Origin of the sequence: Solihabitans fulvus (assembly GCF_008386585.1) — a bacterium.
Classification (GTDB): Bacteria; Actinomycetota; Actinomycetes; order Mycobacteriales; family Pseudonocardiaceae; genus Solihabitans; species Solihabitans fulvus.
On sequence record NZ_VUOB01000041.1, the window covers coordinates 275,299 to 390,641 of the forward strand.

The window sequence follows — 115,343 nt, forward strand, 5'->3', positions numbered from 1 at the left end:
CACTCCGTCGGACAGTCATCGTGTTAGGAGCTCTTAGCCGGCCGTCGTCGCGGCGCTGAGTTATGCTTGACCAGCGCAAACACGGCGTCGGGGTGTTGGCGGGCGTATCGCCTGGATCAGCCCAATCGTTACGTGTCAATGACCGAGATCACCCATTGGCGGGTGTCTTGGCGTTTCGCGGCTGTTAAAGTCGCGTCAACACGCGGGCCACCGTCGTCCCGTGCCCAGAAACCGGCAGTTCCCAGGACTGAGCACGAGGACAAGTTCCCAACTGAGCTCGACACCTTTCGGTGGCGGGCTCACGAGGACGACGAGGGAGGTCTGCGCTGTGATCTTCTCCGCCATCCCTGGCCCGCAGGGCCTGTACGACCCCACCGCTGAGCGTGATGCCTGCGGTGTGGCGATGGTGGCCGACATTCGAGGTCGGCGCTCGCACGGCATCGTGTCCGACGCGTTGACCGCGTTGGCCAATCTGGAACACCGAGGCGCGGCAGGGGCCGAGCCGACCAGCGGCGACGGCGCCGGCATCCTGCTCCAGCTCCCCGACGAGCTGCTGCGGGCCGTGGTCGACTTCGAGCTGCCCGAACCGGACGCCGCCGGTCAGCACGGCTACGCGGCCGGCATCGCGTTCCTGCCGGCCGACGAGGAGCGGCGGGCCGCCGCCGTCTCGCTGATCGGCCGGATCGCCGAGGAGGAAGGCCTCCGGGTGCTCGGCTGGCGCGACGTGCCGGTCAACCCGGACGGCGCCGACGTCGGCCCGACCGCCCGGTCGGTCATCCCGCACTTCGCCATGCTGTTCGTCGCCGGCAACCCGGACGGGCAGGGCCGATGTCCCGCCGGCATCGAGCTGGACCGCCTGACCTTCTGCCTGCGCAAGCGCGCCGAGCGGGACACCGGGCTCGTCGGCTGCGGCACGTACTTCCCCTCGCTGTCCGCGCGGACGCTGGTGTACAAGGGAATGCTGACCACCGGGCAGCTGCCGGTGTTCTTCCCCGACCTCGTGGACGAGCGGCTGGCCAGCGCCATCGCGTTGGTGCACAGCAGGTTCTCCACCAACACCTTCCCGTCCTGGCCGCTGGCGCACCCGTTCCGCTACGTCGCGCACAACGGCGAGATCAACACGATTCGCGGCAACCGCAACCGGATGCGCGCCCGCGAGGCGCTGCTGGTCTCCGACAAGGTGCCCGGCGACCTCTCGCGGCTGTTCCCGATCTGCGACCCGGACGGCTCGGACTCGGCGTCCTTCGACGAGGTCCTCGAACTGCTGCACCTCGGCGGCCGCAGCCTGCCGCACGCCGTGCTGATGATGATCCCCGAGGCGTGGGAGAACCACGCCACGATGGACCCCAAGCGCCGCGCCTTCTACCAGTTCCACGCCAGCCTGATGGAGCCGTGGGACGGCCCGGCCTGCGTGACCTTCACCGACGGCTCGCTCGTCGGCGCGGTGCTGGACCGCAACGGCCTCCGCCCGGCCCGCTGGTGGCGCACCGCCGACGACCGGGTGGTGCTGGCCAGCGAGACCGGCGTGCTGGACGTGCCGCCGGACCAGATCGTGGCCAAGGGCCGTCTCCAGCCCGGCCGGATGTTCCTGGTGGACACCGTCGCCGGCCGGCTCGTCGACGACGACGAGGTCAAGTCCGGCCTCGCCGCCGAGCTGCCCTACGACGAGTGGCTGCACGCCGGGCTGCTCCAGCTCGCCGACCTGCCCGACCGCGAACACGTGGTGCAGAGCCACGAGTCCGTGGTGCGCCGGCAGCTCACCTTCGGCTACACCGAGGAGGAGCTGCGGATCCTGCTCGCGCCGATGGCGCTGACCGGCGCGGAGCCGCTCGGCTCGATGGGCTCCGACACGCCGGTTGCCGCGCTGTCCCGGCGATCCAGGCTGCTCTACGACTACTTCGTGCAGAACTTCGCCCAGGTGACCAACCCGCCGCTGGACGCGATCCGCGAGGAGATCGTCACCTCGGTGTCGCGGGTGATGGGGCCGGAGCAGAACCTGCTGGAACCGGGACCGGTGTCCTGCCGGCACATCGAGCTGAACTACCCCGTCATCGACAACGACGAGCTGGCCAAGCTCATCCACGTCAACGACGACGGCGACCTGCCCGGCTTCGCCTGCACCGTCCTTTCCGGACTGTATCAAGTGGACGGTGGCGGACTGGCGCTCGTCGAGGCGATCCAGCGGGTGCGTAGGGAGGCGTCCGAGGCGATCGCCGCGGGCGCGCGCACGCTGGTGCTGTCCGACCGCGACTCCGACCACCGGATGGCGCCGATCCCGTCGCTGCTGCTGGTCTCCGCCGTGCACCACCACCTGGTGCGCACCAAGGAGCGGCTGCGCGTCGCGCTCGTCGTCGAGACCGGCGACGCCCGCGAGGTGCACCACATCGCGCTGCTGCTGGGTTACGGCGCGGCCGCGGTCAACCCGTACCTGGCCTTCGAGACCATCGAGGACCTGATCAACCAGGGCGCCGTCAGCGGCGTCGAGGCGCGCAAGGCCGTGCGGCAGTACGTGACCGCGCTGGTCAAGGGCGTCCTCAAGATCATGTCGAAGATGGGCATCTCCACGGTCGGCGCGTACACCGCGGCACAGGCCTTCGAGGCCGTCGGCCTGTCCACCGACCTGCTCGCCGAGTACTTCACCGGCACCACCTCCAAGCTAAGCGGCGTCGGGCTGGAGGTGCTCGCCGAGGAGGTCGCGCTGCGGCACCGCGCGGCCTACCCGGACAACCCGACCGACCGGGTGCACCGGCGGCTCGACGTCGGCGGCGAGTACTTCTACCGCCGCGAGGGCGAGCTGCACCTGTTCTCGCCCGAGACCGTCTTCCTGTTGCAGCACGCCACGAAGACCCGCCAGGACGAGGTGTACCGCCAGTACACCGCCGAGGTCGAGCGGCTGGCCAGGGAGGGTGGCACGCTGCGTGGCATGTTCGGCCTGCGCACCGACGAACGGCCGCCAGTGCCGCTCGACGAGGTCGAGTCGGTCAGCGCGATCGTCAAGCGCTTCAACACCGGCGCGATGTCCTACGGCTCCATCTCGGCCGAGGCGCACGAAACCCTTGCCATCGCGATGAACCGGCTCGGCGGCCGGTCCAACAGTGGCGAGGGTGGAGAGGACCGCGAGCGGCTCTACGACCCGGAGCGGCGCTCGGCCGTGAAGCAGGTCGCCAGCGGCCGGTTCGGTGTCACCAGCGAGTACCTGGTCAACGCGACCGACCTCCAGATCAAGATGGCGCAGGGCGCGAAACCCGGCGAGGGCGGGCAGCTGCCCGGCTACAAGGTGTACCCGTGGATCGCGCGCACCAGACACTCCACGCCCGGTGTCGGGCTGATCTCGCCGCCGCCGCACCACGACATCTACTCGATCGAGGACCTCGCGCAGCTGATCCACGACCTGAAGAACGCCAACGAGCAGGCCCGCGTGCACGTCAAGCTGGTCAGCGAGGTCGGCGTCGGCACGGTCGCGGCGGGTGTCGCCAAGGCGCACGCCGACGTGGTGCTGATCTCCGGCCACGACGGCGGCACCGGCGCCTCGCCGATGAACTCGCTCAAGCACGCCGGCACGCCGTGGGAGATCGGCCTCGCCGAGACGCAGCAGACGTTGCTGCTCAACGGTTTGCGCGACCGGATCACCGTGCAGGTGGACGGCGGCATGAAGACCGGCCGGGACGTGCTGGTCGCCGCGCTGCTCGGCGCGGAGGAGTACGGCTTCGCGACCTCGCCGCTGGTGGTGGCCGGCTGCGTGATGATGCGGGTGTGCCACCTGGACACCTGCCCGGTCGGCGTCGCCACGCAGAACCCCGAGCTGCGCAAGCGGTACACCGGCAAGCCCGAGTTCGTGGTGAACTTCTTCGAGTTCGTCGCGCAGGAGGTGCGGGAACTCCTTGCCCAGCTTGGCTTCCGCACCCTCGACGAGGCCATCGGGCACGCCGAGCTGCTCAACACCGACGAGGCGGTCGAGCACTGGAAGTCCGGCGGCCTCGACCTGAGCCCGGTGTTCGCGGTGCCCGAACTGACGCAGCCCTCGGCAAGGCGCAAGGTCCGCGACCAGGACCACGGGCTCGCGCACGCCCTGGACCGCACGCTCATCCAGCTCGCCGAGGCGGCGCTGGAGGACGCCCACCCGGTCAGGCTGGAACTGCCCGTGCGCAACGTGAACCGCACGGTCGGCACGCTGCTCGGCGCGGAGGTCACCAGGCGCTACGGCGGCGAGGGACTGCCCGACGACACGATCGGCGTCACGCTGACCGGGTCGGCGGGCCAGTCGCTCGGCGCGTTCCTGCCGGCCGGCATCACGCTCGACCTGGTCGGCGACGCGAACGACTACGTCGGCAAGGGCCTGTCCGGCGGCCGGATCATCGTCCGCCCGCACCCCGACGCGCCCTTCGCGGCGGAGCTGCAAGTCATTGCCGGCAACGTGATCGGCTACGGCGCGACCGGCGGCGAGCTGTTCCTGCGCGGCCGGGTCGGCGAGCGGTTCTGCGTGCGCAACTCCGGTGCGGTGGCCGTCGCCGAGGGCGTCGGCGACCACGCCTTCGAGTACATGACCGGCGGCAGGGCCGTGGTGCTCGGGCCGACCGGGCGAAACCTGGCGGCCGGCATGTCCGGCGGCATCGCCTACGTGCTCGACCTGGACCCCGCTTCGGTGAACCCGGCGATGGTCCAGTTGCAGCGGCCCGGCGCGGAGGACCTGCGCTGGCTGCGGGAGATTGTCCAACGGCATCACCAGCTCACCGGTTCCACGGTGGCCGCCTCGCTGCTCGGCGACTGGCCGAGGCGCTCCTCGGCCTTCACCAAGGTGATGCCGGGCGACTACCAGCGCGTGCTCGAAGCGGTGCGGATCGCCCGCGCCGAGGGCCGTGACGTGGACGAGGCGATCATGGAGGCGTCCCGTGGCTGACCCACAGGGTTTTCTGAAGCACTCGCGGGCCGATGCCCGCAAGCGCCCGGCCGACGAGCGGCTCGGCGACTGGCACGAGGTCTACGCGAACCTCGAACCCGCGGTGCGCGACGAACAGGTCCGCACCCAGGCGAGCAGGTGCATGGACTGCGGAATCCCGTTCTGCCACTCGGGTTCCGCCGGTTGCCCGCTCGGCAACCTCATTCCGGAGTGGAACGACCTGGTGCGCCGGGGCGACTGGTGGCTGGCGAGCGAGAGACTGCACGCCACCAACAACTTCCCCGAGTTCACCGGCCGGCTCTGCCCGGCGCCGTGCGAGGCCGCATGCGTGCTCGCGCTGACCCCGGACGCCGGGGGAGCGGTGGCGATCAAGCGGGTCGAGCAGGCCATCGCCGACGTGTCCTGGGACAACGGCGTGGTGCGCCCGCGCCCGGCCACGGTGTCCTCCGGCAGGAAGGTCGCCGTCGTCGGCTCGGGCCCGGCCGGGCTGGCCGCCGCCCAGCAGCTGACCAGGGCGGGCCACGAGGTCACCGTGTACGAGCGGGACGACCGGCTCGGCGGGCTGCTGCGGTACGGCATCCCCGAGTTCAAGATGGAGAAGAAGGTCCTGGACCGCAGGCTGGCCCAGCTGCGCGCCGAGGGCACGAAGTTCGTCACGAGCTGCGAGGTCGGCGTCGACCTGACCGTCGAGGAGCTGCGGGCGAAGTTCGACGCGGTGGTGCTCGCGGTCGGCGCGCTGCGCGGCCGCGACGACCAGACCACGCCCGGCCGCGACCTGGCAGGCGTGCACCTGGCGATGGAACATTTGGTGCCCGCGAACCGAGCCTGCGAGGGCGACGGCCCAAGCCCGATCGACGCGGCCGGCAAGCACGTGGTGATCATCGGTGGTGGCGACACCGGCGCGGACTGCTACGGCACCGCGACCCGGCAGGGCGCGGCCAGCGTGACCCAGCTCGACCAGTACCCGCAGCCGCCGTCGCAGCGCGACGACGAGCGCTCGCCGTGGCCGGTGTGGCCGTGGATCCTGCGCACCTACCCCGCGCACGAGGAGGGCGGCGAGCGGAAGTTCGCCGTTGCGGTGCAACGGTTTGTCGGCGACGAGGACGGCAACGTCCGCGCGATCGAGCTGCGCCGCGTCCGCGTGGAGAAGGACCCGGCCACCGGCCGGCGCTCGGTGGTCCCGGTCTCGGAGGAGGTCGAGGTGCTGCCGGCGGACCTGGTGCTGCTCGCGATCGGTTTCGCCGGGGTGGAGGAGATGCCCCTGCTCGACGGCCTCGGTGTCCCGCTGACGGGACGCGGCACGATCTCCTGCGGATCGGACTGGCAGACCGAGTCTCCCGGCGTGTTCGTCTGCGGCGACGCGCACCGCGGCGCGTCCCTGGTGGTCTGGGCGATCGCCGAGGGCCGCTCGGTGGCCAACGCCGTGGACACCTTCCTGACCGGCTCCTCGGAGCTGCCCTCCCCGGTGATCCCCAACCAGCTGCCGCTCGCGGTGGTCTGACCCAACCTCGTCCACCACGGAGCCTCCTCGCCGCAGCCCGGCGGGGAGGCTCCGTTGTGTTTCGCCTGGTCGCGGGTTCTACCGGATCGTCGCGCGCATGTCGAGAATGTCGCGTTTGTTTGCGTCAAAGCGGTTTTGCGTGTGAGATCTGGTTGAAGTCAGACCGTCGGTCCGGGTGCTCTCCGGCAAGTCCTTGGGGGAATGCGTGTCTCGTGTGCGCGGGTCTCGTGCTGCCCGAAAATGGCCCGTCGCGGCCATCGCCCTGATCATCACGATCACGCTGGCCGCCTCCTCGGCCGACCAGTTCTCGGTCGGCGGCGGCGCGGGCGCGCTGCCGGCCGGCGCCGAGCGGACGGCCCCCGAGCAGCGCACCGGTTCGGCGACGCGGCCGGACCAGGCCAGCGGCGACACGGAGGCGACGCTCGGCTCACCCGAGCGCCGCACCGCCCGCCCGGCCGGCGCGGTGCCCGACCACGCCGCCGAGCACCGCCCGGTGGCGCAACCCGATGCAGACCCGAAAAAGCACGTCACCCCCGCCGTCACGCAGCGGTCCGACCGGCCGGCGATCGACCAGAAGGCCGTCGAGCGGCCACAGGATCGCACCGCGAACACCGAGACCTTCGACAACCCCGACGGCAGCCGCACCCTGCGCGTGCACGCCGGCCAGAACAGCGTGCGCAGGCCAGACGGCAGCTGGCAGCAGGCCGACCAGCAGCTCACCAAGGACCCGTCCGGTCGCTATCAGCCGAAGGCCGGGCCGGTCGCCGTGAGCTTCGCGCCGACCAGCGGGGACGCCGCCCTGGTCCGGCTCGCCTTCGACGCGACGCACGCGATCAGCTACTCGATGCGGGACGCCGCCGACGTGCCGGCCAAGACGGCGGGCGTCGCCGCCGGCTACCCCGGCGTGCGGCCGGGTGTCGATCTCCGGTTGACCGCGACGAACTCCGGAGCGAAGGAGGAGCTGGTGCTGGCCTCCCCGGCCGCGCCGAACTCCTACGCCTTCACCGTGCGGACCACCGGCCTCGAACCGAAGCCGAACGCAGCGGGTGGCATCGACCTCGTCGACGCCGGCACGATCGTCGGCACGATCCCGGCGGGCTACCTGGCGGAGTCGAAGATCGACCAGCGCTCGGGGCTGCCGGCCAGATCCAACGGCGTCCGATACGCGCTCGACCGGGTGGACGCCTCGACCTGGACGCTGCGGGTCGACCTGGACACGGCGTGGCTGCGCGACCCCGCCAGGGTCTTCCCCGTCACGCTGGACCCCTCGGTCGACCGGTTCAACGCCGACACCGACGACACCTACGTGCAGACCAGCCACGGCACGCGCGACCAGTCCGCCGACCCCGAACTCGCGGTGGGCTCCTACGACGGTGGCAGCGACATCGCCCGCGCCTACCTGCACTTCGGCAACGCGCTGAACTCGTTGCGCAATCAGTACATCGTCGGCGCGACGCTTGACCTGGACAACATCTACTCGTACTCCTGCCAGGCGCGGCCGGTCACCGTCTTCGAGGTCACCGAGCCGTGGAGTGGCGGCCTGCGCTTCCCCGGCCCCGCCGTCGGCCAGGCCCTGTCCACCAAGGCGTTCGCGCACGGCTACGACAAGGATCCCGCCTGCGCCGCGCCGGGCTGGGAGGGCCTGCCGCTCGACCCTGACCTGATGACCAGGTGGGCGCACGGCACCGCGCTGCAAAACGGCCTGAGCGTCCGCGCGACCGACGAGACCGACAAGCTCGGCTGGAAGCGGTTCGCCTCGGCCAACACGCCCAACCAGCCCTACCTGGACGTGCGCTACTCCCCGGAGGGCGCGTCCTACCAGGTGACGGATGTGTTGCTGCCGACCAACACCAGGGCGGGCAGGCTCACCGCGAAGGTCACCAACCTCGGCTCGTCGACGTGGTCGCAGGGCGGCGGCAGCCAGTTCGGTTACATCGTCAAGCAGGGCGACACCGTCGTCCGCACCGCCAATGGCTGGCGGGCCGACGTCGCCCCGATGCAGACCGGCGTCTTCGACGTGCCGATCGACCCACTCGCGCCCGGCGACTACCAGGTCTACCTGACGATGTTCACGGCGGACGGCCAGGACTTCGCGTCGGTGCACGGCGTGCCGTACGGCCTGATGAGCCTGAAGGTCAGCAACGTCGCGCCGACCTCGAACCTCCAGCAGCCCGGCGCGGGCGCGACCGTCGAGTCAGTCACCCCGACCCTCTACGCGGAGGGGATGGACCCCGACAACTGGCCGGGCAAGGGCCTGACCTACAAGTTCCGGGTCTGCACCGACGCCGCGCTCACCTCGGGCTGCCAGGAGTCGGACTGGACCGCGCAGTCCTGGGTGCCTGCGCCGCTGAGCTGGAGCAAAACCTACTACTGGGGCGTCAAGGTCTACGACACCGTCGACCCGACGCCGTTCTGGGTCGGCGCGGGCCAACTATCGTTCACCACCAGGGTTCCGCAGCCGCAGATCACCTCACACCTGGCCGGCAGCCCTGACAGCGCGCACGGCCCCGGTCTCGACCCCGGCATCGGCAACTACTCCACCTCGGCCACCGACGTCTCCGTGCCGACCGTCGGGCCGGACCTGACGATCGCGCGCACCTACAACAGCCTGGATCCCAGGCGGGACACCGCTTTCGGGCTCGGCTGGGCGTCCAGGCTGGACATGCGGCTCGCCGAGGATGGCGACGGCTCCGGTAACGTCGTGGTGACCTATCCCAGCGGCCGGCAGACGCGCTTCGGCCGCAACCCCGACAAGTCCTTCGCGCCGCCGGTCGGCGTCGCCGCCGACCTGGTCTACGACGAGCGCACCGGCGTCTACACCCTGCGCGACACCTCGGGCGGCCAGTGGGCCTTCGACCTGCGCGGGCGACTGGTCACCATCACCGACCCCGGCGGGCTCACCGAGCACCTCGACTACACCGGCGACCATGCCACGAGGATCACCAACGACGTCAGCGGCCGGTACCTGACGCTCGCCTGGCAGGGCGCGCACGTGGCGACCGTGCAGACGCAGGCGCCGGACGCGAACAGCCAGCCCCTGACGTGGACCTACACCAATGACGGCGACCGGCTGACCAAGGTGTGCCAGCCCGGCGCGTCGCCGAACTGCACGACCTACAACTACACCAGCGGATCGCACTACCGAAGCACCGTGCTGGACGACAACCCGCGCGCGTACTGGCGGTTCGGCGAGACCAACGGCGACACGATGGTCAACGTCACCGCGCGCAAGGACGGCGCGGACGCGGGCAAGCAGCACGGCGTGGTGCTCGGTGGCGCGGGCGCGCTCGGCGGCACCGCGGACCGGGCCGGCACCTTCGACGGCAACAGCAGCTACGTGACGCTGCCGGACAACCTGACCACCGCGACGATGTCGCTGTCGGCGGAACTGTGGTTCAAGACCACCTCGCACGGCACCCTGCTCAGCTACGCCGACCAGTCCTTCCCGACAGGCTCGCCGTCGAGATCGACCCCGGTGCTGTACGTCGGCACCGACGGCCTGCTGTACGGCGGTTTCTCGCTGCGCGACAACGGCGGGCCGAGGCAGATCACCGGGCCACAGGTCAACGACGGCAAGTGGCACCACGCCGTGCTGTCCGCCGCGATCGACACACAGGTGCTGTACCTGGACGGCGCGGCCGTCGGCGCCCAGCTGAAGGGCTTCGTCGACCACCGGCAGCAGGGCAAGCTGACCGTCGGCGCAGGGCGGACGGCGGGCTGGCCGGCGACCAACGGCGGCGACTTCTACTTCGAGGGTGCCATCGACGAGGTCGCGCTGTATCTGCACCCGCTCGGCCCGCTCGCGGCCAAGCAGCACTTCGCGTCCGGCCAGGCCATCGACGAACTGACGAACATCGTGCTGCCGCAGGACAATCGCCAGTTCGCCGCCCTGACCTACGACGACGCCAACGACCGGGTCCGCAGCCTGGTCGACCACCAGGGGCGCACCTGGACGATGGACCCGCCGACGGTGCAGGACTCCTTCCGCACCGCCGTGCTGCACGGCCCGAGCAGCTACCGCGACTGGGGCTACACCTTCGACATCGACAACGGCGGCAGGCTCGTCAGCCAGATCCACGACGGCAAGGCCCGCAAATACGAGTACAACACCGCAGGTTTCGCGTCGGCCACCGTCGACGAGCTCGGCCACCGCGTCGAGCAGACCACCGACGCGCGCGGCAACGTACTGAGCAAGACCACCTGTCGCGCCAAGAATTCCTGCAACACCAGCTACTTCAGCTACGTCAGCTCGGCCAACCCGCTCGACCCGCGCAGGGACAAGCTGGCGTCCACTTCGGACGCTCGCTCCGCTGGACCTGACGACACCACGTACCGCACCACGTTCGACTACGACACCGCGGGCAGGCTGCTGCGCACCACCTCGCCGACGCCGGCCGGCCTGACCGCCCAGCCGGTCGCCACGCTCGGCTACGCCACCGGCGGCGAGGACGCCGTCGATGGCGGCAAGGTCCCAGCCGGGCTGCTGATCAGGAGCACCGGACGGCGCGGCCAGGTCACCAGCCTGGCCTACCGCGCCAACGGCGACCTCGCCGAGCTGGTCAGCCCGACCAACCTGCACGTCAGGTACGGCTACGACGTCATCGGCCGTCAGCGCACGGTGACATTGGCCAACGGCGGCGGCACCGCGTTCGGCACCACCAGCTACGAGTACACCCCGCTGTCGCAGCTGGCGAAGGTGACCGGCCCGGCGATCGCCAACCCGATCACTGGACTCACCCACGCCTCGGTCGCCACGTACCGCTACGACGGCAACGGCAACACGCTGGAGACCACGGTCGGCGACACCCTGCCGGCGACGGCGGGCGGCGACCAGGCGCGCACCACCACGATGACCTACGACGCGCAGGACAGGCTCGTCGGCACCAGTTTTCCCGATGGTGGCAAGGAAACTCGCTCCTACCTCGACGACGGGCTGACCCGGTCGGTGACCGACGTCAACGGGACGGCCTGGACCTCGCAGTTCGACGAGGACGGCAGGCTGCTCGGCCGCAGCGCGGGCGGCAATGGCGTCGACCCGCAGGTGCCGGGGTCCACGAGCCTGGCGCTGGAGTTCCTCGGCTACGACCAGGCCGGCAGGCTCGCCACCGTCAAGGACGCGATGGGGCGGCAGACCACCTACGCCTACTACGACGACGGCCTGTTGGCGTCGGCCACCCGCAACGGCTACCAGTCGCCGAGCGGGCCAAGGGACGTGCTGCTGGAGCAGCGCTCCTACGATCCGGCGGGCAACCCGACCGAGCGGATCACGGCGGGCGGGCGCAAGACCTCCCAGACGTTCGACGCCGCAGGGTTCCTGACCAGCAGCACGTTCGATCCGAGTGGCCTCAACCGCAGCACCGCCTACCAGCGCGATGCCGACGGCAACCAGACCAGGGTGGAGCGCAGGGGAGCGGCGGACCCGAGCCGGGTGGAGGCCGCCAACTACACCTACGGCCCGACCAACCTGCTCCTCCGCGAGGACGCATTCCTCGACGTGTCCACGGCGCTGTCCACCACGGTCACCCGAGACGAGCGCGGCCTCGTGCAGACCGCGACCGACCGGCGGCAGCTGACCACCTCGTTCGGCTACGACGCGAGCGGGGCGCTTCAGAGCACCGTCCACCCGCCGGTCGACGTCTGGCAGGGCGGCGTCCGCACGGCGGGCGTCGCGCGGACGGAAACCCTGGGGCACAACGCCTTCGGCGAGACCACCCAGGCCATGGACGGCAACGGCGGGGTCACCGCAACGGCGTACGACTCGATGGGCAGGGTCAGCTCGGGCACGCTGCCCGGCTACACGCCGCCCGGCGGCCAACCGATCACGGCCACCACGCGCGTCGACTACGACCACGCCGGCAACGCGGTGAAGACCACCGACCCGCTCGGCCGCGTCACCGTAAGGACCTACGACCCGTACGGCAGGGTCCTGACGACGACGCTGCCTCAGGTCGGGGACAGCCCGAGCGTGCTCACCTATCGGTTCGACCGGGCGGGCGAACTCGCGTCGCAGGTCGACCAGAGCGGCGCGGAAACCCAGTCCACGTATGACGAACTGGGGCGCAGGCTCACCTCGACCAGCGCCGACCGCTCGTCGGGCAGCACGGTCTACTACACGACGACCGCGACCTACGACGACGCGGGCGACCTGCTGTCCACGAAGTCGCCGCTTGGTGCGGTCAGCAGCCGGACCTACAACGTCGCGGGCGAGGCGATCACCAGCACCGACCCGACGAACCGCGCCGTCACCACGGCGTACGACATCGTCGGCAGGCCGGCCAGCGTCACCGACCCGACCGGCCTGGTCACGACGACGGGCTACGACCTGCTCGGCCGGCAGACGCGGACCGCGCAGTCGGTCGGCGGCAAGGAACAGCGGGCCTCGACGATCGGCTACGACAGCAACGGCAACGTGGCCAGCACCACCAGCGCGCAGGGCAGGGTCACGACCTACGGCTACGACGCGCTGAACCACCTCGCCGGGCAGACCGAGCAGGTCGACGCGAACAAGTCGATCACGACGTCCTTCGGCTACGACAAGGTAGGCAACCGCAGCAGGTTCGTGGACGGCAACGGCCACGCGACCGACTACAGCTACAACTCATGGGGCATGCCGGAGTCGGTGGTCGAGGCGGCCACCGCCACCGCGCCCAACCCGGCCGACCGCACCTGGACCACCTCCTACGCCGCCGCGGGCCAGGTCGCGCTGCTGGTGAAGCCGGGCGGGGTGACCAGGAGCCGGGAGTACGACGCGCAGTCCAGGCTCACCGTGGAGCACGGCAGCGGCGCCGAGTCCGCGACCCCCGACCGCACCCTCGGCTACGACGCGGTCGGCCGGCTGAACCGGGCGGGTGGGCCGGGCGGCGACACCACCTACCGGTACGACGACCGGGGCAACCTGCTGGAGTCGAAGGGGCCGGGCGGCAACGCGACGTACGGCTACAACGGCGACGGAATGCTCACGTCGCGCACCGACGCCACCGGAGCCACGACCTTCGGCTACGACGCGGCCGGCCGTCTGTCCAGCGTGATCGACCCGCTGTCCGGACGGACCGTGGACTACGGCTACGACGCGGCCGGCCGGGTCGCCACGATCGCGGATCGCGCTGTGGCGCAACGGGTCGGGCGCAATCTCAGCTACGACGCGTTGGGGCGGTTGAGTTCCGACCAGGTTCAGCAGGTCGTCGACCCGAGCACGCCGCCGAGAGTGTTGGTGGGCAACGACTACGGCTACGACCTGGACGACAAGCTCACCTCGAAGAAGACCACCGGCACCGCCGGGGTCGCCGCCAACGCCTACGGCTATGACGGCGTGGGCCGCCTCACGTCGTGGACCGACGGGTCGGGGAAGGTCACGACCTACGGCTGGGACGACGCGGGCAACCGCACCGCAGAGGGCGGCACGACCTACAGCTACGACGAACGCAACCGCCTACAGTCCGGCGGAGGCGCGGCCTACACCTATACCGCGCGGGGCACGGTCGCGTCCGTCACCCAGAACGGTGCGACCCGCAAACAGTCGTTCGACGCCTTCGATCGCCTGACCGCAGACGGCGCCGCGCAGTACGCCTACGACGCCCTGGACCGGGTGGCCACCCGCAACGGCAGCGCGTTCACCTATGCCGGCACGTCCAACCAGCCGGTGTCCGACGGCGTGAGGCTGATCAGCAGGCTCCCGGACGGTTCTGCGCTGTCGGACAAGGCGGTGAGCAACACCGGCAAGGGCAAGCTGCTCTACGCCGACCGCCACGGAGACGTGGTCGCCAGGTACTCCAGCAGTTTCGTGGACGGCCAGCGCGGCTTCGACCCGTTCGGCAAGGTGACCAGCTCGTCGGGCGACGCGTCCCCGCTCGGCTACCAGGGCGGCTGGACCGACGCCGACACCGGCTCGGTCAACATGTCCGCCCGCTGGTACGCGCCTTCCTCGGGCCAGTTCACCAGCCGCGACGACTGGACGCTGAACCAGACCCCCTCGGCGGCCGGAAACCGTTACGCCTACGGCAACAACGACCCGCTGGGCTTCGTCGACCCCAGTGGCCACAACCCGCTGTGCTCCTTGGCCGGTCACATCATCGGCGGGGTTGCCGGCAGCTTCCTCGGGCCGTGGGGGATGATCGGCGGCGGCTTGCTGGGTGGTGCCGTCGGTGATGTCCTGTGCGCCGACCCGGTGGCGGTGGACACACAGCCGAGGACCGGTCCCAGCAACGACAACGGATTCGACGACACCGTTCCGATCGGGAAGTGCAAGTACTACGCCAACGGATGCAACTGGTCCCACGGCGACCCGACGACAGGTGACGACCCGCCTTCGGACGACACGCCGGTGGCTCCCCCCATTGGACCGTGGGTCGGGCCAGGACATCGCGCACCGCGCCCGTCGATGCAGGCGCCCAAGCCACCGCCGCCGCCGGCATGGCTGATCAACGCGCGGACGTATCTCGCTCCTCCGCGCGAGGGCACAACGGTTGAACCGCGGTTGCCCGACTACCGCGTAGACCCGAGCGACGACCACGTCACGAACAAGAACGGCGAGTACACAAAGGAAGACACCAAGGTCAGCGAGGCTGACCGTGAAACACACACAGACACCTCGGCCCCGACTAATGACACCGGAAGCAGACCCGATGATCGATGCCTCGTCCCCAGGGTTGGCGGATGCCAGTTCCCGGATGACGGCCGCGACCTTGTCTACTTCTACACTGCGCAGAGTCATGAGGATGCCAACCGACTCCGAAACGGTGGTGCGCCGTGGCCCACCGACCCGGAACGCGCCCAATTCGGTCCAGGAGTCTATTCCTGGGATAATCAGAAAGACGCGCTCACTTATCAGCAAGGCCTGCGAAAGCGGGGGATTGAAACGGAGATCGTCGAGTTTGCTATCGACAGATCGAGTCTCAATCGGCTCAGGCAGATTCATGTCAGTGACATGTCTCCGGATGAGGCCGAAAAGTTCATGGATCGCCACAGCAGCATGTGGGGTGCTGGTGAGCCGCACGGCTATGACTACATTACTCGCCCAACAAGCTCCGAAAAGGGTTACGGTGCTGAGCACTACTTCAGCGCCGCCGCCTATCCATTGCTCCATTTCAAGCTAGGAGGCTAGAATGCTGACATTTGTCTATCGGGAGCGGCAGGCTAGCTGGGGGATCTACGTCAAGTTGACCGCCGAGTCCTCGGTCGGTGTCGATCTTCCTGCGGACGCGATTCGAATTTCACCGCGCCTTTCGGTGGAACTTGCTGAGGCGAAGCTGCCGGCCGATGAGGTGGTGTTCGTGCTGGACGGACTCCGCATGGTGTCCAGGCTGATTGAAAACGCCGTGCCCGTCGGGCAAGTGCTCGTCAGGGTGCGGGAGGTCAGGATTGTCTTGACCGACTACCAGCCGGAAGGGCTCACGGCGGCGATCATCGGCTGGGCCGAGATCGAGTTCGGCATTAGTGCACCTCCCTTTGAGGTCGCTTATGACGGCGTTGCCGGTAGGTACAACTTCAAGTTTCCTCCAATCAAATGACCTGCCGTGAAACATTGTTTCGGCACTCGGGTGAAATGGGATGAGATGAGAACACTGAGACGTGCGGCCGCGTTGGCCGTCGGTGTGGCGTTGGGGGTGGCCGGCCTCGCGTCTCCTGTGCTGGCGGCCCCGACCGCGCCGCCCAAGCCGGTCGCCGACCCGACGCCAGCGCTACCAGCGCCCGTCACGGCACCGAAGCCGGGCGAGGCCGTGCCCAAGGACAAGAGCGGTCGGGTGCTGCTCTACCTCGACGGCCAGCAGGAGGCCGGCCTGCGTGACGCCGTCGGCAAGGTCGGCGGCGAGGTCACCACCGCCCAGGGCGGGCGCGTGCAGGCCGCCGTGCCGGCCGACAAGGTCGCCGAGCTGGCCAAGCAGCCCGCGGTGCAGAACATCCGCAGGCCCGAGCGCGCGCTGCCCATGGCGGTCACCTCCGAGGGCGTCTCCGCATCGGGCGCCGACGCCTGGATCAAGGCCGGCAGCAGGGGTGCCGGGGTCAAGATCGGCATCATCGACGTGGGCTTCGACAGCCTGGCCGACATCCAGAACGCAGGCGAACTCCCCGCGACCGGGCCGCAGCTCGCGATCAACACCAGCAACTGCCACGACACCACCAAGTCCGAGGATCACGGCACCTCGGTCGCCGAGGTCGTGCACGACATGGCCCCCGACGCCTCCCTCTACCTCGCCTGCATCGACGGCCCGCTGGACTTCGCGCCGGCCACGGACTGGCTGCAACAGCAGGGCGTGCAGGTCATCACCGCCGCCGTCGGCTTCCTGACCTCGGGCCGCGGCGACGGCGGCGGCGAACCGGGCAGCCCCGCCGACGTGGTCAAGCGCACCCGCCAGGCAGGCATCCTCTGGTCCGTCGCGGCCGGCAACCTGGCCGCCACCCATTTCGCCGGCAAGGCCGTCGACGCCGACGGCAACGGGTTCGTCGAGTTCTCCGGCACCGCCGAGAACAACGGCTTCAACCTGGCCGCCAACCACAAGACCACGGTCGGCCTCCGCTGGGACGCCTGGCCGAAGACGAACGAGGACCTCGACCTCTACGTCATGAAGTCGGCCCACCCGCCGACTGGTCCGACCGACCCGAACATCATGGCTACCTCGGTGAACAACCAACGCGACGTCGTGGGCGGCGCGAGGCCGACCGAGGAAGTCACCTTCACCAACACCGACGGCGTGCCCCGCCAGTACTTCGTCTACGTCAAGAACAACACGGCCAAGTTCACCACGTCCTTCGACCTGTTCGTGTTCGGCGCGGACGGCAAGCCGGGCGACGGCCTCCAGTACGTCACCGCGCCGGGCAGTGTCACCGAGCCTGCGACCTCTCCCTATGCCATGGCGGTCGGCGCGACCAAGCCGGGCTCGGGCGCGCTCGAGTTCTACAGCGGCCAGGGCCCGACCATCGACGGCCGGATGAAGCCGGACATCACCGGGTTCGACGCGGTCAGCACCGCTCTCTACGGCCCGGCCGCGCTCGTGGGTACCTCGGCCGCCGCCGCGCACGTGGCCGGCGCGGCCGCGATCCTGAAGTCGGCCAATCCGCAGCTCGACGCCGCCCAGTTGCAGGCGTCGCTCCAGTCGAAGGCCAACCCCGCGCGGGCGGACAACCAGTGGGGCAGCGGCACTCTGGCGCTCGGCACCCCGGACACCGTGCCGGCCTTCACCGGCAACGGCTACACCTCGCTGCCCGAACCGATCCGGATCCACAGCCAGGCCTACACCGTGGGCCAGATCTACACGCTGAAGGTCCCGAACCTCCCGGCCGACGCGACCGCGGTCGCGCTGACCATCTCGGGCAGGTCGGACGTCGCGACCGGTTTCGATCTGTTCCCCGGTGACCCGACGCAGTCCACCAGCAAGGCAACCACCCTGGCCGTCCGGCCGGGCGGCGGTTTCACCAGCGTCTCGGTGATCGCCCCGGTCGGCAAGGATGGCGGCATCCGCGTGCGCAACCGGGCCGGCAACGCCTGGCTCGTGGTCGAGGAGTTCGGCTACTTCAGCGCGCAGGGTGCGTCCACCTACTTCGCCAAGCCCTCGCCGGAGCGGATCGTCGACACCCGTGGCATCGGCGCAACGCAGCGCACCGGGCCGCTCGCGGCCGGCACCAACTTCCCCGTCACCGTCCGCGGTGTCGCCGGCGTGCCGCAGGATGCCACCTCGGTGGTGATCAACCTGACCGGTGTCGAGGCGACCGACGAGACCTACCTGTCCACCTACGCGGCCAACCCCACCGGCATCTCCGCGCTGAGCCTGCGCCGGACCGACCGGCGCTCGAACATGGTGATCGTGCCGATCGCCCCGGACGGCACCATCAAGATCAGCAACACCGCCGGAGTCGGCTCGACCCAGGTGATCGTCGACGTCGTCGGCTGGTTCTCCCAGGGCAGCGGCGCGCGCTACGTGGCGCTGCCCGAGGCCAGCCGGATCGTCGACACGGCAACCGGAACCGGGCTGCGCAACACGCCGCTCGGCCAGGGCGAGATCGGCGCCTTCCAGGTCGGCGGGCTCGCCGGGGTGAGCCGCTCCGCCACCACGGCGGTGCTCACCGTCACCGGCACCGAGGACACCCAGGGCACCGAACTCACGATCAACTCGACCGAGGTCGGCTGGTCCCCGGTGACCAACATCGGTATCGGCAAGAACGAGTCGGAGGCCGGCACGGTGTTCGCCCCGTTGGGCGCCAGCGGTCAGGTCGACATCCGCAACGAACGCGGCCAGGCCAGGGTCGCGGCCGACGTGTCCGGTTACTTCGTCGGCGGCAGCCAGGTGACCGGCCCGGTCGGCAACTGCGTGCTGCCGAGGAACGAGGCGGGCTTCGCCAGCGCGTTCGACGGCCGTGCGGAGACCGGGCTCGACGGCTGGCAGGTCGCCGGCACGAAGCCGATCCTGCGGGACGGCTGCGAACTGGCCACCGACACCGGCACCGACGTGTCCTGGTATGCCCTGCACACCTACGCCAACGACTACACGCTGAAGCTGGACTGGAAGGCCACCACGGACAACGCCGACTCTGGTGTGTTCGTCGGCTTCGCCAATCCCGGCGGCGATCCCGCCGTGCCCGCCACGCGTGGGCTCGAGGTGCAGATCGGACCGAAGAACGCCACGGGCACCCTCGCAACCGGCGGCATCGTCGGCTTCCAGGCGCCGACCTCGGCGGCGGCGAAGCCGACCGGCCAGTGGAACACCTTCGAGATCACGGTCGGCTGGAACATGGTCACGGTGCTGCTCAACGGCCAGAAGGTCAACGAGTACACGAGCACGGACCCGAACAAGTTCAATGTCAACAGCTTCGTCGGGTTGCAGAACAACGGCGGCAACAGTCAGGTGCGCTTCCGGGATGTCCGGATCAAGCGCAACACGCCGGTGCGGTCCGGCACGTTCGTCGGCGCGAACAACCGCTGCCTCGACCTGGCCAACGGCAATCCGGACAACACCCTGGTCCGGCTGTGGGACTGCAACGGCGGGTTCGCCCAGGCGTGGAGCATGCTGGGCGACGGAACCGTTCAGGCCGCCGGCAAGTGCCTGACCGTGGACAAGTTCGGCACGGCCAACGGCACCGCTGCGCTGTTGTGGGACTGCGGCGGGGAGGACAGCCAGCAGTGGCTGCTGCGCCAGGACGGCGCGCTGATCAACCCCCATTCAGGTCGGTGCCTCACGCCGGCGTCCGGCGACCTCGGTGCGGCAACGGTGATCCAGGACTGCGCGGGCCGGTCCGATCAGGTCTGGCGCGCGCCGAACCCCGCCGGTGGCAGGGTAGGCGCGTTGACCGGCCCCGGTGGCAGGTGCCTCGACGTGCCCAACAACAATCCGCTCAACGTCGGTCTGCGACTCTGGGACTGCAACGGCGGCGTGGCGCAGCAGTGGTCAGCGACCGGTGACGGCACGGTTCGTGCGGACGGCAAGTGCCTGACCGTGGACAAGGCCGGCACGGCCGCCGGCACCGCCGCGCTGCTGTGGGAGTGCAACGCGGATCCCGCGCAGCAGTGGCTGGCCAGGGCGGACGGCACGCTCGTCAACCCGAAGTCCGGGCGCTGCCTGACCGCGGCTTCCGGAGACAGCCAGGCTGCACTGTCCATCCAGGACTGCCTGGCCACCTCGCTCCAGCAGTGGCAGCACACCTTCCAGACCGTGTCGCGTGGTCCGATCACCGGTGTCGGCGGCAAGTGCGTCGACGTGATGGGTTCGAATCCGAGCAACTCCAAGGTATGGCTGTGGACCTGCTACGGACCGACCGGCCAGCTCTGGTATGCCACGGGTGACGGCACCGTCCAGAGCATGGGCAAGTGCCTCGACGTCGTCGGGGCAGGGACCGCCAACGCGACCGAGGTCGAGTTGTGGCAGTGCAACGGCAACAACGCCCAGCAGTGGGTCCAGCGGCCCAACGGGGCGTTGGTGAACCCCGTGTCGAACAGGGTTCTCGACGACCAGTTCGGCAACACCACCGACGGCAACTACCTCCAGATCTACGACTGGAACGGTGGGGCGTACCAGCGCTGGTCCACGCCGGCGCACGCGAGCTGAGCGGGTAGCGACACGACAACGCACGACAGGGAAGGGGCGGTCGCCGGGAGGCGGCCGCCCCTTCCCTGTCTGCCGGTCCCACCCGGTGACCGGTTCCGTAAGCTGCCTCGGTGACGTTCACGGGTTTCGGGGAACACGCGGTCGACTTCTTCGACGGCCTCGGCGCGGACAACTCCAAGGCGTACTGGGACGACAACCGCGACACCTACCAGTCGGACGTGCGCGCGCCCATGGAGGCGCTGCTCGCCGAACTGGAGCAGGAGTTCGGCCCTGGCAAGGTGTTTCGGCCGTTTCGGGACGTTCGGTTCAGCAAGGACAAGACGCCGTACAAAGAACACTGCGGCGGCGTGGTCGAGCAGGGCAGGGGCGGCGGCGCGTACTACGTGCAGGTCAGCTCCGAAGGACTGATGGTGGGTGGCGGCTCGTTCGCGATGGCCGGGGACCAGCTCGCGCGGTTCCGCGCCGCGGTGGCGGAGGACCGGCGCGGAGGCGTCCTCGAAGGACTGCTGGCCACGCTCGCCAAGGCGGGCTGGGAGGTGCGCGGCGACCAGCTCAAGACCCGGCCGCGCGGGTACGACGCCGACCACCCTCGGATCGAGCTGCTGCGCCGCCGCAGGCTGTACGCCGTGAAGATCTGGGAGCCCGACGACGCGCTGCACGAGCGCGCCACGCTGGACCGGGTCCGCAAGGGTTGGCGCGCGCTGCGCCCGTTCAACGAATGGTGCGTCGACCACATCGGACTCAGCGACAAGCCGTGGCGGTAGCGGTTGCTCCGCATCGAGGGCTCCGCCACACCCTGGGACAATCGGATAACGCAGAGCAACGTCGTGGCCACGCAACGGCGAATTTTTGCGAGTTTCGTGCCTGGCAGGCCGCCTGTCCGGAGATTACTTGCCAGTACTTCGGGATCGGTCCAGCCCGGGACGCTAGGCTGCCGGAACGTGAGCCGACGCGCGAAGATCGTCTGTACCATGGGGCCTGCCACCGCCACACCGGACAAGGTGCGCGAGCTTGTCGCCGCCGGTATGGACGTGGCCAGGATGAACTTCAGTCACGGCAGCCATGCCGACCACAAGCAGGTCTATGACCTCGTGCGCGCAGCAGCGGACGAGTCGGAGCGCGCGGTCGGCATCCTGGCTGACCTCCAGGGCCCGAAGATCCGCCTCGGCAGGTTCGCCGGCGGACCGGTCCAGTGGCGCAACGGGGACATTGTCCGAATCACCGTCGAAGACGTCGCCGGCACGCACGACCGGGTGTCCACCACGTACAAGGGCCTGGCCAAGGACGCCAAGGTCGGCGACCGATTGCTGGTCGACGACGGCAAGGTCGGCCTGGTCGTCACGGACGTCGAGGGCCCCGACGTGGTCTGCGAGGTCACCGAGGGCGGCCCGGTCAGCGACAACAAGGGCCTCTCGCTGCCCGGCATGGACGTGTCCGTGCCGGCGATGAGCGAGAAGGACGTCGAGGACCTGGAGTTCGCGCTCGGACTCGGCGTCGACTTCATCGCGCTGTCCTTCGTGCGGTCGCCCGCCGACATCGACCTGGTGCACCAGGTGATGGACCGGGTCGGCAAGGGCAGGCTGCCGGTGGTCGCCAAGGTGGAGAAGCCCGAGGCGGTGGACAACCTCGAGGCCATCGTGCTGGCCTTCGACGGCATCATGGTCGCCCGCGGTGACCTGGGCGTGGAGCTGCCGCTCGAGCACGTGCCGCTGGTGCAGAAGCGCGCGATCCAGATCGCCCGCGAGAACGCCAAGCCGGTGATCGTGGCCACCCAGATGCTCGATTCGATGATCAGCAACTCGCGGCCGACCAGGGCGGAGACGTCCGACGTCGCCAACGCGGTGCTGGACGGCGCCGACGCCCTGATGCTGTCCGGTGAGACCAGCGTCGGCCGCTACGCGATCGAGTCCGTGCAGACCATGAGCCGGATCATCGTGGCGGTGGAGACCGAGTCGACGGTGGTGCCGCCGCTGACGCACGTGCCGCGCACCAAGCGCGGCGTGCTCTCCTACGCGGCCAGGGACATCGGTGAGCGGCTGAACGCGAAGGCGCTGGTCGCCTTCACCCAGTCCGGTGACACCGTGCGGCGGCTCGCGCGCCTGCACACGCCGCTGCCGCTGCTCGCGTTCACTCCCGAGCAGGACGTGCTGAGTCAGCTTGCTCTCACCTGGGGCACCGAGACGTTCCTGGTGCCTAAGGTGAACTCGACGGACGAGATGGTCCGCCAGGTGGACCAGTCGATGCTCTCGATCGGCCGCTACCAGCCGGGTGACCTGGTGGTCATCGTGGCCGGTTCGCCGCCTGGGACCGTCGGCTCGACCAACCTCATCCGGGTCCACAGGCTCGGCGAGGAAGACCACGCCTGACCTGCTGCGGAGCGCCGCACGGGCCGTTTGTAGGGAGTTCCATTTGACGGAGGCGGCCCGTGCGGCGGCCGCCGATCCAACCGCTTCGGCGGACGGGTCGGTGCCGCTGACCAGTGACGGCGTTCCATGCGGGCAGCCGGTGCTCGACCGGCTCGTCGCGCTGCTCGACCTCGAGCGCATCGAGGAGAACATCTTCCGGGGCGTGAGCCCCGCGGAGTCGCCGGTGCGGGTGTTCGGCGGCCAGGTCGCCGGTCAGGCGCTGGTGGCGGCCGGCCGGACGGTTCCGCCGGAGCGCCACGTGCACTCGCTGCACGCGTATTTCATTCGTCCGGGTGACCCGAGCATCCCGATCGTGTACGAGGTCGACCGCATCCGGGACGGGCACTCGTTCACCACCCGCCGCGTGGTTGGCGTGCAGCGCGGCAAGGCGATCTTCTCGCTGTCGGCGTCCTTCCAGATCGACGAGGGCGGGATCGACCACGCCGAGCCCATGCCCGACGTGCCGGACCCCGAGTCGCTGCCGACCTACGCGGAGCGGGTGGCGCCGTATCGGGCGCAGATGGGTCCGTTCGCGAGCATGCCGAGGCCGATCGACCTGCGGTACGTGACGGAGCCGGCCTGGGTGACCAGGGAGGCGGGCCCGCGCGAGGCGCGCAACCAGGTGTGGATGAGGGCCGACGGCAAGCTGCCGGACGACGACCTGCTGCACGTGTGCGTGCTGGCGTATGCGTCGGACATGACGCTGCTGGACTCGGTGCTGGCCAGGCACGGCGTGTACTGGGGCGTGGACAAGGTGCTCGGCGCGAGCCTGGACCACGCGATGTGGTTCCACCGCCGGTTCCGCGCCGACGAGTGGTTCCTGTACGACTGCGCCTCGCCGAGCGCGTCGGGCGCGCGCGGGCTGGCCACGGGCCGGTTCTTTGCCCAGGACGGCACGCTGGTGGCGACCGTCGTGCAGGAGGGCCTGCTCCGCGTCCTGCCGTAGCGGCGGTCGGCTCCGTTTCACTACGGAACGTTTCCGACCCGTGTCCCTCCGCTACCGGGCCGGGCCGATCTGGCAGGGTCCTGCGCCGAACCAGTTGTCCTGGGGGCTATCCGATCCTGGGCTTCGGCGGCGCTCAGTACGCCGACGGTCGTTGAGGCTTGCTGCCTGTAGCGGTTCGTTTCATCTGTTCGTGGCGTCTAGTTGGATAGACGCTTGAATGTCTAGCTCGCTAGACTTAAGCTCATGGTGGTCAAGCGGATGAAGCCGGCGCAGGCGATGAGGCTTGTGCACAAAGCGGCTCGCCGTGTCGGACTCAACGTTGTTGAGTTGCGCGGTCGAGGCAAGGGTTCGCATCGCATCTACGCGCTGGTCGACTCCGAAGGAGCCGAGGTGGGAAGGTTCGGCCTGACCAGCCATGCGCGCGAACTGTCCTGGGCAGTGCTGCGCAACCTCGAGGACGGGCTGGCCCGTCTGTTCGGTGAGAAGTGGATGGAGGAGTCATGACCGCCTACGACGTGACCGTTTCCAGGGAGGACAACCTGTGGGTGGCCGTCGTGGACGGTCTCGCGCCGGCAGCTACGGACGTCGAGCACTTCGCGGATCTCGAAACGGAGGTGCGCGACCTGATCTCCGGGCTGACGGAGTCCGACCCGGATGACTTCGCTCTGCGGTGGCACTACCTGGTTGGTGGCGAGGACGTTACGGAGCAGATTCAACGCGTTCTGGCTCTGGAGAGTGAATTGCGCGAGTTGCAGGCTGCTCGGGACCGGGCACGCAACGAGGCTGTGTCGACCCTGCTCAAGGCCGGCGCGTCGCAACGAGCGATTGGCGACGTGCTCAACCTTTCCCACCAGCGCGTCAACCAGTTGATCAACCATTGACTCAGCTCCGCGACATGACCGGCCGCCTGTCAGGGCGTCTTGCGGATGAGGCCCGTGTAGCCGGCGATCACCAGGGTCGCCAGCGCCCACGCGGCCAGCTGCAACAGCCATGCCGCGGCCGTCAGGACCTGTCCCACGGCGCTGCCGGTGTCGATGTCGCAGCGGTCCCGGATGCCCGTGTTGATCACCGGCAGACCCCGGTCGACGCCGAGGCCGACCTGCTCGACGATGGAGCACGGCGTGCGTGGCTGGACCGTCTTGTCGGTGTGGGTCGCCACGGGTCGGCCGGGCGCGGCCTCCGTGTGGCCGGCGATCAGCCCGACGCCGATGGCGAGCGTGATCACGGCGGCGAGGCCGATGACGGCTCGCCACGACTGGTAGCCGTAGCCGACGATCAGCCGCTTCAGCCGGTGCTGGAGCCGCGCGACCTTGCTGAGGCCGCCCCGCACGGCCAGGTCGTCCTGCTGGGCGATCAGGATGCGCCTGGCGATCGCCTCGTGGCCCGCCGCCCGGTGGAAGGCGGCGAGCTGTTGGTAGGGCTGGGCGGAGTAGGACGGCACCAGGTCGCGCAGCCAGTGCACCCACCGGTCCCAGCGGGCCGTGGACCGCCCGAGGCGGTGGTAGGTGAAGCCGTCCAGCTGGATCGGGCTGTCGATGATGTCCTCCGGCAGCGACAGCGTTTCCACCGAGGCCGAGCGGAGGTCGAGCACGACGCCGCCGTCGGTGTTGGTCAGCCGGGTGTTGCGGAAGAACAGGTCCGAGCCGATCTGCGCGCCGAGCAGGACCACCGTGGCGTGCCGGACCCTGCTCGCGGTGAACGAGGCGTTGTTGAGGAAGACGGTGCCGTCGATGTGCGCGTTCTGGACGTGCAGCGCCGGACCGGCGTGGTTGGTCAGCCGCGCGCCGTTGCAGTCGAGGTCGCCGTGGATGCGGGCCGCCCGAAGCCGCACCGCGCCCCAGTCGTTGCTCGCCGTCGCGGTGAACCCGTCGACCAGGCGGACGTTTCCCTCGACGCGCACGAGTTCGGCAGACAGCTCGGGGAGATGTGTGCCGCCCATGCCCAGCCACGGCAGGTACGCGTGCCGCATGCTCATCGGCTCGTCGAACAGGCAGTCGTAGAAGCCGATGCCGACCGGGCAGTCCATGCCGTCGAGATCGAGCTGGCCGACGACCCGCGCGCCCTGGATGCGCAGCCCACGCGGGTCGAGATTGCTGACGTACCGGCCGCGCAGGACGTCCCGGATGACGCTCGCCCGGATCACATACTCGGTGCTGTCGGCGAGTTGCGCGGGCTTCAGGTCGCTACAGGTGAGAATCCTGCCCTCGGCGACGGCCTTGAACAGGGCGCGTTCGAGCGGGGAGAGATCATCGCCGGCCACCCGGTGACCGTAGCGGCTGCGCCGGACGCGTGGAGGTCACTCGACGAGTTCGACACGGCAGGACAGGCCGGGGGCATTGCTGAGCCGCACGTCGCTGGTGAGCAGCGGCACCTTCAGCGCCGCGGCCAGCGCAACGTACAGGCCGTCGTAGAAGGTGATCGTGTGCCGCAGGTCCCAGGCGTGTTCGGACAGGCGTCCGGCGTGCGGGTATCGGTGGTCGATCAGCTCCGGCAACGCGCGAAGTCCGGTCAACGCCACTTCCTCGGTGATCTCGCCACGTCGTTCGCGCCGACGCAACACGTGCCCAACCTCGGCGTCGATGAGATGGGGCGCATGGCAGGTCGCCTCGGCGATCCGCTTGCGGAGCGCGATACCGACGGCGTCCTTGCCGCTCAACGCGCCGATGGCCGCAGCCGCGTCGACGACGAACTCATGCATCACGCAGCTCCCTGAGATCGGCGACGATGGCGTCGGTGCTGAGTCCCGGCCCAGGAGCCTGCGCCAGCGTGTCCTCCACGATGGCCATCACCTCGGCCTTGTCGCGCCGCCGCGCCATCGCGATCAGTTGGTCGCGCATGTACGACTGAAGCGACTTGCCGGCCGCCTCGGCGCGTCGTCGGTACGTCTCCGCCACGTCGTCGGGAATGTCTCTGACCTGGATCGTCGCCATAGCGCGATCGTAGCGCAGGTCTAGCGCTGAATCAGCGCTAGAAGCGTTCGAGGAAGGCGGCGAAGGCGGTTCGGGGGAAGGTCAGGCGGGGGCCGTCGGGGTTCTTGGAGTCGCGCACGGCCACGGCCTCAGGTGGGAAGGCCACCTCGACACACTCCGCTGTGTTTGTTCCGCTACGGCTGCTCTTGCGCCAAACCAGCTCTGGACGGCTCAATGGACGCTCGCTTCCGGGTTAGCTCAGTCCACCAGGATGGCGAGCAACGCCTTCGACTCTTCCGCGTTGAGGGCCACCGTGAGCAGGCTCCTGACCAACCAATCGTAGTACCCGGTCTCCTCCTTCTCCTCTAGCAGGACGACCGTAGTGCGGTTCTCCAGGTAGACCACACCTTCCCGGTCAACGAAGTGAAACCGTGTGAACGCACCGTCCAGGCCGAGATGCACCGGCACCGAGGCCGGGATGATCCGGATGACGATGTTGGGCCGGTTCGCCGCCTCGATCAGATAGCGGAGTTGAGCCCGCATCACGTCAGGACCGCCGATCTGTCGTTGCAGGACAGTCTCGTCGATGATCGCCAGGAAATTCGGAGCGTTGGGCCGGCGCAGTACCGACTGCCTACCCAGCCGAGTCACCACCCGGGATTCGACCTCCTTCTCGTCGATAACACCCGCTGGACGCATGACTGCGTACATGTACTCGATGGTTTGGAGGAGCCCGGGTACGAATGTCACCTCCACCCGCGTGATGGCGGCAGCTCGGGACTCCAGGTTGTGCAACGTGCGCATCTGGGCCTCGAACGGGGTGTTGTGCGGGCGTAGCCAGCCGCGCTTCTCCACCGAGTGAGCGAGGTCGAGGAGGTCGCTGCGCTCCTTACCTCGCACGCCGTAGGTGGCCAGGAGACCGGCGACGTCCGTCGGCACGACACCGATCTTGGCGTTCTCTATCCGGCTCAGTTTGCTTGCTGAGGCGTCGATCGTGGCTGCTGCGTCGTTGAGGCTCAGGCCGGCCGACTCCCGCAGACGGCGTAGCTCGGCACCCAACTCCTCGCCCCGAACGGTCGGATCCAGCTCCGGCATGTGCTCAGAATGGCCGAATGGACACCGGGCGGCGAATGGACGGTGGTATGCGGCAGGATTCCGGTGCGGGGTAACGGAACCACGGCGCGGCGGGGTGACTCGGCGGCACCATTGCGAACAGCGCCCGCATGGTCAGCGCCGCCGAACCGAGGTAATGCCACACGACCTCGCTCGGGGCGAACAGCTCCGATCGGCCGGCCACCACGCGGCAGGCGGCCGCGAGATCCGGGCCTCGGAGGATGAGCACGTCCACACAGCCGTCCCGGTGCAGGGTCGCCCCAATGAGGTGCGGGCGGGATCGCAGGCCGAAGTAGTGCAGCGTGAACCGCCGACGGACAAGCTCGGCCAGCAGCTCGTCGATGTACCGGGAATCCATTGGGTCGTCCCCCGAAACGCGCTCGTTGAGGAGGCATATGGTCGTCGGGGCATGGCCGGGTGAGCTAGTTTCCGCGGGTAGGTCCATACAAAAGAAGCACCCCTTGCGTGCGACGCAAGGGGTGCCGGTCAAGCGGGAACGATCAGCCGGTCGCCAGGAAGTACGCCAGCGAGCCGACTCCGGCGATGGTGCAGTAGATCGCGAACGGGTTCAGGGTGCGTGTCTCGAAGTAGGACGTCAGGAACTTCACCGAGACATACGAGGCGATTCCGGCGACGATGCTGCCGACGATGGCCGGGCCGAGCGAACCGCTCACCGCGGGCTTGAACAGCTCGGGCACCTTCAGCGCGCCTGCCGCGAGGATGACCGGCGTCGCCAGCAGGAACGCGAACCGCGCCGCGTCCTCGTGCCGGAGGCCCTTCACCAGGCCGGCCACGATGGTGATGCCGGAGCGGCTGATACCGGGCAGCAGCGCCAGAATCTGCGCGGCGCCGATCGTGAGGGCATCGACGAAGGTGAGCTTGGCCAGCCTCCGGTCGGACTGCTCGTCGACGGCGATGGCGGTCAGCGGATTGGTGTCCTCGACGGCGATCACGATCGTCGCCTCGGGATCCGCTCGGCGCGCGCGGCCGCTCTCGGCGGCGTCCTTCTTCTTTCGCAGCTTCTCGACGGAGTAGAGCACGATTCCGTTCACCGCAAGGAAGATCGCCGCCGGGATGGGCTTGCCGAGGTGACTTCGCAGCGTGTGTTCCAGCGCGAGTCCGGCTATGCCGACGGGAATGGTGCCGATGATCAGCAGCCACGCCAGCCGTTCGCCCGTCGTCTCGATGCGCCGGTACCGGATCGAGGTGATCAGCCCGCTGATGACCCGCACCCAGTCCTGCCAGAAGAACGCGACGAGCGCGATCGCCGTCGCCACGTGCATGGCCACGAGCACCGCGAGATACGGCGAGCCCTCGGCGGTGATGTCGAGGTCCTTGCCCCACTGCCCACCCACCAGGGCGGGCAGCAGCACGCTGTGTCCGAGGCTGGAGACGGGGAACAGTTCGCTGACTCCCTGAAGGAGACCGACCACGATCGCCTCGGGGTAGGTCAGGTCTGCCATAGTGCTGGGCCTTCCGGTTGCGGGTGCGCGAGGGTACGGCGGCTGCTCTGCACGGGGGAGTGACCGTTCACGGTAAGCCAGCCCGCGCGTGATCTGGGTAAACCCTAGATGTCCTCAGGACGACGGTTGGCGGCGGCGGTGCGTGGGCCGCATTGACGGCGGCGGCGTCAACGCCCTGGTCTCCACCCGCTCCAGCACCACCGAACTCGTCAGATTGCGCACTTCGGTCCGTGCGGCCAGTTTGTCCACGAGAAACACCTGCAAATGCGTGCTGTCAGCGACCGCGATGTGAATCAGGAAATCGGCCTGACCGCTCACGTGGAACAACGAGCGCGTTTCCGGCTGCGCCATCACGAACCGGCGGAACGCGGCCACCACGGGACGGGTGTGCGGCCGGACGTTCACCGACACGACCGCTTCGAGGGGCAGGCCGGCGGCGACCGGGTTCACCACGGCGTGGCTGCCGGTGATCACGCCCTGTTCACGCAGCCGCCGGACCCGTTGCAGGCACGTCGACGGCGCGAGACCGACCAGCTCCGCCAGCGTGCGGTTCGGCAGGGTCGCGTCGTTCTGTAGTTCTTCGAGGATTCGCCAGTCGATCGAATCCAGTTCGGATGTGTCGCCCACAACCGAACAAAGTACAGGGTCGCTGGCAACTGGCCGAACCTCGGCAGCAAGATCCGCGCGAGGAGTCCACAAGGGAGGTTTGCTGTGCACGTCGCGTGGGCGTCGTTCCTGGTCGCGCTGGTGGTGCTGATGTTGGTGCCCGGCCCGGACTTCGTGCTGATCACCAGGAACGCGGCGCTCGGCATGCGCTGGGGCGTGCTGACCGCCGCGGGCGTCATCTGCGGCCTGCTCGTGCACGCCACGGCGGCCACCCTCGGCCTGTCCGCCCTGGTCGCGGCCGTGCCAACGGCGCTGTTCGTGGTGAAGGTGATCGGCGCGGCCTACCTCGGCTATCTGGGTCTGGCGACGCTGCGGGCCGCGCGGGGCGGCGGTGCGCAGCCTGCGCTGACGGAACGGACGGCGCGCGCGGTGTTCCTGCGCGGCGTGCTCGGGGACCTGCTCAACCCCAAGGTGATGCTGATCTTCCTGACCCTGGTGCCGCAGGCGATGGACCCGCAGGCCGCGCCCCTACCGCAGGCCGCGCTGCTCAGCGGCGTGGTCGTGCTGACTTTCGCCGCGTTCTGGGCGCTCGTGGTGCCGTTGGCCCGGCAGCTCGCCGCCCTGCTCGCGAGGCCGAGGGCGCGGCGGGTGTTCGAGCGGTGCTGCGGGGCTGCGCTGCTGGGCATGGCCGCGTCCATCATCGCGGTCTAGCGTCCGCCGGCTTCGCGGAGATGGGTCAGCGCGACGTGCGGGTTGTCGGCCAGGGCGCGGGTGGAGTCGAGCACAAGGCGGTCGTCCTGCCAGGCGGCGAAGTTCGTCCGGCGTGCTTGGACCGAGGCCCAGGTCGGCTCGACGAACCCGTCGATAGCACGCCTGCGGCCCGCCAGCCGAGCACGGTGCAGGGCCTGGCGGTCGTTCGGTCTGTAGGCGCTCAGTCGATCGCGTCCATGAGCGGCCGGAGCGGCGTGTTCGCGCGGCGTTGACGGTCTTGGGAGTCCGCGAGGCGCGTCAGTTCGATCTGTTCGATGGGCAGCGGGGCGGACGATCCGTCCGTCCACCACATCACTCCCCGCTCGAAGTCGACCATCGGCCAGTCGGGCGCCGTCGCGAACCACCGAACCCGTAGCGGAAGCTTCGAGCTGGCCTGCACCAACTCCACGGTCTCGCTCGTCCAGGCGAGCCAGAGATGCTTGTTGGCGGTACGCGCCGCGTCGAGGAACTGCACCGCCGCGCAGCCTGCCGGCCCGGTGAGCAGCGTGTGGCGATTCCGTGCCCTCGGCCACCAGCCAGGGCCGATGGTGGAAGGCCCGGACCAGACAGCAAGCGCGATGAGGCCGACGCTGCCCACCAGCGCCGCCACCCGCAGCGTGCCGCGCCACACCTTGTGGCAACACTGCCTGAACCGGTGCTGCCCCTTGATCGTTCCGTCCTCGCGTCGCCCGGGGACCTTGACGAAGGGGCGCATCGACCCCAGGTAGACCAGCTCCACCGGCCGTTCCCATCGTCGCGCGAGTTCCGCGCGCACCTGCTCGCGAACTCCCCCGGCCACGCGGTCGGGTAACGGCTCTTTGTTGGACGTGCTCACGCGCCTCACTGCGCCCCCTCGAGATCCCCCACCGCCCACCAGCCGGCACCCGCAAATTCCAGCGTACGCAGGAGAAGTCACCGCGTGCGGCCGTTCGAGTCGTTTGTTCCCGCTGGCCCGCGTGGATGATCTTTCTCGCGTTGGAGTAGATCCAGGTCGCATCGTGCCGCCGAGTTCGGCAGGCTTGCGCCATGGTGGAACAGACTGAGGGCACGGCCAGGATCGCGGTTACCGGTCTCGCGACGATGGGCAGCAACCTGGCGAGGAACCTGGCCAGGCACGGCTACCGCGTCGCCGTCCACAACCGGACGAGCGCGCGCACGACGGCGCTGATCGAGCAGCACGGCCAAGAGGGCGACTTCGTCGCGGCCGAGACGATGCCCGAGCTGGTCGCCGCGCTGGCGAAGCCGCGCCAGATCATCATCATGGTCAAGGCGGGCCAGCCGACCGACGCGGTCATCGACGAGCTCGTCGACCTCCTCGAACCCGGCGACATGGTCATCGACGGCGGCAACGCGCAGTTCGCGGACACCCGCCGCCGCGAGGCCGCGCTGCGCGAGCGCGGCCTGCACTTCGTCGGCGCCGGCATCTCCGGCGGCGAGGAGGGCGCGCTGAACGGCCCGAGCATCATGCCGGGCGGCTCGAAGGAGTCCTACGCGCACCTCGGCCCGGTGCTGGAGTCCATCGCGGCGAAGGTCGACGGCCAGCCGTGCTGCGTGCACGTCGGCCCCGACGGCGCCGGCCACTTCGTGAAGATGGTGCACAACGGCATCGAGTACGCCGACATGCAGCTCATCGCCGAGGCCTACGACCTGCTGCGGCGCGCAGGCGGGCTGAAGCCCGCCGAGATCGCCGAGGTGTTCCGCGGCTGGAACTCCGGCGACCTGGAGTCCTACCTGGTGGAGATCACCGCCGAGGTGCTCGGGCACGTCGACGCGGCCACCGGCCAGCCGTTCGTGGACGTCGTCGCCGACCAGGCCGAGCAGAAGGGCACCGGCCGCTGGACCGTGCAGGAGGCCCTCGAACTGGGCATCCCCGTCACCGGCATCGCCGAGGCCGTGTTCGCCCGCGCGCTGTCCGGCCACGTGGACCAGCGGGTCGCGGTGCGCGACCGGCTGCCCGGCGACGTGCCGTCGACCGTCGCCGTCGATGGGTTGGTGGACGACGTTCGGCACGCGCTGTACGCGTCGAAGGTGGTCGCCTACGCGCAGGGCTTCGACCAGATCCGCGCGGCCAGCCAGACCTACGGCTGGAACATCGATCTCGGCGCAATGGCCACCATCTGGCGCGGCGGCTGCATCATCAGGGCGCGGTTCCTCGACCGGATCCGCGAGGCCTACGACGGCAACCCCGAGCTGCCCTCGCTGCTGGTGAACGACTACTTCGCCGACGCGGTGGAGCAGGCGCAGCAGGCGTGGCGCCGCGTGGTGAGCACCGCCGTGCAGGCCGGCGTGCCGGTGCCGGGCTTCTCCTCCGCGCTGGCCTACTACGACGGCCTGCGCTCCGAGCGGCTGCCGGCCGCGCTCGTGCAGGGGCTGCGCGACTTCTTCGGCGCGCACACCTACCGCAGGGTGGACCGCGAGGGCAGCTTCCACACGCTGTGGGGCGCGGACCGCAGCGAGATCGAGGCCTGAGAGAGCCGGGCGGTCTCGGGCGGCCAAGCCGACGAGACCGCCCGGAACTGTCGGTGCCCACGAGTAGTAATTGGCCATAGACAGATCGCGAGCTACGACAACGTTGGGGGATTGCGCATGGGCACGTCCGCACAATCGTTAAGGCGTAGGGCGGGCACGGTCGTTCTTGGTCTCGCCACGGCGGCGACGCTGCTGGTCGGCTTCGGCGGCGGACAGGCGCTCGCCGAGCCGGATTCGGCGGCGTGGGGCCACGGCGACTGGGTCGGCACCTGGGCGGCCCCGCCGCAGCTGCCGTCCGCCGGATTCGTCCCGAACTGGTCGGAGTCGGGCTTCACGAACAACTCGGTCCGCGAGGTCGTGCGGATCAGCGCGGGCGGCGCGGGCGCGCGGATCACGCTGTCCAACGCGCACGGCACGAAGCCGCTGCGGGTGACCGGCGCGTCGGTCGCCAGGGCGGGCGTCGGCGCGGCGGTCGAGCCGGGCAGCGCTCGCGAGCTGACCTTCCGCCACCGCGAGGGCACGGTGATCCCGGCAGGCGGCGAGGCGGTCAGCGACACCGCCTGGCTGTGGACGCGGCCGGCGGAGCTGCTGGCCGTGACGCTGTACTTCGCCGACGCGACCGGGCCGGTGGATTACCACATGGTGTCCTCGGAGACGAGTTACCTCGCCGACGGAGACCACCGCGCCGACGCGTCGGCGGCGGCGTTCGCGAAGACCTCGACGTCCTGGTACGTGCTTGACGGGGTCGAAGTGGTCGGCGGCGACGCCAGGAAGACCGTTGTGGCCTTCGGCGACTCCATCACCGACGGCTACGGCTCCACAGTCGATGCGAACGACCGCTACCCGGACCAGCTCGCCGACCGGCTGACGGCAGCCGGCAGGCCAAGGGCGGTAGCGAACGCTGGCATCGCCGGCAACCGCGTGCTCAACGACTCGCCCTGCTTCGGCGAGAAGGCCGCGTCGCGGTTGCAGCGCGACGTGTTCGACCAGCCCGGCGCGCGCACGGTGATCGTGTTGGAGGGCATCAACGACATCGGCTTCAGCTACTTCGACAATCCCTGCGCCAAGCCCAATCAGCTGGTCACCACGCAGGAGCTGATCGCGGCGCACCGCGAGATCATTCGCCAGTTGCACGCGCACGGCCTGAAGGCGATCGGCGCGACCCTGACCCCGTTCAAGGGGGCGGGCTACTACACCGACGCCGGCAACCAGACGCGCAAGGAGCTCAACGACTGGATCCGCACCAGCGGGGAGTACGACGCCGTCGTGGACTTCTCCTCGGCGCTGGCCAACCCCGCCGATCCGGAGGCCGTTCGCGCGGAGTTCGACAGCGGCGACCACCTGCACCCCAACGCGGCCGGCTACCGCGCCATGGCGGCGGCGGTGGACCTCGACCTGCTCTGAGGGCTGCTAGGCCCCCCGTCGTTCCGGGGTAGCAGGTTCGGGGCGGACTGCGCCAAGATCGACACAGTCCGCCCCGAACCCGTAGGAGCTGGAGATGACACGCCGATCGCTGGGACATACCCCGTGGGTTTCTTCCGTCGCAGCAGGAAGGAGATCCACCGGACACGCCCTGGTTCTGGTGGTGGTACTCGCCCTGTTGTTCGGACTGCCGAGCGCGGCGCTGCCCGGCGCGCTGCTGACCGGCGCGGTCGCCGAGGACGGCAACCCGCTCGGCAAGGACCTCGACACGATCCTCGCCGATCCCCGGCTGACCGGCGCGACCGTCGGGCTCGTGGTGCGCAACGCGGACACGGGTTCGGTGCTGTACACCAGGAACAGCGCGGCGCGGCAGCTGCCCGCGTCCAACGGTAAGCTGCTCACCTCGACGGCCGCGCTGGAACTGCTCGGCCCGGACTACACGTTCGGCACCAGCGTGTTGGCCGACGGCCACCGCACCGGGTCGACCATCGGCGGGAACCTCTACCTGCGCGGGACCGGCGATCCCACCATGCTCGCCAAGGACTACCGGGACCTCGCCGTTCGGCTCGCCGCGAGCGGCGTCCGCACGGTCAGCGGCGGACTGGTCGCCGACGACACCTGGTTCGACAGCGTGCGGCTGGGGCCGGGCTGGTCCTGGGACGACGAGCCGTTCTACTACAGCGCGCAGACCTCCGCGCTGACCGTGTCGCCGACCACCGACTACGACGCTGGCTCGGTGATCGTGCGGATCAGGCCAGGTGCGGTCGGTCGGCAGGCGAAGGTCGAGACCGATCCGCCGACCGACTACCTGACGATCGAGAACGGCGTGACGACCGGGGCGGCCGGCTCCGGCACGAACGTGACGGTCGACCGCGACCACGGCACGAACACGGTGCGCCTCACCGGGTCCATCGGGTCCGACGCCGCGCCGGACGAGGAGTTCGTCGCCGTGTGGAATCCCACCGCACTGGTCGCCTCGTTCTTCCGGAAGGCGTTGCAGGACAACGGGATTCGCGTGGTCGGTGGCACCTCGTACCGGGCGGCTCCGGCCGGGGCAACCGAGCTGGCCAAGCACGACTCGATCCCGCTGCGCGCCCTGCTGGTGCCGTTCATGAAGCTGAGCAACAACATGCACGCCGAGATCCTGACCAAGTCGGCCGGCCGCAAGGAGTCCGGCGTCGGGTCGTGGGACGCCGGCACGCGGGCGCTCGCCGGCAAGCTGGCCGGGCTCGGCGTCGACCCGGCCGCGCTGCGGATGGTCGACGGCTCCGGACTGTCCAGAATGGACAACGTGTCGCCGGACCAGCTCGCGGCGCTGCTCATCGCGGCGCGCGGCAAGCCGTGGTTCGGCCCGTGGTACGACTCGCTGCCGATCGCGGGGGTGCCGGATCGACTGGTCGGTGGCACGCTGCGGCACCGGATGACCGGGACCGCAGCGGCCAACAACCTGCGCGCCAAGACGGGCTCGATGACCGGCGTCACCGCGCTGTCCGGGTACGTCACCGCGGCCGACGGTGAGCACCTGGTGTTCTCCTTCGTGCAGAACGACTTCCTCGCCGACTCGCTCAAGGACGTCGAGGACGCGGTCGGCGTCCGGCTGGCCGAGTACCGGGGGCCGAACGACACCTCGGGGCACGTCCGGCTGCCGAACCAGCGGGCGGCCGCACCGCCTGTGTCAGCCACGCCTACCGTGGGGCGCGGCGCCAGCCTGGAGTGTTCCTGGACCAAGTCCTGCTGAGGGCAAGCCGGTCGAGTCCTGGTGGCGGGCCGGGTCAGCCCGCCGCCGGGGCGCGCACCGGGTCGAGGCCGTAGCGGTCGGGGTCCACGAGGTAGACCCTGGTGGCGGCGAGGTCGAAGTACATCCCGACCAGGTTCAGCCGGCCGGCCTGGACGGCCTCCCGCACGCTCGGATAGGTCAACAGGTTCTCGACCTGCTGGGCCACGTTCGTCACGCACAGCCGCTCGGCGACCGGCAGTTCCTCGGTGCTCGGCGACGCGGGTTCGTGGAAGCGGATCAGGCTCGGCTCCGCGTGCCGCAGCCACGCCCGCAGATGGGAGCGCGGGGGCGCGGAGCCGGTCAGCAGGGCGCGGACGGCGCCGCAGTCGGAGTGCCCGCACACTGCGATGGTCGTCACGCCGAGCACCTCGACCGCGTACTCGACGGCCGCGCCGACCGAGTGGTCGCCCTCGGCGAACGCCGCAACGTGCCGTGGCACCAGGTTGCCGACCGTGCGGACGCAGAACAGGTCGCCGGGGCCGGTCGCGGTGATCAGGTTCGGCACCACCCGGGAGTCGGCGCAGGTGATGAACAGCTGCCTCGGTCGCTGCCCGCGCGCCGCCAGCTCGGCGAGCACCGGGCGCACCAGCGGAGCGCACCGCTGCTCGAACTCGTAGACGCCGCCGAGCAGGTCGTCGCCGTCGCGTTGGCGGGGCACCGCGCCGACGGCTCCGGGCCCGAGGATTCCGTGTCCGGTCGGGGTGGCTGGGCGCGGCCGGAACCCGCGGAGCAGGGCCGCGAGCCGCGCGCGCCAGCCGGCAGGCGGGCCCGCGGTGGTGTGCTCGCCGGCGTGGGACCTCGAGCGGTGCGGTCGGTTCATCTGGTGTCCTCTCCACGATTTTCGGCGGCACGGATTGTCGGCGGGCGGTTTTTGCCCTGACGCCGTAGGCACGGAGCCGCGTGGTCGGGAGCCGGCGCTGACAGAGCCGGCCGAGCCCGAACGGGGCATCGCCATGCGGAAGGTCGCGTCAGCTCCATCATGGGGGCGCGCGGCCGGAGGACCCAGCAAGTTCAGCCGGTTGTGTTGATCAACGAACGGAGCCGGGGCGGAACCGACACCGGTCGGGGGATGAGCGGTGCCGGCTCCGCCTCGGCGACACCGGACGGCGCTGAAGGGGGCGCGACGAGGAGGGGCGCGCCGCCCGGTGCCGGATGGACGAGCCTCGCGGCCGCCATCCGATCTGGAAGCTCCTAGCCGACCGTGCGCAGGTGGTGTTGGCCCTGTCGGCCGGGCGACTCCTCGTCGACGACGGTGAGGCACAGCTGCGCGGTGAGGTACGCGCGGCACGGCGTCGGCCTGCGCCGCGTCCAGCGTCTGGTCCGGCAGGTCGGGCAGCGGCCGTGTTCGTCCGGCTGGTGCACGGCGAGCAGCGCCCGCACCGCGTTGACGACCTTGGGCAGCTCGACGCGCACCAGCTCCGCCGCCGCGTGGTCGTCGGCGTGGTAGGCGAGCCGGACGAGATTGTCGAGATGATCGTGCAGGGACCTGTCGAGCTGGCGGAAGACCGTGACGGCCATCGTCGTCACCGGGCCTTGCTGGTCGGCGCCGCAGTCCTACAGGCGACGGCGAGGCGTCGTCCCGTGGTGTCGGTCATCCTGTGATCCTTTCGGGGGAAACGCGCCGCGGCGGGGTGTTGGGAGCGTGCCAAGCAGCCTGCGACCGTCTCGTGATCAACTGCAAGTTGCAATACACGAATGGATGACGTCGCTTTGCGTTTTCCTCGGCCGGTCACAGACTGTGCGATGGATAAAGGGAGGTGTGCGGATGACCCGGGGCACCAGCCCAACCCTGCGTAAGCGCCGTCTTGTCAGTGAGCTTCGCCGGCTCCGCGAGGAAGCCAACCTCACCATCGAGGAGGTCGGCGAGAAACTGGAATGCTCCGCGTCCAAGATCAGCCGGATCGAGACAGGCCGGGTCGGCGTCAGCCCCCGCGACGTCCGCGACATGCTCGACGCGTACGGCGCGAGCGGTCCGCTGCTCGACGAACTCGTGCAGCTCGCCAGGGAGGCGCGGCGCAAGGCGTGGTGGGACGAGTACGGCGACGTCGTGCCTGGCCGCTACGTCGGTTTCGAGGCCGACGCGGAGTCGCTGCGCACCTACCAGGGCCTGATGATTCCCGGGCTGCTCCAGGACGAGGCGTACACCAGGGCGTTGATCAGCGAGGTGCTGCCGCACGTCACCGACGCCGAGATCGAGCGCCGCGTGCAGGCCCGCAGGGCGCGGCAGGCGCTGCTGGTCGAGGAAGATCCGCTGATGCTGCACGCGGTGATCGACGAGGCCGCCCTGCGCAGGCTGGTCGGCGGACGGAAAACCATGCTCGCGCAGCTCAACCGCCTGCTGGACGTACGCGAACTGGCCAACGTCACCGTTTCGGTCGTCCCGTTCAGCGTAGGCGGTCACGCTGCGATGGACGGCCCGTTCGTGCTCATCACGTTTCCCGACCAGTTGGATTCGGACCTGGTATACCTCGAAAGCGCGCGAAACGGCGTCTATTTGGAGCAGCCGTCCGAGGTGCAGGCCTACGCGGAGATGTTCGAGCGCCTGTTCGGTTCCGCGTTGGGACCGGAGGACTCGGCCGCGTTGATCGCGCAGGTCGTTCGCGACCTTTCCTGAGCAGCGCCTTTCCTGGGGAACGAGAGGAAAGATCCAGTGGAATCGATGGAATCGGTGGAATCCGGGGAACTGTTGCGCTGGCGTAAGGGCAGCCGCACGTCGGCAGGCGGCGCGGACTGCGTCGAGCTCGCCGGCCTTGGCGACGGCACGGCCGTGCGCGACTCGAAGAACCGGGACGGCGGCGCGTTGACCTTCGCCGAGGCCGGCTGGGCGCGCTTCATGATGTCGGCCAAGAGCGGGGACTTCGACCTCGCCGACTAGCCGGCTGAGCTGAATGGGCTCCGCCGACGGGGCTCTGACGAAAGGGCTCAGCTGGGAGCGGGCCGATGCGGCAGAGCCGATGGGGCCGCGCCGATGAGGGTCGAGGGACGTGGGCCGGCCGGCGTTCCGCCGCCGCGGGCTGGATGCCCTTTGCACGCCGGCCGACCCGCGTCGCTTGAGGGAGGGCAAACGACTGTGTCGTCGTTGTCCGATCAACCTGGGGTGTCGGCTGGTTCGTCCTTGCCCGGTGTGGTTGTTCGGACACGCTTAGCGTAAGAAGTCCGCTACAGCGTGACTGGAGTCCGACTGGAGTACCGGACCCCGGCCCCGAACCCCTGCGGCAAGGACGACGACAGTGACGGACGACGTCGAGGATCCGTTGTGCTTCGCGGTTCTCGGGCTGCTGCGCGCCTCGCGCGCCGGCCTGGTGATCGAGCTTGGCGCGGCGAAGCCGCGCGCCGTGCTCGCCGTGCTGCTGCTCGGCCGCAACACGGTCGTCAGCAGGGACCAGATCATCGCGGCCGTCTGGGGCGACGCCCCGCCGAGCAGCGCGGTGAACCTCGTGCAGACCTACGTCGCGGGGCTGCGGCGGGTCCTCGAGCCGAGCAGGGCGCGCCGGGCCAGGTCCGACCTGCTCACCTCGGTCGGCGACGGCTACCTGCTGCGAGTCGAGCCGGGCGCGCTCGACCTTGACCGGTTCGAGGAGCGGGTGGCGCTGGCGGCCCGGCTGCGCGCCGACGGCGACCCTGCCGGCGCGGCCCGCGAGCTGGACGCCGTGCTCGGCCTGTGGCTTGGCGAACCGCTCGGCGGGGTGCCCGGCCTGTTCGCCGAGGTCGAGCGCGGTCGGCTGGTCGAGCGGCGGCTTGCCGTGGTCGAGGAGCGCGCCGAACTGGGGCTGGCCACGGGCACCGGCACCGCGCTCGTCGGCGAGCTGTCCTGGCTGGTCGGCGAGCACCCGCTGCGCGAGCGCATGCACGCCCTGCTGATGCGGGCGCTGTGCCAGGCTGGGCGGCCCGCTGAGGCGCTGGCCGCCTACCAACGGGCCCGCCGCGTGCTGGTCGACGAGCTTGGTGTCGAACCGGGGCCGGAGCTACGGCGGCTGCACCAGGCCGTGCTTGCCGGGGCCGAGCTGGAGCCCGAGCGCCCCGCCGTCGCAGTGGCGGCCCCCGCGCGCACGGTGCCGGCCCAGCTGCCGAGGGAGCCGTCCGCGTTCCTTGGGCGGGAGGCCGAGCTGGCTCGGCTGGACGGCCTGCTCGCCGCGCGGGCCGCCGCCGGGCTGCTGCTGCTGGTGACCGGCACGGCCGGCGTCGGCAAGACCGCGCTCGCCGTGCACTGGGCGCACCGCGTCAGGGCCGAGTTCCCCGACGGCCAGCTCTACGTCGACCTGCACGGCTACGACCCGGCCCAGGAGCCGCTGGATCCCGGCGAGGTGCTGTCCCGGTTCCTGCGGTCGCTCGGTGTGCCGCCCGCGCAGCTGCCCGACGGGCTGGAGGAGCGGGCGGCGCTGTTCCGTACGGTCGTCGCCGACCGGCGGATGATCGTGGTGCTCGACAACGTTCGGGACACCGCCGGGGTGCTGCCGCTGCTGCCGGGGTCGCGGTCGTGCGTGCTGGTGACCAGCCGGCGCCGGTTGGTCAGCCTGGTCGCGCACGCCGACGCCCGGCTGGTCGAGCTGGACCTGCTGACCGTGGACACGGCCGTCGAGGTGCTCGGTCGGATCGCGGGCGAGCGCGGCGCGGCCGAGCTGCCGGCGTTGCGGCGGCTGGCCGAGCTGTGCGACCGGCTGCCGTTGGCGTTGCGGATCGCGGCGGCCCGGCTGGCCGTGGAGCCGACGCTGCTGGTCGCCGAGCTGGTGGCCGAGCTGGACGACGAACACGGCAGGCTGAGCGCGCTCGGCCTCGAGGACGGGGACAGCTCGGTGCGGGCGGCCTTCGACGCCTCGCGCCGCGCGCTCGATCCCGTTGCGGCGCGGCTGATCGCGCTGCTCGGCCTGCATCCCGGCCCGGACGTCACGGTGTGGCTGGTCGCCGCGCTGCTGCGCGAACCGCTGGTCCCGGCGCAGCGGGCCGTCGACGCGCTCTGCGCGGCGAACCTGCTGTCGGTCGGCGAGCCGGGCAGGTACCTCGCGCACGACCTGGTTCGGGCCTACAGCAGGGCGTTGGCCGACGAGCTGCCCGAGCCGGATCGGCGGGCCGCGACCGGGCGGCTGCTCGACTTCTACCTGCATTGCGCGGACCTAGCGGACGACCTGCTGCCGATCGGCCGGGGCGCGGTGCGGATCGCGCCGGAGTGCCCGCCCGCCGAGGTGCCGGCGATGGCTGGCTCGGCCGAGGCGATGGCCTGGCTCGACGCCGAACGCGCGAACCTGTTGGCAGCGGCGGAACTCGCGGCCGGGTCGGGGTGGCTGACGCACGCGTGGCAGCTGCCGTACACGCTGTCCCGGTTCTTCTGGCTGCGCACCGACCGGGAGACCTGGCTCGGCACGCACGAGGTCGCGCTGCGCGCCGCGCTCGAACTCGGCGATCCGGACGCGCAGTTCGTCACGCTGTTCAACCTCGGCGTGGTGCTGCTCCAGTTCCGCCGGTTCGACGAGGCGTTGGCGCGGCAGCGGGAGGCGCTGGCGGTCGCGCGGTCCCTCGGCGACGCGGACCGGCAGGCGCGGGCGTTGACGGCCATCGCCAACACGCTCCAGGACGTGGGGCGGGTGGCGGAGTCCGAGGCGTACTACCGGGAGGCGATGGAGGCCAGCAGGGTCGGGGGTTCGCGCTGGAGCGAGGCGAACGCGCACCACAACCTTGGGCTGTTGTATCTGGCGCTGCGCCGGCACGCGGATGCCGTGCCGTGGCTGCGGACGGCGTTGCGGATGTACCACGAGGTGGCCGAGCTGTGCGGGGAGTCGGCCGCCCGCACGGATCTGGCCGAGGCGCTGCTCGAGTTGGGGGAGCACGATCTGGCGTTGGACAGCGCGCGGGACGCGTTGGTGAACGCCAGCCAGGCGGCCAGCCCGTACCACGAGGCACTGGCGCACGACCGGATCGCGAGCGTGCTGCACCGACGTGGGGCGGCCGGGGCTGGTGCGCACTGGCAGCGGGCCTTGGTGTTGCTGACCGAGCTGGACGCGCCGGAGGCGGAGCGGGTGCGGGCCAGCCTTGCCGAGTCGTGAGTCCCCGCCGAGTCGTGAGCGGAAACCCTTGTGGTGAATGGGGTCTCCGCCCACGAGCGGCGGTGGGTCAGGCGCGGGTGTGTTTCGGGGTGGTTTGCTCGGGCACGACGGTGGTGGTTTGTTGCGGGATGATCGGCTGCCTGGCTTCCTCCGTCTTGCGGAGCTGCTTGGCGAGCTTGTCCCGTTCGGTCGCGGCGAGGTCGGCCTCCTGGCGTGCCTCGCGGTACTGCAACCTGGCTACCCGCCTGCGCCGCTCGGTGGAGACCACCATCCACACGCCGAGGCAGAAGACCAGCGCGGTCAGGATGCCGGCCGCGAAGACGCCCGCAGGGCGTAGCGACGCAACGTCGTGGCCGAACATGGTGACGGTGTAGTAGGGGCCGCCTGAATTGTTGTAGGCGAACAACAACGTGGTGTAGCCGGCACTGAGGACAATCAGTACGAGTCCGAGGATCAGCATGTCGAACTCACCTCCTTGGCACCGAGTTCCCCACTTCGGCCGAGTCGAAACAGGCGGTGTTCGGGTGGGCATGGTCCAGACCTATTGACAGAAAGGTCTGGACCTCTTTACCTTCAGGTGACCCGAGTGTGGTGATCCAGGCCATAGTCGGGCACACGTTCACCCTGCCCAGGCCGCCGACCTGTCCAGGAGGTAACACGTGTCCAGAAGAGTGGTGCCACTGTTGGCGTTGTTCGCCACGGTGGCCGGGCTCCTGATAGCCGCCGTGCACTCACCACAGTCGCATGCGGCAGGTAACGAGGACTGTCGACCCGACGGTCTCTACCACGCGGCCGGCGCAGATGTTCCGTACTGCTCCGTCTACGACAACACCGGCCGGGAGAACCTCGGCCCCGACCATTCCAGGCGCGTGATCGGCTACTTCTCCAGTTGGCGGACCGGCAAGGACGGCTCCCCGGCCTACCTCGCCAGCAACATTCCGTGGGACAAGGTCACCCACCTCAACTACGCGTTCGCGCACATCGACCAGCAGAACAAGGTCTCGGTCGGGCCGGACGGCGCGAACAACGCGTCAACGGGGATGGAGTGGCCGGGCGTTCCCGGTGCGGAGATGGACCCGAGCCTGCCGTACAAGGGCCACTTCAACCTGCTGAACAAGTTCAAGAAGCAGCACCCCGCGGTCAAGACGTTGATCTCGATCGGCGGCTGGGCGGAGACCGGCGGGATCCTGAACCCGGACGGCACGCGGACGGCGACCGGCGGCTTCTACCAGCTGACGCAGAGCCAGTCGGCGATGGACACCTTCGCCGACTCGGTCGTGCAGTTCCTGCGGACGTACGGGTTCAACGGCGCGGACATCGACTACGAGTACGCGACCTCGGCCAACTACGCCGGAAACCCCGACGACTACTCGATCTCCAACGCGCACCGGGCCGACCTGCTCAAGGGCTACGTCGCGTTGATGAAGACGTTGCGGGACAAGCTGGACGCGGCGAGCATCGCGGACGGCAAGTACTACCTGCTCAGCGCGGCCGTGTCCGCGTCGGGCTGGATCCTGCGGGGCGCGGAGACCTACCAGGTCACCCAGTACCTGGACTACGCGAACGTGATGACCTACGACCTGCACGGGTCGTGGAACCAGTTCGTGGCGCCCAACGCGGCGCTGTACGACAACGGCGCGGACCCGGAGCTGGCGTACTGGAACGTCTACAACACGTCGCAGTACGAGGGTGTGGGGTACCTGAACACGGACTGGGCGTACCACTACTTCCGGGGTGCGATGCAGGCCGGGCGGATCAACATCGGGTTGCCGTTCTACACGAGGGGTTGGGAGAACGTCACCGGCGGCACCAACGGGCTCGGTGGCACGTCGGCGTTGGCCGACCAGACCCAGTGTCCGCCGGGCACCGCGGGCAACGTCGGGTCGAAGGTGCCGTGTGGCGACGGCGCGATCGGCATCGACAACCTGTGGCACGACTCGACCGCGGGCGGTGCCGAGGTGCCGTCCGGCGTGAACCCCATGTGGCACGCCAAGAACCTGGAGAACGGGATCACGGGCGACTACCTGGCGTCCTACGGCCTTGACCCGAACCTGCCGAAGAACAAGCTGACCGGGGTCTACGCGCGGCAGTACGACTCGACGTTGACGTCGCCGTGGCTGTGGAACGACACGAAGAAGGTGTTCCTGTCGACGGAGGACGAGCAGTCCGTCGCGGCGAAGACGAAGTACGTCGCGGACAAGGGCATCGGCGGCGTGATGATCTGGGAGCTTGCCGGCGACTACGCCTATGACAACGTGAAGAAGCAGTACTTCATGGGCGACACGTTGTTGACCAAGATCAATGACGGGTTGCGTGGGGCGGCGCCCTACGGGAACGCCAAGGCGAGCACGGCTGCTCCTGCCGACATGCTTGACGTGTCGGTGGATGTGTCCGGGTTTGCGTTGGGGGACAACAACTATCCGATCAACCCTAAGATGACCATCACCAACGGGTCCACGCAGGACATCCCCGGTGGAGCGAAGTTCGAGTTCGACTACGGGACCAGCGCGCCGGGGAGCATGTCCGACCAGTCCGGGTTCGGGTTGCAGGTGACGCAGAAGGGGCACAGCGGGCCCAATGCGGGAGGCCTGAAGGGTGACTTCCAGCATGTGACGGTCACGCTGCCCAGTTGGCAGACGCTGCCAAAGGGCGGGAGCGTGACGATTCAGATCGTCTATCAGCTGCCCGTCAGCACGCCGTCCAACTATCGGATTACCTTCGGTGGCAAGACTTATGCGATCACCGGGGACTATCCGAGGGGGGCCGGTGGGGCTCCGCCCACCTCGACGACCACGCCCACGTCGACCACGGCTACGACTACGACCACGACGACGACGACCACCACCACGACGGCGCCGCCGTCCTGTGGCGCGGCGGAGTGGACCGCTACGGCCGTGTACAACGGCGGTGCCGTGGTCGCGCACAAGGGGCACACGTGGTCGGCCAAGTGGTGGACTCAGGGCGAGGAGCCCGGGACCACTGGGCAGTGGGGGGTGTGGAAGGACCTGGGTGCCTGCTGAGTTGAGGTGAGCCGGGTCGGGTGTGTCGGATGGGGTCTTGTGACCATCTGGCACACCCGATTCACTTTTCGGTCATTTCGGCTGAATGACGAGGACGGTCCCGGCTGAGGGGTGTCGTCGACCTGCGGCGTCGTGGTTGGCGGCGAAACGCCAGGTCACGTTCGTAAGGATGGGCCGGGCTCGGGTCGGGTAAGGGGTGGCGCGGGCCCTTACTCCTGCGCCGAACGGCTCAGGCGGATCAGGGGTAAGGGATTCGCGGGCCGAGGGTGCGTGATCGTCCGATGCCGGACACCCCACCTCACGACGAATCTTCATCTTGTCCGGGACGAGCCCGGACAGATCGAAGGAGTGAGTGACATGGAATGGACGCCGGACGCCATCAAGGCCGAGGTTGACTACCGCCAGAAGGCGCTGCTGCGCGACGCGGCCGCCCACCGCCTGCACGCCAGCCGGCAGGGTGGGACGTGGTGGAGCAAGCTGCGTGACCGCTCGAGTGCAGCGCGAAACGGTCACGGCGACATCATCTGAGGTGTGCGAACATGCCACCCGTGGCGCGCCTAGGCTCTGGAATTCCATTGGTGGCACGTGGCCGGGAACTGCGCCGGCTACGTGCCGCCCTGGAGCAGGCGTCCGCAGGTGCCGCCGGGGCGATTCTGCTGGCCGGTGACGCCGGCGTCGGCAAGACCAGGATGGTCGACGAGCTGACGGCCATGGCGGTCGCAGAGGGTGCCCTGGTGCTTACCGGGCGGTGCCTTGACGCTGGTGAGACCGGCCTGCCCTACCTGCCTTTCGCCGAGGCGTTGGCGCAACTCGGCGGCGATGAGCTGGCCGCCGTGCAGGCCAGGCCCGCCCTTGGGCGCCTGTTGCCCGCGTTGGCGATGCCGGCCGATCGCAATCCCAGCCGGGACACCCCGGCCCCTCATCTGATGCTGGCCAGTCGACGTGCCGAGCAGGACGTCGGCCAGCTCCAACTCTTCGACGCGGTGCACGGGCTCCTCAGCGAGCTCGCCGGGCCCCACTGTGTGTTGTTGGTCATCGAGGACCTGCACTGGGCCGATGACTCCACCCGCTACCTGCTGTCCTTCCTCCTGGCGCGGCTGCGCTCCCAGCGACTGCTGGTGGTTGCCACCTACCGCACCGACGACCTGCACCGCAGGCACCCGCTCCGGCCGCTGTTGACCGAACTGGTCCGGCTCGCCGCCGTCGAGCGGATCGACCTGGAACCGTTCGGGAAGGCCGACTCGCAGGCGTTCGTCGCCGCGTTGGCCGACGACCGGATGCCGCAGGACATTCGCGCCGAGGTCGCTGAGCGTTCCGAGGGCAACGCGTTCTTCGCCGAGGAGCTGCTCGCCGCCTACACGGCGTGTGATGACGGCGCGATTCCGTCCGCGCTTGCGGATCTGCTGCTCGCGCGCACCGAACGACTCAGCCCGGTCGCGCAGCGTGTGGTGCGGGTCGCGTCCGTGTGGGGACGGCGGCTGCGGCACGAGCGGTTACGCGCCGTCGCCGAGCTTGACGACACCGTTCTCGACGAGGCGCTGCGCGAGGCCGTCCAGTTGCACGTTCTCCAGGTCGAGGACGGGGCCGACGTCTATCTCTTCCGGCACGCGCTGGTGCGCGAGGCCGTCTACGGGGACCTGCTGCCGGGCGAGCGGGTGCGGCTGCACGCCTCCTACGCCAGGTATCTGGCCGGCAGGCTCGAGAGCGGGGACAGCGGGCGAGGCACCGCGGCGGCGCTGGCCCACCACAGCATGGAGAGCAACGACCTGCCGCAGGCGCTGTCCGCCTCGGTGCGCGCGGCCGCCGAGGCCGACAAGTTGGGTGCTCCCGCGGAGTCGTTGAAGCACCTTGAGCAGGCGTTGAAGCTGTGGGACGCGGTCGCGCCAGGCAGCAGGCCCGGCGACGTGACCGAGCTGATGTTGCTGCGCAGGGCGTCCTGGAGCGCTGGCACGGCGGGCCAGCCGGAGCGCGCCGTGGCCTACGCGCGGTCGGCGGTGGAGCTGGTCGACCCGGTGGCCGATCCGGAGCAGGCCGCCGAGCGGTGGCGGCGGCTCGCCCAGGCGCTGTCGCCGCTGGACGGGGACCTCAGTCAGGAGCTGGAGGCGGTCGACCGCGCCTGGGACCTGGTGCGGGACCGACCGGCCAGCCACGCGCGGGCGTGGGTGCTCGCGGTGCGCGCCGGCGTGCTGCGCTACGTCGGCGGCCGCCAGGACGAGGCGCGGCAGTGCGCCGAGGACGCTGTCCGCGACGCCAGGGCCGTGAACGCGGGCGGTGCCGAGGCGGACGCGCTGGCCACGCTCGGCCTGCTGGACGCGCACGCCGGTGACCTGGACCGTGCGCAGGCGCACCTGACCCAGGCCGTCGAGCGGGCCGTGCAGGTGGATGTGCCGACCGCCGAGCTGCGCGCCCGGTACTACCTCGGGCTGGCGAAGTACGACCTTGGCGAGGTGCTCGAGTCGACCAGGGTGTTCGACGAGGGCGTGGCCAGGGCCAGGGAGTTCGGGCTCACCTGGAGTTCGTTCGGGCTGGAGCTGCGCATCCTCCAGGTGATCAGCAAGTACGCGGCGGGGGACTGGGACGGGAGCGAGGCCGCCGGGGAGCCACCGGGGCTGCGCGTGTCCAACACGGTGGCGGCGCGGATGGCCGCCGCTGCCGTGTACGTGACGGTGGGTCGTGGGCGGTTCGCCGAGGCGGAGCGGTTGATCACCGAGCTGCGCACGGAGTGGCATCGGGACGTGCAGATCGTCCTGTTCGCCGGTGGGTGCGGGGCGGAGCTCGCCTCCTGGCGGGGCCGGCCGGCGCAGGCCGTCGAGCGGATGCAGGACGCGCTGGAGTGGTCCGGGCGGGTGGGCGGCACCTGGAGCCTGGCCGGGATTCGGCTCGTCGCGCTCGGTATTTCCGCGCACGCGGATCTGGCGGCTCGGGCGGCCACTCGGCGGGACGCCGAGACGCAGGCCGCGTCGATCGCGGAGGGGGATCGGCTCGCCGAGCATGCTCGGGCCACCGCCAAGCACGGCCGGACGTTCACCGCGCGGCTCGGGCCGGAGGGCCGGGCGTGGCTGGTGAAGGTCGAGGCCGAGGTGACCAGGCTGCACGGCGCCAGCGATCCGGAGGCGTGGCGGGAGGCCGTCGAGGCGTTCGGTTACGGCGCCGTCTACGAGCAGGCGCAGTGCCGCTGGCGGTTGGGCGAGGCGTTGCTGTCCGCCGAGCGGCGGGACGAGGCCGTCGAGCAGCTGCGGTTGGCCGACGAGGTGGCCGAGCGGCTGGGCGCGGTGCCGTTGCGCGACGCCGTTGCGGCGCTGGCCAAGCGGGCGCGGATCACGCTGCGGCCGGGCGCTGTCGAGGAGCCCGAGCAGCGGGATGTGGTGGACCTGTTCACCCCGCGCGAGCGGGGCGTGCTGCGGCTGGTCGCGTTGGGGCGCACCAACAAGCAGGTCGGCGAGGAGCTGTACATCAGCGAGAAGACCGTGAGCGTGCACCTGTCGCGCATCATGGCCAAGCTGGGAGCCACTCGGCGCGCGGAGGCTGTGGCCATCGCCTACGAGCGGAACCTGCTCGACCATCCGTGACCGGGCGACGTCGTCGTGTGCTTGCGTGATGTCGTTGTGTGATCGGGCTGTGTCGTTGTGTGACCGGGTGCGGTCGGGGCGCTGTTTTTGGAGCGTTCCGGTCGCGGCCGCTACTTCCTCGTGTGCGACTTCGGGAGCACGGCGGGTCATCCTGCGGTCTGACCGGAAACTGGCCGGCGAGTTGATGTAGGCGCGGGTGGCCGCTCCCTAGTGTCGGTTTCGCAATCGCCAGCACACGAAGTGGAGCAGAGCATGTCCGCAGTGGTGTCCGACGTCGGTACCCGCACCGCCGTCACGGCCAGGGATCTGGTCAAGATCTACGGTAAGGGTGACACCGCGGTGCGGGCGCTCGCCGGAGTGAGCGTGAACTTCGCGGCTGGCGAGTTCACCGCCATCATGGGGCCGTCCGGGTCAGGCAAGTCGACCCTGATGCACTGCCTCGCCGGGTTGGACAACGTCGACGGCGGTGCCGTCCACATTGGACAGTCCGAGATCACCGGGCTCGCCGACAAGGAGCTGACCAAGCTTCGTCGGGACCGGGTCGGGTTCGTGTTCCAGGCGTTCAATCTGCTGCCCACCCTGACCGCGGAGCAGAACATCCTGCTCGGGCTCGAGCTGGCCGGGCGGAAGCCGGACAAGCAGTGGTTCGACACGATCGTCGACGTGCTTGGGCTGCGCGATCGGTTGCGGCACAAGCCGACCGAGCTGTCCGGCGGTCAGCAGCAGCGGGTGGCGTGTGCGCGGGCCCTGGTCGCCAGGCCCGACGTGGTCTTCGCGGACGAGCCGACCGGCAACCTGGACTCGCGGTCCGGCGCCGAGGTGCTGGACTTTCTGCGGATGTCGGTGCGCAAGCTCGGCCAGACGGTGATCATGGTGACGCACGACCCCGTCGCCGCCTCCTACGCCGACCGCGTCGTGCTGCTCGCCGACGGCCACCTCGCCGGCGAGATCCTGCACCCGACCGCCGACTCCGTGCTCAGCGCATTGAAGCACCTCGGAGACGTGTGATGCTGCGTACCATCCTCGCGGGCATGCGTGCCCGCACCGCGCGACTGGTGCTGTCCTCGGTCGCCATCGCGCTCGGCGTCGCGTTCGTGACCGGCACCCTGGTGCTCAGCGACGCGATGACCGCCAGCATGAACGACGGGTTCGCCAAGACCGCCAGGAACGTGGACGCCTCCGTCACGTTGCAGACCGACGGAAAACCCTCCTCCGACAAGCCGGAGACGCTCAGCGAGGACACGCTCGCCGCGGTGCGGAAGGCGCCAGGCGTCGCCGCCGCCGACGGTCGCACCGGCGGGTCGGCGCCCTTTCTGAACAGCAATGGCAAGGCCCAGTCCGGGTCGGCCATCGCGCTGGAGTCCGAGCCAAAGCTGCGCCCCTACGACGTGGTCGACGGCCGATTCCCGCAGCAGGACAACGAGATCGCGCTGGAGAAGCACGCAGCGTCGAACGCGAAGCTCACCGTCGGGCAGCAGGTGACCGTGCTCGGCAAGGACGACCAGAAGCACAGCTTCACGCTGGTCGGCACCTACCAGCAGGGCGCGAACACCTACGGCACCGAACTGCTGCTGCCGCAGGCGTTGCGCTCGCTCGGGCAGGACGGCTCCGCTGGCTACCACGAGATCGTCGCCATGGCCGCCCCCGGGGTCAGCCAGCAGCAGTTGGTCGACCACATCAAGACCGCCGTGCAGGGCCAGAAGGTCAAGGTGATCACCGGCGCCGACCTGACCACCGAACGTCTCAAGGCCGTGTCCTCGCGCGCCGCGAACTTCACCACCTTCCTGCTCGCCTTCGCCATCATCGCGCTCGTCGTCGCGTCGATGGTCATCTACAACACCTTCACCATCCTGATCGCCCAGCGCACCAAGGAACTCGCGCTGCTGCGCTGCGTGGGGGCGGGCCGGGGCCAGGTCTTCGGCAGCGTGCTCGCCGAGGCGCTGCTGATGGGGCTGATCGCGTCGACGATCGGACTGTTCGGCGGGCTCGGCGTGTCCGCGCTGCTGCAACTGGGGATCGGCTCACTGAACGACAACGGCAGCGACACCCCCGTGACGACTCCGCTGTCGCTCAGCACCGTCCTCGCCGCGTTCGCGGTCGGCACGGTCGTCACGGTGCTCGCCGCCGTGCTGCCGGCCCGCAAGGCCACCAAGGTCGCGCCGATCGCCGCGCTGCGGACGCAGACCGACAGCAGCGAAGAGGTCTCCCGCACCGGCAAGGTGCGCATGGTGCTCGCGCTGCTCGTCGCGGCAGTAGGCGGGGCCGCGGTCGCGCTCGGCCTGAAGCAGGGGGACGGCGGCGCCAGCAGCGCGGTGATCACCAGCGCCGGTGCGATGCTGCTGACGCTCGCCGTGGTCATGCTTGGCCCGCTGCTGGTCGGCCCGATCAACCGGGTGCTCGGCGCGGTGCCGAGGGCGCTGTTCGGGGTGCCGGCGAAGCTGGCCGCCGCCAACGCGGGCCGCAACCCCAAGCGCACCGCCGCGACGACGGCCGCGCTGCTGATCGGTGTGACGATCGTCAGCCTGATCACGGTCGTGGCCACCAGTGCCAAGGACACCGTCGCCAAGCAGCTCGACCAGCAGTTCCCCGCGGACTACTGGGTCACCTCCGCGCTGTACGACCACAAGCTGCCGACCAGCGTCGGTGACAAGCTGGCCGGCGTCAGCGCGCTGTCGAAGGTCGCCGCGAGCACGTCGGTCTACGCCCAGATCGGGACCGAGGACTATCGCGAGATCGCCACGGTGCCGGCCAACTCGCTCGGCGACCTGGTCCGGCCGACTCTCACCAGCGGCCGGCTCGACAAGCTCGGCCCCGGTGAGCTGGCGCTGGGCCAGAAGACCGCCGAGACGATCGGGGCCCACGTCGGCGACACGGTGCCGGTGGCCGCGCTGGGCAGCAATGGCAAGGGCACCTCGGCCGGTCCGAAGCAGAGCTTCAAGGTCGTCGCGATCTTCTCGGGGCAGTCCCTCGGCAACGCGCTGATCGCGCCCGAATCGCTCGCCGCGCTCGACCCGCAGGCCAAGGGCTACGACAACATCCTGCTGAAGGTGAAGCCCGGGGTGAGCCTCGCCGAGGGCAGGGCGGCGGTGGACCAGGCGACGGCCGATTCGCCGATCGCCAAGGTCGAGAGCCCGTCCGACTCCAAGGACGAGATCAACACCCAGGTCAACAACGTGCTCGCCTTCATCTGGGCGATGATCGGCCTGGCCGTGGTGATCGCCCTGGTCGGCATCGCCAACACGCTGTCGCTGTCGGTGCTCGAACGGACCAGGGAGTCCGCGCTGCTGCGGGCGCTCGGCCTGACCAGGGGCCAGCTGCGGTTGATGCTGGTGGTCGAGTCGATCCTGATGGCCCTGATGGGCGCGGTGCTCGGCCTGATCCTCGGCGTCGGCTCCGGCTGGCTGCTCACCAAGAGCCTGTCCACGGCCGCCATGCAGGTCGACCTGAGCGTGCCGGTCGGGCAGATCGGCGTGCTGCTGGTGGCGGCGGTGATCGCGGCGGTGCTGGCCGCGGCCCTGCCGGCGCGACGGGCCGCCCGCACCTCGGTGGTGGCGGGGATGGCGGAGGCGTAGCTCGCTTCCCGCGAGACACGCCTTGGGCGCGGTCCGCCTCTCGATCGAGGGAGAGGCGGACCGCGTCGTCGTGCGGTGCGCCCGCTCGGGGAGCAGGATGGTGACCCGGCCGGTCGGCGGAATGAACGCTGTTGCGTACGTCACTTTTCGCTTCAGCCGTCACAGAACGCGCCGTACGCCCTCTATCTGAGTACTGGTCGGCCCGAGCGAGGGCCGGGCCGACCTGACGTTGGCATGGTGGGCTCGCGGAGCGCTGGGAAGGCGCGCGTCGAGGGCCCACCGTGTCGTTTCCGGGGTGTTGCGTCAGGACGAGGCTCGGCGCACCAACACCGTGGGCAGCACCTCGCGCTTGGCGCGCACCGGCTCGCCGTCGCGCAGCGACAGCACCTGCCTGATCATGTGCCGCACCTGGTTCTCCGCGTCCTGGCGGATGCTGGACAGCGGCGGATCAGTGTGCGGGGCGATCATCGGATGGTCGTCGAAGCCCACCACCGCGACGTCCTCGGGCACCCTGCGGCCGGCCCTGCGCAGCGCGTCCAGCGCGCCGACGGCCATCAGGTCGCTCGCCGCGAACACGGCGTCCAGCTCGGGCGCCCTGGCCAGCAGCTCGGTCATCGCCCGCGCGCCGCCCTCCCTGGTGTACCCGCCGTTCTCGGTCAGCCGCGCGGTGCGAGCGTCGTCCGCCCCGGTCGCGGCCCGCCACCCGGCCAGCCGGTCGGTCGCGGACAGCTCGTCGGCCGGCCCCGTCACGCTGGCAACCACGCGCCGACCCAGCCCGAGCAGGTGCGCCGTCGCAGCCCGGCCGCCGCCCTCGTTGTCGTTGTCCACCAGGTGCAGCCCGCGCAGCGAACCCCACGGCCTGCCGCCGAAGACCACCGGCAGCGCCAGCTTCCGCGCCACGGCGCTGAGCTGGTCGCCCTGGTGCGGGGCGAACACGAGCGCGCCGTCCACGTGCCCGCCCGCCAGGAACCGCTGCGCCCTCGCCTGGTCCTCCGGCGAGTGCACGAGCATCAACACCATCTGCGCGTTCGCCTCGGCGAGCGCCCTGGCCCCCGCCCTGATCAGCCTGGAGAAGTGCGGGTCGTCGAAGATCTTGGGCTCCGGCTCGGAGAACACCACCGCGACCGCGTCGGTGCGGCGGGTGACCAGCGTCCTGGCCGCCAGGTTCGGCTGGTAGCCGAGGTCGTGCATGGCGGAGTTCACCGCGTCCTGCGCCGCCGCGCTGACCCTCGGGGACGAGTTGAGCACCCTGGACGCGGTCGCCCGCGACACACCGGCCCGCGCGGCCACGTCCTCCAGGGTCGGGCGCGCGCCCTGCCGCGATGGGACGGCCACCTGAGCACCACTTCCTCGCCGATCGAGTCCGAGCCAGCCTCGGCGGTGTCCGACCATCCCACGCGCCGAGGTGTCGGCGGGCGGGATCGACGGACACGGCCGCCGTTTCCGACAATTCTCGTCCCTGGCAAGGGTTCCGAGGTGTCGGACACGGCCGTGCCCGAGATGATCCGTGCGAGGAGGGTCCCGACGCCGATGAATCGCGGTGTCGGCCGGCCGGGTTCACCCGCCCGGTGTAAACCCGGCGGCCGCTCGGCCCAGCGATGCGGGCGAGTGGGTGGGCGCCGTCGAGTCCGGGGCTGACCCGACGGCGCCCAGCGGCAGCGCGACCCGCAGCAGGCCGTCCTCACGGCGCACCGAGGTCGGCAGCCCGGCGCGCGCGGCGGCGCGCACCAGTCCGTTCTCCGCGGGGAGGCACCACGCGACCAGCTCGCGGTACCCGGCGGCCCGCGCCGTGCTGGCCAGCTGCGCGAGCAGGCCCGCGCCGACGCCCCTGCGCTGCCAGCCGTCCTCGACCAGCAGGGAGACCTCCGCCGTCTCCGCGGTGCCGGTGTGGATCAACTGACCCATCGCCACGACCTGGTCGCCGCACTGCGCCAGCACGGTGCGGCCGCGCGGCGGGCAGAGCAGCCGGTGCAGCCAGCGGCGCGGCAGCGTGCGCATGCCGGAGTGGTACCGGGAGAACAGCGTGCTCATCGAGCACCGCGAGTGCAGCCCGGCCACGGCCTCCTCGTCGGCGGGACCGGCCGGCCGCAGCACCAGCGCCATGCCGTCGGTGCTGAGCAGCGCCGAGGCGGCGACCGGCGGCGCGTCGGCGGCGTACAGCAGGTCGAGCAGCGCGCCCGCCCTGGCGAGCTCGAGCTGGGTGAACGGCGCCCAGCCGCGCCTGGCCAGCACCCGGAGGCCGTTGCGGCCGGTGAGCACCGCCTGGTGGTCGTCGTCGGGCTCGCCGTCCTCGGCGGGATGCGGCACGACCGAGTCGGCGGCCAGCACGGTCCGCAGCGCCTCCGCAGCCTCCGCCGGCGCGCGCATCGCCTGCCCGGCCGCGCGCAGGGCCGCCGTCGGCGCGTCCACGAGGTCGCGCACGTCCGCCCTGGTGATGCCGACGCAGCGGCCGCCCTCGGCGCGAATCGCCTCGATCAGGTCGGCCGGCAGCAGGCCCTCCCCGGCCCGCACCACGAGTTCGTCGATCACGCCGCCTGGCACCGGCAGCACCGACAGGGCCAGCACGTTGCAGTGCTGCTCGGCCAGCCGGATGGTGATCCTGGCGAGCGCGCCCGGACTGTCGTCGAGCTCGATACGGAGCCGCCAGGTGAGCGGTGCCGAGCCGGTCTGCCAGGTGGTGTCCATGCCGGCAAGGCTGCCCGCCCGGTGTTGCCGAACGGGGACGCCGCTGTTTCCGCCGGGTGAGGCTTGCCGGCGGGATGGCACAGACGCGTGAACCAGACAATCGGCCGGTGTCACAGTCCGCGTCGGACTGCACACTGAACGTGCACTCCCTGCCCTCGTCCGAGAGGTGTTGCCGTGCCGAAACGACCCCTGCTTCGTTCCGTACTCGCCGCCGTCCTCGTCCTGCCCGGCCTGCTGCTCGGCGCCGCCGCCGGAGCGGGGGCCGCCACCCAGCCCGCAGGCGGCGACCCGGTGCTGTGGCGCGTGCCGGTCTCCTCCGGCGCCCAGATCGCCGCGCTGGACCGCGCCGGCTTCGACGTGGCAGAGCCCGCCGACGGCGCCGCGTTCGTGGTCGGCGACGGGACCGTCGCCGACCGCCTCCGCGCGCTCGGCTACCGGCCGACCCGGTTCGACACCGTGTACAAGGACGCGCCGCGCGCCGCCGAGCCGCAGGCCGCCGCCGGCACCTTCTACGGCGGCTACCGCACGGTCGCCGCGCAGGAGGCGCACCTCACCCAGGTCGCCGCCGCACACCCGGACCTGGCGACCACCTACGACGTCGGCGACTCCTGGCTCAAGACCAAGGGCAGGGGCGGGCACGACGTCGACGCCATCTGCCTCACCAAGAAGAAGGCGGGCGACTGCGCGCTGAACCCCAACTCGACGAAGCCGCGCTTCACGCTGATGGCCCAGATCCACGCGCGGGAGATCTCCACCGGCGAGCTGGCCTGGCGCTGGATCGACTACCTGGTCAACGGGTACGGCAAGGACGCGGATGCGACCAGCATCCTGGACAGCACCGAGGTGTGGGTGGTGCCGATCGCCAACCCGGACGGCGTGGACATCGTGGCCTCCGGCGGGAACCGTCCGCTGCTGCAACGGAAGAACGCCGACACGACCTACGGGTCCTGCGGCACGCCGAACAACGGCATCGACCTGAACCGCAACTCCAGCTTCCACTGGGGCGGCGACTCCAACGCGGCCTGCGACGAGACCTTCCAAGGTCCGAGGGCGACGTCCGAGCCGGAAACCGTTGCGCTGGAACACATGTTCGACCAGCTGTACCCGGTGCAGCGCGGACAGGGCGACAACGATCCGGCCCCGGTGACCGCGCGCGGCACGATGATCACCCTGCACAGCTACGGAAACGACATCATCGTGCCGTGGGGCTGGACCGAGAACCCGTCGCCGAACGACGCGGCGCTCCGCGCGTGGGGCAACAAGATGGCCGCGTACAACGGATACGTGGTCGACACGAACGGCGGCACGGTCGGCTACAAGACCACCGGCACCACCGACGACTTCACCTACGGGCACCTCGGCGTGGCGAGCGTGACGTTCGAGGTCGGCGGTTCCAGCGGGTCCTGCGGGGGCTTCTTCCCGAAGTACTCGTGCGTGGACAGCCTGTTCTGGCCCAAGAACAAGGGCGCGTTCGTCGTCGCGGCGAAGGCCGCCGCGGCGCCGTATCGCCCGTAGTCGACCCCGATGCGGGCCGGCGGCGTCGCCCGTCGCCGGCCCGCATTGGTGCTATTCGGTTGGCGCACAGTTATTCCTTGGCGCTGGCGTTATTCGCCTGCCGCGCAACGGGCACGGCCTCTCACGGCGCTATACGGTGTGGCATCAGGTGAACACCGTCGGTGAAACGGAGAGGCCGCGATGCCCAAGAAGCCCGAGCACACCTTTCGCGAGCTTCGGTTCGGCCGGGAGCTGGCCTGCCTCCGGCAGCGGGCCGGGCTCGACCACGCCGACGCGGCAATCCGGCGCGGCGGCCGGCAGTTCTGGGTGTCCAGGCCGGAGAACGCGAAGGTCGAGGGCTGGTGGTCGCCCTACGACGTCGAGCAGCAGCGCTACCTCGGTCTCGAGGACGAGGCGTGCACGGTCACCGAGTGGCAGCTCGCGCAGCTGCCTCCGCTGCTCCGGACCGAGGAGTACGTGCGCGCCCGCCTCGCGGGGTCCTGCGTGCCCCGCACGCCGGAACAGGTCGACAACGAGGTCGAGGTGCAGGTGCTCCGCCGGCGTCGGCTGACCGGCGCGCATCCGTTGCGGTGCCACGCGATCATCGACGAGTCGGTGCTGAGCGCGCGGCTGCCGGAGGCGTTGGCGGCCGGCCAGTTGCGGCACGTCCTGACGATGGCCGAGCTGCCGAACGTGACCGTGCAGATCGTGCCGGACACCGTCGGCCTGCACGTCGGCACCAAGGGCGCGTTCACCCTGTTTGGCTTCCCCGAGCCGCAGGATCCCGACGTGCTCTACATCGGCCACGTGGTCGGCTCGCTCGACACCGACCGTGTGGGCGCCGTGGCACGGATCAGGCGAACGTTCGCCAGGATCGAGGCCCTGGCGCTCAGCCCGGCCGAGTCGGTGGAGTGGATCGCGGCGCTGCTCGCGAAACGGGGGAGTTCTTAAGCCGGGATCGCGTTAGCCGCCAAGGACTTCGCGCACCTCGGCCGCCTCCGGCACGCCGAGTTCGACGAAGCCGGCCAGGGCGAGCGTCCAGTGCTCCCGCGCCACGTCGGGTTCGGTGTGCCGCACCGCGTGCGCGATGCCGTCGTGCGCGCGGGCCTGCTGCATCGGATCCCTGGTGCGCGCGGCGGCGGCCAGCGCCTGCTCGTGGTCCGCGCGGGCCAGGTCGAGCCTGCCGAGCGCGCGGTGCACCAGGCCCAACTCGTTGAGAATCCTGCTCTCCACCCGGTGCAGGCCGATCTGCCTGGCCAGCGCCAGCGCCTGCTGCTGATGGTCGAGCGCCTGCCCAGGGCGGCCGGCCAACCGGTTGGCCGCGCCGAGGTTCGTCAGCAGCACGGCCTCGCTGCGCCGGTCGCCGAACCGCCGGCACAGCGCGACCGCCTCGGCGCAGCACCGCAGCGCGTCCTCGTGGCGGCCGGTCCTGCTGTGCAGCGTGCCGAAGTAGGTCAGCGCGATCGACCGGGACCACTGGTCGCCGAGCTCCTCCGCGATCGCGAGCGCCCTGCTCTGGTGGTCGAACGCCTCCTCGAACCGCCCCAACTGGTCGCACACGCTGCCGAGCATCGTCAGCGCGAGGAGTTCCCCCGACCGGCCGCCGACGAGCCGGAACAGGGTCAGCGCCCTGGTGTGCCGCTCGACCGCCTCCTGGTAGCGGCCCAGCTGGTCGCAGACCCTGGCGTGCATCGTCAACGTCAGCGCCTCGCCCCAGTGGTCGCCGATCTGCCCGTACCGCAGCGCGGCGCCGGTGTGGCACTCGATCGACTCGTCGTAGCGGCCCGCGTGCCAGTACACGTTGGCCAGACTCTGCAACGCCCGCGCCTCGGTCTGCGGGTCGCCGACCCGCCGGGCCGCGGCCAGCGCCAACTGGTGCGTGCTGATCCAGTCGTGCGTGTAGCCGCGGGTCAGGAAGTACCGCCACAGCGCGATCGGCAGCTGGCACAGGATGCGCGGCCGGTCGGTCTCCTCGGCGTGGAAGATCGCCGCCACCAGGTTCGCGTGCTCGGCCCCGCACCACGCCAGCGCCTCGCTGGGGCCGGCGAACGTCGGCGTGTGCTCCGGCGGATCGCTCAGCTCGACCTCGAACCGGCGCAGCGCCGGCACGAGGTGACCGTCGGCGCGGTGCGCGGTGTGCAGGTAGTAGTCGAGCAGCCGGGTGACGGCCGCGCGGCGGTCCGCGTCGGACTCGGTGTCCCGCGCGGTGCTGTGCGCGTGCTGGCGGAGCAGGTCGTGGAACCGGTACCTGCCGGGCACCGGCTGGCCGATCAGGTGCACGTCGACCAGGTCCTCCAGCAGCTGCTCGACCTCGTCGAGCGGCCGGCCGGTCAGCGCGGCGGCGGCGTAACGGTCCACGTCCGGGCCGGGATGCAGGCCGAGGAGCCGGAACAGGCGCTGCTGTGCCGGCGTGAGGTCCTGGTAGGACAACGCGAACGCGGCGGCGACGCTGCGGTCGCCGGAGGCCAGCTCGGCCAGCCGCCGCTGCCCCGCGCGCAGCCGCTCGGCCAGGTGCGAGGCCGTCCACGCGGGCCGGGTGCGCAGCCGGGCCGCGGCGATCCGGATCGCCAGCGGCAGATATCCGCACAGCAGCACCAGTTCGCGCACCGCGTCCGGCTCCCTGGTGACCTGCTCCTCGCCGGCGACGCGGGCGAACAGCGCCACCGCGTCCTCGTGCGGCAGCACGTCGACGGACAGGGTGCGCGCCGCGTCGAGGTCGGCGAGCTGGCGGCGGCTGGTCACCAGCGCGAGGCAGCCCGACGCGCCGGGCAGCAGCGGCCGCACCTGGGCGGCGGTCGCGGCGTTGTCCAGCACGATGACGGCCCTGCGGTCGGCCAGCTCGGCGCGCCACAGCGCGGCGCGCGCCTCCAGCGTCTCCGGCACCTTCTCGCCGGGCACGCCGACCGCGCGCAGCAGTGTGTCCAGCGCGGCGGCCGGCGTCGTCGGCGCGCGACCTTCGGTGTGCGCGTGCAGGTCGATGAACAGCTGCGCGTCGGGGTAGCGGTCGGCGAGCCGGTGCGCCGCGTGCACCGCGAGGGTGGTCTTGCCGATGCCGGCCATGCCGTCGATCGCGCTGATCAGCACGGCCGTGCCGGCGTCCGCGTCCGCGCGGGGCAGCGTGGCGAGCAGCCTGCGCAGCTCGTCGTCCCGCCCGGTGAAGTCGGTGATGTCGCCGGGCAGGTCGTTGCGCGCGGCGCGCGGCGCGGCGGGCGCGGTCTCGTCGCGCAGGATCTGTTGGCGCAGCCCCTGAAGCTCAGGGCCGGGGTCGATGCCGAGCTGCTCGACGAGGATCTCCCGCGCGTCGTCGAACGCGCGCACCGCGTCGGCCCTGCGGCCCGCGCGGTGCAGCGCGAGCATCAGCAGACCGTGCGGCCGTTCGCGCAGCGGGTTGTCCGCGATGAGCTCGGTCAACTCGGGAATCAGCTCGGCGTGCTGGCCGAGTGCGAGCCGGACCCTGGCGTGCAGTTCCCGCGTGGCAAGGCGTTCCTCGGCGAGCGCGGCCGCGTGCTGGGCGAGCTGCCGCCCCGCCAGCCCGTCCAGCGCGGGGCCGGCCCACAGCCGGAGCGCGTCCGCGAGCAGCCCGATGGCCTGCGTCGGCGGCGCGGCGGTGGCCCGCGCGACCAGGTCGCGGAACACCGCGAGGTCCAGCTCGCCCTCGTCGACGCGCAGCTCGTAGCCGGTGGGGTAGGTGGCGATCCTGGCCCTGTCGCCGGGTTCCGCGTCGGCGAGCACCCGCCGCAGTCGGAACACGCACGTCTGGAGCGCGGCGACGGTGGCCGGCCGCTCGTCGCCGCCCATCGCGGCCGCCAACCGCTCGACCGGGACGACCCGGTTGGCGTGCAGCAGCAACAGCGCCAGCACGGTGAGCTGCTTCGCACCGGGAATCCGCACCGGTCCGGCCGGCCCGTCGACCGTCACCGGCCCGAGTACTCGAAAGCGCAACGCGCCCCCCTGCCACACCCCGTGCGGCCATAGCGGGCATGCGATGCCCGCCCTGCTGGCACAGCACTGTAGCCACACCGGGCCCGCGAGGCCCCGTCGCGCTCAGCGCGACATGCTGTGCAGGACGCCCGCGCGGCACCCGATGTCACGAACGCGGCCCCGCAGCCACACCGGGCCCGCGAGGCCCTGCCGCGCTCAGCGCGACATGCCTTGCAGGGTGCCTTCGTGACACCCAACGTCGTGCAGGGTCCCTTCCTGACACGGAAAACCCAGCTCGGCGCGGATGGCCTCGGCCCGCCGCGCGTGCTCCCGAGCCGCGTCGAAATCGCTGTCGCGCAGCAACTTCGCGATCGCGCGGTGCGCCCTGGCCTCCTGCACGCGGTCGTTCACCTCGACGGCGCGGGCCAGCGCCAGCTCGTGCTGGGGCAGCGCGTTGGCCGGCCGGCCCATCGCCGACAGCACCTCGCCGAGGTCGTTGAGCATCCGGTTCTCGTCCCGGCGCACGCCGACCCGCCGGTTGAGTTCGAGGGCCTGCTGCTGGTGGGCCAACGCCTCGTCGTAGCGGCCGAGCCTGCCGTAGGCGACGCCGAGGTTGGCGAGCATCACGGCCTCGCCCCGCCGGTCGCCGACCCGGCGGCTCAGCACGACCGCGGCGCGGGAGTGCTCCAGCGCGTCCTCGTACCGGCCGAGCTGGCCGCACACCACGCCGAGATAGGTCAGCGCCACCGACTGGCCCCACTCGCTGCCGATCCTGCGGTACAGGGCCAGCGCGCGTTCCTCGTGCGCGAGCGCCTCGGCGAGCCGGCCGAGCTGGCTGAGCACGCTGCCGAGCAGGGTCAACGCCAGTCCCTCGCCCCACGCGTTGCCGATGCCACGGAGCAGCGCGAGGGCCGCGCCGTGGTGTTCGGCGGCGTCCGCGTAGCGGCCGAGGTAGTCGCACACGACGCCGAAGTTGGTTCTCGCGATGCCCTCGCCCCACGCGTCGCCGATCTCGCGGTACCTCGCGACGGCCTGCCGCCCGTGGTCCAGCGCCTCCTCGAACCGGCCGGCGTGCCAGTACACGACGGAGAAGCTGCGCAGCGTCTCCGCCTCAGCCCAGCGGTCGCCGAGGCGGCGGGCGGCGCGCAGGCCGTGCTGGTGCGTGGTGATCCAGTCCAGGGTGTAGCCGCGCATGTAGAAGAAGCGCCACAGGTTCTGCGGCAGCTGCCAGGTGTGCCGGTGCGAGCCGATCTCGGCCGAGTAGGCGACCGCCGCGATCAGGTTGGCGTGCTCGGCCTCGCACCACGCCAACGCGTCGGCCTGGTCGCGCAGGCGCGGCGCGTACGCGGGCGGATGCGTCAGCTCGGCGGTGAGCGGCCGGCCGCGCGGCACCAGGTGACCGTCGGCGAGGTTGGCGGTGTGCAGGTAGTAGTCGAGGACCCGGTCGACGGCCGCCCGCCGCGCCGCCTCGGACTCGGTGTCCCTGGCGATCGTGTGCGCGTGCCAGCGCAGCAGGTCGTGCTGCTGGTACCGGTCCGTGCTGCGCTGCCCGATCAGGTGCACGTCGACGAGGTCCTCCAGCAGCCGCTCCGCCTCCTCCAGCGGCCGGTCGGTCAGCGCGGCGGCGGCGTAGGCGTCCACGTCGGGGCCGGGCTGCAGGCCGAGCATGCGGAACAGGTGCTGCTGCGCGGGCGTGAGGTGCTGGTAGGACAACGCGAAGGCGGCGGCGACGCTGCGGTCGCCAGCGGCCAGCTCGGCGAGGCGGCGCTGCCCCTCGCGCAGCCGCTCGGCGAGGTGCGCGGCGGCCCAGGTCGGCCGGGTGCGCAGCCGCGCGGCCGCGATGCGGATCGCCAACGGCAGGTAGCCACACAGCTCGACGATCTCGGCGACGGCCAGGTCGGCCTTGGCGGAGTCGGCCTCGGCGCGGTCGTCGCCGAGCACGCGGGCGAACAGCCGCGCCGCGTCCCGCGCCGGCAGCACGTCGAGGGACAGCGTGTGCGCGGCCTCCAGCGCGGCCAGCTGGCGCCGGCTGGTCACCAGCACCAGGCAGCCGGACGCGCCGGGCAGCAACGGTCGGACGTGCGCGGCGCTGGCCGCGTTGTCCAGCACGATCACCACCCTGCGGTTGGCCAGTTCCGCCCGCCACAGCGCGGAACGCTGGTCCAGCTCGGCGGGAATCTTGTCGCCAGGCACGCCGAGCGCGCGCAGCAACGCGTCCAGCGCGGCGGCGGGATCGGTTGGCTGGTGGCCGTCGGTGTGCGCGTGCAGGTCGACGAACAGCTGGGCGTCGGGGTAGCGGTCGGCGAGCTTGTGCGCCACGTGCACGGCGAGCGCGGTCTTGCCGATGCCGGCCATGCCGTCGATGGTGGCGATCGCGACCGCCCCGCCGTCGTCGTTGTCCGGCAACGTGTCCAGCAGCCTGCGCACCTCGACCGCGCGCCCGGTGAAGTCCGCGATGTCGCCGGGCAGGTCGTTGCGGCGGACGGGCTGGGCCTGCGCGACTCCAGTCGGCGGCGTGACGAGTTCGGGGTCGCCCTGGAGGATCCGTTGGTGCAGCTCGCGAAGCTCCTGGCCGGGCCGGATGCCGAGCTCCTCGGCGAGCACGCGTCTGGCCCGCTGGTACGCGTGCAGGGCGTCAGCCTGCCGGCCGGCCCGGTACAGCGCGAGCATCAGGTGGGTGTGCAGGCGTTCCCGCGTCGGGTGCGTGTCGACGAGCGTGGTCAGCTCGGGCACCAGGTCGGCGTGCTGGCCGAGCACGAGCCGCACCCCGAGGTGTTGTTCAACCGCGGCAAGGCGTTCCTCGTCGAGGATGGCGGCGTGCGCGCGCAGCGTCCTGCTGTCGATGCCGGCCAGCGCCGGCCCCCGCCACAGCGCGAGCGCGCCACGCAGCGCGTCGGCCGCGTCGACGGGCGCCCGGTGCGTCAGCGCGACGCGGGCCCTGGTCACCTGGTGGCGGAAGGCCGCGACGTCCAGTTCGTCCGGGTCGGCGCGCAGCTCGTAGCCGCCCTGCCGGTTGGTGATGCGGTTGCCGCCGTCGGGTTCGGCCGCGTCCAGGGCGCGGCGCAACCGGAACACGCACGTCTGCAACGCGGCGCCGACGGTCACCGGCTGGTCCTCGCCCCACACCGCGTCGGCGAGCTGCTCGACGGAGACGACCCGGCCCGGCTGGACGAGCAGCGCGGCCAGCAACATGGTCTGCTTCGAGCCGCGCAGCGGGACCGCCCCGCCCTGCCCCACCGCCTCGACCGGCCCCAGAATCCGAAACTCCACGATCGCCCCCCTGGCGTACCAGGTACCCCCAAGGGCCGGTCGAACCGGCCCGCACCAAGCACTGTAGCCAGCTGGGGTGGGGCCGGAGTGTGGGCTGGACCTCGGGTGTCGTCGGGGCTGTGGCGTTCGGGCTAGGCGGACTGCCGCCGTTCGACGGTCAGCTCGTAGAGGCGCTCCACCAACAACTCCTCCAGTTCGGCGATGGAGCGGCGCTCGCGCAGCATGTCCCAGTGCGTGCGGACGCGGCCGTGCGCTGCGACGGGTTCGATGCCGACGCGCGGCGCGTCGACGCTGTGCTGCCGGCATGCCCACAGGTCGGGCAGTTCGGCGTCCTCGGCGAACGGCACCTCGAAGTCGTGCCCCTTCGGGCAAACAAAACGGACTAGTTGGCGCGGCGCGGACTGGACGTCGACGCGCTCGCGGGAGACGGCACCGAGCCGGCTGCCGCGGAGAGTTGATTGGGACATGGTCGTGTTCCCCCAGGTGTTCAGCGGCCGGTTTCCGCCAGCGAATGGCGGTGCTGCGCCGTGTCGATCTCGAACATCGCGGCGTGGATGGCGATGAGCATTCGGCAGGGCACTCGCCTGCGCCGCCACCACGGCCCCTTCGTGCAGCTGACGCAGTTGCCGTTGCTGTCGGGCGAGTGCCGCTCGAGGCAGGCGTTGACCGCGCTGATGAAACCGGGCAGTTCCGCGCGCGCGGCCTTGGCGGACTCGTCCTCGCCCCCCTGCTGGACGATCCTGGACAGCCGGTGCAGGTGAGCCTGCACGGTTCGGTCGCTCTCGTTGTGGACCAGCATGTTCGGCATTTCCGCTCCGATGAGTGACAGCTGCGTCAGACCCATGTCGCGGAGCGGTGCTTCGGTCGCGAGCCGCTCCGACACCGTTTCTACGGTGGGGCCGTGACGTCTCGGTATCTGCGCACTGTCACGAGCGGAAAGCGGCGCGACCCCGTGCCGGTCGAACAGCCGGCACGGGGTCGCTGACCTGCGGCTTCGTGCTGCCAGGGTCAGCCAGCGGCCTTGTCGGCGAACTCGGTGGTGTAGGTCTTGGCGAGGTCGACGCTGTCCTTGCGGCCCTTGACGTTGGGGGAGAACTGGCTGAGCACGTCGAGCACGTTGCGCGCGCCCTCGGCCTTCATCTTCCCGTCCCGGTTGAACATCGGCTTGGTGTCGTTGATCGACTTGGCGTACAGCTCCTTACCGCCGTTCGCGAAGTCGGCCGGCATCTTCGCGGCGATCTCCTCGGCCGAGTGCGAGTTGACGAAGCCGAGGGTCTTCACGAACGCGTTCGCGAGCTTCTGCACCACGTCCTTGTGGTCGTTCACGTACTTGCAGTCCATGTACAGCGAGCTGGCCGGGTAGAGGCCGCCGAGCGCGGCCTTGGTGCCCTCGACCGTGCGCATGTCCACCAGCACCTTGCCCTTACCCGTGGAGACGAGCTGGGCGACCGTGGGGTCGGTGGTCATGCCGGCGTCGATGCCGCCCTGGTCGAGCGCGGCGACGAAGGTCTGCCCCGCGCCCGCCTTGACGCCGGTGTACTCGGTGGTCGCCACGCCGTTCTTGGTGGCCAGGTACTGGGTGAGGAAGTCCGTGGACGAGCCGGGGCTGGTGAAGCCGAGCTTGCGGCCCTTGAAGTCGGCCGGGCTCTTGATCTTGTCGGCCTGTGCGGCGCCGACCACCTCGACCTCGCCGGGCACGTCGGCGAACTGCACGACGCTGGTGATGCACTTGCCCTTGGTCTGGAGGTCGATGGTGTGGTCGTAGAAGCCGACGACGCCCTGCACGTCACCGGAGATCAGGGTGTTCTCCGCGGTCGCGCCGGCTGGCTCGGTGAGCAGCTGGACGTTGAGGCCCTGGTCCTTGAAGTAGCCGAGCTGCTCGGTGAGCTTGGCCGGCAGGTAGATGACCTTGTCGATGCCGCCGACCATGATCTTGACGTCGGTGCTGGCGCCGCTGCCGGTGTCCCGGGAGTCCCGACACGCCGTGAGGCTGATCGCCGCGACGGAGGCGAGCGCGATGGCCGCGATGGAACGGATCTTCATGGTGTGCACTCCGGGGTCAGATCTGGGCTTCTGCGGACGCGGCAGGGGGCCGCCACTTGAGGAGGCGCTTCTCCAGCGCGGTGATGAGCCATTCGGCGAGCAGCGCGATGACGGTGATCACGATCATGCCGGCGTAGATGCCGGCGGAGTCGAACGTGCTCCTCGACCGGTCGATGAGCAGGCCGAGGCCCCGGTCCGCGCCGGTGAACTCGCCGACGACCGCGCCGATCAGGGCGAACCCGAACGCGGAGTGCAGCGAGGCCAGGATCCACGACGTCGCGCTCGGCACCACGATGGTGGTCAGCACCTGGAACCGGCTGGCGCCAAGGATTCGAGCGTTGTTGACCAGGTTGCGGTCCACCTCGCGGGCGCCCTGGAAGGCGTTGAAGAACACCGCGAAGAACACCAGCACGAACGCGGTCGCGATCTTGGAGGACATGCCGAGGCCGAACCACAGCACGAACAGCGCGGCGAGCACGATGCGCGGCACCGCGTTGGCCGCCTTGATGAACGGCGCGCAGATGTCGGACAGCAGATGGCTGCGGCCGAGCAGGATGCCGAGCACCACGCCGGCCAGCGCGCCGAGCACGAAGCCCGCCGCAGCCTCCTGGAGCGTCACCGACATCTGTTCCCAGATCGACCCCTGGCTGGTGCCGGAGCTGAACCAGTCCACCAGCCGCTGCCACACCGAGGAGGGCTTGGAGTAGAAGAACGGGTCGATCCAGTAGGTGGCCGAGACCTCCCAACTTCCCAGCCACAGCACCACGAGCGCGAGCCGGATCGACCAGATCTTCATCCGCCGCCGACGCACCGCCGAGGCGACCGACACCGGCGCCCGCACGGGCGCGGGCGCCGCCAACACCGCCGAAGCCTCAGGCGACACGTCCGGCTCCCCTCGCACGGGTCTCCTCGACCTCTTCCTTCAGCGACTCCCAGATCTCCCGGTAGATCTCCAGGAACTCGGCCGTCAGCCGGATCTCTTCGACGTCGCGGGGCCGCGCCAGCGGCACGTCGAACGAGGCCTTCACGGTGGCCGGGCCCGCCGTCATCACCAGCACCCGATCGGCCAACGCGATGGCCTCCTCGAGGTCGTGCGTCACGAAGATCACCGCGGCGTTGCTGCCCGACCACAACCGCAGCAACTCGTCCTGCATCAGCGCCCGCGTCTGCACGTCCAGCGCGCTGAACGGCTCGTCCATCAGCAGGATCGACGGCTCGTTCACCAGCGTCTGGGCCAGCGCGACGCGCTTGCGCATGCCGCCGGACAGCTGGTGCGGGTAGTAGCTCTCGAACCCGCCGAGCCCGACCCTGGCGACCCAGTCGCGCGCCTTCTCCCGCGCGGCGGCCTTCGCCTCGCCGCGATAGCGCGGCCCGGCGGCCACGTTGTCCAGCACCGAGCGCCACGGCAGCACGGCGTCGTTCTGGAACATGTAGCCGATGCCGTCGGGGATGCCGTCCACCGGCCGTCCCGCGACCAACGCCTCGCCATCCGACGGCGGCTCCAGGCCCGAGACCAGCGACAACGTGGTCGACTTGCCGCAGCCCGTCGGGCCGACGACCGCGACGAACTCGCCGCGCGCGACAGTCATCGTCAGGTCCCGCACGGCGGTGTGCACCCCTCCGGAGCCGCTGCGGAAGCGTTTGCTCGCTCCTCGCAGCTCGATCACCGGGTCTTCACTCATCGTCCTGCTCCAGTGTCGGGGCCGCTAGAGCTCCTAACACGATGACTGTCCGACGGAGTGACGCCCAGCTGACGCCTCGCTGCGTTGTCGTCGCCCCACATGGCTCCGCCATGAGGGGCTCCTCCGCCTTGCGACGCGCCACCTGGACGCCACTCCCAGTCGAACGCCATCGTGTTAGGAGCTCGTAACGGCATGTTTCGTTGGCGCAGGAACGTAGGTGAGCGCGCTCACTTTCCGAACCCTTGTCGAGGTTGTTCGCCCAGTTCGCGTTGTTCACGTTTTGCTCGTTTTGCTCCCGAGGTACCTTCTGCCGCATGGCACCGCCCCGAATGCGCTTCGCACGGCAGGTGCTGCTGCTCCAGATCGGCGTCGTCACGCTCGTGGTCGGCGTCGGGTTTGCCCTGGTCGGCTGGCTGCTGGACCGGGATCTCGAACTCCAGTTCGGGCAGCGCGCCCTGTCTGTGGCCCGCACGGTCGCCGCCGACGTCGAGGTCGGCGACGCCGTCGCGCGCGACGACCCCGACCACCTCGTGCCGGTCAGGGCCGAGCGCGTCAGGCAGGCGACCAGGGCGCTGTTCGTGGTGGTCACCGACCAGGCGGGCATCCGCCTCGCGCACCCGAGCCCGGACCAGATCGGCCAACGGGTCAGCACCGATCCGAGCGGCGCCCTCGCCGGCAACGAGGTGGTCAGCGTCGAGGAGGGCACGCTGGGCCTCTCGGCCAGGGGCAAGGTCCCGCTCCGCGATCACACCGGCGCCATCGTCGGCGAGGTCAGCGTCGGGTTCGACGCGGAGGACATCAACACCTCGCTGCTGCACCTGCTCGGCCTTGCCGGCCTCTACGTTGGCCCGGCGCTCCTGCTCGGCGTGGCGGGATCGGCCCTGCTGACCCGCCTGCTCAAGCGCCGCACGCTCGGCCTGGAACCGCACGAGCTGGCCGGCCTGATGCAGGAGCGGGAGGCGGTCCTGCACGGCATCGGCGAAGGAGTGCTGGCCGTGGACACCGGCGGCCGGGTCACCGTCTGCAACCAGGAGGCGATTCGCCTGCTCGGCACCCGCATCCAGCCCGGCACCTCGGCCGAGGACCTCGACCTGCCGCCGCGCCTGCACGCGACCCTCACCACGAGCGGCCGGGTGGACAACCTGATCACGGTGGCCGGCGAGCGGGTCCTCGTCGTGAACCGCCGCGAGGTCCGCAGGGACGGCCGCGACCTCGGCGGCGTGCTGACGCTCCGCGACCGAACCGACCTGGAGACGCTGACCCGCGAGCTGGACTCGGTGCGCGGCCTGACCGACGCGCTGCGCGCCCAACGGCACGAGTTCGCCAACCGCCTGCACACCCTCTCCGGCCTGCTCCAGACGAACCACCACCAGGAGGCGGTCGACTACCTCCAGGCGCTCGCCTCGGGCCCGATCGCCCCGCTCGGCGCGGGCGGCGAGGCGCTGCGCGACCCGTACCTGTTGGCGTTCCTCGCCGCGAAAACGGCCGCAGCGCAGGAGAAGGGCGTGGCGCTGCTCGTCGGCGAAGGCAGTTGGGTGCCCGGCAGGGTGGTCGCCCCGGTCGAGGTCACCACCGTCCTTGGCAACCTCGTCGACAACGCCCTGGAGGCCGCAAGACTCGGCGGCCGCCGCCCCGCCGAGGTCGAGGTGGAGCTGCTGGCCGACGCCACCACTCTGCACCTCACCGTCGCCGACACGGGCGACGGCGTGCCGCGTCGCCTCCAGGACGCCATCTGGGCCGAGGGAGTGTCCACAAGGGACGGCGCGGATCGTGGCCTTGGCCTGGCCCTGGCCAGGCAGGCGGCGCGAGGCCTCGGCGGCGAGGTCAGACTTGCGGAGAACGGCGAACCCGAGCACGGCGCGGTCTTCGTGGCCAGGCTCCCCGAGGTGCTGGACGGTGACAGGTGATCCGAGTCCTGGTGGTAGAGGACGACTTCCGCGTGGCCCAGGTGCACACGGTGTTCGTGGAACGCGTTCCTGGCTTCGCGGTCGTCGGCGCCGCCCGCACCGCCGCCGAGGCCCGCGAGCTGGTCGACAGCCTCAACCCGGACCTGGTCCTCCTGGACAACTACCTCCCGGACCAGTCCGGCCTGACGCTCCTCACGGAGCTGAGGGCCGACGCGATCATGCTCACCGCCGCCTCCGACCCAGCCTCCGTCAGGGCGGCCTTCGCCGCGGGCGCACTCAACTATCTGATCAAGCCCTTCACCGCGGAGCAACTGGCCGACCGCCTGACGTCCTACGCGCGCTACCGCATCCAACTGTCCACAACGGACGGTCGACTGACTCAGGAGGAGATAGACAGGGCGCTGCGCCAACTCCACGACGGCGACCGTCAACGCACCCAGAAGGGTCAGACCAGAGTCACCGCCCGCCTGGTGGCCGACGCCCTGCGCGACGCGGGACAACCGGCCACAGCGGCGGGAATCGCGGCAACCCTGGGCATCGCCAGGGCGACGGCCCAGCGCTATCTCGCGGTCCTGGCCGAGCAGGGCGAGGCCACGATGACCCTCCGCTACGGCGCAACGGGCCGCCCGGAACACCAGTACGAGTGGAAGACCGGCGCTTCGGGCCCGTAACAGCGGCCCCGCGACAGGACAGCTGTTACGACCCCGAACCGCCCCGCCCGGCCCGTCTCATACCGGTCAGGCCGCAGCCTCCAGCTTGTCCCAACAGTCGTAGGCCATCCCGACGAACGTGCCGAGCCCCACGCCGGCTACCGCCGCCCAGAACACCGGGTCGTCGACCAACGAGATGGTGGCGATCTTGGCCAAGGCATCCTTGCCATACCACCCGAACAGCACCGTCAGCACGGCCTTCACCCTGGAGTCCAAGGAGTTCCAGGTGTTGATGAGCCACTCCACGGTGGCCTTCGTGTCGTCGCTCGCCTCGGTCTTGAGCACCTCGAAGTCGCCGCCGAGGCAGTCGCAGAACTGGTCCCATGCCATCGCTAGTTCACCATTCCCTGCTGGTCGGCCGCGTCAGGCGGTCTGGTTGTCGGAAGCTGCCTGGTAACTGGCCCACAGGTCGTCGACGGCCTGGCCGAGCCCCTTGCCGTCCGCCGCAGCGACAACGGGGTTGTCGGCGGAGATGACCTCCGCGCCGGTCAGCGCGGCAGAGATCGAGTAGTCCTGCGCAAGGGTGTCGAGCACCTGCTTGTTGGTGTCGTCGAGCCCGTGGTAGAACTCGTGCAGTTCGTTGACGGCGTGATAGGTCGTCGTCTGGTCGGCCACGGTGCTGGCGTCGACCGAGATGCCCTTCTCGCCGAGTTGCTGGGTGAACGCGTCACCGAACTCAGGCATGATCTGTCTCCTTCCGGGCCAGGTTCTGGCGCGTCGAGCATTCCCCTTGGGACAGTGCGGGACCACGGCGAACGGGACGCGCCCCGGGTCCGACCTCCCTGCCCCAAAGTGCGCCCGACGACACGTCCGGACCCGCCGCCTCCGCGCCCATCGCATCCGCGTGCAGGACCCGATGCCAGCGCCGCAACCCACCCGCGCTGCCGCCGTGCACAACGCCGCCCAGCAAGAGAAGTTCGCCCCCGACGCGAGTCAGCACCCCGGTCCCCGCCCGCGCCCGCAGCCGCCTGGCAACCCGCATGGACCGCACCGGCAGAACCAACCGCCCAACCACCGACCCGCCGCACACGGCGGCCACAAACCCAACCGCGACAGGAAAAGTCGGTCCCACATCGCGCCCGAGAGCCACCACCCAGGCGCCAACCGCCAGCACAACCGCCCTGCCGAGCTCGGCCCCGCCGGCCGGCCCCTCGCTGAGCCCAGCCCAGCAACCGCACGCCACCCCGTTGCGAATCGCCAACAGCACCACGGCGACAAAACCCGTGCACGTCACCGCAACGGCCACCCGAACCGGCGCGGACGCGACCCCGGCAAGCAGGCAACACCCGAGCGCGACCTCCCACACGCCAAGCATCCGACCACCCCAGTGCGCAAACCGGCCCGCGCGCAACACTCGCCGCAGCGCGGCGGCCGCATGTCGAGGCGCGACGACCTTAGGCGCCCCGGCCGTGACGAACAGGCACCCCACCGACAGTGCGATCCCCTGCACGGCAACACCTCCAGGCGCCAAGGCGGGCCGCGACAACCCTTCCGGCGGGAGCGTTCCGGATCAATTCAACCACCCACCACCACGGTGCTGGCCCCACCGATCACCCCGGTAGGCGCGGGCGCGGGATCGTTGCACGTGTTCACCGGATCCCCGCTGCGCGCAGCAGGCTTCCCGTTGATCAACACGGTCGCGCTACCCATCGCCACCACCCCCTGGTTGGTGGGCGGCACCTGAAACGGCCCCCCGGTGGGCACGTGCGGCGGCGAGTTCATCGCGATACTGCCGACCGTGGCCGCTGGCATGTTCTGCACCAACACGTTCGGGCTGCACGACCCCGTGATCGTCCCGTTGAACGGCATCGGCGTCGGAGTGGGTACGGGCCCGCCTGGTGTCGGCACCAGGATGATGTGAACATCCGTCCCGGTAACGGGATCCCCCTGCTTGGCGGCGGTACCCACCGGTCAGCTCTCCTCCCGGACCTGAGCCCGAACCCACCGCCCCGGCCGCCGAGGCTCCGGAGCGGCAGGCCGGCCGGCCGACGGCCGAGCCACCTCCACCCGCAACTCCTCCGCCGCCGCGGCGATCTCCGTGTCCACCCCGGGCAGCACCGGCGCGCTCACGTCCAACACGAAGGCGCACCGGGCCGGCATGCCAAGAGCCGACCACAGGACACTAGGCCCCAGATCGGCCAACCGAAGCAGCACAGGCAATCCCGTGGCGGCCAGCTCGTCCGGCAGGCAGTCGGGCGGTACGGCGTCCACGTCCGTCGCGACCCGCAACACCCGGTCCAGCAGCATGTGCTCCCGATACACGTCCTCGGCCCGCGCGGTCACCAGGTAGGACAGCTCATACCGCCGCGCCGACTCCTGCCGCCCGACGACCCGCCCTTGCCCGTCCCGCACATCGGTCCATCCAGCGGTCCGGCCGCGCGGATCGTCCCGCAACCCGAACAGAAACAGGTCGACCACCGAGGGATGACTCTGCTCGGTCAGCCACGTCGGCGTCGGCGGCTCCAGGCGCACCGAGGTGCCCTCGGGCAGCGCCGGAGCGAGCAACCGGCACAGTGCCTCGTCAACCTCCGGGATCATGCCGCCAGTGTCGGCGCGCCGCTGGCCACGCTGACAGGTCCCTCGGGTCGTCCTTCGGCCGCGCCCAGCCACCCAAAAGCGCGACCCCGCAGGCCGCCCGAAAGACCGACCCCTCGGCTCGCCCAAAGGGGCGGGCCCCCGCGCCCGCCGTGCCGCCCCGCAGCCGCTGGGACGAATACCCCGCGATTGCCAAGCTCGCTGCGTGCACCGACGCGTCCGGAGCACACCGCACGATGCTCCCCACCATGCCAGGGGCACACCGCACGGTGTCGGCAGGCGCGTCCACGGCACACCCCATGGTGTTTGTCAGGGAGGGCCCGATGCCAAGCAGCTACCTCGCTCCCGGTGTGTACATGGAGGAGGTCTCCTCCGGGTCGCGGCCCATCGAGGCCGTCGGCACGGCGGTCGCCGCCTTCGTCGGCCTCGCCGAGACCGGTCCGCTCAACGAGCCGACGCTGGTCACCAACTGGACGCAGTTCCGGCAGGCCTTCGGCGACCTCACCGAGGGCTGCTACCTCGCGCACGCCGTCTTCGGCTACTTCTCCAACGGCGGCGGCACCGCCTACGTGGTCAGGATCGGCGGCGCCACCAACGACGAGCCGCGCCCGGCCGTCGCGGAGCTGCCCTCGGCCGCCGACGGCGACCGCCCTGCGCTCACCATCGCGACCCGCGACGGCGCGACCGGCGACCTCACGGTGGAGGTCGCCGAGGCCACCGGCGGCGCGGACGACACCTTCAAGCTCATCGTCAAGCAGGCAGGCGCACCCGTCGAGACCTTCGACAACGTGACCGCCAAGCGCGGCCCCAACAACGTCGCCTCCGTGCTGCGCCAGCAGTCCAAGCTCGTCATGGTCGACGAGGTCAAGGGCAGGACGGTGGCCGTGCCGAAGCCGGGCGAGGTGACGCTCTCCAGCGGCCCGGCCCCGGCGCCAGAACGGCTGATGCCACGCCACTACTCGGGAGACTCCGCCGACCGCACCGGTTTCGCCGGCCTCGAGGCGGTGGACGAGGTCACCATGCTCTGCGTGCCCGACCTGATGGCCGCCTACCAGAAGGACCTCCTGACCCTCGAGGACGTCAAGGCCGTCCAACTGGCGATGATCGCGCACTGCGAGCTGATGGCCGACCGCGTCGCGATCCTCGACACCCCGCCGAACCTGAACGCCCAGCAGGTCAAGGAATGGCGGATGCAGATCGCCGGCTACGACTCCAAGTACGCCGCGATGTACTGGCCGTGGATCAAGGTCGCGGACAGCGTCTCCGGCAAGCAGGTGTTCATCCCGCCGAGCGGCCACATGGCCGGCGTCTGGGCGCGCAGCGACACCACGCGCGGCGTGCACAAGGCCCCGGCCAACGAGGTGGTGCGCGGGGTCGTCTCGCTCCAGCTGTCCATCACCAAGGGAGAGCACGACATCCTCAACCCGATCGCGGTGAACTGCCTGCGCGCGTTCCCCGGTCAGGGCATCCGGGTGTGGGGCGCGCGCACGCTGTCCAGCGACCCGGAGTGGCGCTACCTCAACGTGCGCAGGCTGTTCAACTACGTGGAGAAGTCCATCCTCCAGGGCACCAACTGGGTCGTCTTCGAGCCGAACGACGCCAAGCTGTGGGACTCGGTGAAGCGCACCATCACCATGTTCCTGACCAGGGTCTGGCGCGACGGCGCGCTGTTCGGCGCGCGCCCCGCGGAGTCCTTCTTCGTGCGGTGCGACGAGGAGAACAACCCGCCGGAGAACCGCGACGCCGGCATCCTGACCGTGGACATCGGCATCGCCCCGGTCAAGCCGGCCGAGTTCGTCGTGTTCCGCATCTCGCAGTTCTCCGAGGGCGCAGGCCTTGAGGAGTAGCACGTGCTTCCCAGCTGCCCGCGCAGGTCTCCCAGCTGCGCACTCCCCGAGGAGGGACGACAGTGCCTGGACTTGGCGCAAACCAACCCAATGACGCGATCACCGCGGCGCGGTTCTCCATCACCATCGACGGCTACGAGATCGCCCAGTTCTCGGAGCTGACCGGCATCGTCACCGAGGTCGTTCCCGTCGACTTCATGGAGTCCAGCGAGAAAGAAGTGATCTTCAAGAAGCTGCCAGGCAACCGGAAGCCGCCAACGATCACCCTCAAGCGCGGCAAGAACACCGGCATGGAGCTGTGGGCCTGGCACCAGTCGGTGCTCAACGGCGACATCGTCGCGGCCCGCAAGAGCTGCTCGCTGGTCATGTACAACAGCGACGGCCGGCCCGTCGCGCGCTACCACCTGTCGAACGCCTGGCCGGCCAAGATCGAGATCGGCGCGCTCAAGGCCGGCTCGAACGAGGTGCTCACCGAGTCCGTCGTGATCGTGTGCGAGAACCTGGAACGGGTCGCGCCGTGACCGCCGCCGTGGAGGTCGGCCTCCGCACGGAGTACCCGTTCACGCTGCCGCGCGGCTACGTCGACGAGAGCGGCCAGGTGCACCGCGATGGCGTGATGCGGCTGGCGACCGCGCGGGACGAGATCACGCCGCAGACCGACGCCCGCGTGCGGCAGAACCCGGCCTACCTGACCGTTCTGCTTCTGGAGCGGACGGTGACCAGCCTCGGCCATGTGTCCACAGTGGACACGTTCGTGATCGAGAACCTGTTCGCGTCGGACCTCGCGTTCCTCCAGGACCTGTACCGCCGGATCAACCAGGACGGCCGCACCGAGGTCGCCGTGGACTGCCCGTCCTGCGGGCACTCCTTTGCCGTGGATGTCGCGGCTGATGCACCGGGGGGATCGTGACGTACGCGGGTGAGCGCCTCTGGGAGGAACTCGCGTACGTCGCCTACTACCTGCACTGGTCGTTCGACTCGATCCTGGACCTCGACCATCCGACCAGGCAACGAATCGTCGCCGAGGTCGGCAAGATCCACTCCCAGGTGGGAGCCCAGAACGAGGGGTGGTGAATCCAGATGCGCTGGCCGTTCCGACGCCGTTCTGCCCAACAAGGCCAACCATCCACGCCGCTCACGCCCTCTACGGACGCCCGCCCGGCGTGGCGAGTGCTCCCGGCCCTGCGGCCCACCATCCCACCGGAGGCGCCGGTGCTGCTGCCGGCGCGGCTGCCCGAGGTGAGCGGCACGCGCGACCTGTTGCGCCCGGCCCCCGCCCCGACCGCGGCCGTCGAACCGGTGTCCGGGCTGGTGCACGGCCTCGCCGTGGTGCTGCCGCCCGCGCCCGTCGAGCCGACCGGCGCTGGCCTGCCACCGCTGCTCCCGCCGACCCGGCGCGCGGTGCTGCCGCACACCCCCGAGCCGCGGTCCGAACTCTGGCACGCCGTCGACGACTACGTCGGCGAACCACGGCAACCGGCCGAGCCGCACCGCGCGCCGGCCTGGCTCCGGGCCGCCCAGCAGTTCACCCAGGACCCGCTCGGCCTGCCGCCGCCTCCGCCCGCAGCCCCATCGCTGTCCCTGCCGGCCAGGTCATTCGCACCCGTCAGGCCGATCGCGACCACGGCCGAGGAACCGCCGGCCCGTCCAGCCTCGCGCCAGAGCGGCAGGCCCAACCTGGGCCAGAGCCGCAGACTGGGCCTCGGCGCGCCGCTGACCCATCCGCCAACCGACGCGATCTCAACTCCAGCAGCGCCCGAACCGGGGCCAGCACTCGGCGAGCCAACGGCACACCCTGAGTCACCCGCCCGTCCAGCAGAGCCCCCGGCACCACAGGAACGGGCCGAGCCGCCCGCCCCCGTGCCGGTGACGGAGCGGGTGCCCACGGAGCTCGCCGAGGCCTTCCGCGCCACGCAGGGGATCGACGTCGCCGACGTGCCGGTGCACCGCGGCCCTGAGGTCTCGACGCAGGCGACCGCCATGGCCGCGCGGGCCTTCACCAGGGACGGCGCGGTCTTCCTGCCCGCCGAGGCCGGGCCGCTGCATTCCGGGCCGGCCAAGGGTCTTCTCGGCCACGAGTTGGTGCACGTCGTGCAGCAACGCACGCTGGGTCCGCGCCTGCCGGCCGAGTCCACCGACCACGGCCGCCGTCTGGAGGCCGAGGCCCGCGCCGCCGAGTCCTGGGCGGGCCGAGGCGGCACGCCTCCGCCAGCCCTGATCCACCCGCCGACGCCGGTCGCCGCAACGACCTCCGGCGACGTGCAGCGCGCGCCCGTCGTCGAAGCGGCGGCCCCGCCGCAGCATCCGCCAACTGCGCCAGCGCCGGCGCCGGCTCCCGTGCCGACACCGCAGCCGACCACGACACCGCCCGCAGGCGCCCAGTCGAACCAGGCGGGCGGGGTGCAGCTGCCCGACGACCGCTGGACCGAACAGCGAGACGACCGCAATCCCCGCAGCGGCGCGGAGTTCGGCGGCCTGATGGCCAGCAGCTTCGGCGGCATGGTCCTCGACTCCTGGGGCGCCGACACGGTCGAGCAGCCCGACGGGGGCCTCGCGCGCGACCTCCGCCGAACCCAACTGCGCCACCAACTGCTCACCGAGATCAACCAGGAACGCGCCATGGCCCACCTGCCGGCGCTGGCCGACCTCGGTTCCTCGGAGAACACCATGGTGGAGCAGCGCCTCGGCCAGGAGTTCGGCCAACGGGGCACCGGCTCCCAGGGCGGCTCGCGCGGCGGCGCGCAACGCGGTGGCTCCACCAGCTCCACCAGCTCCAACGGATCCGCCGGCTCCACCGGATCCGGCGGCCCGAACCAACCCCAGGGCGCCAACGACGACGGCCGCATCCGCACCTGGGGACAGTTCGGCCAACAGGTGTCCGACGGCTTCGCGGGCCTGCTCGCCGCGCCGTTCGGCATCGACGCCGCGGACGCCTCAGCCAACGACCGTCAGGGCGCCCAGCCCGCGACCGCGAGCCGTAGCACCCAGCAGCATCAGGCCGCGACGCACCCGGCGGCGGCTACCCACCCGGCCGCGGCGGCCGCCGCCGGAGCCGGCGCCGCGCACGCGACCTCGGCCGGCGACCAGGAGCAGGCGCTGATCAACCCAGACCGGATCGACCTCGACGAACTGGCCGGCCGGATCTACGACCGCCTGCGCAGCCGGCTCCGAGGCGAACTGCTCGTCGATCGTGAGCGGTCCGGCCTGCTCGCCGACTTCCGTTAGGAGCAAACAGGATGCCCATCAGCAGCGACACCATGATCGGCCTGGTGAACAGGTTCCAGGTGACCCTCGACGACGGCAAGATCGACCTCGGCAGTTGGTCCAAAGTGGATGGTCTCAACGTGAAATGGGACGTGGCCGAGTACCGCACCGGGGACCAGGGCAACGAGCGCTACTTCTTCCCCGGCGCGACCCAGTACGAGGTGATCAAGCTGACCAGGGCGGCCTGCGCCGACACGATGAAGGTCAAGGAGTACCTGTCCAACAACTCCTTCAAGGCCAAGGCGATGACCGGCCACATCAAGCTCTGCGACGCGGCCAACAAGGAGGTCGCGCACTGGGACCTCACCAGGACCGTGCCGATGCGGTGGGCCATCACCGCGTTCGACTCCTCCGCGAGCAGCGTGGCCACCGAGACGCTCGAACTGCACCACGCCGGATTCCTCGACGACCAGGTCCAGCACTGACAACTCCGCCGAGACAACCCAACCACCACCAAGGACGGGAGGCGTAAGCCGTGCCCATCAGCCCCGCCGCACTGCTCGGCATGAGCATGCGATTCCGTGTCGTGGTCGACGAGATCGACCTCGGCGGCTGGGCCAGTTGCGCCGGCCTCGCCGTGGAGTTCCACAACCAGAAGATCAAGCAGGGCGCGAACTACGAGTTCCAGACGATCGTGCCCGACTGCGTCGACTACCCGCCGATCACGCTGCAACGCGCGATGAACACCGACGACTCCGGCCGGGTGCAGCGGTGGCTGTCGCAGGTCGTGTCGACCTGGTTCAGCGACTCCTCCGACGGCGGCTACAGCGACCGCACCGCGCAGATCACCCTGCTCGACTCGCAGAACAAGCCCGTGACGACCTGGCGGCTGCGCAACGTATACCCGCAGAAGTGGGAAGGCCCCGACCTGGACGCGTCCACCGGGCGCATCGCGCTGGAGAAGCTGCAACTGGTGCACGAGGGGTTCCTGTGAGCGGAGGCGTGGTGCACGCGATGCTGGTGAGCAAGACGCCGACGGCCCCCGGCGTGGTGAAGTTCGGCTTCAACCCGCAGAAGATCTCGATCTCCCGGGCGGCCGACCTGACGCAGCGGCCGAGCACCAGCCGCAACGGCGGCATGCCGGGCGGCGGGCATCCGAACGTCGTCAAGGGCGCCAAGATGAGCACGATCTCGATCAACGAGGTCATGTTCCGGGGCAACGACATCAAGCTGACCTGCGACCAGCTGCTGAACTGGATGACCCCTGGCGGCGGCATGCTCGGCGCGATCGCCGGCGCCGCGCTGTCCGCGCTGTCCGGCGGCCTGATCAACCTGGCCACCAAGCCGCCGCTGCTGATGTTCTCCTGGGGGCCGCCGGAGATCGGCTTCATGTACGACGTGGTGATCAGCAACTGCCAGATCGACTACGTCCGCTTCAACTCGCAGGGCATCCCGATCAGGGCCAACGTGAACCTGAAACTGTTGGAGCAGCCCAGCCTGCTCGGCACGCTGCCGACCAACCCGACCTCCGGCGGCCTGCCCGGCCGTCGCCGGCACGTGGTGAGCGAGGGCGAGAGCCTGCAACGGATCGCGACCGAGGCGTACGGCAATCCGCAGCGGTGGCGCTGGTTGGCCGAGGCCAACGGCATCGACGACCCGGCGCGGGTGCGGCCTGGCGACGTCCTGCTGCTGCCGCATCCCGACGAGCGGAGCCCGGCATGATCGGTCTCGACTTCTTCTCCGACGGTTCGGCGACGGTCCGCGCCAGCGTGGTGGTCGGCGGTTCGCCGCTGCGCGCCGCCGTCGAGGCGAAGCTCGCCAGGGTCGTGGTCGACACCCACCTGCACCTGCCGGACATGTTCGAGCTGACCTTCCTCGACGAGGAGGGCCAGGTCGTCGCCGACGCCGGCCTCGACATCGGTACCAAGGTCGAGGTCCAGGGCGGCGCGGCCACCGAGGAACGGGCCAGCAAGCTGATCACGGGCGAGGTCACCTCGATCGAGGCGGTCTGCGCCCGCATGCACATCTACACGGTCGTCCGTGGTTACGAGAAGTCGCACCGGTTGCAGCGCGCGAACCGGACCAGGACGTACCTGAACATGACCGACGCCGAGGTGGCGACCAAGGTCGCCAAGGACGCCGGCCTGGAGATCGGCAAGGTCGACAGCACGTCCGCGACGCACGCGCACCTCGCGCAGATCGCCCAGACGGACTGGGACTTCCTCCGGCAGCGGGCCAGGGAGATCGGGTACGAGACCGGCGTGTCCGGCGGGAAGTTCTTCTTCCGCAAGCCGTCCGGAAGCAAGGACGACGGCGGGCTCGGCGGCATGGTCGGCGGCGCGGTGGACATGGTGTCCTCGCTGGCCGGGCAGGGCCCGCCGACGCTGACGTTCAAGCAGAACCTGCTGGAGTTCTACCCGCGCCTGAGCGCGGCCAACCTGACGCCGAAGGTCGAGGTCCGGCTGTGGGACCCTGGCAAGGCCGAGGTCGTGACCGCGAGCCGGGACGTGAAGACGGGCACCGCGCAGCTCAAGGACGAGGATCCCGCGACGCTGGCCACCCAGTTCAACCGCGACTCGCCCATTCCCTACATCAAGCTGCCCAAGATTCCGGGGCTGCCCGATCTCGGTACCCCGTCGGACAGTTCCGCCTACGTCATGGTGGACCGGCCGGCCGGCGAGGGCAGCACCGCGAGCGCGGCGGCCGAGGAGATGGCCAAGGGGCTTGCCGAGCACATCGCCAGCACCTTCGCGGAGGCGGAGGGCTACGTCGTCGGCGATCCGGCCGTGCAGGCCGGCGCGCAGGTGAAGGTCGACGGCGTGCCGCCGCAGTTCGGCGGCACCTGGACGGTGACCAACGCGCGGCACGTGTTCGACGAGGAGGAAGGCGGCTACCACACCAGGTTCTACGTCAGCGGCCGGCACGAACGGTCGCTGCTCGGCCTCGCCTCCGCCGGCACGAGCCAGGGCGCGGTGGCGCGCATGCCGGGGTTGGTGTGCGGGGTCGTCACCAACAACAACGACGACAAGGGGCGGGTGAAGGTCGCGCTGCCGTGGCTCGGCCCGCAGTACGAGTCGGACTGGGCGAGGGTGGTGCAGTTCGGCGCTGGCAAGTCCAGCGGCGCGGTGTTCCTGCCCGAGGTCGGCGACGAGGTGTTGGTGGCGTTCGAGTTCGGCGATCCGAGGCGGCCCTACGTGATCGGCGGGGTGCCCAACGAGAACACGTCCTTCGACCTCGGTGGCAAACCGGTGAAGTCGACGGGCGGCATGTCGGCCGCGGTGGTCAAGCGCGGGTTCGTCACGCCGGTCGGCAACCGCCTGCTGTTCGAGGACGAGCTGACGCCGCCGCCGAGCAACCAGCCGACGAAGTCGGTGATCACGCTCGGCACCGGGGACGGCTCGCTGTCGGTGGTCATCGACCAGACCGCGGGCAAGGTCACGTTGAGCTGCGATCCCAAGCCGCCGGCGAGTCAGTCGCCGACCGGCTCGATCAGCATCGTGTGCGGCACGGCGGGAACCATCGACATCAAGACCGGCGCAGGCGGCACGGTGAACATCGACGGCGGCGCGAACCTCAACCTCAAGGCGCAGGCGGCCGTGAAGATCGAGAGCACCGGAATCGTCGAGATCAAGGGCAACCCGATCAAGTTGAACTAGCTCGCGCGTGATCAGTCAGTCCGAACAGGACAGTGGGAGGCGGTGGACGTGGCCGAGGACTTCGTCGGCGCGGGGTGGTCGTTCCCGACCGGGGTCAACCCGAACGGCGGGATCGCGTTGGTGCGCGGCGACAACGAGCTCGTCCAGGCCATGCGGCTGATCCTGTCCACCTATCCCGGCGAACGGCCGATGCGACCGCAGTTCGGCTGCCGGCTGCGGGACTTCGTGTTCCGGCCGGCCGACGAGGAGACCGCGGCCGAGCTGGCGCACGAGGTGCGGGAGTCGTTGCTGCGCTGGGAACCCAGGGTGGACGTGCGCGGCGTGCGCGTCTCCCCGGACGGCGCGGACCGCACCCTGCTCTACATCGACATCCAGTACACACCGAAGGACACGAACGACCGGCGCAACCTGGTGTTCCCGTTCTACACGATCCCCGAGGACGGGAGTGATTACTGATGGCGCTGCCCGCACCGAACCTCGACGACCGGCGGTTCCAGGACCTCGTCGACGACGCCAAGCGGCTGGTGATGCGCAGGTGCCCGGAATGGACCGACCACAACGTGTCCGATCCCGGCGTCACGCTCATCGAGACGTTCGCGTTCATGACCGACCAGTTGTTGTTCCGGCTCAACCGGGTGCCCGACCGGCTCTACGTCAAGTTCCTCGACCTGATCGGCCTGCGGCTGCTGCCGCCGACGCCGGCGTGCGCGCCGGTGACGTTCTGGCTGTCCGCGCCGGCGAGCGCGCCGCTGACGATCTCCACCGGCACGTCGGCGGCCACCGTGCGCTCCGAGTCGACCGAGGCGGTGGTGTTCAGCACGCTCGAGGAACTGGTGGTGCAACCGTGCTCGCTGCTGGGAGTGCGCACGGCTCCCGCCGGTGACGACCGGACGACCGACCACGCCGAACCGCTGCGGATGGGGGTGCCGTTCCAGGCGTTCGGCGCGGTGCCGGCGCCGGGTGACGCGCTCTACCTCGGCCTGACCGACCCGGTGCCGAGCTGCGCGGTGCGGATCGACTTCCGCGGCGAGGTCGACGGCGTCGGCGTCGATCCGACGAACCCGCCGCTGCGCTGGGAGGCGTGGGACGGGCAGTCGTGGGTGCGCTGCGATGTCAGCGACGACACGACCGGCGGGCTGAACGGGAACGGCACGCTCGTGGTGCACCTGCCCGCCGCGCACGCGGCGTCCGTGCTGGACGGGGAGCGCGCGGGCTGGCTGAGGGCCCGCGTGCTGGAGTCCGAGGAGGGCCAGCCCGCCTACAGCTCGCCGCCGGTCGTGCAGGCGCTGGCCGCGTGCACGGTCGGCGGAACGGTGTCCGCCGTGCACGCCGAGGTGGTGGAGAACGAGCTACTCGGGAACTCGGAAGGCGTTGCGGGGCAGTGGTTCGGTGTGGCGCGCTCGCCGCTGTTGGCCGGTGCGGGCTCCGCGGTGCTCGAGGTCAGCGACGAGGACGGCTGGCAGGAGTGGCAGCAGGTCGAGCACTTCGCGGCCAGCGGGCCCGACGACCGGCATTTCCTGCTGGACGCCGTCATCGGGACCGTCCACTTCGGACCTGCGGTGCGCGAACCCGACGGCGGGCTGCGGCAGTGCGGCGCGATCCCGGCCACCGGGGAGACGATCCGGTTGCGTCGCTACGCGATCGGCGGCGGGGTGCACGGGAACGTCGGCAGCGGCGCGATCAGCACGCTGAAGTCATCGATCCCGTTCGTCGCGGGGGTCAGCAACCGCGAACACGCGCAGGGCGGCGTCGACGGCGAGACCCTGGAACAGGCCAAGGCGCGGGCCTCGGTGCTGCTGCGGACTCGCAGCAGGGCGGTGACGGCGGAGGACTACGAGTCGCTGGCCAAGGAGGCCGCGCCCGAGGTCGCCAGGGTGCGCTGCATGACCGCGGGCGAGGGCGATGTGACCGCCGGTTCCGTGCGGGTGCTGGTGGTTCCCGCCGCGCCGCAGGAGGACGGCAGGCTGCGGTTCGAGGACCTGGTGCCGACCGAGGGGTTGCTCGGCCGGATCACCGACCGGTTGGACGAGGTCAGGCTGATCGGGACGCGAGTGGCCGTCGAGCCGCCGTTGTATCGGGGCGTGACGGTGGTCGCGACGGTGGTGGCGCGGCCGAGGGTGGATCCGGATCGAGTGCGCCGCGACGCTCTTGACGCGCTGTACCGCTTCCTCAGCCCGATCGGCGGCGGCCAGCGCGGGACGGGCTGGGAGTTCGGCCGGGCGGTGCAGGCCGGGGCCGTCTTCGGTGTGTTGCAGGAGGTTCGCGGGCTGGAGCTGGTCGAGGACGTGCGCCTGTTCGGCGCCAACCCGATCACGGGAGAGCGTGGCGCGCAGACCGCGCGCCTTGAGCTGGAGCCGAACAGTCTGGTGTTCTCCTTCGGGCACCAGGTGAGAGTGGAGCGGCGATGAGGGGAACTGTTGCCGGGTTGGGTACTGCCCGGTCGCTCGGCCAGCTGCTGCCGGCGGTCTACCAGGAGGAGGACCCGTTCGTCCTGAAGCTGCTGGCCGCGCTGGACGAGGTGCTGGCTCCCGTGCTGTCCACTCTGGACTGCCTTGAGGCGTACCTGGACCCCGGTGTCGCGCCGGTCGACTTCCTGGACTGGCTGGCCGGTTGGGTCGGCGTCTCGCTCGACGAGGGCGCGCACGAGGAGCGCAGGCGCGCGGCGGTGGCCAGCGCGGCCGCGCTGCATCGGGTCAGGGGAACGGTGGCCGGGCTGCGAGAGCACCTGGAGTTGTTGACCGGCGGCCGGGTCGAGGTCTCCGACAGCGGCGGAGTGTCGTGGTCAACGACACCGGGCGGCGCCCTGCCCGGCGAGGACGTGCCGCGGCTCGCGGTGCGGGTGACCGGCGCGGACCCCGGGGTCGCCGGACTGGTGGACGCCATGGTGGCGGCGAGCAAGCCGGCACACGTGATGCACAGGGTGGAGGTGGTGGAGCCGTGATCGTCTGCCGAAGCTGCGGCTTCCACAACAAGGACGGCGATGCGTTCTGCGGATCCTGCGGCGCGTTCCTGGAGTGGACCGGGGAGAAGGTGGCCCCGGTGCCCGTCCGGGTGGCGGAGCCCGAGCCGGAACCCGAGCCCGTAGCGCAGCGCCGCAGGTTCCTGGATCGGTTGCAGTCGTTGGTGTATCTGGATGTCGGCGAACGGCCGGCCGCTCCTGCTACGGCCGCGGCAGGGCCTCCTCGACCGGGGATGCCGGCCCCGCCCCGCCCGCCCGGTATGCCACCGCCGCCCGGCGTGCCCGCGCCGCCCGGTCCACCCAAGCCGATGGCCCCTCCGCCGCCTCCTGGCGCGGCGAAGCCGCCCGGCCCGCCTCCTCCTCCGCCGCCTGGTGCAGCCAAGCCGCCTGCTCCTCCAGCACCACCTGGTGCGGCTAAGCCGCCGGCTCCGCCTGCTCCGCCGGCACCGCCTGGTGCGACTAAGCCACCGGCCCCTCCGGCTCCGCTGGCTCCTCCTGCCGCTCCCGGAGTTCCTGCTGCGCCAGGTGTTTCGCCGCCGCCTCCTCCTGTCGGAGCGCCCCCGCCCCCGCCGGTCGCGTCAGCTGCGCCCGCGCTTCCGCCGCCACCGCCCGTCCTGCCGAAGCCGCCGGCCGAGGCGTTGGTCGCCCCGATCGGGAAACCCGGCGCGGTGGCGTTGCCGCCCAAGGAGGCGCCGCTGTCGGTCGTCGGCGCGGTGGGCGGCGGGGAGCAGCCGGAGGCCCTGCGTCCGCAGGAGCAGCGCAGGCGTCCGCATGTGGTGGTGAAGTCTGCGCCGACGCGTCGGTTGGAGCCAGGGGACCTGGTGTGCGGCGACTGCGGTGAGGGCAATCCGCAGACGAGGAAGTTCTGTAGCCGTTGTGGCGCCTCGTTGGTGGACGCCGAGTCGGTGCGGAGGCGGTGGTGGCAGCGGTTGCTGCCGAGGCGTGGGGCAAAGGTCAGGAAGGCCGGCGAGCGTCCCAAGCGCGGCAGGAACCGAGGAAAGTCCAAGCTGGGCAAGGCGCTCGGCGCGGTCTTTCCCGCGATCAGGAAGTTCGTCGCGGTCGCGCTGATCCTCGTGGGTATCGCCTACGGTCTGTTCGCGCCGTTCCGCGGTTGGGTGAACGAGCAGGTGGTGGCGGGGCGGCAGAACATCGAGTGGATCCTGTTCGGGAAGTTCGATCCGGTGCATCCGACCGGCGTCAAGGCTGCCGTCCAGCTCGCCGACCATCCTGGCGCCGCGGCAACGGACGGACTGACGAACACGTACTGGGCCGCGCCGGTCAATGGCGCGGAACCCGCGCTGGTGTTCACGTTCGATCATCCGGTGAACCTGGACAGGGCGATCATCCGCAGCGGGGCGAGCGGTGATTTCCAGGCGCAGCATCGGCCGCAGAAGCTGCACCTGGTGTACTCGACGGGGAAGACGCATGACGTGGACCTGAGCGACAGCCCGGATCCGCAGGAGATTCAGCTCAGCGATGGAGCCGGTGTCAGCAGCGTGGAGATCCACGTGGTCGCACTGTATCGATCGATGACCGGGAGCGCCGTGGCGGTCACGGAGATCGAGTTGTTCCAGAAATCTCGTTGACCGGACCTCGCGGCCGGTTGTCACCACGTGGCAACCGGCCGCATCGCTGTGTTCTGTGCTGGCAGAGACCGGCAGATCCATTCACCGGGTGTTCGAGGGCGACCACTGCCCGCCGGGCCGGGAGCCCTCGGTTGGTGTCATGCACGAGTCCCGCACGATGACGGCCTGCTCCAGCGGCTGCGGCGGACCTCTGTGGGTCTATCACACGGGAACCGATGGTGCGACCTACGGCAACTGGTGGAGGTAGCGCCCCGATCCGTGCAGAGGCTGGCGACCTGACCAGCAGTCACTGCGGCGAACGGCCAGGCGCTGTACGAGGCAGCCGCGGAACAGCTCCACCTCCTGAGGTGGATCTCGTTCGGCAACGGCGTCAAAAGGATGTCCTCGCCGGACGGGCAGGCCACCAGGATGGTTCGAACGGCGTAACGCTGCGGTCCGGGCGTGGCCTAGCGCCGAACCTTCCCGGCGACCTTCCCAGGAGAGCTATCACGCGGGACCAGGACGCGCGCAGCCTGACAGGGTCGTCCGTCGGTGCCGCCGAGGGGCGCGCGTCCTGGTCCCGCGTGATGGACGCCCTCCAGGTCGCCGGGAAGGTTCGAGGCCACTCCCTTGTATGTGGTCAAGATCAAAACCTCGGCGGGTACAAAGGTGGCGGAATCACCTGAGGCAGTTCACCGCCGTGTGGGGTGATGCGTCGCTAGTGGCGGGTGGCGAAGTCCGGTGGGTTGAGGGTGCCCGGCACGACCAGGAACGGCTTGGTGGCGCTGATCGACGGGAAGCCGTCGACCGCCGCCTGCACCACGCGGTTTCCCTCGGCGCTGTTGGGGTAGACCACCAGGGCTGCGGTGATGGTGCCGGCCGAGGTCGACTGGACGGACACCGACTCGGGGTATCCGGGGAAGTTCACGATGATCGTGCGCAGCGGGGCGAAGCCGTGTCCGGTGACCGTGGCGACGCGGCCGGGCGGGCTGACCGTGGGGCTCACGTCGATGGCGGGTTGGGCGCCGCTGCCGCGCAGTGCGACGAGGTGTGGCGCCGCCCCTGGACTGTGGTCCTGGAACGACAGCACCGCGGTGCGGTCACCGGCCGCCTGCGGGGTGAAGACCACCGAGACCTGGCAGGTCGCGCCGGGGCTCAGCGTGGCAGCCTGACAGGTGTTGTGGGGCAACGTGAAGTCACCCGGGGTGGCCGGCGCGGGGTCCTGGCTGACGGCGACGTCGCCGAGCGGCAGGTTGGTGTCGCCGGTGTTGGAAACCGTGACGGTGGCTGTCGGGCTCGGTGACAGGGGGAGTTGTTCGCCGAACACCACGGGGTCCGGGGTGACGTGGAACTGCGGGCCGATTGGCGGTGGCGGCGGTTGGCTCGGCGGGACGCCCGTGCCGCGGGCGGGGATCGTGGACGCTGGCGCGTCGCGTCGGGACAGGCTGACCTCGCCCTGACGATCGCCCGTCGCGGCTGGGGTGAAGCGGACCGAGACGAGGCAGCTGTCGCCGGCGTGCAGGGTTCTGCCCTGGCAGGTCTGCGCGTCGATCGTGAAGTCGCCGGCCTGTGCTCCGCCGATGGTGACCTGGCCGAGCGTGAGTGGGCCGAAACCGTTGCCGTAGTTGACGGTCAGCGTCTTGGTGCTGGTGTCGCCGACGACGACCTGGCCGAAGTCGAGCGGGTCGGCCTTCGGCTCCGGCTGGAAGGTGCGCACGAACGCGTCGGTGGACTTGTTGGTGTCGTTGGCGATCAGGTCGGTGGCGTCGGAGCTGAACGCCACCCGGCCGCCGTCGGCGCTGAGCGTCGGCTGGTAGCTGTCGTTGTCGCCGGGGCAGCTGGATCCGGCCGGCGGGGCCGGCACACAGGTCAGACCTGTCGACGGCGAGGCGAGTTCGGCCGGCAGCTGGGGTTGGCCGGCGGCGCGGCGCGCCTGGTCTGCCACCAGGTCGCGCACGACCACCTGGCAGGCGGTGCGCACGACCGGTGGTGGCGGCGGAGTGGACGTGCTGTCCTGTGGCGCCACGGTGCCGCCGGTATGCGGCGTCACGCTCTTCGGCGCCACCGCGCCGAACTGCGCCTGGTACAGACAGCTGTAGGTCCGGGTCGCGCGGTCCAGGCCGTTGTGCATGCCGAGCGCGTCAGTGTCGAAGGCGAGGTAGCGGCCGTCGGTCGACAGGCTGGGTCCGCCGCCCGAGGCGATCGTGCCGTCGGGGGTGGTCGAGACCGGGCGGGAGGTGGGCGTCTGGCTGAAGGTTCCGTTGGTGGCCTGGCCTCGATCCACGAGGTAGACGACGGACAGGTAGTTACGTCGATAGGAACCCTGCATGTTGAAGGCGACGAGCCTGCCGTCTCCGGACAGCGAAGGGTGCTCCGGTGCGGAGTAGCCGTCGCCGAGGGTCGCGCCGTGCTCGTCCAGGTCCACTCGCGTCGCCCTGCTGGTCACGTCGTCGTCCTTGGTGAGGTCGACCTCGACGAGCGCGCCGGACACGGTGATCAGGTCCGTGGCGGCGAACCGGGGGATCGGCGGGACGTGTTCGGTGTAGTTCGCCATCAGCGCCGCGTAGCGGCCGTCGGCGGACAGCGTCGGGTCGCTCTGGTTCGTCGGTCGCAGGTAGTCATGGCCGGGCAACGACGGAGACAGGTAGCCCGCGACATCGCGGACGCCGTCGGCCTGCCAGGGTTTCGTCACGTCGTTGTCCGGTGCCAGCGTGCCGGTGCGGACGAAGTCGTAGTAGGTGATCGTCTTCTGCCAGACCAGGCGGCTGCCGTCCGCCGACAGCTTTGGGTGCGACATGCTGGACGCCGCGTGGTCGACGAAGTCCACCCTGGTGTACCGGTAGTCCATGCTGCCGTCCGGGCGTTTGCGGTCCAACGTGCCGGTGCCGCCGGGATCCCGGTCGCACACCATGACCGACGGGCTGCCCGCGAAGTCCTCGCTCACCAGGTTCGACGCGCTGCTGGTGAAGGCCACGTAGCGCCCGTCCGCCGAGATCGACGGGGAGGTGCTGTAGCTGTCGGCCGGGTACTCCGGCGGCTTCCGCTTCGGTTCTTCCGAGGCGGGGAACTGACCCCTGGTGATCAGCACGGTGTGTCCGTCGGTGAGGTCGCGCACGTAGATGTTGCTGAACTCGTTGTTGTCGTCCAACGGATCGACGCCGCCGTCGGCGGCGAACGCGACCCACCTGCCGTTGCCGGAGATGGCGGACTCGTTGCCGCCGTGCGGGGCCTCGCCGCCGTTGTCCCGCACGGAAGCGCGCTGCGTGCTGCCCGGCGACACCGCGGCGACCGCCGACGGCGGCGCGCCGGCCAACAGCAGCGCGATGCTGGCGAGAATGACGGCCAGCAGGCACAGCACGGCCACCGTTCGTCCACTGTGGACATTCGTTGAGTGTGCGGGCACCATCGACTCCTCCACACGCGCGGACACGGAGTTGACGGTAGGCTCGGGTCCACGGGAAGCGCGCCCGCCCTCGGACGTCGTTGTGGCCAGCGGGAAGTGCCCCTTGGGGCGGTGGGGGCTGTCCGGCCGCGCTCCCGTTCGCGGCTACCGGCAGCGCGCCGGCCGCGCGGACACTGGCGGCCATGGGTGTGACGACGTCGCTTGAGAGCTCCAGCCTGGTCGTGAATCCGGGCGAGCAGACGACCTGCGCCGTGCAGATTCGCAACACGGGCAGTGTCGTGGACCAGTTCAGCGTGGATGTTGTCGGCGGCGCGGAGTCGTGGGCCGAGGTCCAGCCGCCGGCGATGAACCTGATGCCCGGCGACACCGGAACCGCCGTGGTGCGGTTCGCGCCGCCGAGGACCTCGGAGGTGGCCGCCGGGCCGATGCCGTTCGGCGTGCGGGTGCGGTCCCGCGAGGATCCCGGCGGCTCGGTGGTCGAGGAGGGGATCGTCGACGTCACAGCGTTCACCGACCTCCGCCTCGAACTCTCGCCGGTGACCACGCACGGCCGGTCCAGCACGCGGCACGAGATCGTGGTGGAGAACGCGGGCAACCACCCGCTCCCCGTCGAACTGGTGGCAGGCGACCCCGAGGAGCGGCTGCGGTTCCGGGTGCAGCATCCGGCGCTCACCGTCGAACCGGGCACCGCCGCGTTCGTTGGGCTGAAGATCCGGCCGGACAAGCGTTTCCTGAAGGGACCGGAGCGCAAGCACACCTTCCAGGTGACGGCCGTGCACTCGGCCGGCCCGCCGGAGGCGGTCGAGGGAACCTTCGTTCAGCGGCAGCTGCTGCCCAAGTGGCTGCTGCCGGCGCTGATCGCGTTGCTGGCGTTGGTGATTCTCGCCGTGGTGCTGTGGTTCACCGTGCTCAAGCCCGCGGTGAAGTCGGCGGCGCGGGACGCGGCGGCCGCGCAGGTCAGCCCCGTCGCGAGCGACGCGAACGCGGCCAAGGACGTGGCGCAGAGCGCGGCCAAGAAGGCGGACGACGCCAAGGCCGCCGCGACCAACCCCGCCAAACCCAGCAACGGCAACGGTTCGGGCACCGGCAGCGGTCAGCCTGGCGACGGCACGGACACCTCGGCGTGGAAGCCGGTGGACTTCCGCATCGCCTCGGACGCGCCAAGGACCTCCGACCCAGCCGCATTCACCACCTTCGTCCAGGATCCCGCGCCGCCGGACGGGAAGTCGATGGCGGTCACCGACATCCTGTTGCAGAACCCCTACGGCGACGGCGGCGTCATCCGGTTGATGCGCGGCGACAAGGTGCTGCTCGAGGTGGGGCTGAACAACTTCCGCGACCTCGACTACCACCTGGTGCAGCCGTGGTTGTTCACGCCGGGTCAGAAGCTCGTGATGGCGGTCAGCTGCCAGACGCCGGCCTCCGGCAACTGCCACCCTGCTGTCTCCTTCTCGGGCCGAGTGCAGAACTAGGAACGCAGACATGAAGATGTCCCCGGCGCGTGGTTCTCGCGCCGGGGACATCTGTCGTCGCGGTGTGTCTAGATGAGGCCTTCGCGCATGGCGTAGGCGACGGCGTGCGACCGGTTGCGCAGCTGGAACCGGTTGGTGATGTCGTGCAGGATGCTCTTCACCGTGCGCTGCGAGTAGCAGAGCTGCTCGGCGATCTCCTTGGTGCTCATACCGTCCGCGACGAGCTTGAGCACTTCGGTCTCGCGGTTGGTGACGCCGGCCAGGTGCAGGCCCCTCGGTTCCAGCACCTGACGCTGGAGCCGGGACACGCGGTTGAGCAGCCTGCCGAGCATGTCGGGCGGCAGCGCGCCCTCGCCGGCCGCCGCGGCGCGGATCAGCCGGACGAGCATGTCGGCGGTCGTGTCGGAGCGACGCGCCACGGCGCAGACCCCGTTCTCGACGGCGGTCAGCACCTCGCTGTCGTCCATCTCGCCCGCGATGAGCACGGTCTTGGCGTAACCGGCCCGCTGCAATCCGACGAGCAGGTGGTTCGCGCGGTCCTCCAGCCGGTCCGCGACGACGAGCGCCACGGTGGTCTCCGGCGGGCTGACGCCCTCGTCCACCAGCTGGATCTCGGGCCGCGCCTGCAAGGTCGCCGCCACACCGCCCTGGAGAATGGGATCCGTCGCTCTGACGAGCACTGCGGTCCGCTTGGCACTGAACATGAGGCCCCCCGTTTGCATAGTCCGCCCCGACTGGGTAGAGCCTCTCGCGAACGGCGTCCCGAGCGCATGGGACCTGTGTCCCGAACTGCCCGATCGGACGTCGGGACGGCCGGCCGGTCAGCCGCCCCTCGGGGACTCGCCGAGGCCCGCCTCGCGCGCCCGGACGATCGCCTGCGCGCGGTCGGCGACGTGCAGCTTGGCGAAGATGTTGGACACGTGGTTGCGCACGGTCTTCGGGCTCAGCACGAGGCTGCGCGCGATGTCGCTGTTGCTGTGTCCCCGCGCGATCAGCTCCAACACTTCGCGCTCCCGGCCGGTGAGGTCGGGGAACACGGCGGCGGGCGCGGCGGGCGGGTGGTTGAAGAACCCGAGCACCCGCACGGCGACCGCCGGCCCGAAGATCGCCTCACCGCCGGCGACTCCCCGCACCGCGCGCACGATCTCGTCCTGGCCAGCGCCCTTGAGCAGGTAGCCGCGCGCGCCTGCCCGCATGGCGGTGAACACCGACTCGTCGTCGTCGAACATGGTCAGCACCAGCACCCCGGTGTGGGGCCGGTCCCGCACGATCTGCCGGGTGGCCTCGACGCCGCTGAGGTCGGGCAGGTGCAGGTCCATCACGACGACGTCGGGCTTGAGCGCGGCGGCCGCGGCGATCGCGGCGCGGCCGGTGGACGCCTCGCCGGCGACCGCGATGCCCGGCACGGTCGCCAGGACGGCGCACAGGCCGAACCGGAACAGCGGGTGGTCGTCGACGACCAACACCCGGACGGTGCCCTCCTCGGCGGGTTCGTCGAGCATGGCCAGCGACCTCTCCTCGTTGGCTCGGTCGTCAGGCGTGGTCGGCGCCTTCGGGTGGTCAGGCATGGTCGGCGCCTTCCTTGGGCAGCGGCAGCCGCGCGGTGACGCGGGTGCCGCGCGGGTCGACCGGCTCGACGACGCAGTCGCCGCCGAGTTCGAGGGCCCTGCCGCGCATGGACTCCAGCCCGACCCCGCCGGACGCGGTCAGCGACACGCCCGTGCCGTCGTCCAGGATCTCGAGGTGCAGGTCCTGGTCGAGCCACAGCCGCACCGCGCAGGACCGCGCGTCGGCGTGCCTGGCCATGTTCGTCAACGCCTCGCAGATGATCCGGTAGGCGGCGACCTCGACGGCGGCGGGCAGCGGCGGCAGCCTGGGCGGCGCGTCGATGACGATGTCGGTGTGCTGGGCGCTCCGGCCGGTCGGCGCCATCCGGCTGGACAGCGTGTTGGCGTGCTGCCGCACGGCGGTGATCAGGCCGAGGTGGTCAAGGGCGGGCGGACGCAGGTTCTCGGCGACCCTGCGGATCTCGCCGATGGCCTGTTGCAGCTCCTCCTGGAGGCGCACCAACAGGTCCCGCGCCGACTGCGGGTCGCGTTCGATGGTCTGCACCCCGGCGTGCAGGCCGAGCACGATCGCGGCGAGCGTCGGCCCGACCCCGTCGTGCAGGTCGTGCAGCAGCCTGCGGCGCTCCTCCTCGCGGGCCCGCACCAGCCGGACCCTGCTGCGTTCCAGGTCGCCGGTCAGCCGCGCCGCGTACACGACCGCGCCAGCCTGCCTGGCGACCTCGGCGAGCGCGCGAAGATCCTTGCGGCGCAACGCTTCCTTGGGTGTGCGTGGGGACACCACCAGCTGGCCGACCCGTTCGCCCTGGTAGGTCAGCGGCAGCCGGACCAGGTCGCCGGCCGGGGTGCCGTAGCTGGCGGCAGGCTCCGAGTGGTCGGCCCGCCTGATCTCGATGGCCACGTACGGCAGCCGCAGCGCGCCGCCGACGGTCTCCACCACGGCGGGCAGCACGGTGCTCGGCGTCCTGGTGCCCTCCAGTTGCTCGGCGAGCGCCGAGACCACCCGGTAGGGGTCGTCGCGGTCGCCGAACACCCGCTGGTTGATCAGGGCCTGCATCCTGATCCGCAGCGGTTGCAGCGCGGTGGCGACGACGGCGGCGGCCGTCGCCTGCTGCCACAGGCCGTGCAGCGGCGGGAAGGCCATGCTGAGCAGGCCGACCACGAGGACGTAGCCCGCGATGGCGACGGCGGACAGCGCGGCGTAGATCAGCGACCGGCTGATGACGATCTCGATGCCGAGCGCCCGGTGCCGCAGGATCGCGGCGGCCACCGCGATCGGGATCGGCACGAAGACCAGCGAGTGCAGCTCGATGGGCAGCAGTGCCCGGCCGGTGACGGCCAGCGGGAGGACCCAGACCGCGAGGTAGGACAGGGTGGCCCCGCCGAGCGACAGGGCAAGCCACCGCAGCCTGCTGCGGATCGCCTGGTTGTGGCAGTACCGGTACTTCTGGACGAGCACGGCGAGGATCAGCACGGGATAGACGTAGATGGTCAGCCAGGCCGGCGACGAGAGGACGGAGAAGCGGCGCACCGGGTCTTGCACGGCGAGCCAGGCGACCGCGGACGAGCCGAGGTAGATCAGCAGCGGGCCGGCGTAGCCGATCAGCAGCCACCGTCGGTAGCGGCGGCGCGAGGTGACCTCGGGAAACGCCAGGGCGAAGTGCAACATTGCACCCCACAGCACGGCGTAGACGACCTGCCCGCCGCACCACCGCCAGAACTGCCCGCCGGCCACCAGGTCGACGGCCTCCAGGTCGAAGTAGCCGGCGGCCGTCGTGGTGAGCGCCGCGAGCGAGGACGCCACCAGCGCCGCGCGCGCGGCCGGGTCCCTCGGGCGGACCGCGAAGATGAACACGGCGGCGCCGAGCAGCATCAGGATGACCAGGATCGTCGGCCAGTTCCGCACCAGCGAGTCGGCGACCGGGTACGGCGCCAGCTGGTGCCGCACGGTCAGCGCGCGGTCGCCCCTGCGGAGGTCGTAGGTCAGCACCTGGCCGTCGCGCAGCGCCTCGCCGCCGACCCGGTGCGCCAGCCAGTCCGTGACGTTGCGGCCGTCGATCGCGAGCACCTCGTCGCCCGCGCGCATGGCTCCGTCGGTGGTGTCCCGTTGGAGCACCACCCTGCCGTCACCCACCGCGACGTCGCCGACGTTGACAACTGTGTCGTCCGACGGGCTGCTGGCCCTCGACCACACGCACAGCCCGGCCAGCGCGAGCAGCGTGCACGCGAGGAGGGCGAACGACACAACGTCCCGACCGGCGGATCCCCTGCCGACCACAGAAAGGATCGTGCCCCGCCGCGAGGTCGACCGACATCACAATTAACGGAAGCGACTACCGGCATTACCCGATTGGTCTAACGCGATCGGGCTAACCCTGTTGTTTAGGATTCGTCGAACTGGCGGAACGAGACCCGACCGGACGCCGTACTAGCGACTCCGGTCCGTCGGCCGGCTGCCGATCCTGGCCAGCACCAGGCTCGCGCCGGCCAGCCCGGCGACCACGACGGTCCCGGTGAGGTGCCAGGTCGGCGCGCCCGGCGTGCACGGGAACACGTCGGTGAACTTGTCCGACGAGCACGTCACGAACGGCACGCTGCTCAGCGCGATGCTCGCGGCCGCCACCCCGCCAAGCAGCGCCGAGCCGAACGTGCGCATCAGCGGGAACGCCGCGTTCGCCGTGCCGACTGCGGCCACCACGAACAACAGCGGCACCGGGCCGGGAAAGTGGCCCAGCGTGGCGCACCCCAGCATGAGCACGCCGACGACGGCCTGGCCGACGGCGATGTCCCTCGGTGGTCTGGTGGACACGCAAGGACCCTAGTCCGGGTAGACCGGGTTCGGCAGGGTGGTTCGGCTGGGTGGGACACTGGCGGGGCCATGCAGACCAGGACCATCGCGATCCACTACGTGCGGGCCGCCCTGCGCGGCGCGCGGCGGGGCGGCCGCGACGTGTCGGAGGTGCTGGTCGCGGCCGGAATCAGCCCGGCGCTGCTCGACGACACCAGGGCGCGGGTGACCGCCGACCAGTACACGAGGCTGGTGCGGTCGCTGTGGGAGTTCCTCGACGACGAGTTCATGGGGTTCGGGTCGAAGCCGAGCAGGCGCGGCACCTTTCCGATGATGTGCCTGCTCGCCGTGCACTGCCGGGACCTCGGCTCGGCGCTGCGCCGGGGCTGGGCGTTCTACCGGCTGTTCGAGGGCTCGCCGCAGGTGTCGATCGTCGAGGGGGACGACGGCGTGGTGCGGTTCGAACTGGCGATGTCCGGCTTCGACGACCCGGACCACTTCCTGACCGAGTCGCTGCTGATGCTGTGGCACCGGTTCTCCAGCTGGCTGATCGGCCACCGGATCCCGTTGCGGCGGGCCGACTTCGCCTACCCCGAGCCGGCGCACGGCGTGGAGTACCACCTCGTCTTCGGGTGCCCGCCGGTGTTCGACGCGGCCGGCACCGCGCTGAGTTTCGACCGGCGGTTCCTGGACATGCCGGTCGTGCAGGACGAGGTGACCCTGCGCAGGTATCTGCGGCAGGCGCCGGCGGAACTGTTGTCCCGCAGGGACTACGGCGTCGACCTGGCCGCGCAGGTGCGCAGGATCCTCGGCAACGGCATCGCCGGCGGTGAGCAGCCCTCGGTGACCGAGGTGGCCGCCAGGCTGGACGTCAGCGCGCCGACGCTGCGCCGCAGGCTTACCGCCGAGGGCACGTCCTTCCGCGATGTCCGCGAGCAGCTGCTGCGCGACCAGGCCGTGGCGAGCCTGGTGCGCGGCAACGAGTCGGTGGAGGCGTTGGCCCTGCGGCTGGGTTTCTCCGAGGCGAGCGCCTTCCACCGCGCCTTCAAACGCTGGACGGGCAGCAGCCCCGGCGCCTATCGCGGCGGCGGAATGTCGTGAAGGGTCCCGTCACGACACTCACGCGGCGGTAAGCGCGTCGACCGGGCGGATGCGCAGCGCGCCGACGGCGGTCGGGACGGTCGCCAGCACCGCGAGCAGCAGCGCGCCGCCCGTGATGGCGACGTACATCCACGGCGACCCCGACGCGAACGGCGAGCCGGTCCGCACCATGCTGTAGGGCACGGTCGTGGCCGCCGCCGCGACCGTGCCGAGCACGACGGCGATGCCGGCGGTCACGATGGCCTCGACGGTCACCATCCGCAGCACCTGGCCCCTGGTGGCGCAGGACAACCGCAGCAGGCCGAACTCGCGCCGCCGCCTGCGGGTGGCCGCGACCAGGATGTTGACCACCACGATCGCCGAGAAGGCGATGATCATGGCGACCACCAGGTAGTTCACCGAGGCGAGCCGCCCGCCGACGTCACCGGCCCGCAGCGCGCCGTGGTGCGTGCTGTCCTCCGTGCTCTGCATGTAGAGCGTGCCGGCGGCGATGCCGACGAGCAGGATCAGCGGCGCGGCCACGGTCGCGGTGTGCCGCGCCCGCGCTCGCAGGTTGCGGGTGGCCAGCCGGCCGGCGGCGCCGAACCCGAGTACTCGGCCGACGCCCCGCACGACCACGGGGCTGAGCAGCGCGAGCCCGACCGCCACGAGGACGCCGGCCGGTCCTGCTGTGCTGGACAGCAGTGGCCCGTTGGCCATGAACAGCGTCGTCACCGTCATGCTCAGCCCGAGCACCGACAACACCGCGCCGCTGACCGCCCTGACCCGGGTCAGTGAGCGCCCGCCCGTCGACGGGGCCGCGTCGGCCAGTGCGCGCACCGGCGGGATGGCGGCGGCGCGGCGACTGCCGATCAGGGCGGCGGCAACCGCGGCGAGCAGCGAGGTGGCCGCGCCGACCAGCACGCTGAACCAGCCTGCGGACAGGTCGACCTGCCCGGTGACCAGACCCGCGTTCGTCAAGCGCCCCAACAGGAACGCACCGATCCCGATGCCGGGCAGCACGCCAACGGCGACCGAGGGCAGCGCGGTGGCGACCGTCTCTAGCACGACGCTCTGCCGGATCTGGCCGGGTGTGGCGGCGATCGACCGCAGCAGCGCGATCTCCCGCTCCCGGTGCTGAATCGTCAGTGCGACCGTGGAGACCACGCCGAACGTCACGATCGCCACCGTCCAGCCGCCGAGGATGGCCGGCAGCATGACCAGGATGTCGTTGCCGCCCTTGGTGTCGAGGCCGGTTTCCAGCAGGGTCGCGAACGCGGTGAGCAGCGCGGTGCCGGCCGCCATCACGGCGGCGGAAGCGAGGTAGGAGCCAAGGTGGGCGCGGATCGTGCGGGCGGCCAGCGTCCATCTCATCGGGCGCTCCCGGCGGGCTGGGCCTGGGAGACCGCGGCCAGCTGCGCCATGCGCGCGGCGACGGCGTCGGCGGTCGGCCGCGACATGGTGCCCGCGATTCGCCCGTCCGCGAAGAACACGACGGTGTCGGCGTAGGACGCGGCCACCGGGTCGTGGGTGACCATCACGATCGTCTGGTCGGACGCGGTCACCGCCTCCCGCAGGATGTCGAGCACGTCGCGGGCGGCCTGGGTGTCCAGCGCGCCGGTCGGCTCGTCGGCGAAAACCACGGCGGGTCGGGAAAGCAGGGCCCTGGCGATGGCCACCCGCTGTTGCTGCCCGCCGGACAGCTCGGCCGGCAGACGGTCCATCCGCTCGCCGAGCCCGAGCCTGGTGAGCAGCGTCCGCACGGTGTGCCGGTCCGCGCGGCGGCCGGCGAACTCCAGCGGGAGCGTGACGTTCTGCTCGACCGTCAGCGTCGGTACCAGGTTGAAGGACTGGAAGACGAAGCCCATCCGGTCGCGCCGCAGCCGGGTCAGTGCCGTCTCGTCCAGCCCGCTCAGCTCGCGGCCGTCCAGGACCACCGATCCGGACGTGGGCCGGTCCAGCCCGGCGGCGCAGTGCAGCAGGGTGCTCTTGCCTGAGCCGGACGGCCCCATCACCGCCGTGAAGGTGCCGCGCGGGATGCCGAGCGCGACGCGGTCCAGCGCGGTCACGCTGGTGTCGCCGTGCCCGTGCACCTTCACGACCTCGCGCAGTTCGAGGGCGTAACGCGACCTTGCGGCCGTGTGTCCTGGGTACTCCGTACGAGTCATAAATACACCGTACCCCAGTAACTCGAACTGCCGTAACAGATTCTCAAACATGCCTGTGAAGTGCGAAGATGTCGAAAATCGGTTCGATTTTTCGTTACGAAAGGAGAGGGGGCTATCATTTCGTCACGACCGAGTATTCGTGTCGAAAACCCGAGGGAGGCCGGCGAGCGTGCCGACGTGCGAGATGTGTGGACGGCCGTTGCAGGCGGCTGACCGGGGCAGGCCGAGGCAGTACTGCTCCCGCGCGTGCCGGGCGAGGGCCTACCGCCTGCGCGTCGCCGACCGCTCGGAGCCCGAGGTCGCGCACGCGGCACCGGAGGTTCCTGGGCAGGAGGACTCCGTGTCGTCGCTGTCGCTGCCGCGCATCGTGCGCGCCGCGATCGAGCTGGCGGACCGGGACGGCACCGAGGCGGTGTCCATGCGGCGCACGGCCGCGCACCTTGAGGTCGGCGTGATGTCGTTGTACCGCTACGTGTCCAGCCGCGAGGAGCTCAACGACCTCATCGTGGACACGGTCTTCGGGGCGCGGCCGCTGCCCGAGCCGGGGCCGGACGGCTGGCGGGCGAGGCTGGAGCTGTCCGCGCGGCAGGAGTGGGACCTGTACCGAGAGCATCCATGGATGCCGCAGCTGGTCGCGGTCACCACGAGGCCGCCGCTCGCGCCGAATCTGATGGCCTACACCGACTGGCGGATGCGGGCCGTCGACGGGTACGGGTTGGACTTCGCCGCCATGGTCCAGATCGCGATCATGATCAGCACGTACGTGCAGAGCGCCGCCATGCCGCTGGCTCGCGAACGCGAGGCCGCGCGCGCGACCCGCCGCACTCGGCAGCAGTGGGTGGAGGCCAGGCAGGAGGCGATCCGCCGCACCCTGCCGGCGGAACGGCTGCCGATGGTGTCGAGGTTCGGGGGCGAGGCGTACGAGGCGTCCCAGCCGGAGAGCATCTTCGAGTTCGGCCTGCACCGGATGCTCGACGGCGTCGCCGCGTTGCTGGACAAGTCAACTTCCTGACAAGCACTGTCTACTTAGGACGTTATGAGTAGATTCTCGATCCACCGCACGGAGTCCCGCGGGCTGAGGGCGAGCGCGGCGAGGCTGTCGAACAGTCGTCGAGCCGTGGCGATGCGGTCGGGGTCGTCGATATCGCTCTCGCCGGCGATGTGCGGAACGTGCAGGAGGTCCCGCCCTTCCATGTCGGGGAAGGACAGGAGTTGAAAGCCGCACCTGCGGCTGCCGTGCGGACCGGCTGAGCGGAGCATGATCTGGACGGTGATGTGCGGTAGGGCGGCCATCGTGAGGATGTGCCGGAGCTGGTCGCGCATGATTGTGTTATCGGGCAACGGGATCGTCAGTGCGGTTTCGTCGATAATGACGTGGTAGCGGCGAGGGTTCACGTCGGTGAGTCGCCGTTGGCGGTGTAGTCGGACGGCCTGTTCGTTGGGATGGTGTGGTCGTCGGGAGGTGGCGAGGACTGTGCGGATGTAGGGCCCGGTCTGGAGTGGTTCGGGGATGAGGCCGAGTATTCGGGGAAGACGCGGAAGTCGGCGCGGGTGAGGGTGAGGTGTTGGCCGCAGAGAGTTTCTACGTCTTCGTCGGGTCGAGGTGGGAGCGGGTAGGTGGCGAGGCTGATGGCGTGCAGTCGGCCGTCGGCCTCCTGCCAGGCGTGGCGCGTGCTCACGGTGGGTCCTTCCGGTGTCGAGCGGTGTCGGGGGTGGACTGCGTGGACAGGACGGCTCGGATCGCGTTGTTGCGGGAGCGGTGTTCGGCGCGGACGTGGATCCACTCGATGACGACGGCCGCGATGGCCAGTTGAGCCACGAACCCGATGGTGATCAGCACGATGGCTGCCTCGGCAGACATCCCTCACCTCCGTTGGTGGCCCTGCGGTGGCTGGCGGGCCGGCCGAGCTGCGGCTTGGCGCGCGCCGCGATGTCGCCCAACGTCCCGGCATCCCGTCAACAGCGGGATCGCAGCTCGACCAGCAAGCCTGAGAGTAGAGGGGTTATAACACCCCTAGCCACGTTCAAAAGGGTGATATAACCCCTCGTGATGATCGCGCGATGGTGACGCAACCAGCGGAGGAGGATGGATGCCGGCCGTACAGACTCGGCAGAAACTCAAGCTCGGCCAGTTCCTCGCCGAGCTGAGACGGCGAGCCGGCAAGGGTGAGAGTGACTTCAAGAGCGTCACCGGCAAGTCTCAGGCAGCGCTGTCGAAGATCGAGAACGGTCACCTGCTGCCCTCCGCGCTTGATCTCAACCGGCTGCTACTGCTGTACGGCGCGACCGATGTCGAGCACGAGCATGCTCAGGAGTTGTGGGACGACGCTTCTGCACCGAACACTCGTATCGTTCATCCCTCGGCGTACACCAAGGAAGCCCGCAGCTACGCCCGGCAGGAGCGGGAAGCCGTGTACGTGCGTGCTGTCGAGTCGCTTGTGATCCCTGGACTTCTTCAAACGCCCGACTATGCAGTAGCGGTCCGTATGGCGGCTCATCGCTTCGCGAATCCGAGTGTCGACATGGAACAGGCGCTCGCTGCAAGAAAGAGCCGTCAACGCCGGCTGGATGGACCGGACGCGCTTCGGCTGCGCGCCTTGGTCGATGAGGCCGCGTTGCGACGTGTTGTTGGCGGGCCGCAGGTGATGCGGGCGCAGTTGCTGCACCTGGTGGATAGGGGTCGGCAGTCCAACATCACGATCCAGGCCGTCCCGTTCGGGACGGGTGCCTACGGAACCATGTCGGGCGGCGGCGCGACGCTGCTCAGCTTCGGCGACAAGGGTGATCCCGACGCCCTCTACTTGGAATACCACGGCGGCGGCAAGTGGGTGGACAATAAGGTCCAGCGAGAACAGTTCGCTGCGTACTTCGACGACATGGCGAGCGGTGTCGCTCTGGCGCCCGCGGAGACCGAGACGCTCGCCCTCAGACTGGCAGAGGACCTGAAGGAGCCATGAGTACTCAACAGGCTTGGCGCAAGAGCAGCTACTCCGGCAACGAGAACAACTGCGTGGAGCTGGTCGTCCGCTCCGCCGACACGAGCATCCGTGACAGCAAGCAGCCAGCTGCGGGAACGCTGACGTTCGGCCGCGAGCCGTTCGCGGTCTTCCTGGCGTCCATCAAGGCTGGCGACCTGCACCAGTACTGAGGGAGTCATGGGAACTCAGCAGATTTGGCGCAAGTCCAGCCACACCGGCAACGAGAACAACTGCGTGGAGCTGGCTTGGCGTAAGGCCAGTCGTACTGAAGGCAACAACAACTGCGTGGAGGTGGCGCACGTTCCCGGCGTGGCCGCCGTGCGCGACTCGAAGAACCCGAGCGGTCCGGTCCTGAGCTTCACCCAGGCCGAGCTGGTCGGCTTCCTCTCGGCCGTCAAGGCACACCGCTTCGACGGCTGAACCGAACCGACCGCACAGCGCCCATGGTGCCGAGCGAGTCCGGCATCATGGGCACTGTGCTGTCCTGCGCCGGGCTTCGTGAGCGGTCGTCGCCCAGACCGGTGATGGAGGCGAATTCACCATGATCGACATAGCTGATGCGAGCTGGAAGAAGTCAAGTAAGTCGGGGTCGACCTCGGAATGTGTTGAGGTCGCTCGGCTGAAGACCGTGGGCGCACTGCGTGACTCGAAGAACCCCGCCGGTCCGGTCCTGGTGTTTCCGTTAGCGCAACTCGGCCGGTTCCTGGCCGGTGCGCGCGCTGGTCAGTTTCAGCACGGCTGACTTGAGGTAGCGCCCACCCGGCAAACACCAGTGGGCCCGTGGCAGCGGACGAACTCCGGTGCCACGGGCCCACCGCCGTCCCACGTTCGCTCATGCCGGTGCGCGGGCCGGCAGTTCCAGCGGAACCCGTTCGTAGGTGACGATCGGACTGCCGCCATCGTTCGGGCCGACCAGCGACACGACCGGGAACGCCGTGACCCGGAACGCCCTGCACAGCGGCCCCCGCGAGTTCCGCTCGACCACGACCCGTGCCACCGGAACCAGTTCCTCGGTGAAACGCTCAGCGCCCGATTCGCCGACGATGACGGCCAGTGTCCGCGCCCGGCCGCCGGGCATCTCCCGCGCGAATTCCACGAACTTGGGCAGCGTCTCCTCGCACGGCCGGCTGGTGGTGGAGAAGAACGCCACCAGCGTCTCGTCGTCGAACATGTCCTGGTTGACGCCGATGCCGTCCACGGTCGACGTTGCGAACGGCGCAACGGGATCGCCTACGCCGGGCGCGGGTCTGCGGCTGTCCTTCCTCGTCGGCGGGTCGGTGCGCCCTCGCCTGATCGCGTCGAGCGTGCAGACCAGGTCCACGGCGCACAGCGCGCCGATCAGCGTCACGGTCAGGATCAGGGCGTCCATGTGCCAGCCTCGTTTCTCCGTCGGCCACCGCTGCCGGCCTGTCTACCGACGAAACGTTGTCCGGTGTCGGCGGCGCAGCAACGGACAATCAATCTCGGACAACGACGCCGGGACAGCCGCTCGCGGATGACTCATGATCTGGGGACGCGATCAATGAGGAGCGAGTCATGCCAAGGCCGGAACGTCAGTTGGGTCCCGAGAACGATGTGCTGCAACGCTTTGCGGCCGACCTGCGGCGATTACGGGAAAGCGCGGGAAGCCCCGGCTATCGGGAGCTGGCTCGGCGGGCGAACTACTCCTCGACGACGCTGTCGGACGCTGCCGGCGGACGCAGGTTGCCCAGCCTGCCGGTGACGTTGGCCTATGTGGGTGTCTGCGACGGAGACCGGGCGGAATGGGAGGCGCGGTGGCGCGCGGTGGCCGCCGAACTGGCCCCGACCGAACTTGAGGCCCCCGACAACGACATCCGGGCGCCCTATGTCGGCCTGGCCGCCTTTCAGCCCGAGGACGCGGATCGGTTCTTCGGCCGGCGGCGACTGGTGGACGAGCTCGTCGCTCGCCTCGGCCAGCGGCGGTTTCTCGCGGTGTTCGGCCCATCGGGCAGCGGCAAGTCCTCGCTGCTGCGGGCAGGACTGCTGCCGGCGGTCGCCGCCGCCGACAGCGAAACAGACCGCGCGCGGCCGGTACTGCTGTTCACGCCGGGAGAGCATCCCCTCCACGAGTGCGCGACGCAGCTGGCGCGGCTGCTCGGCGTGCCGGCGGGCTCGGTGCTCGCGGACCTGATCGCCGACCCGCACCACCTCAATCTCGCCGTCCGGCAGGCCCTGCTCACCCTGCCGGAGGAGGCGGAACTGCTGATCGTGGTCGATCAGTTCGAGGAGGTCTTCACCCAGTGCGGCGACAGCGGGGAGCGCACCCAGTTCGTCGCCGCGCTGTTGGCCGCCGCGCAGGCAACCACGAGCCGGGCCCGGGTGGTGCTCGGTGTCCGCGCGGACTTCTACGGCCGGTGCGCCGAACATCCTGACCTGGTGGAAGCCCTCCAGGACGGTCAGACGCTGGTGGGCGGGATGCAGGCGGAGGAACTGCGCGCGGCGATCACCCAACCGGCGATCAGCGCAGGGCTCGCGGTGGAGACCGCGTTGGTGTCCACGATCGTCAGCGAGATGGTCGGGCGGCCCGGCGCGCTTCCACTGATGTCCCACGCGCTGGTGGAGACCTGGCGCCGACGCAGGGGCAACACCCTGACGCTGGCCGGCTACCAGGCGGCCGGGGCGATCGAGGGCGCGGTGGCGCAGACCGCCGAACGGACCCACACCGCCCTGGATCCCGCGCGGCAGCAGGTGGCTCGCGAGGTGTTCCTGCGGCTGACCACCCTCGGCGAAGGCACCGACGACCTCCGACGTCGCGCCAGACGTGCCGAACTCGACGACATCGACCCGGCCGCCGCCGAGGTGCTGGACACGTTGGCCAGGGCGCGGTTGCTCACCCTCGGCGAGGAGACCGTCGAGATCGCCCACGAGGCCGTCATCCGGTCCTGGCCACGGTTGCGGCACTGGCTGACGCGCGACCGCGACGGCCTGCGCGTGCACCGCCAGCTCACCGAGGCCGCCAACACCTGGGAGTCGCTTGGCCGCGACCCCGGCGCCCTGTATCGCGGCGTTCAGCTGGACACCGCCTGCGAGTGGAACACCAGGCGGCGCACCAGCCTGACCCCGGCCGAACAGCAGTTTCTCGACGCCAGCAGCGCCGCGCGCGTCGGCGAACACCGTGCCACCCAGCGCCGCGCCAGGCGGCTGTGGTCGCTGGTGGCCGGCATCGCGGTCGTCGCCATGGTCGCCGTGGTCACCAGCGTCGTCGCGGTCCGGCAGACGCAGGCGGCCGAAGACCAGCGGAGTCTCGCGATGTCGCGGAAGCTGGCCGCCGACTCCGTCGCGATGGCCACGGTCGCGCCGGAGAACTCCATGCTGCTGGCGATCGAGGCGTACCACCAGGCGCCAACCGTGGAAGCCCGCAGCGCCCTGCTCAGCGCCCAAGGCCAGGCGTTCGAGGCACGACTGACCGGTCACCAGCAGGCCGTCGTCTCGGTGGCGTTCAATCCGGACGGGCACACGCTGGCTACCGCGAGCCTGGACGGGACGGTGAAGCTGTGGGACTCCACGACCCGCCGCACCACCGCGACCTTCGACGCCACCACGACGTCCGGCTTCACCGGCCGCGTGTTGGCGTTCAGCCCAGACGGCCACACCCTCGCCACGAACAGCCGGGACGGCGCCGTGGCACTGTGGGATGTCACGACACAACGTCAACGCTCGACCATCGGCGATCACGTCCATGTGAACACGGCCGCGACGTTCAGCCCCGACGGGCGCACGGTGGCCCTGGGAACCGTGCGCGGAGTGGTGAATCTGTGGGATCTCGTCACCGGCACCGAAACGGAACTGTCCGGCGGCAACGGTTTCGTGGGTGACGCGGCTTTCAGTCCCGACGGCCGCCTGCTCGCCGCAGAAGATGCGAGCGGCGCCGTGCAGCTGTGGGAGGTCGGATCCCATGCCGCGACGACGCTCCAGGCCGGACACTCCGCCGCCGGCCTGGGCTCCGGGCTGGCGTTCAGCCCGGACGGACGCCTGTTGGCCGTCGGCGGAGCGGACGGCGTCAGGCTCTGGGATCCGGCCAGCCGCCAGGAGATCCCCGGCTTGTCCGATCACAGCGGCACGGTCCTGGATCTCGCCTTCGGTCCCGACGGACGCACGCTCGTCTCGCTCGGCCGCAACGTCGGCCTGTGGGATGTGCAGTCCCGCCAGGAGATCAGGGTCCTGGCCAGGAATGACGACGTCGCGCACGGCGTGGCGGTCAGCCCCGACGGGCACACCGTGGCCGCTGGCGGCAGCGGAAACGCCGTGACGTTGTGGGATCTTCGCGGCCCGGTGCTGACCTCGCATCCGGTGTCGGCGGATAGCCCGCGCGACGCCGCTCCCGTCGCGTTCGGCCCTGACGGGCGGACCCTGGCGGTCGGCGGCCACACCGGAGGAGTGGAGCTGTGGGACCTGAGTTCCCGCACCAGCACCGCAATACCCGTCGGCGACCGCGCCTTCGTCTACGGACTGACCTTCGGTCCCGACGGCCGCAGTCTGGTCGTCGGCAGCCGCAGTCTGGTCGGCCGTGATGGCATCACGCACGGACAGGTCGACTTGTGGGACGTCACCTCCAGCCGCGACGTCGCCACGTACCCGGCCCCCTACGATTCGGTCGGCGTGATGTTCGATCCTGACGGACATGCCCTCGTCGCCACGGGCACCGTCGGACTGGTGGGGTTGACGGATGTGGCGACCAGGGAGGAGATCGCCGTCCAGACCGACGAGAAGGGCGCCGTCTCCGGTGCGGCGCTCGGTCTCGACGGCCACACCCTGGCCGTCTCCGGCGCCGGCCAGGCGAGCAACGACGGGTCGGTGGAGGTCTGGAATGTCCAGACTCGGCAGCGGATCGCGACCTTGGCGGGCCACGAGGGAGTCATCGCCGGAGTGGCGTTGAGTCCGGACGGTCGCACCGTCGCGGCCGGGAGCCAGGACGGAACCGTGCACCTGTGGGATGTCGCCATGCAGCAGGAAACCGCTGTCCTCACCGGCCACACGGGCGCGGTGTCTGCCCTGGCGTTCAGCGCCGACGGGCACACCCTCGCCACCAGCGGCCACGACGGCGCGGTGCGGCTGTGGGACCTCGACGTCAACCACGTCCGCGATCGCCTGTGCCGCACGGTTCTTGACAACACCACCGCGGAGCAGCGCGGCAGGCTCGTGCCAGACGGTTCCCTGCCGCAGTGCGGGACCCGGTGACGCGAAACGGTCCAGTGACGCGAATCGGCTCCCGGGAGTGCACCCGGGAGCCGATTCACGCATAGGCCGTGTCCCGACCTACAGGCTCTCGCCCCGCTTTGCCTTCTCCCGCAACGAGGCCGGCGGACGGAACCGCTCCCCGTACGTGTCGGCCAGGTAGTCCGCGCGCTCGACGAACGCGGCAGGGCCGTAGCTGTTCACGAACTGCACCGCGCCGCCCGTCCACGGGGCGAAGCCGATGCCGAAGATGCTGCCGACGTTCGCGTCCCGGACCGAGGTCAGCACCTGTTCGTCCAGGCACCGCAACGTTTCCAGCGACTGCACGAACAGCAGCCGGTCCACCACGTCCTGCTCGCCGACGCCGCCGCCGTCCTTGGTGAACCGCTCGACCAGCCCCGGCCACAGGTGCTTGGGACCGTCAGCCGGGTACTCGTAGAACCCCGCCCCGCCGGCCTTTCCGGTGCGCCCCAACTCGTGCACCATCTGCTCAAGCACGCCGAACGCCGGATGGTCCGTCAGCGCCGCCGCCGCCTCGGTGTCGGGCTGGTCGGCCAGGTCCGCCATGGTCTGCTCGCGGATCTTCAACGGCAGCGTCAGCGTCACCTCGTCGGACACCGCGAGCGGGCCGACCGGCATCCCGGCCTTGCGCGCCACGTTCTCCACCAGCGCGGGGTGCACGCCCTCGGCCACCATCGCGATGCCCTCGGTGATGTAGGTGGCGAACGTCCGCGAGGTGAAGAAACCCCTGCTGTCGTTGACGACGATCGGTGTCTTCCTGATCTGCAACACGTAGTCGAACGCCATGGCCAGCGTCGCGTCCGAGGTCCGCTCGCCGCGAATGATCTCCACCAGCGGCATCCGGTGCACCGGCGAGAAGAAGTGCAGCCCGATGAACCGTTCCTGGTCGGCCACCGAGGTGGCCAGGCCGGTGATCGGCAGCGTCGAGGTGTTCGAGGCGATCACCGCGTCGGGCAGCGCCGCGCCCTCCGCCGCCGCGAGCACCGCGCCCTTGAGCTCCCGGTTCTCGAACACCGCCTCGATGACCAGGTCGCAGCCCGCGAGGTCCGCGTCGGCGTCTGTGGTGGTGATGCGGCCGAGCACGGCGTCGCGCTTGTCGGGAGTCAGCCTGCCCTTGGCGACCTGGCCGTCCAGGATCGCCGCGATCCCGGCCTTGCCCTTCGCGGCGGCCTCGGCCGACACGTCCTTGAGCACGACCTCGATGCCAGCCTCGGCGCTGACCTGCGCGATGCCGGCGCCCATCATCCCGGCCCCGAGCACGCCGACCTTCGACGTCACGCGCTTGTCGAACCCGTCCGGCCGCGAGCCGCCCGCGTTGACCTCGTTGAGCTGGAACCACAACGTGCCGATCATGTTCTTCGCGACCTGACCCGACGCCAGCTCGATGAAGTACCGCGCCTCGACCTGCAACGCCGTCTCGAAGTCCAGCAGCGCGCCCTCGACGGCCGCCGCCATGATCTTCTCCGGCGCCGGGTAGACCCCGTGCGTCCGCTTGCGCAGCACGGCGGGCGCGGCGGACAGCAGCTGCGTCACGTTCGGGTCGCCGGGCGTCAGGCCGGGCACCGCGTATCCCGGCTGGTCCCAGGGCTGCTTCGGCTCCGGGTTGGCCCTGATCCACTCCCGCGCCTTGGCCAGCAACTCCTCGGCGTCGGCGGCCAGCTCGTGCACGATGCCGGCCTTGACCGCCTTCGCCGGCCGCAACTGCTTGCCCTCCATCAACAACGGCAGCGCCGCCTGCACGCCGAGCAGCCGCACCATCCTGGTCACGCCGCCGCCACCGGGCAGCAGGCCCAGCGTCGCCTCGGGCAGCCCCAGCTTGATTCCGTCGGAATCAAGGCTGATCCGGTGATGGCAGGCCAGCGCGATCTCCAGCCCGCCGCCGAGCGCGCTGCCGTTGATCGCGGCGACCACCGGGCGGCCGAGCGTCTCGAGGCGCCGCAGCTGTCCCTTGACCTCCGCGAGGAACCCGCCGAACTCCTCGGCGTTGTCCCTGGTGACCTGGATCAGCAGGTTGAGGTCGCCGCCGGCGAAGAAGGTCTTCTTCGCGGAGGTGACGATCACGCCGGTGATCTCGTCCCGCTCGGCGGTGAGCCGGTCCACCGCCGCGCCCATGGCCTCGTGGTACTCGGCGTTCATCACGTTCGCCGAGCCGGACATGTCCATGGTGAGGGTGACGATGCCCTCGGCGTCCCGCTCGTACCGGATCGCGTCGCTCATCCTCAGACCCTCTCGATGATGGTGGCGATGCCCATGCCGCCGCCGACACACAGCGTCGCCAGTCCGCGTCGCAGGTCCCGGCGCTCCAGCTCGTCGAGCAGGGTGCTCAGGATCATGCAGCCGGTCGCGCCGAGCGGGTGGCCCATGGCGATCGCGCCGCCGTTGACGTTGACCTTCTCGTCGGGCAGGCGCAGCTCTCGCTGGAACTTCAGCACCACCGACGCGAACGCCTCGTTGATCTCGAACAGGTCGATGTCCTCGACGGTCATCCCGACCCGGTCCAGCGCCTTGCGGGCGGCAGGGGCCGGCCCGAGCAGCATGATCGTCGGCTCGCTGCCGACCACCGCGGTCGAGATGATCCGCGCGCGGGGTGTGAGCCCGAGGTCCCGGCCGGCGCGCTCGTTGCCGATCAGCATGGCCGCGGCGCCGTCCACGATCTGCGAGGAGTTGCCCGCGGTGTGCACGTGGTTGATGCGCTCAACGGTGGGGTAGCGGTCGATCGCGATCGAGTCGAAGCCGACGTCGCCGTGGAACTGGAAGCTCGGCTTCAGCGCGAGCAGCCCCTCCAGGGTGCTCTCCGGCCGGATGCCCTCGTCGTGGTCGAGCAGCAGGACGCCGTTCTGGTCGACCACGGGCACCAGCGACCGGTCGAAGTAGCCCTTGTCGCGGGCCAGCGTCGCGCGCTGCTGGGAGCGCAGCGCGAAGGTGTCGATATCGGTCCTGCTGAAGCCCTCCAGGGTGGCGATCAGGTCCGCGCTCACCCCCTGCGGCACGAAGTTCGTCTTGATGTTGGTCTCCGGGTCGGCCATCCACGCGCCGCCGTCGGACCCCATCGGCACCCGCGACATCGACTCGACGCCGCCGGCCACCACCAGGTCCTCGAAGCCGGAGGCGACCTTTGCGGCGGCCAGGTTCACCGACTCGAGGCCCGAGGCGCAGAACCGGTTGATCTGCACGCCGGCCGCGCGCACGTCCCAGTCCGCGACGAGCGCGGCCGTGCGGGGAATGACCGAACCCTGCTCACCAACCGGCGAGACGACGCCGAACACGACGTCGTCCACCGCCGAGGTGTCCAGGTCGTTGCGTTCCTGGAGGGCGCGCAACACGCCAGCGGCGAGGGTCACGGGCTTCACGCTGTGCAGCGCGCCGCGCTTGCCCCTGCCGCGCGGTGTCCGCACCGCGTCGAAGATCAAGGCTTCGCTCATCACGAATCTCCCGATTGGCTCGGCTGATGGGTCCACGGTAGGCAGCAGGGGCGCGTGCGCCCATGACCGCGCGGGGCGCGCCGGGTGACCGTTTCGATCAGGCGGCCGCGTCGGGGCCGCCTCCCGTCGTATGGCGGGGATACGACGCACGCCCGACGACGCGACCACGACCCGAGTTCGATCATCGTCCGCATGGTCGACAACTGGTTACTGAAGCTCACGGCGGCTCTTGCCGTCGTGGTCGGCACGGCGGCGGCACCCGCCGCCGCGGCGTCCGACGACACCACCGTGCACACGGCCGGGGGCTGGGTGCGCGGCACCGTGGCCTCGGACCACCGCTCCTTCCAGGGAATGCCGTACGCGGCCGCGCCGACCGGCGCGCTGCGCTGGCGGGCCCCGCAGCCTGCCGCGCCGTGGCCCGGCGTGCGCGACGCGACCCGGCCGGGGCAAGCCTGCCCGCAGTACTACAGCGCGGGCCAGGGTCAGCCGCCGACGCTGCACGGCGACGAGGACTGCCTCTCGGTCAACGTCACGACCCCGCGCGGGCCCACCGGCCCGCTGCCGGTGCTGGTGTTCGTGCACGGCGGCGGTTTCGTCGGCGGGTCCGGCGCCCTGTACGACCCGACCAGGATGGTCACCAGGGGCGGGGTCGTCGTGGTGACGCTCAACTACCGCCTCGGCGCGCTCGGCTTCCTCGACCACCCTGCGCTCGACCACCCGGCCATGGGCGATGGGGACGCCGGCAACTACGGGCTGGCCGACCAGCAGGCCGCGCTGCGCTGGGTCCGGCGCAACATCGCCGCGTTCGGCGGGGACGCCGCAAACGTGACGCTGTGGGGCGAGTCCGCTGGCGCGTTCAGCACCTGCGCGCAGCTGGCCGCCCCCGGCGCGCGCGGCCTGTTCGACAAGGCGATCGTGCAGAGCGGGCCGTGCGGCAACTCCTTCGCCACCAGGCAGACCGCCGAGCAGCGCGGCCGCGACACCGCGTCCGGGCTCGGCTGCGTCGACCAGGCAACCGTGGCGGACTGCCTGCGCGGCAAGCCCGTCGGGGAACTCGCCAGCCTCGGGAACGACCAGGTCTTCCTCGCCCACCGCGACATCGCCGACCTGCCGTGGCTGCCGGTCGCCGGCACCCCCGCCCTGCCGCTTCAGCCGCCCACCGCGCTGCGGCTGGGCCTGGCCGCCCGCGTCCCGCTGATCCTCGGCGGCACGAGAGACGAGATGCGGGCGTTCGTGGCCGCGTCCTACGACGGGCGGCGGCAGCCCGTCACCGCGACCCAGTACCCGGAGATCATCCGGACCATGTTCGGCCCTTCGGCCGCCGAAGCGATCCTGGCCAGGTATCCGGCCGACCGGTATCCGACCCCGAGCCTGGCGCTGGCCACGCTGCTCGGCGACTACGGCGGCATGCTCGGCGCGTGCACCCAGCTCCCGGCGGCCGACGCGGCGGCGCGGCGCGCCCCGGTGTACTCCTACGAGTTCGCCGAGCCGGACGGCCAGGGGCTGCCGGGGTTCCCGTTCGGCGCGACCCACGGCGACGACGTCCGGTACTTCTTCGACAGCACGTATTCGGGCTGGACGCCGCCGCCGCTCACCGAAGCGCAGCAGGCGCTCGCCGGCACGCTGATCGACGAGTGGACCGCGTTCGCCCGCACGGGCGCCCCCGGCTGGCCCGCCTACCGTCCCGGCGGGGTCACCCTGTCACTGTCGGCAGGCGGCACCGGGCCGATCGACCTGGCCGGCGAGCACGACTGCGGGTTCTGGCTGTCCAGGACACCGCGCTAGCCAGGACGCCGAACTAGCGTCGGACGGTCGGGAAGATCGCGTTCGCCAGTTGCTCCGTGGACTTGCACAGCTGTTCCCTGTCGGCCTTGTTCGTCCCGATGTCCATGGTGACGCTGACGAAGCCGTACGAGGTGGGCCACTGGACGAAGCAGTACATCGAGCCACCCGTGGCATCGGGTTGCTTGACGTACTCCTGCCCCGTCACGCCCTCGAACTGGACCGGGTGCGCCGACGGCTCAGGCTCGTACGGGATCGCGTAGATCTGCACGCCGGCGAAGTAGTAGTAGGGCGTCTTGCCCTCGTCGGTGGTCCACCAGTCGCACCTGCGCCGCTTGTCGTTGTCGTTCGCGTGGCTCTGGTTGGTCTGGAGGGCGAACCGCTCCTCCAGCTTCGTGGTGACGAGGTCGCACGGGTCCTGGAGGCCCGCGACGGCCGAGGTGTCCGTCGTCGACGTCGTCGGGCTCGTCTCGGAGGTCGTGGTGTCCGACGCGCCGTGGTTGGTCGCGTCGGGCGCGGCGTCGTGCCACGGCCCGAGCCAGGCGACCAGGCCGATGACCAGGGCCGCGCCGAGCAGCGCGGCGACCGCCACGATGGCGGGTCGGCGCCGGCCCGCCGGCTTCGGCGGCGAGCTGGCGCCGAGGTCGATCCTGGTCGGCGCGGGACCGTGCCCGTCGCGTCGCGGCGGCACCGCGAGCACCTGCTCGGTGACCGCGCCGGACGGCTCGATCAGAGCCAACGCCTGCCCGACGGTCATCCGCCGGTTCGGGTCCTTCTCCAGCAGGCCAGCGATCACCGGAGCCAGCCAACCGGCGCGCTGCGGCGGCGGGGCCTGCTCGAACAGGATCGCGGCGAGCGAGCCGGTGCTGGTGCCCCGGCGGAACGGCGAGCTGCCCTCCAGCGCCTGGTACAGCGTCACGCCGAGCGAGAACAGGTCGCTGGCCGCCTGCCCCTCGTTGCCCTTGGCCCGCTCGGGGGCGAGGTACTCCACCGAGCCGATGAGCGCGCCGGTGGCGGTCAGCGCGGTGTCGGCCTGGTGGACGGCGATGCCGAAGTCGGTGAGCAGGACCTCGCCGTTGCTGGCCAGCATGACGTTGGCTGGCTTGATGTCGCGGTGCACGATCCCGGCGTCATGGGCGGCGCCGAGCGCGTTCAGCAGGCCCTTGGCGACCCTGGTTGCCTGGTCGACCGAGAGCGGACCGGTGCCGTCCAGGTACTCGGCCAGCGAGCTGCCCGAGACCAGCTGCATGATCGTCCACGGCACGCCGTCCTCGACGACGACGTCGTGCACGGTGACGATCCCGGGGTGGTCGCGTAATCGGGCGGCGTTGCGGGCCTCGCGTTCGGCGCGGGCGAGCCGGTCGGCCTGCTCGGCGGGCGACATCGCCTGCGGCAGCCAGACTTCCTTGATCGCGACGTCGATGTGCAGCGTCTCGTCGCGCGCCTTCCAGACCCGCCCGAACCCACCGGAGCCAAGCTTCTCGACGATCCGGTAGCGCCCGCTGATCAGCCGGCCCGGTTGCGGCTCTGCTGCCACGATCCCTGGTCTCCTACGGAAGCTTGATATCCGGAATGCCCTGAGATCAGCAGGGTAGGTGGCGGGCGGTCCGTGGCCCAAAGGTGGGCCGCGCGGGCGGTCAGCTCTCGCTCAGCGAGGTCGCGATCGCCTTCCATTCGTCCAGCAGTTGGTCGCGGCGCTGCTGGTCGCCGCCGATCATGGCGTCCAGCGCGAGGCCCCTGGTGATGTTGACGGTGAGCCAGAACAGCTTCTCCAGCCGCTCCTCGCCGAGCTGGTCGCCGAGCAGCTCCCGGTACACCTCGATGGTCGAGCGGGCCAGGCCCCGGTCGATGGGGTGCATGGCGGCGCGCAGCTCGGGGTCGGTGCGCGCGGCGACCCACAGCTCCATCGCGGCGGTGGACAGCGAGCCGGAGAACGCCCGCCACAGCAGGTCGATGGCTGCCGCGATCCGGTCGGGGCCGGGCGGGGGGAGGGTCGACACGGCCCGCAGCTGGTCGCTGAGCTTGCCGACGAGGTGCTCGACGGCGTGCGCCATGAGTTCGGCCTTGGTGGTGAAGTGGTGCTGCTGGGCGCCCCTGGACAGCCCGGCCCTGCGGCAGATCTCGTTCATCGAGGTGCGCGCGTAGCCGAGTTCCACCAGGCAGTCGACGGTGGCGTCCAGGAGCAGCTCCCTGGTGCGGTCGCTGCGTTCCTGCTGGGTGAGTCGCTGCCGGACGCCGCTGGTCATTCGGTCTCCTCGCTGGCCTGTCGGCGCACTTTACATGCAGTCCGGACTGCATGTACGTTCCGAGTTGCATTTACCGGCAAGCGTGAATGTTTTTTGCGCGCACTCACCACGCGCCCAGTCGGGAGGCCGCCGTGCAGGCTCGTCGTTCGCCGTGGATGACCGAGGACCTTGACCTGTTGCGCCAGCTCGCGCGCACCTTCTTCGAGAAGGAGCTGACCCCGCACCAGGAGCGCTGGGCCGCGCAGAAGCACGTCGACCGCGAACTGTGGCACCGCGCAGGCGAGGTCGGCCTGCTGTGCCTGAGCATCCCCGAGGAGTACGGCGGCGGGGGCGGCACCTTCGCGCACGAGGCCGTGCTGCTGGAGGAGCAGGCCAGGGCGGGAGACAGCGCCTGGGGCAACAGCGTGCACAGCGGGATCGTGGCGCACTACCTGCTGTCCTACGGCACCGAGCAGCAGAAGCTGCGCTGGCTGCCGAAGCTCGCCAGCGGCGAACTCGTCGGGGCCATCGCCATGTCCGAGCCGGGTGCCGGGTCGGACCTCCAGGGCGTGCGCACCAGGGCGATCCGCGACGGCGACGAGTACGTCGTCAACGGCTCGAAGACGTTCATCACCAACGGCAGCCAGGCCGAGCTGGTCATCGTCGTGGCCAAGACCGACCCGAGCGAGGGCGCGCAGGGCATCTCGCTGGTCGTGGTGGAGACGGCGCAGGCGCCGGGCTTCCGCCGGGGCCGCGTGCTGGACAAGATCGGCCTCAAGGGCCAGGACACCGCCGAGCTGTTCTTCGACGACGTGCGCGTGCCGGCCGCGAACCTGTTGGGGGAGCAGGAGGGGCTCGGCTTCGTCCAGCTCATGCAGCAACTCCCGCAGGAGCGGCTGATCATCGCCGTCGCCTCGATCGCCGGGCTGGAGGCCGCGGTCGGCCTGACGCTGGACTACGTCAAGGAGCGGACGGCGTTCGGCCGCGAGCTGATCAAGTTCCAGAACACCAGGTTCACCCTCGCCGAGTGCGCCACCGAGGCCGCCGTCACCCGCGCGTTCGTGGACGACTGCGTCGAGCTGCACCTGCGGAGCGAGCTGGACGTGCCGACGGCGGCGATGGCCAAGTGGTGGTCGACCGAGCGGCTGTGCCGGGTTGTCGACGAGTGCGTGCAGCTGTTCGGCGGCTACGGCTACATGACCGAGTACCCGATCGCGCGCGCCTGGGCGGACGCCAGGGTGCAGAAGATCTACGGCGGCACCAACGAGATCATGA

At 70.5% G+C, this 115,343-nt stretch carries 91 protein-coding genes (1 of these 91 running past the window's edge); 50 read left to right on the forward strand and 41 right to left on the reverse strand.

The features are described 5' to 3' along the window. Window positions 1-328 precede the first annotated feature (328 nt). The 10 genes from gltB (at window position 329) to F0L68_RS23275 (ending at window position 24,663) form a co-directional block, all read left to right on the forward strand. Entirely contained in the window at window positions 329-4,897 is a 4,569-nt protein-coding gene (gene gltB / locus F0L68_RS23230) for a glutamate synthase large subunit (RefSeq protein WP_149851743.1), read from the forward strand. Continuing rightward, window positions 4,890-6,398 carry a glutamate synthase subunit beta gene (locus F0L68_RS23235; protein WP_149851744.1) on the forward strand — a complete coding sequence of 503 codons (1,509 nt, stop codon included), beginning with the start codon at window positions 4,890-4,892 and terminating at the stop codon, window positions 6,396-6,398. The genes gltB and F0L68_RS23235 overlap by 8 nt, the downstream gene beginning before the upstream one ends. A gap of 205 nt (window positions 6,399-6,603) precedes the next feature. Next, the gene (locus F0L68_RS23240) at window positions 6,604-15,498 is read left to right on the forward strand and encodes an RHS repeat-associated core domain-containing protein (RefSeq protein ID WP_149851746.1); all 8,895 of its coding nucleotides are present in this window, start codon (window positions 6,604-6,606) and stop codon (window positions 15,496-15,498) included. Between the two features lies 1 nt (window position 15,499). Further along, entirely contained in the window at window positions 15,500-15,904 is a 405-nt protein-coding gene (locus F0L68_RS23245; protein WP_149851747.1) for a hypothetical protein, read from the forward strand. Between the two features lie 45 nt (window positions 15,905-15,949). Continuing rightward, window positions 15,950-20,431: a ricin-type beta-trefoil lectin domain protein gene (locus F0L68_RS23250; protein ID WP_149851748.1), complete on the forward strand. Its 4,482-nt coding sequence runs from the start codon at window positions 15,950-15,952 to the stop codon at window positions 20,429-20,431. Window positions 20,432-20,541: 110 nt separating this feature from the next. Next, window positions 20,542-21,195 (forward strand): DUF2461 domain-containing protein, encoded by a 654-nt coding sequence (locus tag F0L68_RS23255; protein WP_149851750.1) that lies wholly within the window; start codon window positions 20,542-20,544, stop codon window positions 21,193-21,195. Window positions 21,196-21,372: 177 nt separating this feature from the next. Further along, window positions 21,373-22,797, forward strand: a complete 1,425-nt coding sequence (gene pyk, locus F0L68_RS23260; RefSeq protein ID WP_149851751.1) for a pyruvate kinase — start codon at window positions 21,373-21,375, stop codon at window positions 22,795-22,797. 43 nt (window positions 22,798-22,840) lie between these two features. Beyond that, the gene (gene tesB / locus F0L68_RS23265) at window positions 22,841-23,782 is read left to right on the forward strand and encodes an acyl-CoA thioesterase II (protein WP_149851752.1); all 942 of its coding nucleotides are present in this window, start codon (window positions 22,841-22,843) and stop codon (window positions 23,780-23,782) included. A gap of 243 nt (window positions 23,783-24,025) precedes the next feature. Further along, window positions 24,026-24,286, forward strand: a complete 261-nt coding sequence (locus tag F0L68_RS23270) for a hypothetical protein (RefSeq protein WP_149851753.1) — start codon at window positions 24,026-24,028, stop codon at window positions 24,284-24,286. After that, window positions 24,283-24,663, forward strand: coding sequence for a MerR (locus F0L68_RS23275; protein ID WP_149851755.1), 381 nt, complete (start codon window positions 24,283-24,285; stop codon window positions 24,661-24,663). The genes F0L68_RS23270 and F0L68_RS23275 overlap by 4 nt, the downstream gene beginning before the upstream one ends. Window positions 24,664-24,692: 29 nt before the next feature. Here the strand turns inward: F0L68_RS23275 and F0L68_RS23280 are convergent, their stop codons facing one another. The 8 genes from F0L68_RS23280 to F0L68_RS23315 all read right to left on the reverse strand — a co-directional run bounded on the left by F0L68_RS23280 (window position 24,693) and on the right by F0L68_RS23315 (window position 29,984). After that, a complete protein-coding gene (locus tag F0L68_RS23280; protein WP_149851756.1) occupies window positions 24,693-26,042 on the reverse strand; it encodes a hypothetical protein in 1,350 nt (449 codons plus the stop codon). A 36-nt stretch (window positions 26,043-26,078) separates the two neighbouring features. Then, window positions 26,079-26,480: a type II toxin-antitoxin system VapC family toxin gene (locus F0L68_RS23285; protein WP_149851757.1), complete on the reverse strand. Its 402-nt coding sequence runs from the start codon at window positions 26,478-26,480 to the stop codon at window positions 26,079-26,081. After that, on the reverse strand, window positions 26,473-26,712 hold the full coding sequence (locus tag F0L68_RS23290) for a FitA-like ribbon-helix-helix domain-containing protein (protein ID WP_149851758.1): 240 nt from the start codon (window positions 26,710-26,712) through the stop codon (window positions 26,473-26,475). The genes F0L68_RS23285 and F0L68_RS23290 overlap by 8 nt, the downstream gene beginning before the upstream one ends. Before the next feature lie 37 nt (window positions 26,713-26,749). Continuing rightward, on the reverse strand, window positions 26,750-26,926 hold the full coding sequence (locus tag F0L68_RS23295; protein ID WP_149851759.1) for a DUF397 domain-containing protein: 177 nt from the start codon (window positions 26,924-26,926) through the stop codon (window positions 26,750-26,752). A 23-nt stretch (window positions 26,927-26,949) separates the two neighbouring features. Further along, entirely contained in the window at window positions 26,950-27,786 is an 837-nt protein-coding gene (locus F0L68_RS23300; RefSeq protein ID WP_149851760.1) for a helix-turn-helix domain-containing protein, read from the reverse strand. A 4-nt stretch (window positions 27,787-27,790) separates the two neighbouring features. Beyond that, entirely contained in the window at window positions 27,791-28,162 is a 372-nt protein-coding gene (locus F0L68_RS23305; RefSeq protein ID WP_149851761.1) for a hypothetical protein, read from the reverse strand. A 142-nt stretch (window positions 28,163-28,304) separates the two neighbouring features. Next, entirely contained in the window at window positions 28,305-29,267 is a 963-nt protein-coding gene (locus F0L68_RS23310; protein ID WP_149851762.1) for an undecaprenyl-diphosphate phosphatase, read from the reverse strand. Between the two features lie 114 nt (window positions 29,268-29,381). Then, window positions 29,382-29,984, reverse strand: a complete 603-nt coding sequence (locus tag F0L68_RS23315) for an Lrp/AsnC family transcriptional regulator (protein WP_223199054.1) — start codon at window positions 29,982-29,984, stop codon at window positions 29,382-29,384. Here F0L68_RS23315 and F0L68_RS23320 point away from each other — a divergent pair. After that, window positions 29,979-30,584: a LysE family translocator gene (locus tag F0L68_RS23320; protein WP_149851763.1), complete on the forward strand. Its 606-nt coding sequence runs from the start codon at window positions 29,979-29,981 to the stop codon at window positions 30,582-30,584. The two genes, F0L68_RS23315 and F0L68_RS23320, sit on opposite strands and share 6 nt — an antisense overlap. Before the next feature lie 220 nt (window positions 30,585-30,804). Here F0L68_RS23320 and F0L68_RS42565 read toward each other — a convergent pair whose 3' ends face one another. Further along, window positions 30,805-31,398: a hypothetical protein gene (locus F0L68_RS42565; RefSeq protein ID WP_188316755.1), complete on the reverse strand. Its 594-nt coding sequence runs from the start codon at window positions 31,396-31,398 to the stop codon at window positions 30,805-30,807. 251 nt (window positions 31,399-31,649) lie between these two features. Between F0L68_RS42565 and gnd the strand changes: the two genes are divergently transcribed. The 3 genes from gnd (at window position 31,650) to dacB (ending at window position 36,252) form a co-directional block, all read left to right on the forward strand. Then, window positions 31,650-33,092: an NADP-dependent phosphogluconate dehydrogenase gene (gnd, locus tag F0L68_RS23330; protein WP_149851766.1), complete on the forward strand. Its 1,443-nt coding sequence runs from the start codon at window positions 31,650-31,652 to the stop codon at window positions 33,090-33,092. 117 nt (window positions 33,093-33,209) lie between these two features. Next, complete coding sequence (locus tag F0L68_RS23335) at window positions 33,210-34,496, forward strand: SGNH/GDSL hydrolase family protein (RefSeq protein WP_149851768.1); 1,287 nt, start codon at window positions 33,210-33,212, stop codon at window positions 34,494-34,496. Window positions 34,497-34,674: 178 nt separating this feature from the next. Further along, window positions 34,675-36,252, forward strand: a complete 1,578-nt coding sequence (dacB, locus tag F0L68_RS23340) for a D-alanyl-D-alanine carboxypeptidase/D-alanyl-D-alanine endopeptidase (protein WP_223199055.1) — start codon at window positions 34,675-34,677, stop codon at window positions 36,250-36,252. A gap of 34 nt (window positions 36,253-36,286) precedes the next feature. On the opposite strand, the gene F0L68_RS23345 is transcribed toward dacB, so the two are convergent. Both F0L68_RS23345 and F0L68_RS23350 read right to left on the reverse strand, forming a co-directional pair. Further along, a complete protein-coding gene (locus tag F0L68_RS23345) occupies window positions 36,287-37,111 on the reverse strand; it encodes a carbonic anhydrase (protein ID WP_223199056.1) in 825 nt (274 codons plus the stop codon). Between the two features lie 371 nt (window positions 37,112-37,482). After that, a complete protein-coding gene (locus F0L68_RS23350; RefSeq protein ID WP_149851954.1) occupies window positions 37,483-37,809 on the reverse strand; it encodes a hypothetical protein in 327 nt (108 codons plus the stop codon). Window positions 37,810-38,056: 247 nt separating this feature from the next. On the opposite strand from F0L68_RS23350, the gene F0L68_RS23355 reads away from it, so the two are divergent. From F0L68_RS23355 to F0L68_RS23365, 3 genes are all read left to right on the forward strand, one after another. Continuing rightward, complete coding sequence (locus tag F0L68_RS23355) at window positions 38,057-38,905, forward strand: helix-turn-helix domain-containing protein (protein WP_149851772.1); 849 nt, start codon at window positions 38,057-38,059, stop codon at window positions 38,903-38,905. 45 nt (window positions 38,906-38,950) lie between these two features. After that, window positions 38,951-39,166, forward strand: a complete 216-nt coding sequence (locus F0L68_RS23360) for a DUF397 domain-containing protein (RefSeq protein ID WP_149851773.1) — start codon at window positions 38,951-38,953, stop codon at window positions 39,164-39,166. 355 nt (window positions 39,167-39,521) lie between these two features. Continuing rightward, window positions 39,522-42,329, forward strand: a complete 2,808-nt coding sequence (locus tag F0L68_RS23365; protein ID WP_149851774.1) for an AfsR/SARP family transcriptional regulator — start codon at window positions 39,522-39,524, stop codon at window positions 42,327-42,329. 67 nt (window positions 42,330-42,396) lie between these two features. Here the strand turns inward: F0L68_RS23365 and F0L68_RS23370 are convergent, their stop codons facing one another. Next, the gene (locus tag F0L68_RS23370) at window positions 42,397-42,789 is read right to left on the reverse strand and encodes a hypothetical protein (RefSeq protein ID WP_149851776.1); all 393 of its coding nucleotides are present in this window, start codon (window positions 42,787-42,789) and stop codon (window positions 42,397-42,399) included. 199 nt (window positions 42,790-42,988) lie between these two features. Between F0L68_RS23370 and F0L68_RS23375 the strand changes: the two genes are divergently transcribed. The 5 genes from F0L68_RS23375 to F0L68_RS23390 all read left to right on the forward strand — a co-directional run bounded on the left by F0L68_RS23375 (window position 42,989) and on the right by F0L68_RS23390 (window position 52,490). Then, window positions 42,989-45,349 (forward strand): chitinase C-terminal domain-containing protein, encoded by a 2,361-nt coding sequence (locus F0L68_RS23375; protein ID WP_149851778.1) that lies wholly within the window; start codon window positions 42,989-42,991, stop codon window positions 45,347-45,349. A gap of 357 nt (window positions 45,350-45,706) precedes the next feature. Then, window positions 45,707-45,877, forward strand: coding sequence for a hypothetical protein (locus tag F0L68_RS42570; RefSeq protein WP_188316756.1), 171 nt, complete (start codon window positions 45,707-45,709; stop codon window positions 45,875-45,877). 11 nt (window positions 45,878-45,888) lie between these two features. Continuing rightward, on the forward strand, window positions 45,889-48,918 hold the full coding sequence (locus tag F0L68_RS23380) for a helix-turn-helix transcriptional regulator (protein WP_149851779.1): 3,030 nt from the start codon (window positions 45,889-45,891) through the stop codon (window positions 48,916-48,918). 252 nt (window positions 48,919-49,170) lie between these two features. Beyond that, window positions 49,171-49,926, forward strand: coding sequence for an ABC transporter ATP-binding protein (locus F0L68_RS23385; protein WP_149851780.1), 756 nt, complete (start codon window positions 49,171-49,173; stop codon window positions 49,924-49,926). Next, window positions 49,926-52,490, forward strand: coding sequence for an ABC transporter permease (locus tag F0L68_RS23390; protein ID WP_149851782.1), 2,565 nt, complete (start codon window positions 49,926-49,928; stop codon window positions 52,488-52,490). Before F0L68_RS23385 ends, F0L68_RS23390 begins: the two co-directional genes overlap by 1 nt. A 303-nt stretch (window positions 52,491-52,793) precedes the next feature. Here the strand turns inward: F0L68_RS23390 and F0L68_RS23395 are convergent, their stop codons facing one another. Together F0L68_RS23395 and F0L68_RS23400 are read right to left on the reverse strand one after the other, a co-directional pair. Then, window positions 52,794-53,825 carry a LacI family DNA-binding transcriptional regulator gene (locus F0L68_RS23395; RefSeq protein ID WP_149851783.1) on the reverse strand — a complete coding sequence of 344 codons (1,032 nt, stop codon included), beginning with the start codon at window positions 53,823-53,825 and terminating at the stop codon, window positions 52,794-52,796. A 222-nt stretch (window positions 53,826-54,047) separates the two neighbouring features. Then, window positions 54,048-55,175, reverse strand: a complete 1,128-nt coding sequence (locus F0L68_RS23400; RefSeq protein ID WP_188316758.1) for a GNAT family N-acetyltransferase — start codon at window positions 55,173-55,175, stop codon at window positions 54,048-54,050. A 174-nt stretch (window positions 55,176-55,349) separates the two neighbouring features. Here F0L68_RS23400 and F0L68_RS23405 point away from each other — a divergent pair, with 174 nt between their 5' ends. Continuing rightward, window positions 55,350-56,690 carry a M14 family zinc carboxypeptidase gene (locus F0L68_RS23405; protein ID WP_188316759.1) on the forward strand — a complete coding sequence of 447 codons (1,341 nt, stop codon included), beginning with the start codon at window positions 55,350-55,352 and terminating at the stop codon, window positions 56,688-56,690. A 180-nt stretch (window positions 56,691-56,870) separates the two neighbouring features. After that, complete coding sequence (locus tag F0L68_RS23410) at window positions 56,871-57,620, forward strand: DUF5753 domain-containing protein (protein WP_149851784.1); 750 nt, start codon at window positions 56,871-56,873, stop codon at window positions 57,618-57,620. A gap of 12 nt (window positions 57,621-57,632) precedes the next feature. Here F0L68_RS23410 and F0L68_RS23415 read toward each other — a convergent pair whose 3' ends face one another. The 7 genes from F0L68_RS23415 to F0L68_RS23445 all read right to left on the reverse strand — a co-directional run bounded on the left by F0L68_RS23415 (window position 57,633) and on the right by F0L68_RS23445 (window position 67,585). Continuing rightward, window positions 57,633-60,611: an ATP-binding protein gene (locus tag F0L68_RS23415; protein ID WP_188316760.1), complete on the reverse strand. Its 2,979-nt coding sequence runs from the start codon at window positions 60,609-60,611 to the stop codon at window positions 57,633-57,635. A gap of 195 nt (window positions 60,612-60,806) precedes the next feature. Further along, window positions 60,807-63,860 carry an AfsR/SARP family transcriptional regulator gene (locus F0L68_RS23420; RefSeq protein ID WP_149851787.1) on the reverse strand — a complete coding sequence of 1,018 codons (3,054 nt, stop codon included), beginning with the start codon at window positions 63,858-63,860 and terminating at the stop codon, window positions 60,807-60,809. A gap of 131 nt (window positions 63,861-63,991) precedes the next feature. Beyond that, window positions 63,992-64,327: an RNA polymerase-binding protein RbpA gene (locus tag F0L68_RS23425; RefSeq protein ID WP_149851788.1), complete on the reverse strand. Its 336-nt coding sequence runs from the start codon at window positions 64,325-64,327 to the stop codon at window positions 63,992-63,994. A gap of 20 nt (window positions 64,328-64,347) precedes the next feature. Then, window positions 64,348-64,668, reverse strand: coding sequence for a hypothetical protein (locus F0L68_RS23430; RefSeq protein WP_149851789.1), 321 nt, complete (start codon window positions 64,666-64,668; stop codon window positions 64,348-64,350). A 200-nt stretch (window positions 64,669-64,868) separates the two neighbouring features. Further along, entirely contained in the window at window positions 64,869-65,903 is a 1,035-nt protein-coding gene (locus F0L68_RS23435) for an ABC transporter substrate-binding protein (protein ID WP_149851790.1), read from the reverse strand. Window positions 65,904-65,919: 16 nt separating this feature from the next. Continuing rightward, window positions 65,920-66,786, reverse strand: a complete 867-nt coding sequence (locus F0L68_RS23440; protein WP_223199057.1) for an ABC transporter permease — start codon at window positions 66,784-66,786, stop codon at window positions 65,920-65,922. Beyond that, window positions 66,776-67,585, reverse strand: a complete 810-nt coding sequence (locus tag F0L68_RS23445) for an ABC transporter ATP-binding protein (protein WP_149851792.1) — start codon at window positions 67,583-67,585, stop codon at window positions 66,776-66,778. Before F0L68_RS23445 ends, F0L68_RS23440 begins: the two co-directional genes overlap by 11 nt. 314 nt (window positions 67,586-67,899) lie before the next feature. Between F0L68_RS23445 and F0L68_RS23450 the strand changes: the two genes are divergently transcribed. Further along, the gene (locus tag F0L68_RS23450; RefSeq protein WP_223199058.1) at window positions 67,900-69,492 is read left to right on the forward strand and encodes a sensor histidine kinase; all 1,593 of its coding nucleotides are present in this window, start codon (window positions 67,900-67,902) and stop codon (window positions 69,490-69,492) included. Then, window positions 69,489-70,163: a response regulator gene (locus tag F0L68_RS23455; RefSeq protein ID WP_149851793.1), complete on the forward strand. Its 675-nt coding sequence runs from the start codon at window positions 69,489-69,491 to the stop codon at window positions 70,161-70,163. Before F0L68_RS23450 ends, F0L68_RS23455 begins: the two co-directional genes overlap by 4 nt. Window positions 70,164-70,229: 66 nt before the next feature. On the opposite strand, the gene F0L68_RS23460 is transcribed toward F0L68_RS23455, so the two are convergent. The 4 genes from F0L68_RS23460 to F0L68_RS44770 all read right to left on the reverse strand — a co-directional run bounded on the left by F0L68_RS23460 (window position 70,230) and on the right by F0L68_RS44770 (window position 71,954). Further along, window positions 70,230-70,532 carry a hypothetical protein gene (locus F0L68_RS23460; protein ID WP_149851795.1) on the reverse strand — a complete coding sequence of 101 codons (303 nt, stop codon included), beginning with the start codon at window positions 70,530-70,532 and terminating at the stop codon, window positions 70,230-70,232. 33 nt (window positions 70,533-70,565) lie between these two features. Beyond that, window positions 70,566-70,886: a hypothetical protein gene (locus F0L68_RS23465; protein WP_149851796.1), complete on the reverse strand. Its 321-nt coding sequence runs from the start codon at window positions 70,884-70,886 to the stop codon at window positions 70,566-70,568. Beyond that, window positions 70,879-71,652: a MauE/DoxX family redox-associated membrane protein gene (locus F0L68_RS44920; RefSeq protein ID WP_368732280.1), complete on the reverse strand. Its 774-nt coding sequence runs from the start codon at window positions 71,650-71,652 to the stop codon at window positions 70,879-70,881. The genes F0L68_RS23465 and F0L68_RS44920 overlap by 8 nt, the downstream gene beginning before the upstream one ends. A 65-nt stretch (window positions 71,653-71,717) precedes the next feature. After that, window positions 71,718-71,954 (reverse strand): PAAR domain-containing protein, encoded by a 237-nt coding sequence (locus tag F0L68_RS44770; protein WP_306463164.1) that lies wholly within the window; start codon window positions 71,952-71,954, stop codon window positions 71,718-71,720. Here F0L68_RS44770 and F0L68_RS44585 point away from each other — a divergent pair. Continuing rightward, window positions 71,941-72,063, forward strand: coding sequence for a hypothetical protein (locus tag F0L68_RS44585; protein WP_276313895.1), 123 nt, complete (start codon window positions 71,941-71,943; stop codon window positions 72,061-72,063). The genes F0L68_RS44770 and F0L68_RS44585 overlap by 14 nt on opposite strands. A 50-nt stretch (window positions 72,064-72,113) precedes the next feature. Here the strand turns inward: F0L68_RS44585 and F0L68_RS23475 are convergent, their stop codons facing one another. Then, window positions 72,114-72,740 (reverse strand): Pvc16 family protein, encoded by a 627-nt coding sequence (locus F0L68_RS23475; protein WP_149851799.1) that lies wholly within the window; start codon window positions 72,738-72,740, stop codon window positions 72,114-72,116. 320 nt (window positions 72,741-73,060) lie between these two features. Here F0L68_RS23475 and F0L68_RS23480 point away from each other — a divergent pair, with 320 nt between their 5' ends. The 12 genes from F0L68_RS23480 (at window position 73,061) to F0L68_RS23530 (ending at window position 84,385) form a co-directional block, all read left to right on the forward strand. Continuing rightward, complete coding sequence (locus F0L68_RS23480; RefSeq protein ID WP_149851800.1) at window positions 73,061-74,584, forward strand: phage tail sheath family protein; 1,524 nt, start codon at window positions 73,061-73,063, stop codon at window positions 74,582-74,584. A gap of 62 nt (window positions 74,585-74,646) precedes the next feature. Further along, entirely contained in the window at window positions 74,647-75,105 is a 459-nt protein-coding gene (locus F0L68_RS23485; protein WP_188316761.1) for a phage tail protein, read from the forward strand. Further along, entirely contained in the window at window positions 75,102-75,494 is a 393-nt protein-coding gene (locus tag F0L68_RS23490; protein WP_223199059.1) for a phage tail assembly protein, read from the forward strand. Before F0L68_RS23485 ends, F0L68_RS23490 begins: the two co-directional genes overlap by 4 nt. Continuing rightward, window positions 75,491-75,658 carry a DUF6760 family protein gene (locus F0L68_RS42575; RefSeq protein WP_188316762.1) on the forward strand — a complete coding sequence of 56 codons (168 nt, stop codon included), beginning with the start codon at window positions 75,491-75,493 and terminating at the stop codon, window positions 75,656-75,658. Before F0L68_RS23490 ends, F0L68_RS42575 begins: the two co-directional genes overlap by 4 nt. A 138-nt stretch (window positions 75,659-75,796) precedes the next feature. Continuing rightward, on the forward strand, window positions 75,797-77,809 hold the full coding sequence (locus tag F0L68_RS23495; RefSeq protein WP_188316763.1) for an eCIS core domain-containing protein: 2,013 nt from the start codon (window positions 75,797-75,799) through the stop codon (window positions 77,807-77,809). An 11-nt stretch (window positions 77,810-77,820) separates the two neighbouring features. Further along, window positions 77,821-78,273, forward strand: coding sequence for a phage tail protein (locus F0L68_RS23500; RefSeq protein WP_149851806.1), 453 nt, complete (start codon window positions 77,821-77,823; stop codon window positions 78,271-78,273). 50 nt (window positions 78,274-78,323) lie between these two features. After that, entirely contained in the window at window positions 78,324-78,782 is a 459-nt protein-coding gene (locus F0L68_RS23505) for a phage tail protein (RefSeq protein WP_149851808.1), read from the forward strand. After that, a complete protein-coding gene (locus F0L68_RS23510) occupies window positions 78,779-79,510 on the forward strand; it encodes a LysM peptidoglycan-binding domain-containing protein (protein ID WP_149851809.1) in 732 nt (243 codons plus the stop codon). Before F0L68_RS23505 ends, F0L68_RS23510 begins: the two co-directional genes overlap by 4 nt. Continuing rightward, window positions 79,507-81,444, forward strand: coding sequence for a phage baseplate assembly protein V (locus F0L68_RS23515; protein WP_149851812.1), 1,938 nt, complete (start codon window positions 79,507-79,509; stop codon window positions 81,442-81,444). Before F0L68_RS23510 ends, F0L68_RS23515 begins: the two co-directional genes overlap by 4 nt. A 48-nt stretch (window positions 81,445-81,492) precedes the next feature. Then, window positions 81,493-81,900, forward strand: a complete 408-nt coding sequence (locus F0L68_RS23520) for a GPW/gp25 family protein (RefSeq protein WP_149851962.1) — start codon at window positions 81,493-81,495, stop codon at window positions 81,898-81,900. Then, window positions 81,900-83,852: a putative baseplate assembly protein gene (locus F0L68_RS23525; RefSeq protein ID WP_149851813.1), complete on the forward strand. Its 1,953-nt coding sequence runs from the start codon at window positions 81,900-81,902 to the stop codon at window positions 83,850-83,852. The genes F0L68_RS23520 and F0L68_RS23525 overlap by 1 nt, the downstream gene beginning before the upstream one ends. Next, window positions 83,849-84,385: a phage tail protein gene (locus F0L68_RS23530; RefSeq protein ID WP_149851814.1), complete on the forward strand. Its 537-nt coding sequence runs from the start codon at window positions 83,849-83,851 to the stop codon at window positions 84,383-84,385. Before F0L68_RS23525 ends, F0L68_RS23530 begins: the two co-directional genes overlap by 4 nt. A gap of 477 nt (window positions 84,386-84,862) precedes the next feature. Here F0L68_RS23530 and F0L68_RS42580 read toward each other — a convergent pair whose 3' ends face one another. Continuing rightward, window positions 84,863-85,009: a hypothetical protein gene (locus tag F0L68_RS42580; protein ID WP_188316764.1), complete on the reverse strand. Its 147-nt coding sequence runs from the start codon at window positions 85,007-85,009 to the stop codon at window positions 84,863-84,865. A 32-nt stretch (window positions 85,010-85,041) separates the two neighbouring features. Here F0L68_RS42580 and F0L68_RS23540 point away from each other — a divergent pair, with 32 nt between their 5' ends. Further along, on the forward strand, window positions 85,042-85,989 hold the full coding sequence (locus F0L68_RS23540; protein ID WP_149851816.1) for a zinc ribbon domain-containing protein: 948 nt from the start codon (window positions 85,042-85,044) through the stop codon (window positions 85,987-85,989). A gap of 697 nt (window positions 85,990-86,686) precedes the next feature. Here F0L68_RS23540 and F0L68_RS23545 read toward each other — a convergent pair. Beyond that, window positions 86,687-89,332, reverse strand: a complete 2,646-nt coding sequence (locus F0L68_RS23545; RefSeq protein ID WP_188316765.1) for a choice-of-anchor D domain-containing protein — start codon at window positions 89,330-89,332, stop codon at window positions 86,687-86,689. Between the two features lie 221 nt (window positions 89,333-89,553). On the opposite strand from F0L68_RS23545, the gene F0L68_RS23550 reads away from it, so the two are divergent. Continuing rightward, entirely contained in the window at window positions 89,554-90,843 is a 1,290-nt protein-coding gene (locus F0L68_RS23550) for a COG1470 family protein (protein ID WP_149851819.1), read from the forward strand. A 68-nt stretch (window positions 90,844-90,911) separates the two neighbouring features. Here F0L68_RS23550 and F0L68_RS23555 read toward each other — a convergent pair whose 3' ends face one another. The 4 genes from F0L68_RS23555 to F0L68_RS23570 form a co-directional block, all read right to left on the reverse strand. Further along, the gene (locus F0L68_RS23555; RefSeq protein ID WP_149851821.1) at window positions 90,912-91,547 is read right to left on the reverse strand and encodes a helix-turn-helix transcriptional regulator; all 636 of its coding nucleotides are present in this window, start codon (window positions 91,545-91,547) and stop codon (window positions 90,912-90,914) included. 117 nt (window positions 91,548-91,664) lie between these two features. Continuing rightward, a complete protein-coding gene (locus F0L68_RS23560; RefSeq protein ID WP_149851964.1) occupies window positions 91,665-92,345 on the reverse strand; it encodes a response regulator in 681 nt (226 codons plus the stop codon). Between the two features lie 58 nt (window positions 92,346-92,403). Then, window positions 92,404-94,653: a histidine kinase gene (locus F0L68_RS23565; protein ID WP_149851822.1), complete on the reverse strand. Its 2,250-nt coding sequence runs from the start codon at window positions 94,651-94,653 to the stop codon at window positions 92,404-92,406. Window positions 94,654-94,836: 183 nt separating this feature from the next. Then, a complete protein-coding gene (locus tag F0L68_RS23570) occupies window positions 94,837-95,217 on the reverse strand; it encodes a hypothetical protein (RefSeq protein WP_149851823.1) in 381 nt (126 codons plus the stop codon). Between the two features lie 69 nt (window positions 95,218-95,286). Here F0L68_RS23570 and F0L68_RS23575 point away from each other — a divergent pair, with 69 nt between their 5' ends. Further along, window positions 95,287-96,297, forward strand: coding sequence for an AraC family transcriptional regulator (locus F0L68_RS23575; RefSeq protein ID WP_149851824.1), 1,011 nt, complete (start codon window positions 95,287-95,289; stop codon window positions 96,295-96,297). 18 nt (window positions 96,298-96,315) lie between these two features. Here the strand turns inward: F0L68_RS23575 and F0L68_RS23580 are convergent, their stop codons facing one another. Continuing rightward, the gene (locus F0L68_RS23580; RefSeq protein WP_149851826.1) at window positions 96,316-97,650 is read right to left on the reverse strand and encodes an ABC transporter permease; all 1,335 of its coding nucleotides are present in this window, start codon (window positions 97,648-97,650) and stop codon (window positions 96,316-96,318) included. Beyond that, window positions 97,647-98,444, reverse strand: a complete 798-nt coding sequence (locus F0L68_RS23585) for an ABC transporter ATP-binding protein (protein ID WP_149851827.1) — start codon at window positions 98,442-98,444, stop codon at window positions 97,647-97,649. The genes F0L68_RS23580 and F0L68_RS23585 overlap by 4 nt, the downstream gene beginning before the upstream one ends. 169 nt (window positions 98,445-98,613) lie before the next feature. Here F0L68_RS23585 and F0L68_RS23590 point away from each other — a divergent pair, with 169 nt between their 5' ends. Beyond that, window positions 98,614-99,456, forward strand: coding sequence for a TetR/AcrR family transcriptional regulator (locus F0L68_RS23590; RefSeq protein WP_188316766.1), 843 nt, complete (start codon window positions 98,614-98,616; stop codon window positions 99,454-99,456). Window positions 99,457-99,470: 14 nt separating this feature from the next. Here the strand turns inward: F0L68_RS23590 and F0L68_RS23595 are convergent, their stop codons facing one another. Together F0L68_RS23595 and F0L68_RS23600 are read right to left on the reverse strand one after the other, a co-directional pair. Then, window positions 99,471-100,106 carry a DUF5753 domain-containing protein gene (locus F0L68_RS23595; RefSeq protein WP_306463172.1) on the reverse strand — a complete coding sequence of 212 codons (636 nt, stop codon included), beginning with the start codon at window positions 100,104-100,106 and terminating at the stop codon, window positions 99,471-99,473. A gap of 13 nt (window positions 100,107-100,119) precedes the next feature. Then, a complete protein-coding gene (locus F0L68_RS23600; RefSeq protein WP_149851832.1) occupies window positions 100,120-100,305 on the reverse strand; it encodes a hypothetical protein in 186 nt (61 codons plus the stop codon). A gap of 229 nt (window positions 100,306-100,534) precedes the next feature. Between F0L68_RS23600 and F0L68_RS23605 the strand changes: the two genes are divergently transcribed. The 4 genes from F0L68_RS23605 (at window position 100,535) to F0L68_RS23620 (ending at window position 102,164) form a co-directional block, all read left to right on the forward strand. Further along, window positions 100,535-101,401, forward strand: coding sequence for a helix-turn-helix domain-containing protein (locus tag F0L68_RS23605; RefSeq protein ID WP_149851834.1), 867 nt, complete (start codon window positions 100,535-100,537; stop codon window positions 101,399-101,401). After that, a complete protein-coding gene (locus F0L68_RS23610; RefSeq protein WP_149851835.1) occupies window positions 101,398-101,592 on the forward strand; it encodes a DUF397 domain-containing protein in 195 nt (64 codons plus the stop codon). Before F0L68_RS23605 ends, F0L68_RS23610 begins: the two co-directional genes overlap by 4 nt. Before the next feature lie 7 nt (window positions 101,593-101,599). Next, window positions 101,600-101,842, forward strand: coding sequence for a DUF397 domain-containing protein (locus F0L68_RS23615; RefSeq protein WP_149851836.1), 243 nt, complete (start codon window positions 101,600-101,602; stop codon window positions 101,840-101,842). A gap of 121 nt (window positions 101,843-101,963) precedes the next feature. Next, a complete protein-coding gene (locus F0L68_RS23620) occupies window positions 101,964-102,164 on the forward strand; it encodes a DUF397 domain-containing protein (RefSeq protein WP_149851838.1) in 201 nt (66 codons plus the stop codon). 90 nt (window positions 102,165-102,254) lie between these two features. Here F0L68_RS23620 and F0L68_RS23625 read toward each other — a convergent pair whose 3' ends face one another. Then, window positions 102,255-102,791, reverse strand: coding sequence for a TlpA family protein disulfide reductase (locus F0L68_RS23625; RefSeq protein WP_149851840.1), 537 nt, complete (start codon window positions 102,789-102,791; stop codon window positions 102,255-102,257). Window positions 102,792-102,958: 167 nt separating this feature from the next. On the opposite strand from F0L68_RS23625, the gene F0L68_RS23630 reads away from it, so the two are divergent. Further along, window positions 102,959-106,621 carry an nSTAND1 domain-containing NTPase gene (locus tag F0L68_RS23630; protein ID WP_149851842.1) on the forward strand — a complete coding sequence of 1,221 codons (3,663 nt, stop codon included), beginning with the start codon at window positions 102,959-102,961 and terminating at the stop codon, window positions 106,619-106,621. A 78-nt stretch (window positions 106,622-106,699) separates the two neighbouring features. Here F0L68_RS23630 and F0L68_RS23635 read toward each other — a convergent pair whose 3' ends face one another. Together F0L68_RS23635 and F0L68_RS23640 are read right to left on the reverse strand one after the other, a co-directional pair. Continuing rightward, window positions 106,700-108,856 carry a 3-hydroxyacyl-CoA dehydrogenase NAD-binding domain-containing protein gene (locus F0L68_RS23635; protein ID WP_149851843.1) on the reverse strand — a complete coding sequence of 719 codons (2,157 nt, stop codon included), beginning with the start codon at window positions 108,854-108,856 and terminating at the stop codon, window positions 106,700-106,702. 2 nt (window positions 108,857-108,858) lie between these two features. Further along, entirely contained in the window at window positions 108,859-110,064 is a 1,206-nt protein-coding gene (locus tag F0L68_RS23640) for an acetyl-CoA C-acetyltransferase (RefSeq protein ID WP_223199060.1), read from the reverse strand. A 189-nt stretch (window positions 110,065-110,253) separates the two neighbouring features. On the opposite strand from F0L68_RS23640, the gene F0L68_RS23645 reads away from it, so the two are divergent. After that, entirely contained in the window at window positions 110,254-111,846 is a 1,593-nt protein-coding gene (locus tag F0L68_RS23645; RefSeq protein ID WP_149851845.1) for a carboxylesterase/lipase family protein, read from the forward strand. A 13-nt stretch (window positions 111,847-111,859) separates the two neighbouring features. On the opposite strand, the gene F0L68_RS23650 is transcribed toward F0L68_RS23645, so the two are convergent. Both F0L68_RS23650 and F0L68_RS23655 read right to left on the reverse strand, forming a co-directional pair. Then, window positions 111,860-113,380 carry a serine/threonine-protein kinase gene (locus tag F0L68_RS23650; protein ID WP_188316768.1) on the reverse strand — a complete coding sequence of 507 codons (1,521 nt, stop codon included), beginning with the start codon at window positions 113,378-113,380 and terminating at the stop codon, window positions 111,860-111,862. 100 nt (window positions 113,381-113,480) lie between these two features. After that, window positions 113,481-114,089: a TetR/AcrR family transcriptional regulator gene (locus F0L68_RS23655; protein ID WP_149851848.1), complete on the reverse strand. Its 609-nt coding sequence runs from the start codon at window positions 114,087-114,089 to the stop codon at window positions 113,481-113,483. 155 nt (window positions 114,090-114,244) lie between these two features. Here F0L68_RS23655 and F0L68_RS23660 point away from each other — a divergent pair, with 155 nt between their 5' ends. Next, a protein-coding gene (locus tag F0L68_RS23660; RefSeq protein ID WP_149851965.1) for an acyl-CoA dehydrogenase family protein crosses the window boundary here: on the forward strand, window positions 114,245-115,343 show its 5' portion. It continues 26 nt past the right edge of the window; the window shows 1,099 of its 1,125 coding nt (coding positions 1-1,099); the start codon lies at window positions 114,245-114,247; its stop codon lies beyond the right edge, outside the window.

What these genes read in the sequence shown, in the direction of transcription:
- F0L68_RS23430 (WP_149851789.1), bottom strand. Translation starts at nt 64,668, where the DNA reads ATGCCGAACATGCTGGTCCACAACGAGAGCGACCGAACCGTGCAGGCT.
- F0L68_RS23445 (WP_149851792.1), bottom strand. Translation starts at nt 67,585, where the DNA reads ATGAGTGAAGACCCGGTGATCGAGCTGCGAGGAGCGAGCAAACGCTTC.
- F0L68_RS23465 (WP_149851796.1), bottom strand. Translation starts at nt 70,886, where the DNA reads ATGCCTGAGTTCGGTGACGCGTTCACCCAGCAACTCGGCGAGAAGGGC.
- F0L68_RS23480 (WP_149851800.1), top strand. Translation starts at nt 73,061, where the DNA reads ATGCCAAGCAGCTACCTCGCTCCCGGTGTGTACATGGAGGAGGTCTCC.
- F0L68_RS23270 (WP_149851753.1), top strand. Translation starts at nt 24,026, where the DNA reads ATGGTGGTCAAGCGGATGAAGCCGGCGCAGGCGATGAGGCTTGTGCAC.
- F0L68_RS23285 (WP_149851757.1), bottom strand. Translation starts at nt 26,480, where the DNA reads ATGCATGAGTTCGTCGTCGACGCGGCTGCGGCCATCGGCGCGTTGAGC.
- F0L68_RS23555 (WP_149851821.1), bottom strand. Translation starts at nt 91,547, where the DNA reads ATGTTCAGTGCCAAGCGGACCGCAGTGCTCGTCAGAGCGACGGATCCC.
- F0L68_RS23635 (WP_149851843.1), bottom strand. Translation starts at nt 108,856, where the DNA reads ATGAGCGACGCGATCCGGTACGAGCGGGACGCCGAGGGCATCGTCACC.
- gnd (WP_149851766.1), top strand. Translation starts at nt 31,650, where the DNA reads ATGGTGGAACAGACTGAGGGCACGGCCAGGATCGCGGTTACCGGTCTC.
- F0L68_RS23600 (WP_149851832.1), bottom strand. Translation starts at nt 100,305, where the DNA reads ATGTCTGCCGAGGCAGCCATCGTGCTGATCACCATCGGGTTCGTGGCT.
- F0L68_RS23350 (WP_149851954.1), bottom strand. Translation starts at nt 37,809, where the DNA reads ATGGCCGTCACGGTCTTCCGCCAGCTCGACAGGTCCCTGCACGATCAT.
- F0L68_RS23390 (WP_149851782.1), top strand. Translation starts at nt 49,926, where the DNA reads ATGCTGCGTACCATCCTCGCGGGCATGCGTGCCCGCACCGCGCGACTG.
- F0L68_RS23400 (WP_188316758.1), bottom strand. Translation starts at nt 55,175, where the DNA reads ATGGACACCACCTGGCAGACCGGCTCGGCACCGCTCACCTGGCGGCTC.
- F0L68_RS23275 (WP_149851755.1), top strand. Translation starts at nt 24,283, where the DNA reads ATGACCGCCTACGACGTGACCGTTTCCAGGGAGGACAACCTGTGGGTG.
- F0L68_RS23360 (WP_149851773.1), top strand. Translation starts at nt 38,951, where the DNA reads ATGGAATCGGTGGAATCCGGGGAACTGTTGCGCTGGCGTAAGGGCAGC.
- F0L68_RS23310 (WP_149851762.1), bottom strand. Translation starts at nt 29,267, where the DNA reads ATGGCAGACCTGACCTACCCCGAGGCGATCGTGGTCGGTCTCCTTCAG.
- F0L68_RS23250 (WP_149851748.1), top strand. Translation starts at nt 15,950, where the DNA reads ATGAGAACACTGAGACGTGCGGCCGCGTTGGCCGTCGGTGTGGCGTTG.
- F0L68_RS23475 (WP_149851799.1), bottom strand. Translation starts at nt 72,740, where the DNA reads ATGATCCCGGAGGTTGACGAGGCACTGTGCCGGTTGCTCGCTCCGGCG.
- F0L68_RS23615 (WP_149851836.1), top strand. Translation starts at nt 101,600, where the DNA reads ATGGGAACTCAGCAGATTTGGCGCAAGTCCAGCCACACCGGCAACGAG.
- F0L68_RS23435 (WP_149851790.1), bottom strand. Translation starts at nt 65,903, where the DNA reads ATGAAGATCCGTTCCATCGCGGCCATCGCGCTCGCCTCCGTCGCGGCG.
- F0L68_RS23345 (WP_223199056.1), bottom strand. Translation starts at nt 37,111, where the DNA reads ATGAACCGACCGCACCGCTCGAGGTCCCACGCCGGCGAGCACACCACC.
- F0L68_RS23625 (WP_149851840.1), bottom strand. Translation starts at nt 102,791, where the DNA reads ATGGACGCCCTGATCCTGACCGTGACGCTGATCGGCGCGCTGTGCGCC.
- F0L68_RS23575 (WP_149851824.1), top strand. Translation starts at nt 95,287, where the DNA reads ATGCAGACCAGGACCATCGCGATCCACTACGTGCGGGCCGCCCTGCGC.
- F0L68_RS23380 (WP_149851779.1), top strand. Translation starts at nt 45,889, where the DNA reads ATGCCACCCGTGGCGCGCCTAGGCTCTGGAATTCCATTGGTGGCACGT.
- F0L68_RS23460 (WP_149851795.1), bottom strand. Translation starts at nt 70,532, where the DNA reads ATGGCATGGGACCAGTTCTGCGACTGCCTCGGCGGCGACTTCGAGGTG.
- F0L68_RS23655 (WP_149851848.1), bottom strand. Translation starts at nt 114,089, where the DNA reads ATGACCAGCGGCGTCCGGCAGCGACTCACCCAGCAGGAACGCAGCGAC.
- F0L68_RS23300 (WP_149851760.1), bottom strand. Translation starts at nt 27,786, where the DNA reads ATGCCGGAGCTGGATCCGACCGTTCGGGGCGAGGAGTTGGGTGCCGAG.
- F0L68_RS42570 (WP_188316756.1), top strand. Translation starts at nt 45,707, where the DNA reads ATGGAATGGACGCCGGACGCCATCAAGGCCGAGGTTGACTACCGCCAG.
- F0L68_RS23450 (WP_223199058.1), top strand. Translation starts at nt 67,900, where the DNA reads ATGGCACCGCCCCGAATGCGCTTCGCACGGCAGGTGCTGCTGCTCCAG.
- F0L68_RS23580 (WP_149851826.1), bottom strand. Translation starts at nt 97,650, where the DNA reads ATGAGATGGACGCTGGCCGCCCGCACGATCCGCGCCCACCTTGGCTCC.
- F0L68_RS23355 (WP_149851772.1), top strand. Translation starts at nt 38,057, where the DNA reads ATGACCCGGGGCACCAGCCCAACCCTGCGTAAGCGCCGTCTTGTCAGT.
- F0L68_RS44770 (WP_306463164.1), bottom strand. Translation starts at nt 71,954, where the DNA reads ATGCCAGCGGCCACGGTCGGCAGTATCGCGATGAACTCGCCGCCGCAC.
- F0L68_RS23525 (WP_149851813.1), top strand. Translation starts at nt 81,900, where the DNA reads ATGGCGCTGCCCGCACCGAACCTCGACGACCGGCGGTTCCAGGACCTC.
- F0L68_RS23620 (WP_149851838.1), top strand. Translation starts at nt 101,964, where the DNA reads ATGATCGACATAGCTGATGCGAGCTGGAAGAAGTCAAGTAAGTCGGGG.
- F0L68_RS23290 (WP_149851758.1), bottom strand. Translation starts at nt 26,712, where the DNA reads ATGGCGACGATCCAGGTCAGAGACATTCCCGACGACGTGGCGGAGACG.
- F0L68_RS23530 (WP_149851814.1), top strand. Translation starts at nt 83,849, where the DNA reads ATGAGGGGAACTGTTGCCGGGTTGGGTACTGCCCGGTCGCTCGGCCAG.
- F0L68_RS23515 (WP_149851812.1), top strand. Translation starts at nt 79,507, where the DNA reads ATGATCGGTCTCGACTTCTTCTCCGACGGTTCGGCGACGGTCCGCGCC.
- F0L68_RS23585 (WP_149851827.1), bottom strand. Translation starts at nt 98,444, where the DNA reads ATGACTCGTACGGAGTACCCAGGACACACGGCCGCAAGGTCGCGTTAC.
- F0L68_RS23305 (WP_149851761.1), bottom strand. Translation starts at nt 28,162, where the DNA reads ATGGATTCCCGGTACATCGACGAGCTGCTGGCCGAGCTTGTCCGTCGG.
- F0L68_RS23610 (WP_149851835.1), top strand. Translation starts at nt 101,398, where the DNA reads ATGAGTACTCAACAGGCTTGGCGCAAGAGCAGCTACTCCGGCAACGAG.
- F0L68_RS23425 (WP_149851788.1), bottom strand. Translation starts at nt 64,327, where the DNA reads ATGTCCCAATCAACTCTCCGCGGCAGCCGGCTCGGTGCCGTCTCCCGC.
- F0L68_RS23605 (WP_149851834.1), top strand. Translation starts at nt 100,535, where the DNA reads ATGCCGGCCGTACAGACTCGGCAGAAACTCAAGCTCGGCCAGTTCCTC.
- F0L68_RS23500 (WP_149851806.1), top strand. Translation starts at nt 77,821, where the DNA reads ATGCCCATCAGCAGCGACACCATGATCGGCCTGGTGAACAGGTTCCAG.
- F0L68_RS23370 (WP_149851776.1), bottom strand. Translation starts at nt 42,789, where the DNA reads ATGCTGATCCTCGGACTCGTACTGATTGTCCTCAGTGCCGGCTACACC.
- F0L68_RS23560 (WP_149851964.1), bottom strand. Translation starts at nt 92,345, where the DNA reads ATGCTCGACGAACCCGCCGAGGAGGGCACCGTCCGGGTGTTGGTCGTC.
- F0L68_RS23630 (WP_149851842.1), top strand. Translation starts at nt 102,959, where the DNA reads ATGCCAAGGCCGGAACGTCAGTTGGGTCCCGAGAACGATGTGCTGCAA.
- F0L68_RS23645 (WP_149851845.1), top strand. Translation starts at nt 110,254, where the DNA reads ATGGTCGACAACTGGTTACTGAAGCTCACGGCGGCTCTTGCCGTCGTG.
- F0L68_RS23245 (WP_149851747.1), top strand. Translation starts at nt 15,500, where the DNA reads ATGCTGACATTTGTCTATCGGGAGCGGCAGGCTAGCTGGGGGATCTAC.
- F0L68_RS23410 (WP_149851784.1), top strand. Translation starts at nt 56,871, where the DNA reads ATGCCCAAGAAGCCCGAGCACACCTTTCGCGAGCTTCGGTTCGGCCGG.
- F0L68_RS23335 (WP_149851768.1), top strand. Translation starts at nt 33,210, where the DNA reads ATGGGCACGTCCGCACAATCGTTAAGGCGTAGGGCGGGCACGGTCGTT.
- F0L68_RS23385 (WP_149851780.1), top strand. Translation starts at nt 49,171, where the DNA reads ATGTCCGCAGTGGTGTCCGACGTCGGTACCCGCACCGCCGTCACGGCC.
- F0L68_RS23550 (WP_149851819.1), top strand. Translation starts at nt 89,554, where the DNA reads ATGGGTGTGACGACGTCGCTTGAGAGCTCCAGCCTGGTCGTGAATCCG.